Annotated in this window: 91 protein-coding genes (2 of these 91 cut by a window edge); 40 read left to right on the top strand and 51 right to left on the bottom strand. The window is 72.5% G+C overall.

All coding sequences use genetic code 11. From position 1 onward, the window contains the following. On the bottom strand, positions 1 to 1,876 hold the 5' portion of the coding sequence (locus tag ACOOHC_RS01980; RefSeq protein ID WP_420452339.1) for an efflux RND transporter permease subunit. Its footprint begins 860 nt before the window's first position; only the first 1,876 of its 2,736 coding nucleotides appear in the window; the start codon lies at positions 1,874 to 1,876; its stop codon lies off the left edge, out of view. Positions 1,877 to 2,414: 538 nt separating this feature from the next. Here ACOOHC_RS01980 and ACOOHC_RS01975 point away from each other — a divergent pair. The 3 genes from ACOOHC_RS01975 to ACOOHC_RS01965 all read left to right on the top strand — a co-directional run bounded on the left by ACOOHC_RS01975 (position 2,415) and on the right by ACOOHC_RS01965 (position 5,987). After that, positions 2,415 to 2,843 (top strand): VOC family protein, encoded by a 429-nt coding sequence (locus ACOOHC_RS01975; protein ID WP_420452338.1) that lies wholly within the window; start codon positions 2,415 to 2,417, stop codon positions 2,841 to 2,843. Positions 2,844 to 3,161: 318 nt separating this feature from the next. Next, positions 3,162 to 5,114: an acetyltransferase gene (locus tag ACOOHC_RS01970; protein ID WP_420452337.1), complete on the top strand. Its 1,953-nt coding sequence runs from the start codon at positions 3,162 to 3,164 to the stop codon at positions 5,112 to 5,114. Positions 5,115 to 5,210: 96 nt separating this feature from the next. Next, on the top strand, positions 5,211 to 5,987 hold the full coding sequence (locus ACOOHC_RS01965; protein WP_420452336.1) for a siderophore-interacting protein: 777 nt from the start codon (positions 5,211 to 5,213) through the stop codon (positions 5,985 to 5,987). Between the two features lie 18 nt (positions 5,988 to 6,005). Here the strand turns inward: ACOOHC_RS01965 and ACOOHC_RS01960 are convergent, their stop codons facing one another. After that, the gene (locus ACOOHC_RS01960; protein ID WP_420452335.1) at positions 6,006 to 6,758 is read right to left on the bottom strand and encodes an SDR family NAD(P)-dependent oxidoreductase; all 753 of its coding nucleotides are present in this window, start codon (positions 6,756 to 6,758) and stop codon (positions 6,006 to 6,008) included. A gap of 194 nt (positions 6,759 to 6,952) precedes the next feature. On the opposite strand from ACOOHC_RS01960, the gene ACOOHC_RS01955 reads away from it, so the two are divergent. Beyond that, positions 6,953 to 7,588: a hypothetical protein gene (locus ACOOHC_RS01955; protein ID WP_420452334.1), complete on the top strand. Its 636-nt coding sequence runs from the start codon at positions 6,953 to 6,955 to the stop codon at positions 7,586 to 7,588. 67 nt (positions 7,589 to 7,655) lie between these two features. Here the strand turns inward: ACOOHC_RS01955 and ACOOHC_RS01950 are convergent, their stop codons facing one another. Together ACOOHC_RS01950 and ACOOHC_RS01945 are read right to left on the bottom strand one after the other, a co-directional pair. Next, complete coding sequence (locus tag ACOOHC_RS01950; protein WP_420452333.1) at positions 7,656 to 10,799, bottom strand: S8 family peptidase; 3,144 nt, start codon at positions 10,797 to 10,799, stop codon at positions 7,656 to 7,658. Between the two features lie 166 nt (positions 10,800 to 10,965). Next, positions 10,966 to 12,087: a GDSL-type esterase/lipase family protein gene (locus ACOOHC_RS01945; RefSeq protein ID WP_420452332.1), complete on the bottom strand. Its 1,122-nt coding sequence runs from the start codon at positions 12,085 to 12,087 to the stop codon at positions 10,966 to 10,968. Positions 12,088 to 12,212: 125 nt separating this feature from the next. Between ACOOHC_RS01945 and ACOOHC_RS01940 the strand changes: the two genes are divergently transcribed. The 3 genes from ACOOHC_RS01940 (at position 12,213) to ACOOHC_RS01930 (ending at position 15,678) form a co-directional block, all read left to right on the top strand. Continuing rightward, a complete protein-coding gene (locus ACOOHC_RS01940; RefSeq protein WP_420452331.1) occupies positions 12,213 to 13,790 on the top strand; it encodes a fatty acyl-CoA synthetase in 1,578 nt (525 codons plus the stop codon). A 200-nt stretch (positions 13,791 to 13,990) separates the two neighbouring features. Further along, on the top strand, positions 13,991 to 14,872 hold the full coding sequence (locus ACOOHC_RS01935; RefSeq protein ID WP_420452330.1) for an LLM class F420-dependent oxidoreductase: 882 nt from the start codon (positions 13,991 to 13,993) through the stop codon (positions 14,870 to 14,872). A 59-nt stretch (positions 14,873 to 14,931) separates the two neighbouring features. After that, on the top strand, positions 14,932 to 15,678 hold the full coding sequence (locus ACOOHC_RS01930; protein WP_420452329.1) for an SDR family NAD(P)-dependent oxidoreductase: 747 nt from the start codon (positions 14,932 to 14,934) through the stop codon (positions 15,676 to 15,678). A 32-nt stretch (positions 15,679 to 15,710) separates the two neighbouring features. On the opposite strand, the gene ACOOHC_RS01925 is transcribed toward ACOOHC_RS01930, so the two are convergent. The 4 genes from ACOOHC_RS01925 to ACOOHC_RS01910 form a co-directional block, all read right to left on the bottom strand. Then, positions 15,711 to 16,172 carry an SRPBCC family protein gene (locus ACOOHC_RS01925; RefSeq protein ID WP_420452328.1) on the bottom strand — a complete coding sequence of 154 codons (462 nt, stop codon included), beginning with the start codon at positions 16,170 to 16,172 and terminating at the stop codon, positions 15,711 to 15,713. Further along, on the bottom strand, positions 16,169 to 16,903 hold the full coding sequence (locus ACOOHC_RS01920) for a DUF1990 family protein (protein WP_420452327.1): 735 nt from the start codon (positions 16,901 to 16,903) through the stop codon (positions 16,169 to 16,171). The genes ACOOHC_RS01925 and ACOOHC_RS01920 overlap by 4 nt, the downstream gene beginning before the upstream one ends. Beyond that, positions 16,900 to 17,415 carry a hypothetical protein gene (locus ACOOHC_RS01915; protein WP_420452326.1) on the bottom strand — a complete coding sequence of 172 codons (516 nt, stop codon included), beginning with the start codon at positions 17,413 to 17,415 and terminating at the stop codon, positions 16,900 to 16,902. Before ACOOHC_RS01915 ends, ACOOHC_RS01920 begins: the two co-directional genes overlap by 4 nt. 126 nt (positions 17,416 to 17,541) lie before the next feature. Continuing rightward, positions 17,542 to 18,690: a substrate-binding domain-containing protein gene (locus ACOOHC_RS01910; protein ID WP_420452325.1), complete on the bottom strand. Its 1,149-nt coding sequence runs from the start codon at positions 18,688 to 18,690 to the stop codon at positions 17,542 to 17,544. Positions 18,691 to 18,851: 161 nt separating this feature from the next. Between ACOOHC_RS01910 and ACOOHC_RS01905 the strand changes: the two genes are divergently transcribed. Further along, positions 18,852 to 19,712, top strand: coding sequence for an SDR family NAD(P)-dependent oxidoreductase (locus ACOOHC_RS01905; protein WP_420452324.1), 861 nt, complete (start codon positions 18,852 to 18,854; stop codon positions 19,710 to 19,712). A gap of 218 nt (positions 19,713 to 19,930) precedes the next feature. On the opposite strand, the gene sigJ is transcribed toward ACOOHC_RS01905, so the two are convergent. Together sigJ and ACOOHC_RS01895 are read right to left on the bottom strand one after the other, a co-directional pair. Beyond that, positions 19,931 to 20,836 (bottom strand): RNA polymerase sigma factor SigJ, encoded by a 906-nt coding sequence (sigJ, locus tag ACOOHC_RS01900; protein WP_420452323.1) that lies wholly within the window; start codon positions 20,834 to 20,836, stop codon positions 19,931 to 19,933. Further along, positions 20,833 to 22,236 carry an NAD(P)-binding protein gene (locus ACOOHC_RS01895; RefSeq protein ID WP_420452322.1) on the bottom strand — a complete coding sequence of 468 codons (1,404 nt, stop codon included), beginning with the start codon at positions 22,234 to 22,236 and terminating at the stop codon, positions 20,833 to 20,835. The genes sigJ and ACOOHC_RS01895 overlap by 4 nt, the downstream gene beginning before the upstream one ends. 115 nt (positions 22,237 to 22,351) lie before the next feature. On the opposite strand from ACOOHC_RS01895, the gene ACOOHC_RS01890 reads away from it, so the two are divergent. Continuing rightward, positions 22,352 to 23,092: an enoyl-CoA hydratase/isomerase family protein gene (locus ACOOHC_RS01890; RefSeq protein ID WP_420452321.1), complete on the top strand. Its 741-nt coding sequence runs from the start codon at positions 22,352 to 22,354 to the stop codon at positions 23,090 to 23,092. Positions 23,093 to 23,276: 184 nt separating this feature from the next. On the opposite strand, the gene ACOOHC_RS01885 is transcribed toward ACOOHC_RS01890, so the two are convergent. Next, a complete protein-coding gene (locus tag ACOOHC_RS01885) occupies positions 23,277 to 23,933 on the bottom strand; it encodes a hypothetical protein (RefSeq protein ID WP_420452320.1) in 657 nt (218 codons plus the stop codon). A 17-nt stretch (positions 23,934 to 23,950) separates the two neighbouring features. Beyond that, positions 23,951 to 24,784 carry an enoyl-CoA hydratase-related protein gene (locus ACOOHC_RS01880; protein WP_420452319.1) on the bottom strand — a complete coding sequence of 278 codons (834 nt, stop codon included), beginning with the start codon at positions 24,782 to 24,784 and terminating at the stop codon, positions 23,951 to 23,953. A gap of 261 nt (positions 24,785 to 25,045) precedes the next feature. Here ACOOHC_RS01880 and ACOOHC_RS01875 point away from each other — a divergent pair, with 261 nt between their 5' ends. Next, on the top strand, positions 25,046 to 25,531 hold the full coding sequence (locus tag ACOOHC_RS01875; RefSeq protein ID WP_420452318.1) for a GNAT family N-acetyltransferase: 486 nt from the start codon (positions 25,046 to 25,048) through the stop codon (positions 25,529 to 25,531). A 29-nt stretch (positions 25,532 to 25,560) separates the two neighbouring features. Here ACOOHC_RS01875 and ACOOHC_RS01870 read toward each other — a convergent pair whose 3' ends face one another. The 4 genes from ACOOHC_RS01870 to ACOOHC_RS01855 all read right to left on the bottom strand — a co-directional run bounded on the left by ACOOHC_RS01870 (position 25,561) and on the right by ACOOHC_RS01855 (position 31,264). Continuing rightward, entirely contained in the window at positions 25,561 to 26,676 is a 1,116-nt protein-coding gene (locus ACOOHC_RS01870; RefSeq protein ID WP_420452317.1) for a DUF7064 domain-containing protein, read from the bottom strand. Positions 26,677 to 26,721: 45 nt separating this feature from the next. Beyond that, on the bottom strand, positions 26,722 to 28,572 hold the full coding sequence (locus ACOOHC_RS01865; RefSeq protein ID WP_420453843.1) for an ABC transporter ATP-binding protein: 1,851 nt from the start codon (positions 28,570 to 28,572) through the stop codon (positions 26,722 to 26,724). A 383-nt stretch (positions 28,573 to 28,955) separates the two neighbouring features. Further along, complete coding sequence (locus tag ACOOHC_RS01860) at positions 28,956 to 30,692, bottom strand: ABC transporter ATP-binding protein (RefSeq protein WP_420452316.1); 1,737 nt, start codon at positions 30,690 to 30,692, stop codon at positions 28,956 to 28,958. Beyond that, complete coding sequence (locus ACOOHC_RS01855) at positions 30,689 to 31,264, bottom strand: TetR/AcrR family transcriptional regulator (RefSeq protein WP_420452315.1); 576 nt, start codon at positions 31,262 to 31,264, stop codon at positions 30,689 to 30,691. The genes ACOOHC_RS01860 and ACOOHC_RS01855 overlap by 4 nt, the downstream gene beginning before the upstream one ends. 192 nt (positions 31,265 to 31,456) lie before the next feature. Between ACOOHC_RS01855 and ACOOHC_RS01850 the strand changes: the two genes are divergently transcribed. Together ACOOHC_RS01850 and ACOOHC_RS01845 are read left to right on the top strand one after the other, a co-directional pair. Next, positions 31,457 to 32,272 carry a sulfurtransferase gene (locus tag ACOOHC_RS01850; RefSeq protein WP_420452314.1) on the top strand — a complete coding sequence of 272 codons (816 nt, stop codon included), beginning with the start codon at positions 31,457 to 31,459 and terminating at the stop codon, positions 32,270 to 32,272. Positions 32,273 to 32,405: 133 nt separating this feature from the next. Further along, positions 32,406 to 33,182, top strand: coding sequence for an SDR family NAD(P)-dependent oxidoreductase (locus ACOOHC_RS01845; protein WP_420452313.1), 777 nt, complete (start codon positions 32,406 to 32,408; stop codon positions 33,180 to 33,182). A gap of 57 nt (positions 33,183 to 33,239) precedes the next feature. Here the strand turns inward: ACOOHC_RS01845 and ACOOHC_RS01840 are convergent, their stop codons facing one another. The 5 genes from ACOOHC_RS01840 to ACOOHC_RS01820 all read right to left on the bottom strand — a co-directional run bounded on the left by ACOOHC_RS01840 (position 33,240) and on the right by ACOOHC_RS01820 (position 38,178). Next, entirely contained in the window at positions 33,240 to 33,794 is a 555-nt protein-coding gene (locus ACOOHC_RS01840) for a VOC family protein (protein ID WP_420452312.1), read from the bottom strand. Next, complete coding sequence (locus tag ACOOHC_RS01835; RefSeq protein ID WP_420452311.1) at positions 33,791 to 34,933, bottom strand: phosphotransferase; 1,143 nt, start codon at positions 34,931 to 34,933, stop codon at positions 33,791 to 33,793. Before ACOOHC_RS01835 ends, ACOOHC_RS01840 begins: the two co-directional genes overlap by 4 nt. 22 nt (positions 34,934 to 34,955) lie before the next feature. After that, entirely contained in the window at positions 34,956 to 35,789 is an 834-nt protein-coding gene (locus ACOOHC_RS01830) for an SDR family NAD(P)-dependent oxidoreductase (RefSeq protein WP_420452310.1), read from the bottom strand. Further along, complete coding sequence (locus ACOOHC_RS01825; RefSeq protein ID WP_420452309.1) at positions 35,786 to 37,075, bottom strand: cytochrome P450; 1,290 nt, start codon at positions 37,073 to 37,075, stop codon at positions 35,786 to 35,788. The genes ACOOHC_RS01830 and ACOOHC_RS01825 overlap by 4 nt, the downstream gene beginning before the upstream one ends. A gap of 119 nt (positions 37,076 to 37,194) precedes the next feature. Beyond that, positions 37,195 to 38,178, bottom strand: a complete 984-nt coding sequence (locus tag ACOOHC_RS01820; protein ID WP_420452308.1) for a TIGR03621 family F420-dependent LLM class oxidoreductase — start codon at positions 38,176 to 38,178, stop codon at positions 37,195 to 37,197. 227 nt (positions 38,179 to 38,405) lie between these two features. Here ACOOHC_RS01820 and ACOOHC_RS01815 point away from each other — a divergent pair, with 227 nt between their 5' ends. Genes ACOOHC_RS01815 through ACOOHC_RS01800 form a run of 4 tightly spaced genes read left to right on the top strand, consistent with a single transcriptional unit; the run spans position 38,406 to position 42,314 of the window. Then, complete coding sequence (locus ACOOHC_RS01815; protein WP_420452307.1) at positions 38,406 to 40,550, top strand: molybdopterin-containing oxidoreductase family protein; 2,145 nt, start codon at positions 38,406 to 38,408, stop codon at positions 40,548 to 40,550. Beyond that, positions 40,547 to 41,803 carry an aromatic ring-hydroxylating oxygenase subunit alpha gene (locus tag ACOOHC_RS01810; RefSeq protein WP_420452306.1) on the top strand — a complete coding sequence of 419 codons (1,257 nt, stop codon included), beginning with the start codon at positions 40,547 to 40,549 and terminating at the stop codon, positions 41,801 to 41,803. The genes ACOOHC_RS01815 and ACOOHC_RS01810 overlap by 4 nt, the downstream gene beginning before the upstream one ends. A 7-nt stretch (positions 41,804 to 41,810) precedes the next feature. Continuing rightward, the gene (locus tag ACOOHC_RS01805) at positions 41,811 to 41,996 is read left to right on the top strand and encodes a hypothetical protein (protein WP_420452305.1); all 186 of its coding nucleotides are present in this window, start codon (positions 41,811 to 41,813) and stop codon (positions 41,994 to 41,996) included. A gap of 36 nt (positions 41,997 to 42,032) precedes the next feature. Then, entirely contained in the window at positions 42,033 to 42,314 is a 282-nt protein-coding gene (locus ACOOHC_RS01800) for a carboxymuconolactone decarboxylase family protein (RefSeq protein ID WP_420452304.1), read from the top strand. 95 nt (positions 42,315 to 42,409) lie between these two features. Here the strand turns inward: ACOOHC_RS01800 and ACOOHC_RS01795 are convergent, their stop codons facing one another. From ACOOHC_RS01795 to ACOOHC_RS01745, 11 genes are all read right to left on the bottom strand, one after another. Then, positions 42,410 to 42,823, bottom strand: coding sequence for a putative quinol monooxygenase (locus ACOOHC_RS01795; RefSeq protein WP_420452303.1), 414 nt, complete (start codon positions 42,821 to 42,823; stop codon positions 42,410 to 42,412). 144 nt (positions 42,824 to 42,967) lie between these two features. Then, positions 42,968 to 43,267: a DUF1330 domain-containing protein gene (locus tag ACOOHC_RS01790; RefSeq protein ID WP_420452302.1), complete on the bottom strand. Its 300-nt coding sequence runs from the start codon at positions 43,265 to 43,267 to the stop codon at positions 42,968 to 42,970. Positions 43,268 to 43,371: 104 nt separating this feature from the next. Then, complete coding sequence (locus ACOOHC_RS01785; protein WP_420452301.1) at positions 43,372 to 44,238, bottom strand: SDR family oxidoreductase; 867 nt, start codon at positions 44,236 to 44,238, stop codon at positions 43,372 to 43,374. A gap of 8 nt (positions 44,239 to 44,246) precedes the next feature. Then, positions 44,247 to 46,262, bottom strand: a complete 2,016-nt coding sequence (locus tag ACOOHC_RS01780; protein WP_420452300.1) for an ABC transporter permease — start codon at positions 46,260 to 46,262, stop codon at positions 44,247 to 44,249. A gap of 18 nt (positions 46,263 to 46,280) precedes the next feature. Continuing rightward, positions 46,281 to 47,048, bottom strand: a complete 768-nt coding sequence (locus tag ACOOHC_RS01775) for an ABC transporter ATP-binding protein (protein ID WP_420452299.1) — start codon at positions 47,046 to 47,048, stop codon at positions 46,281 to 46,283. After that, entirely contained in the window at positions 47,045 to 47,899 is an 855-nt protein-coding gene (locus ACOOHC_RS01770; RefSeq protein ID WP_420452298.1) for an ABC transporter ATP-binding protein, read from the bottom strand. Before ACOOHC_RS01770 ends, ACOOHC_RS01775 begins: the two co-directional genes overlap by 4 nt. A 1-nt stretch (position 47,900) precedes the next feature. Then, complete coding sequence (locus ACOOHC_RS01765) at positions 47,901 to 50,456, bottom strand: ABC transporter permease (RefSeq protein ID WP_420452297.1); 2,556 nt, start codon at positions 50,454 to 50,456, stop codon at positions 47,901 to 47,903. Positions 50,457 to 50,532: 76 nt separating this feature from the next. After that, positions 50,533 to 52,017 (bottom strand): ABC transporter substrate-binding protein, encoded by a 1,485-nt coding sequence (locus ACOOHC_RS01760; protein WP_420452296.1) that lies wholly within the window; start codon positions 52,015 to 52,017, stop codon positions 50,533 to 50,535. 212 nt (positions 52,018 to 52,229) lie between these two features. Next, the gene (locus ACOOHC_RS01755) at positions 52,230 to 53,735 is read right to left on the bottom strand and encodes an ABC transporter substrate-binding protein (protein ID WP_420452295.1); all 1,506 of its coding nucleotides are present in this window, start codon (positions 53,733 to 53,735) and stop codon (positions 52,230 to 52,232) included. Positions 53,736 to 53,859: 124 nt separating this feature from the next. Further along, complete coding sequence (locus ACOOHC_RS01750) at positions 53,860 to 54,816, bottom strand: SDR family NAD(P)-dependent oxidoreductase (RefSeq protein ID WP_420452294.1); 957 nt, start codon at positions 54,814 to 54,816, stop codon at positions 53,860 to 53,862. 114 nt (positions 54,817 to 54,930) lie between these two features. Next, a complete protein-coding gene (locus tag ACOOHC_RS01745; RefSeq protein WP_420452293.1) occupies positions 54,931 to 55,965 on the bottom strand; it encodes a zinc-dependent alcohol dehydrogenase in 1,035 nt (344 codons plus the stop codon). Positions 55,966 to 56,111: 146 nt separating this feature from the next. On the opposite strand from ACOOHC_RS01745, the gene ACOOHC_RS01740 reads away from it, so the two are divergent. From ACOOHC_RS01740 to ACOOHC_RS01720, 5 genes are read left to right on the top strand one after another with little or no spacing between them, the layout of a single operon-like run. Further along, on the top strand, positions 56,112 to 56,459 hold the full coding sequence (locus tag ACOOHC_RS01740; protein ID WP_420452292.1) for a putative quinol monooxygenase: 348 nt from the start codon (positions 56,112 to 56,114) through the stop codon (positions 56,457 to 56,459). A gap of 14 nt (positions 56,460 to 56,473) precedes the next feature. Further along, positions 56,474 to 57,199 (top strand): HAD family hydrolase, encoded by a 726-nt coding sequence (locus ACOOHC_RS01735; RefSeq protein ID WP_420452291.1) that lies wholly within the window; start codon positions 56,474 to 56,476, stop codon positions 57,197 to 57,199. A 51-nt stretch (positions 57,200 to 57,250) separates the two neighbouring features. Continuing rightward, positions 57,251 to 58,684, top strand: a complete 1,434-nt coding sequence (locus ACOOHC_RS01730; protein WP_420452290.1) for an aromatic ring-hydroxylating oxygenase subunit alpha — start codon at positions 57,251 to 57,253, stop codon at positions 58,682 to 58,684. Next, the gene (locus ACOOHC_RS01725) at positions 58,681 to 58,923 is read left to right on the top strand and encodes a hypothetical protein (protein WP_420452289.1); all 243 of its coding nucleotides are present in this window, start codon (positions 58,681 to 58,683) and stop codon (positions 58,921 to 58,923) included. Before ACOOHC_RS01730 ends, ACOOHC_RS01725 begins: the two co-directional genes overlap by 4 nt. Before the next feature lie 5 nt (positions 58,924 to 58,928). Beyond that, the gene (locus ACOOHC_RS01720) at positions 58,929 to 59,783 is read left to right on the top strand and encodes an SDR family NAD(P)-dependent oxidoreductase (protein ID WP_420452288.1); all 855 of its coding nucleotides are present in this window, start codon (positions 58,929 to 58,931) and stop codon (positions 59,781 to 59,783) included. 46 nt (positions 59,784 to 59,829) lie between these two features. Here the strand turns inward: ACOOHC_RS01720 and ACOOHC_RS01715 are convergent, their stop codons facing one another. The 3 genes from ACOOHC_RS01715 to ACOOHC_RS01705 form a co-directional block, all read right to left on the bottom strand. Next, the gene (locus ACOOHC_RS01715) at positions 59,830 to 60,468 is read right to left on the bottom strand and encodes a nitroreductase family protein (RefSeq protein WP_420452287.1); all 639 of its coding nucleotides are present in this window, start codon (positions 60,466 to 60,468) and stop codon (positions 59,830 to 59,832) included. Beyond that, complete coding sequence (locus tag ACOOHC_RS01710; protein ID WP_420452286.1) at positions 60,465 to 61,013, bottom strand: pyridoxamine 5'-phosphate oxidase family protein; 549 nt, start codon at positions 61,011 to 61,013, stop codon at positions 60,465 to 60,467. Before ACOOHC_RS01710 ends, ACOOHC_RS01715 begins: the two co-directional genes overlap by 4 nt. 72 nt (positions 61,014 to 61,085) lie before the next feature. Beyond that, positions 61,086 to 62,378 (bottom strand): cytochrome P450, encoded by a 1,293-nt coding sequence (locus ACOOHC_RS01705; RefSeq protein WP_420452285.1) that lies wholly within the window; start codon positions 62,376 to 62,378, stop codon positions 61,086 to 61,088. A gap of 111 nt (positions 62,379 to 62,489) precedes the next feature. Here ACOOHC_RS01705 and ACOOHC_RS01700 point away from each other — a divergent pair, with 111 nt between their 5' ends. Continuing rightward, positions 62,490 to 63,275 (top strand): sugar phosphate isomerase/epimerase family protein, encoded by a 786-nt coding sequence (locus ACOOHC_RS01700; protein WP_420452284.1) that lies wholly within the window; start codon positions 62,490 to 62,492, stop codon positions 63,273 to 63,275. Here the strand turns inward: ACOOHC_RS01700 and ACOOHC_RS01695 are convergent. From ACOOHC_RS01695 to ACOOHC_RS01675, 5 genes are all read right to left on the bottom strand, one after another. After that, entirely contained in the window at positions 63,238 to 64,422 is a 1,185-nt protein-coding gene (locus ACOOHC_RS01695) for a cytochrome P450 (protein WP_420452283.1), read from the bottom strand. The two genes, ACOOHC_RS01700 and ACOOHC_RS01695, sit on opposite strands and share 38 nt — an antisense overlap. A gap of 42 nt (positions 64,423 to 64,464) precedes the next feature. Next, positions 64,465 to 65,247: an SDR family NAD(P)-dependent oxidoreductase gene (locus ACOOHC_RS01690; RefSeq protein WP_420452282.1), complete on the bottom strand. Its 783-nt coding sequence runs from the start codon at positions 65,245 to 65,247 to the stop codon at positions 64,465 to 64,467. A gap of 90 nt (positions 65,248 to 65,337) precedes the next feature. Continuing rightward, positions 65,338 to 66,117: an SDR family NAD(P)-dependent oxidoreductase gene (locus tag ACOOHC_RS01685; RefSeq protein ID WP_420452281.1), complete on the bottom strand. Its 780-nt coding sequence runs from the start codon at positions 66,115 to 66,117 to the stop codon at positions 65,338 to 65,340. 174 nt (positions 66,118 to 66,291) lie between these two features. After that, entirely contained in the window at positions 66,292 to 67,770 is a 1,479-nt protein-coding gene (locus ACOOHC_RS01680) for an SDR family oxidoreductase (protein WP_420452280.1), read from the bottom strand. Then, positions 67,767 to 68,108 (bottom strand): nuclear transport factor 2 family protein, encoded by a 342-nt coding sequence (locus tag ACOOHC_RS01675; RefSeq protein ID WP_420452279.1) that lies wholly within the window; start codon positions 68,106 to 68,108, stop codon positions 67,767 to 67,769. The genes ACOOHC_RS01680 and ACOOHC_RS01675 overlap by 4 nt, the downstream gene beginning before the upstream one ends. 193 nt (positions 68,109 to 68,301) lie before the next feature. Between ACOOHC_RS01675 and ACOOHC_RS01670 the strand changes: the two genes are divergently transcribed. From ACOOHC_RS01670 to ACOOHC_RS01620, 11 genes are all read left to right on the top strand, one after another. Further along, on the top strand, positions 68,302 to 69,057 hold the full coding sequence (locus ACOOHC_RS01670) for an SDR family NAD(P)-dependent oxidoreductase (RefSeq protein ID WP_420452278.1): 756 nt from the start codon (positions 68,302 to 68,304) through the stop codon (positions 69,055 to 69,057). Positions 69,058 to 69,115: 58 nt separating this feature from the next. Next, the gene (locus tag ACOOHC_RS01665; RefSeq protein WP_420452277.1) at positions 69,116 to 69,889 is read left to right on the top strand and encodes a ThuA domain-containing protein; all 774 of its coding nucleotides are present in this window, start codon (positions 69,116 to 69,118) and stop codon (positions 69,887 to 69,889) included. A gap of 75 nt (positions 69,890 to 69,964) precedes the next feature. After that, positions 69,965 to 70,567: a TetR/AcrR family transcriptional regulator gene (locus ACOOHC_RS01660; protein WP_420452276.1), complete on the top strand. Its 603-nt coding sequence runs from the start codon at positions 69,965 to 69,967 to the stop codon at positions 70,565 to 70,567. A 170-nt stretch (positions 70,568 to 70,737) separates the two neighbouring features. Continuing rightward, positions 70,738 to 71,214: a Zn-ribbon domain-containing OB-fold protein gene (locus ACOOHC_RS01655; protein WP_420452275.1), complete on the top strand. Its 477-nt coding sequence runs from the start codon at positions 70,738 to 70,740 to the stop codon at positions 71,212 to 71,214. Next, positions 71,211 to 72,350: a thiolase family protein gene (locus ACOOHC_RS01650; RefSeq protein WP_420452274.1), complete on the top strand. Its 1,140-nt coding sequence runs from the start codon at positions 71,211 to 71,213 to the stop codon at positions 72,348 to 72,350. Before ACOOHC_RS01655 ends, ACOOHC_RS01650 begins: the two co-directional genes overlap by 4 nt. A 98-nt stretch (positions 72,351 to 72,448) precedes the next feature. Further along, the gene (locus ACOOHC_RS01645) at positions 72,449 to 73,450 is read left to right on the top strand and encodes a thiamine pyrophosphate-dependent dehydrogenase E1 component subunit alpha (RefSeq protein ID WP_420452273.1); all 1,002 of its coding nucleotides are present in this window, start codon (positions 72,449 to 72,451) and stop codon (positions 73,448 to 73,450) included. Continuing rightward, the gene (locus ACOOHC_RS01640; RefSeq protein WP_420452272.1) at positions 73,447 to 74,436 is read left to right on the top strand and encodes an alpha-ketoacid dehydrogenase subunit beta; all 990 of its coding nucleotides are present in this window, start codon (positions 73,447 to 73,449) and stop codon (positions 74,434 to 74,436) included. Before ACOOHC_RS01645 ends, ACOOHC_RS01640 begins: the two co-directional genes overlap by 4 nt. Positions 74,437 to 74,521: 85 nt before the next feature. Next, on the top strand, positions 74,522 to 75,616 hold the full coding sequence (locus ACOOHC_RS01635) for an NAD(+)/NADH kinase (protein WP_420452271.1): 1,095 nt from the start codon (positions 74,522 to 74,524) through the stop codon (positions 75,614 to 75,616). Beyond that, the gene (locus ACOOHC_RS01630; protein ID WP_420452270.1) at positions 75,606 to 77,345 is read left to right on the top strand and encodes a dihydrolipoamide acetyltransferase family protein; all 1,740 of its coding nucleotides are present in this window, start codon (positions 75,606 to 75,608) and stop codon (positions 77,343 to 77,345) included. Before ACOOHC_RS01635 ends, ACOOHC_RS01630 begins: the two co-directional genes overlap by 11 nt. Next, entirely contained in the window at positions 77,342 to 77,818 is a 477-nt protein-coding gene (locus tag ACOOHC_RS01625) for a VOC family protein (RefSeq protein ID WP_420452269.1), read from the top strand. The genes ACOOHC_RS01630 and ACOOHC_RS01625 overlap by 4 nt, the downstream gene beginning before the upstream one ends. A 73-nt stretch (positions 77,819 to 77,891) precedes the next feature. Continuing rightward, positions 77,892 to 80,129, top strand: coding sequence for a putative bifunctional diguanylate cyclase/phosphodiesterase (locus ACOOHC_RS01620; RefSeq protein WP_420452268.1), 2,238 nt, complete (start codon positions 77,892 to 77,894; stop codon positions 80,127 to 80,129). Here the strand turns inward: ACOOHC_RS01620 and ACOOHC_RS01615 are convergent. The 4 genes from ACOOHC_RS01615 to ACOOHC_RS01600 form a co-directional block, all read right to left on the bottom strand. Beyond that, positions 80,126 to 87,964 carry a beta-ketoacyl synthase N-terminal-like domain-containing protein gene (locus ACOOHC_RS01615; protein WP_420452267.1) on the bottom strand — a complete coding sequence of 2,613 codons (7,839 nt, stop codon included), beginning with the start codon at positions 87,962 to 87,964 and terminating at the stop codon, positions 80,126 to 80,128. The two genes, ACOOHC_RS01620 and ACOOHC_RS01615, sit on opposite strands and share 4 nt — an antisense overlap. Positions 87,965 to 87,977: 13 nt before the next feature. Next, a complete protein-coding gene (locus ACOOHC_RS01610) occupies positions 87,978 to 93,779 on the bottom strand; it encodes an SDR family NAD(P)-dependent oxidoreductase (RefSeq protein WP_420452266.1) in 5,802 nt (1,933 codons plus the stop codon). 161 nt (positions 93,780 to 93,940) lie between these two features. Beyond that, positions 93,941 to 95,605 carry a PfaD family polyunsaturated fatty acid/polyketide biosynthesis protein gene (locus ACOOHC_RS01605; RefSeq protein WP_420452265.1) on the bottom strand — a complete coding sequence of 555 codons (1,665 nt, stop codon included), beginning with the start codon at positions 95,603 to 95,605 and terminating at the stop codon, positions 93,941 to 93,943. A gap of 134 nt (positions 95,606 to 95,739) precedes the next feature. Next, complete coding sequence (locus ACOOHC_RS01600; RefSeq protein WP_420452264.1) at positions 95,740 to 97,374, bottom strand: AMP-binding protein; 1,635 nt, start codon at positions 97,372 to 97,374, stop codon at positions 95,740 to 95,742. 167 nt (positions 97,375 to 97,541) lie between these two features. Between ACOOHC_RS01600 and ACOOHC_RS01595 the strand changes: the two genes are divergently transcribed. Then, positions 97,542 to 98,861 (top strand): cation:proton antiporter, encoded by a 1,320-nt coding sequence (locus tag ACOOHC_RS01595; RefSeq protein WP_420452263.1) that lies wholly within the window; start codon positions 97,542 to 97,544, stop codon positions 98,859 to 98,861. Between the two features lie 171 nt (positions 98,862 to 99,032). Here ACOOHC_RS01595 and ACOOHC_RS01590 read toward each other — a convergent pair whose 3' ends face one another. Continuing rightward, entirely contained in the window at positions 99,033 to 100,178 is a 1,146-nt protein-coding gene (locus tag ACOOHC_RS01590; protein ID WP_420452262.1) for a hypothetical protein, read from the bottom strand. 89 nt (positions 100,179 to 100,267) lie between these two features. On the opposite strand from ACOOHC_RS01590, the gene ACOOHC_RS01585 reads away from it, so the two are divergent. Beyond that, positions 100,268 to 102,400 (top strand): molybdopterin-containing oxidoreductase family protein, encoded by a 2,133-nt coding sequence (locus ACOOHC_RS01585; protein WP_420452261.1) that lies wholly within the window; start codon positions 100,268 to 100,270, stop codon positions 102,398 to 102,400. Between the two features lie 334 nt (positions 102,401 to 102,734). Here the strand turns inward: ACOOHC_RS01585 and ACOOHC_RS01580 are convergent, their stop codons facing one another. Both ACOOHC_RS01580 and ACOOHC_RS01575 read right to left on the bottom strand, forming a co-directional pair. Further along, entirely contained in the window at positions 102,735 to 103,163 is a 429-nt protein-coding gene (locus ACOOHC_RS01580) for a pyridoxamine 5'-phosphate oxidase family protein (protein WP_420452260.1), read from the bottom strand. 22 nt (positions 103,164 to 103,185) lie between these two features. Beyond that, positions 103,186 to 104,997 carry a PEP-utilizing enzyme gene (locus ACOOHC_RS01575; RefSeq protein ID WP_420452259.1) on the bottom strand — a complete coding sequence of 604 codons (1,812 nt, stop codon included), beginning with the start codon at positions 104,995 to 104,997 and terminating at the stop codon, positions 103,186 to 103,188. A gap of 143 nt (positions 104,998 to 105,140) precedes the next feature. Between ACOOHC_RS01575 and ACOOHC_RS01570 the strand changes: the two genes are divergently transcribed. Then, positions 105,141 to 105,668, top strand: a complete 528-nt coding sequence (locus ACOOHC_RS01570) for a pyridoxamine 5'-phosphate oxidase family protein (protein WP_420452258.1) — start codon at positions 105,141 to 105,143, stop codon at positions 105,666 to 105,668. Between the two features lie 8 nt (positions 105,669 to 105,676). After that, positions 105,677 to 106,942: an aromatic ring-hydroxylating oxygenase subunit alpha gene (locus tag ACOOHC_RS01565; protein ID WP_420452257.1), complete on the top strand. Its 1,266-nt coding sequence runs from the start codon at positions 105,677 to 105,679 to the stop codon at positions 106,940 to 106,942. A gap of 9 nt (positions 106,943 to 106,951) precedes the next feature. Here ACOOHC_RS01565 and ACOOHC_RS01560 read toward each other — a convergent pair whose 3' ends face one another. After that, positions 106,952 to 107,482: a hypothetical protein gene (locus tag ACOOHC_RS01560; RefSeq protein WP_420452256.1), complete on the bottom strand. Its 531-nt coding sequence runs from the start codon at positions 107,480 to 107,482 to the stop codon at positions 106,952 to 106,954. Positions 107,483 to 107,695: 213 nt separating this feature from the next. Here ACOOHC_RS01560 and ACOOHC_RS01555 point away from each other — a divergent pair, with 213 nt between their 5' ends. Next, positions 107,696 to 109,303 carry an aromatic ring-hydroxylating oxygenase subunit alpha gene (locus tag ACOOHC_RS01555; RefSeq protein ID WP_420452255.1) on the top strand — a complete coding sequence of 536 codons (1,608 nt, stop codon included), beginning with the start codon at positions 107,696 to 107,698 and terminating at the stop codon, positions 109,301 to 109,303. A gap of 232 nt (positions 109,304 to 109,535) precedes the next feature. Here ACOOHC_RS01555 and ACOOHC_RS01550 read toward each other — a convergent pair whose 3' ends face one another. The 3 genes from ACOOHC_RS01550 to ACOOHC_RS01540 are packed head-to-tail and all read right to left on the bottom strand — an operon-like array spanning position 109,536 to position 113,000. Further along, the gene (locus tag ACOOHC_RS01550; protein WP_420452254.1) at positions 109,536 to 110,852 is read right to left on the bottom strand and encodes an acyl-CoA dehydrogenase family protein; all 1,317 of its coding nucleotides are present in this window, start codon (positions 110,850 to 110,852) and stop codon (positions 109,536 to 109,538) included. Between the two features lie 49 nt (positions 110,853 to 110,901). Further along, entirely contained in the window at positions 110,902 to 112,464 is a 1,563-nt protein-coding gene (locus ACOOHC_RS01545) for an AMP-binding protein (protein ID WP_420452253.1), read from the bottom strand. Beyond that, the gene (locus ACOOHC_RS01540) at positions 112,464 to 113,000 is read right to left on the bottom strand and encodes a nuclear transport factor 2 family protein (protein ID WP_420452252.1); all 537 of its coding nucleotides are present in this window, start codon (positions 112,998 to 113,000) and stop codon (positions 112,464 to 112,466) included. The genes ACOOHC_RS01545 and ACOOHC_RS01540 overlap by 1 nt, the downstream gene beginning before the upstream one ends. Positions 113,001 to 113,119: 119 nt before the next feature. On the opposite strand from ACOOHC_RS01540, the gene ACOOHC_RS01535 reads away from it, so the two are divergent. Continuing rightward, complete coding sequence (locus tag ACOOHC_RS01535) at positions 113,120 to 113,782, top strand: nitroreductase family protein (RefSeq protein WP_420452251.1); 663 nt, start codon at positions 113,120 to 113,122, stop codon at positions 113,780 to 113,782. A 169-nt stretch (positions 113,783 to 113,951) separates the two neighbouring features. Then, positions 113,952 to 115,343, top strand: the 5' portion of a protein-coding gene (locus tag ACOOHC_RS01530; RefSeq protein WP_420452250.1) for an ABC transporter substrate-binding protein. 126 nt of this gene lie beyond the right edge of the window; 1,392 of the gene's 1,518 nt are visible here — the first part of the coding sequence; its start codon is at positions 113,952 to 113,954; its stop codon lies off the right edge, out of view.

Genomic DNA, 115,343 nt, shown 5'->3' with positions numbered 1-115,343 from the left:
GCGCCGCGAACGGGAAGTCGTCGACCGGCGGCCCGTTCTCGATCACCGCGACCGACAGGCGCGCTCCGTCGACGGCTGCGAGACGCTCCTCCAGGCGCTCGACGTAGGTGGGCGCGGTCGTGCCACGCTCATCGAAGGGCGTCAGATCGACGAGCGTGGACAGCCGTCGCTCGTCGCCGTCCACGTACTGGGACCGCACGAGGTCGTCGCCGAGCGTGTCGAGCACGATCGCGTCGATGTCGTCGGCGACCTCCTGGGCTCCGTCGATCGTCGTGCCCGGATCGAAGTCGGCGCTCAGCAGCAGCGAGTTCGCGTCGTCGGTCGGGGGGAAGATGTTGAACCCGACCGTCGACGCGACGCGGAACGAACCGAGCACGGTCCCGACGGCGACGGCGAACACGGCGACGCCCACCACGATCCCCTTGGGACCGTGGCTCGACGGGTACTCGGCGAGGCGACCGAGGCCGTGCGCGACGCTGCGCTCGGCGCGGATGATCGGGTTGTCCGGCGCCGACCCACGCAGCAGGAAGGGCGGGGCCACGGCGGAGATGAACACGATCGAGAAGACGAACGACAGCACCAGGGTGAGGATCACCGTGGCCGGGATCGCCCGGATGAACTCGCCGAGCACCCCCGACACGAACAGCATCGGCGCGAAGACGAGCAGTGTGGTGAGCGTCCCCGAAAGCGAGGCCGTGCCGACCCGGTCGATCGCTCGGCGGACGACGCCGACCGGTGTCGCCGCGCCGCCGCGGTTGGCGTCGATCGACTCCGAGATGACGATCGCGTCGTCGACCAGCAGACCGAGGGTGAGGATCAGCCCGAACAGGGTGATGGTGTTCAGCGAGTAGCCGAGGAACCACAGCCCCCCGAGCGCGGCCATCATCACGGTGGCCATGAACGCCCCGGTGACGACCGAGACGCGCCACCCGATCAGGGCGAGGCTGACGATCGCGACCGCCACCAGCCCCTGGAGCAGGTTGACCGTGAGCGAGCCGATCTGGGTGCGGATCTCGTCGGCGAAGTCGGCGGTGATCGCCGCCTCGTAGCCCTCTGCCAGGACGTCGGCGTCGTCGAGCAGAGCGCCGATCTCGTCGCTGAACCCGAGCACGTCGAGATCGGTGTCCGCCGAGCGCACCAGGCCGATCGCGATCGCCTCGTCGTACGCGCCGCTGCCGTCGAAGGCGACCCGGACGAACCGCGTCCGGCGCACCTCGCTCTCCCCCGTCTCGGGGTTCGCGCCCTCGGTCAGCAGCTCGCGCACGTCGGCTCGCTCGACGCCGTCGCCCTCCTCGAGGCGCTCCTCCAGCAGGCGAGCCTGGGCCTGGAGATCCTCGGCCGACGCACCGTCGGGTCCGCTGACCGCCACGAGGAGGTCGTACACCTCGAGGAACTTGGTCGCCTCGACCGGCCGGACGGTCAGCGTCGACTCGTCCGGGAGGTCGATCGCGACCGAGTCGAGGAGCTCGGCCCCCTGCGGTGAGGTGAACCCGTCGTCGAACTCGGTGACGACGGTGAACCCGTTGGCCCGCGCGAAGGTCTGGACCTCGACGACGCCGTCGACCGCGGCGTAGGCCTCCTGGAGGGGCACGGCGATGTCGGCGTCGACCACCTCGGGGTCGTCGACGAAGTACGAGCCGTCGGCCACCACGATCGGGAGGTCCACGGGCGGGAAGCCCTCACGGGCGAGCCCCCCGGCGTAGGCGACGACCCCGACGGCCAGGACCGCGATCCAGACCGCGAGGGTCGCCTTCCACCGCGACGCCGCGGCCGTGGCGAGCGAGGTGATCACCGACCGTCGCGACGACCCCTCTCCCTCCGTCGGTCCCCGGGTGGGGTCGTCGGCGGTCTCGTCGGGTGCGGCGCCGTCCGACATGGGCGCGACGGTAACGGCGAACGGCGGCCGTCGCCCGCGACGGGTCGATCGTCACCGGCGCCGACCCTCGACGGCTGCGTCGGCCGACGGGCGCGCCGACCGGGGATCTGCGGCATCCGAGCGCACCTGGCCTGCGGGTCGCCCGGTGGATCGTCAGGTGTAGATGCCGGGCGGCGGGTCCCACCCGGTGAGGACGTGGCGTCCGATCTCCTCGTGCTTCCGATCGATCGGGTCGTGGAGCGACAGGGTGCGGGCGTCGCGCCCTCGTTCTGAAGGTGTGCGGTGCCGATCGGATCAGCGAGGACCACGTACTCGCTGGCTGGCCCGTGGCCGGCACGACGGTCGGTCTCATCGCCTGCGCGGCATCCGGCGGGGCGACGACCGGTCTGGGGTGCCGGTCCGAGCGCCGAGAGGCCGATCACGAGCGGCGCGGCGCTCGCGTGATCGGTGTCGTCGCGAGCGCCGAGATCGTCGTGCGTCCACGTCGAGTGCACCGAGTCCGACGTCTCGTCATCGTCGCGTGCGCGAGGATCCGCTGATGCAGGGATTGGCGCAAGTGAACCTGATCGTCACCGACCTCGGGCGAGCGAAGGAGTTCTGGGATGTCCTCGGCTTCGCGTGGACTCCGAGAGGGCATCCCGAGGCTGCAGTCATCGAGTTCGCGAGCGGGATGAGACTCGTCGTGCACGAACCCGGCTTCGCCCGACTCTGGGACCCGGCGTACGCCGGTCCCGCGGCAGGCTCGACCGTCATCGATGTCAACGTGGTGAGCCGAGCCGAAGTCGACGATCTCCACGATCGAGTCGTCGCCGCGGGATTCAGGAGCAGCGTCGAGCCGTGGGACACGTTCTTCGGTGCGCGCTACGCCATCGTCTGCGACGCCGACGGACACCGGATCGGCGTGAAGAGTCCACAAGACCCGTCTCGCTCGTACCCGCTCGACGAGGAGTCGACGCGACGCTCGTGAGCACGGCCGGGGTGCGGCGACCTCGCGTGCGCTCCGGCATCAGGATCGCCGCCGTCGGTCGACCTCGTCGTTCTCGAACTGGTCGCGGTGCCGTCGAGTGCGACACGCCCGTTCGCGCTGGAAGCGAGTCGTCGCGACGGGGTCGATGGCGAGCCGTGCGATCTCGCCGAGACAGGGCTCCGGTGGGGCGGGGACGGCGCTCGCGAGATCGTGGTTCCGGATGACTCCCGAGACCGTCTGCTCGTCGACGATCGCACCGACGAGCCCCGAGCGGCGCTCGGGACGACTGCGACGCACCCCCATGGGCACACTCCTGCGATGACGCCCGACGAGGAGCTGGCAGCGGCGGGTGCCGCACCGACCCGAGACCAGGCGGCCGTGGCGATGCCGGCGGGGGGTCGCTACCGGGGTGCCGGCGACGAGATCGCGCTCGACCTGCGCGTGGACGCCGAGCTGAACATCGTCAGCGGCGATCTGTACGCGATCACCAGCCGACCGGGCTCCGACGAGCCGCTGGTCGGCTACGCGGCCTCGTTCCGCACCTCGCCCCCTCTCGACGCGTCGCTGCCGTCGGCGATCCTCGCCGAGGACGATCTCGGCGGGCGGACGACGGGCTCGATGCTCCTCGACGGTCCCGCTCCCGGTCGGGGCGGGGGCGGCGCCGTGACCGTGACGGTCGTCCTCGACGGCGGCCTGAACGGCATCGGGAGCCGGCGACCGATGACGGTCGTCGCCGAACGGGTCGGCGACCTGCTCCGGCCGATCGTGCTCGAGATCGACCGCGAGCGCGACGTGGCGGAGATCGCGCCCGTCGTCGACGACGGCGGGGTCGTGCGCACCCTCCCCGGGGTGCTCGCCGGGGCCGGCCTCGACCCCGTCGTCGACGACCGCGACGACCCGATCCCGGTGAAGGACGCCGGCTGGGACACCGCCGAGCTGCACGCCCTGATGGTCGACGTCGCCGACCGCCCGGTCGATCGCCCCGCGTGGGGCCTGGGGCTCCTCGTGCTGGGCTCGGCCGACGAACGACAGCGCGGGCTGCTGGGGGTGATGTTCGACACGACGCCTCAGCTCCCCCGCCAGGCGGCCGCCGTCTTCGCGACGGCCGTGCGCGAGCTGCGCCCCGACGACGCCGACCGCAAGCTGATGCAGACCACGGTCCACGAGATCGGGCACGCGCTGAACCTCGCCCATCGCTTCGAGCGCGAGGTCGGACGGGCCGATTCGTTCTCGCACATGGCATACGACTGGCGCCACGTCGGCGGTCCCGAGGTGTTCTGGGAGGGGTACGACTACCGGTTCGACCCCGACGAGCTCGCCTTCCTCCGCCACGGGCGACGCCGCGACGTCATCCCCGGCGGGGCGCCGTTCCACTCGGTCCGCTACTGGGCCGACGGCGGCGGCGGTTCGAGCCCCTACGTCCCCGAGGCGCCGCTCGCTGGCGTCTCGCTGCTCCTCGACCCGCCCCCCGCGTCACTCACCACCGCCGGCCCGCTGTTCGGGTTCGGTCAACCCGTCTACCTGCAGGTCCGCTTCCGCAACGACCTCGACGTCTCCATCGAGGTGCCCCATCAGCTCCTCGACCACAAGGTCGGTCTGCTCGAGGTGCTCATCCGCCGCCAGCGCCCCGGCGATCCCAGCGGGATCGTCGACGCCGACGCCTTCCGACCCGTCGCCCAGCGCTGCGTCGACGTCGACCCCGGCGTCGCCCGGACCCTCGACCCGGGCGACGAGATGACCGACAACCTGAACCTCACGTTCGGGGCGAGCGGCTTCGGGTTCGCGGAGCCGGGGCGCTACGAGGTGACGGCGCTGCTCGTCGTGCCCGAGATCCGCGACGGCCAGGTTGTGCGCGAGTACGTGGCCGCCTCGGCACCGCTGCCGGTGACGATCGCTCATCCCGTGTCCGCGCTCGACGAGATCAGCGCCGTCGAGCTGCTCGATCCCGAGGTCGGCACCTGGTTCGCGCTCGGCGGCGCCCCGGCGCTCCGACGCGCCGGCGATCGCCTCGACGCGCTGGCGGAGCGTCGTGGCGGCGACCCGAACCGTGATCCGGTGGTCGCGGCGATCGTGCGGGCGCAGGCGTTCGAGGCGCTGCGCTCCCCGATCCGCTACGAGCGCTCGACCGACACCTTCCGCAGCGAGCCGAGTCGACCCGAGCTCGCCGTCGAGCGACTCCGACGCCTCGACGCCGGCGCTCTCGCCTCGTTCGACCCGTCCACCGCGGCCGGCACCCGTCGACTCGCCCGCGACCTCGAGCAGCGGATGTGATCGCGGCGATCCCGCCCCGTCCGGGTCCGGCCACTCGACGAGCGCGTAGCCTCGGTGCCGTGATCCTCGGCGCCACGACCTCGACGGGCCGCTGACGTGGCCTCCGCGGCGGATCTCGCGAAGCTCCGGACGCCACCCCCCGACTTCGGCCGCGTGACGGTGAGGTCGATCGATGCGCTGACCCCGCACCTGCGTCGGGTCGTGCTCGGCGGCGACGCTCTCGACGGCTTCGAGATCGAGTCACCGGCGGCGAGCGTGCGGATCCTGGTGCCCGAGCCCGGCGCCGACGAGCTCGTGCTCCCCGAGTGGCAGGGCAACGAGTTCCGCTACGCCGACGGGGAGCGCCCGAGCATCCGGACCTTCACCCCGCGCTCGTTCGACCCCGAGGGGCTCGAGCTCACGATCGACGTCGTCGAGCACTCCGGCGGCGTGGTGTCGAGCTGGGCCCGCGCCGCCTCGCCGGGCGACCAGGCGGCGTTCTCGGGTCCGGGTCGCGGGTTCGCGCTCGACCCCGAGACCTCCGGCTACCTCCTCGCCGGCGACGAGACCGCTCTCCCCGCGATCGCCCAGCTCGTCGAGTGGATCCCCGACGACGTGCCGATCCGGGCGATCGTCGAGGTGCGCGACGGCGACGCCCGCCTCCTCGGGCTCGACGACGCCCCCCACGTGGAGGTCGACTGGGTGCTCACCGGTGACGAGCGCGGGAGCGAGGTGCTCGACCGGCTCGGCGCCGCGGAGATCGACGGCGGCACCGCCGTGTGGGTGGCCGGTGAGGCGGCGGTGATGCACGCCGTGCGCTCGCTGCTGCGCGACGAGCGCGGCATCGAGCGGGCCCGGATGACGGTCCGTGGGTACTGGAAGGACCGCCGGTGACGCGGCCGGGTGCCGCCGTCAGATGTTGGTCATCCCGCCGTCGACGCGGATCGTCTGCCCGGTGACGTAGCTCGCGTCGCGGGACGCGAGGAAGCAGGCGACGGCCGCGATCTCCTCGGCCTGCCCCCACCGCCCCATCGGCACCCGCTTCGCGAACCCCTCGCGCACCGACTCCTCGCCGAGCCGCTCGAAGGTCGGCTCCCACATCTCGGTGTCGACGAGACCGGGCGCGACCCCGTTCACCCGGACCCCCTTCGACGCCCACTCGTTCGCGAGGTTCTTCGTCAGCGTGTCGAGACCGCCCTTCGAGGCGGCGTAGGCGCCCTGGGTCCCACCGGCCCCGGTCGCCGCGGTCGAGGAGATGTTCACGATGCTGCCCCGCGCGGCGAACAGCGGCTTGGCGAACGCCGACGACAGCACCAGCACCTGGCGCAGGTTGACGAACAGGGTCTCGTCGATCGCCCGGCCGGTGACCTTCGACGCGGGCTCGTTGCGCTCGACCGCCGCGTTGTTCACCAGCACGTCGAGCCCGCCGAACTCGGCGAGCACGGTGGAGGAGATGATCTCGACCGATTCCTCGCTCGACAGGTCCGCCGCGACGACGAGCGGGCGGTTCGCGAGCTCCGCGGCGATCGCCCCGAGGCGGTCCGCCGACCGCGCGACCAGCGCCACCCGGGCACCGCCGGCGTCGAGGCGACGCACGATCGCCTCCCCGATGCCGCGGCTCGCGCCGGTGACGAGGGCGTGGACGCCGGTGAAGTCGTGGGCCATCCGCCGCACGGTAGGAGACCGATCGCGCCGAGGTCCGGTCGGGACCTCCCCGCTCGGTGCACGTCGGCCCGGTGCTCGTCACCGGCGGTAACGTGGAACCGCGGGCCGGACAGGAGCGTCAGAGCACCATGTCCCCCCGTACCCGACCACGACCCACCTCGGCGGCACGCGCCGCTCGAGCTGCGACCGCCGCCGTGTCGTTCGCGGCTCTCGCCGCATCGGCGTGCGGCTCGTCCGACGACGGGCGCGCCGCCCCGGTCAGCGCGTCGTCCATCTCGGCCGCGGCGCCCGATGCGACCGCGCACACCGCGAGCGGCACCGCCGCGCCCCCACGAGCACCGACGACGGAGACCGATGTGACGCACAGCGAACCGACCACCCCCCCGCCCACCGACACCGATCCCCGGCAGTCGGTGCCGTCGAGCCCCGAGGAGACGGTGCCGTCGAGCGCTCCCGCGACCCCGACCACCACCTCGATCACGACGCCCGCGACGTCACCGCAGACCTCTCCCGCAGGCGGTTCGTCTCCGGGGTCGGCGACCGGTCAGGCGTGGCCGACCGGATCCGAGGCGCTGGGTCGGGCGGCGGTCGACGACACGGTCGAGCGCCTCGGCGTCGACCCCGACGCCGTCGAGGTCGTGGTGGTCGAGGAGGTCACCTGGCGTGACTCCTCCCTCGGATGCCCGCGCAAGGGGATGCAGTACCTGCAGGTGCTGACCCCCGGGGTCCGCGTCGTGGTCGAGGTCGACGGTCGACGCCGGTCGTACCACGGCACCTCCGAGCGCGACCTCTCCTACTGCGCCGTCCCCCAGGACCCGCTCGGATCCTGATCGAACCCCCGGGGAACCCGGATCGGGCCGACGCGGGTCTCCCCGCACCGGCCCGATCGAGCGCTCGTCAGCTCCCCGACGAGCCGTCGTCGAACACGTCGGTCCGGGCGTCGACCTTCACGTCGAAGCCCCCGTCGCTCTTCGCCCGCTCGGGGTCGACGACAGCGGCGTCACCGGTCTCGATGTCGACCAGCGTGAGCCCGAGCAGCTCGGCGCCCCGTGAGTGCGACACCGCACCCAGGTGGTCGACGCCCGCTTCGAGCCCCTCCCACGAGGCGACGATCGTGGCCGTCGCTCCGAGCTCGGCGGAGGCCGGCGCGGAGGTGATCTCCATCGGCCCGGTCCCGGCCTCGAGCGGCACGGACCAGGTCCGCACGCCGAAGCCGACCTCGGTCCCCACCGTCTGCCACCCGTGGACGTAGAGCGTCCAGGTGTCGTCGGGCGGGAGCGGGACGTCGATCAGCTCGTTCGTCCCCGGTGAGGTCGACGTGGCGACGATCGTCCCCGTCGAGTCGGCGAGGTAGAGGTCGAGGTCCGCACCGGGCGTCGGCGGCGACAGGTCGCCGTCGTCGAGCGCGATCCGCAGGTGAGCGACCCCGTCGGTGCGGATCTCCAGCGCCGTCGTGCCCTCCGGATCGGCGGGGTCGAACTCCTGATCGGAGTCCTGCTCCACCGTGCCCGACCGCACGACGGGTGCGACCGGACCGTGCGCAGCGGCCGCGTACTCGCCGGTGTACCCGAACTCGACCGGGATCTCGACCGACCCGGAGGTCCCCTCACCGCTCACCTGCTCGGGCGCCGAGAAGAGCAGCGCGCGGACCGCGATCGGGCTGCGGACCTCGTAGGACCCGCTCTTCCAGGTGAGCGAACCGAACGCCCAGGTGTCGACCGGGGCGCTCACGTTGGTGAAGGTCACCTCGAACGTCGCCGACTCCCCGGGCTCCAGGCGGAGGCGGGACGGAGACACCGAGACGTCGAACCCGGCGGGTGCCTCGACGACGGCGTGGAACACGCGTCGCCGATCGGCGACCGACGTCACCGTGCGCTCGACGGTGATCGAACCCGGGATCGCTCCCGCGCCGATCGACGCGAGGTTGAGGTTCGCGGCGTCGGTCGGCACGCCGGCGGCCTCGAACTGCCCGCAGGTCGAGGCCGGGTCGATGAACACCGAGTCATCCGCCCCGCACAGGAACGCGAAGTAGTCGAAGACGTCGGCGTCGTACACCAGTCCCGGCTCGAACACCGAGCCGGCCTTCGACGCCCTACCGGACGGGTCGATGTGGCCCGCGCCCATGTCGAAGGGGTCGGCGGGGGTCACCCCGTCCTCCTTGAACACGTCCTGACGGGCGGTGGTCATCACCGCGGACTTGGCCATCGCGGCAGTCCACTCGGGGTGCGCCTGTCGCAGCAGCGCGAACAGACCCGCCACGTGCGGGCTCGACATCGACGTCCCGGAGATGGACTGGAACAGCTGCCCGGGCGCCCCGCTGGTCGGGACGGGGGTGTGCCCGGCGAGGATGTTGACCCCCGGTGCGGTGACGTCGGGCTTGATGACGTCCTGCGCGACGACGTTGTCGCCGCGTGAGGAGAAGTCGGCCATCACCGACCCCTGCGTCGGTCGGGCGGTCCCGGCCGACAGCGAGGCCGTCGCTGCGGCCCCGGCGGCGTCGATGTAGGCCTTGACGGCCGACCCGGTCGTGAAGTTCACGTGCGTCGACGGGACGAAGTGGAGGTCGGTCACGAGCGCCTGCGCGTCGTTCGGGTTGTACAAGATCATCCCGGCCCCGCCCGCTTCGGCCACGGCCCGGCTCTTGTCCACCCGGGCGATCACCCCACGCAGGCAGAGCACGACCGCTCCGGTGACGTCGCCGGTGAAGCCCACATCGGGTTCGCAGAGCTCGTTGCCGAGGTCCTCCGCGTCGACGAGCGGCGCGACGCCGTCGGTCCCGGCGGTGATGCTGACGCCGGTGGCGATCTGGCCACCACCGAGTCGCACGACGTTCTGGAAGGTGCGGTCGTGGGTGCTGGCACCCACCGAGGTGATCCACGGGACGCTGGCCGGTCCACCGACCGTCTGCGGCCCCGGTCCGCTGTTGCCGGCGGAGGTCGCGACCCACACGTTCGCGTCGGCGGCGAACAGGAACGCGAGGTCGGTCGGATCGGTGAGGGTCGGGCCCCCGCCGATCGAGTAGTTGATCACGTCGACCCCGTCGGCCACGGCGGTGTCGATCGCCCCGACGAGGTCGGCCGTGAAGCACCCGAGATCACCGCACACCGAGTACGCGATGACGCGGGCGCGCGGTGCGACCCCGCTCACCTCGCCACGGTCGATCCCGAAGATGCTGGCATCGACGCCGCGGTTGCCGACGGCGGTGGCCGCGGTGTGGGTGCCGTGGCCGTCGTAGTCGCGCGCCGAGTCGAACGTCTCGGGCCCGACGAAGCGGCGGTACGAGTTGCGCGCGTCGCGCGCTCCGAGCAGTTTGTCGTTGCACTCGAAGGGAGCGTCGTCGGGGTTGTACTCGGTCTCGCCGAACTCGCAGGGGACGTCGTCGAAGCCGTCGAGGGTGGGGTAGGAACCGTCGTCCGCGAACGAGGGGTGCTCGGGCCAGATGCCGGAGTCGATGACGCCGACCACGACGTCCTCACCGACGTAGCCGGACTCCCACGCTCCCCTGCGGTCGGTCAGACCGAGGAACTCGGGCGACACGTCGGTGTGCAGTTGGCGCAGCTCGTTCGGGACCACCTTGGCGACGTCGGCCGAGCGCTGGAGGTCGACGACCTCGGCCGTGGTCAGCTCGGCCTCGAAGCCGTTGAGCACGTAGGTGTAGCTCTCGCCGATGTCGGCGGAGTCGATCGCCGCCTCGGCGGCGACCTCGGCCTGCTCCTCCTCGAGGTGCTCGACGTACTGCTCGACGTCGGGGTCATCGGTGTCGAGCTTCTCGCCGTCCGAGACGGCCGTCGCAGCGAGGCCCGGCTCGCCTCCTGCGTACGCCACCACCGGATCGTCGGCGAGGAGGACGACGTAGGACTCCTGCGTCGCATCGGGCTGAGCTTCGGCGATCCCGTCGCCGATCGCTCCGAGCCCGACCAGGCCCGGGATCGTCGCGAGGAGGACGCCGGCGCGACCGCGCCGCGTCGAGAGCGTCGCTCGCCCGGGGGGGCGAGCACCGGGAGAACCGGGATCGTGTGCTGGGTCGAACCGTCGTGTCACCGTTGCCTCCGAGTCTGCGCTGCCCGCCGCTTCCTGGATGGCGACGCAAGCTACCTCTGCGCGCGGGGATGTGACCACGCTGTGCGTCCAACTTCTGGTCCGACTCCACAGATTGCAGTCGTGGTGTCACGAGCTGCGCTGGGGCGCACCCCGTGCCCGCACCGCGTCACCCCCTGGCGAACGGTCGCCGTGCGAAGCGATCGGCGATCCGGAGGTACCCGGCGGGTGTCGGGTGGAGCCCGTCGACGAGGTCGTCGGCGTCATCGGGGCCGAACAGCTCCAACCCGTCGAGGTAGGAGATGCGGCCGTCACCCGCCGCCGCCCGGGCCTGCACCGCTGAGCGCAGCGCAGCACGGATCGCGGTCAGCGTCGGTCGTCCGAACAGGGCGCCGGCGGGCGTCCCCTTCGCCTCGATGCGACCCGAGTCGGTGAGGACCGTCGGGCCCGGCACGTCCTCGACGGCCGGGCAGTGGATCGGCGACACCACGAGCACGGGGGTCCGCGGGTGGCCGTCGCGGACGGTGTCGATGAAGCCGTGGACGGCCGAGGTGAACGTCCGCAGCGTCATGGAGTCCGCGTTGACGACGTTGATCCCGAGCTCGAGGCTGATCCGATCGGCGGGGAGGTCACGGATCGTGCGCGCGCTGAACTGATCGAGGTGGCACTGCCCCGCGAGGCCCAGGTCGACGAGGTGGAGACCGGCCGCCGACGCCACGGTCGCCGGCCACGTCTCGGTGGGGCGCTCCGACTCGAGGCAGTGCGAGATGGAGCTCCCGTGGTGGACCCACCGTGGCCGTTCATCGGCTGGCGCCGCCGCCACCGTCGATCCGTCGGGCACCCGGATCGAGTGGATCTCGACGCCGGCGGCGTGGGGCAGCCAGATCTCGACGACCGACATCTCGCCCGGGAGCCCGCCCAGCACGACCTCGCCCGGCCCGCCCGCGATCAGCTCGGCCCCGCCGTCCAGGTCGACCGCGACGACGTGGCCGTGATCGGCCCGCACCGAGTCGACGCGACGATCATCGACGACGAGATCGAACGTCGCGGGGAGCGGATCGGCGCCGCCGAGCGCGAGCCGAGTCGGGGTGCAGCCCAGCGTGAGCTCGGGCGCGTCGGTCGCCACCACCAGGCGGACGCCCGACGACATCGCCTGCACGAACGCGACCTCCACCGGGTGCTGGTGGGCGAGCGCGGGGTCGAGGCGCTGCGGCGAGATGCCCGATCCGGTGTCGCCGGTGTCGAACGCGCCATCGACGCGCACCCGGCCATCGGGGAGATCGATCCTCACACGCCGAACGTAGCGACCACGCGGCTGCGGTCCCACCGACCGCGGGCCCCCGACCTAGCCTCGTCCCCGGAGCGCCCTCCGTCGACGGTCGCCCCCAGGACCCACCCCGAGGAGGATCGACGTCCATGGACCACGATCTCGTCACCGCAGCGCGCAGCCAGCACATCGCCGACCTGCTGCGCCGGTCGGCCCACCGACGTCCGGGCCACCGCGCCCTGGTGCACGACGGCGGGGTGGACACCTTCGCCGAGCTCGACGCCACGGTCACCCGCGTGGCGGGCGCGATGCGCGCCCGGGGCGTGGGCCGGGGTGACCGGATCGTGATGTTCGCCCACAACTCGCGCGACTTCGTCGTCCACTACTTCGCCCTCGCGCGCCTCGGGGCGATCTCGGTCCCCGCCAACTTCATGCTCAACTCCGACGAGCTGGCCTACATCGTCGGCCACGCCGAACCGGTCGGCTACGTCGTCGAGGACGTGCTCGCGGAGACGATGCGCGCCGCGTGGTCCTCGGCGATGGGCGACGCGACGCCCCGGCTGGCGGCGTGGATCGCGACCCCCGACGGTCCGGGCGCCCCCGACGGGCACCTCGACGCTGCCGCGCTCGCCGCCGACGGGGACGACGACCCGATCGAGGTCGCGATCGGCGACGACGACGTGATCCAGATCATGTACACCAGCGGGACCGAGTCCCGTCCGAAGGGCGTGGCCCTCACCAGCCGGATGCTTATCGCGCAGTACGTGAGCTGCATCGTCGACGGGGGCATGAGCGCGGACGACGTCGAGATCCACTCCCTGCCCTTCTACCACTGCGCCCAGCTCCACTGCTTCTTGACCCCCGACGTGTACCTGGGGGCGACGAGCGTGATCCTCCCCGGGCCGGACCCCGAGCTGATCTGCGCGGCGGTCGAGCGCGAACGGGCGACGAAGCTGTTCTGCCCGCCCACGGTGTGGATCTCCCTGCTGCGCTCGGAGGCGTTCGAGCGCCACGACCTGTCGTCGTTGCGCAAGGGCTACTACGGGGCGTCGATCATGCCGCTCGAGGTGCTGCGCGAGATCGGCGAGCGGCTCCCCGACGTCGACCTGTGGAACTTCTACGGCCAGACCGAGATGTCGCCGTTGGCGACGATCCTGCGGCCCCACGAGCAGGTGTCGAAGGCCGGCTCCGCCGGCGTCGCCGCGCTGAACGTCGAGACGCGGGTGGTCGACGACGACGACGAACCGGTCGGGGTCGGCGAGATCGGCGAGATCGTCCACCGCAGCCCCCAGGCGACGACCGGGTACTGGAACGACGAGGCGAAGACCGCCGAGACCTACCGCGGCGGCTGGTTCCACTCCGGCGACCTCGGGGTGCTCGACGACGACGGCTACCTGACGATCGTCGACCGGAAGAAGGACATGATCAAGACCGGAGGCGAGAACGTCGCGAGCAAGGAGGTCGAGGACTGCCTCTTCGAGCACCCCGCGGTCGCCGAGGTCGCCGTGTTCGGGACCCCCGACCCGCACTGGATCGAAGCGGTCACGGCCTGCGTCGTGCTGCGCGCCGGCGCGACGGTCGACGACGGCGAGCTGATCGGGTTCGCCCGCCAGCGCCTGGCGGGCTACAAGACGCCGAAGCACCTCCACGTGGTCGACGAGCTCCCGAAGAACCCGAGCGGCAAGATCCTCAAGCGCGACCTCCGCACCCGCTTCGCCGACACCTGAGCGGACCAGCGTCGCACCACGGACCACCGTCGCACCACGGGTCGCCGTCGCGCTACGGGTCAGACCCGTAGCGCGACGCGACGGCATCGCAGCCGGGGTCGGGCCCGTGGTGAAGGGCGGCGAGGTCCGGTGGCGGGGGCAGCGGGGGCGGTCGCTACGGTGACCCGCACGGTGCCGGGGGCGCCGGGGTCGGGGGGTCCATGAGGTTCGGACTGGCGTTCGCCAGCAGCATCGGCATCGAGCAGGAGCAGGCGCTCGCCGTCTGCCGCACCGCGGAGGAGGCGGGGTTCGAGTCGCTGTGGGGCGGGGAGCACGTGGTGCTGCCCTCGACGATCGACTCGCCGTACCCCTACAGCGCCGACGGGAAGATCCCCGCCGAACCCGACACCCCGATCCCCGACCCGCTGATCTGGCTCGCCTTCGCGGCGGCGGCCGCGCCGACGATGCGCCTCGGCACGTGCATCCTGATCGTCCCGCAGCGCAACCCGCTCGTGCTCGCGAAGGAGCTCGCGACCCTCGACCGCATCTCGGGTGGCCGCGTGGAGCTCGGCCTCGGCGTCGGGTGGCTGCGCGAGGAGTTCGACGCCCTCGGGGTGCCGTGGGAGCGGCGCGGAGCCCGCAACGACGAGTACGTCGAGGCGATGCGGGCCCTGTGGGCCGGGCCGCACGCCGAGTTCCACGGCGACTTCGTCGACTTCGACCCGGTCACGTGCAGCCCGAGACCGGTCCAGGACACGATCCCGATCCTCGTCGGTGGCGACACCGACGCCGCGATCTCGCGCGCCGTGCGGATCGCGGACGGCTACTTCCCCGGCGAGGGCGACCTCGAGCGCCTCGAGGGCCTGGTGGCGAAGGTGCGGCGAGCCTGCGAGGACGCCGATCGCGACCCCGACGCGATCGAGATCAACGCGATGTTCGGGGCGCACCTCGCGAGCCCGGCCGAGGGGGTCGAGGCGATGGAGAGCATCGGTGTGAACCGGGCGATGGTGCCGGCGTTCGCGTTCGCCGGCGACGGCGGCACGGACCGCCTGGCCGAGTTCGGCGAGACCATCGCGAGCGCCTCCACGACCCGCGCCCGGTGACCGCCGGCGCGCCGGCGCTCGGCGGAGCGAACCGACCGACCACGAGCACAGGAGACGAGATGGAAGCGTTCGATCTGACGGGACGGGTCGCCGTCGTGACCGGCGGCGGCCAGGGCATCGGCGAGGGGATCGCGACCAGCCTCGCGACAGCCGGTGCGAAGGTCGTGGTCGCGGCTCGCTCGCGCGACCGCATCGAGCGGGTCGCCTCCGACATCGAGCAGGCGGGATCGTCGGCGATCGCGGTGCCCACCGACGTCACCGACCGCAGCGCGCTCGTCGCGCTCGCGGACGCGGCCGTCTCGGAGTACGGCCGACTCGACGTGTGGGTGAACAACGCCGGCGGGTCGCCGGTGCGCTCACCGCTCGGCGAGCTGAGCGACGACGACTGGGACGCGTGCCTCGCGTTGAACCTCACCGCCGTCTGGCGTGCATCGGTCGTCGCCGCCGAGCGGATGGCCGAGGGCGGCAGCATCAACATCTCGTCCCCCGCCGGCGATCGCGGGGTCCCTGGCAGCGGCCACTACGCCGCCGCCAAGGCGGGGGTGAACTCGCTGACCAGGACGCTGTCGCTGGAGCTCGCGCCGTCGGTCCGGGTCAACGGGATCTCGCCGGGCTACGTGCCGACCCAGGTGATGATGACCGCCCTCGACACCGACGAGGACGCGCTCGAGGCGATGGCCGAGAAGCGCATCCCGCTCGCGCGCCTCGGGACCCCGGTGGACATGGGGTCCACCGCCGTCTACCTCGCGAGCGCCGCGGGGAGCTGGGTCACCGGCCAGACGATCATCGTCGCCGGCGGGCTCTGAGCCGGCGAGCCCCGTCGGCTCCGACCAGCGCGTCAGCCCCGCCGGCCGACCTCCTCGACCAGGGCCGCGTTGCGCACGTCGATCAGCTTCGGCAGGTACCACCCCAGCACGAGCTTCTCCGCGATCCACCCGGCCGGGCCGTACGGCGCGACGAAGCTCACGTGGTCCCACATCTCGGTGGACGACTCCCCCAGGGCGCGGAACGTGTGCTCGTGGCGGAACGAGCGGAACGGTCCGTCGATCTGCTCGTCGACGAAGCGGTGCGGCGGGTCCACCTCGCTGATGACCGTCGACATCGTCCAGGTCCGCCCGAAGTGCCGAGCCGACCAGGTGACGGTGTCGTCGAGGGACATCTCGCCGTGCTGCACCCCGCCGACGGCGCGCTCGTCGGACTCCTCGAAGGAGTGCTGGTGGAAGTCGACGTCGAGGGACGTCGCGTAGCAGACGTCCGGGCGAGCCGGCAGGATCGTGCACCGACGGAAGACGACCGTCACCGGTCGCCTCCGCCGGTGTCGGAACCGGCCAACGTCTCGGTGCTGGCCCGGATCGGCCCGACCCGGCGTCCCCCGGAGATCCGCACCGCCCGCTCGCACATCGCGCACCACATCGCGGTCTGCAGCTCCTTGCCGATCGGGACGACGAGGTGGAGCGAGGCGAAGCCGGCGTCGCCCGCGCGCGCCCACGAGCGCACGCGGAACGTGTAGGTGCCGACCTCGTCGGCGTCGGTCACCTCGAAGGCGATGTGGCCGGCCTCCATGTGCCCGGCGAGGGTCGACATCAGCACGCGGGTGTCCTCGACGACCTCCACCGTGCAGGGTCCGTTCCAGGGTCCCGGCAGCTCGACGACGACCTCGTCGCCGGCGCGCATGTTTCGCACCGGCCGGTCGTCGCGGACGAACGCCGCGGCCAGGTTCGACACGAAGTGGTTGGGATCGATGCGGAACTCGTGCATCAGTCGATCCGGCTCGACGACGGGATCGGCGATCTCGACCGAGTACGTCCGCATGACGATCGGACCGACGCCCCGCGAGCGCGGCTGCAGGCGTTCGTGGTGCTGGTGCTCGGGCGGGTCGACGCTCAACGCGGCGGTCTCGGTCTCGTCGCGCTCGACGTCGCGGGTTCGCCACGCGTGGCGGGCGATGAACACCGGAAGGGTCCACGCCGCGCGCACCCCGTTGCGCGCCGCCGAGTAGATCCCGGCGCCGTCGTTCGACCGCCCGCTCACCCCACGCCTCGCAGACCGTCGAACGCGGCCGACACGGCCTCCTGGAGGTGAGCGCGGAGCACGTCGAGCTGGGCGCCCACGGCGACGCCGCGCTCCACGATCCGGTCGTGGAGGTCACCCCCGACGACGCCCGAGACGCCGAGCGAGCTCCACAGCGTCGAGCGGGCGTGGCACCCGGCGACGAGACCCTCGAGTTCGACGACGGGGCTCAGCGGCGACGACCCGGTGAGCTGTCCGTTGGTCTTGAGCCGACCGAACTTCTCGGCGAGGCGGGCGCCGGCCGACTTGAGCGGGTCGATGCGCCCCCCGACCGCGTCGAGCAGCTCGTCGATCAGGTCGCGGTCGGTCGAGAGCTCGCCGACGTGGACGGTGAGGTCGTGGCCGAGCTCGGTGCCGAGGTTCGACGAGCGCGACCGCATCGCCAGCGCGAGCTCGCCGTCGACGAGGGCGCGGTGGTCGTTGAGGTGGATCGCGAACCGCGCGGCCGGGGTGGAACTGCTCAGGGATGTCACGGGGCTCCTGCGATGGACGGGGGTCGCCACGGCGGTGGCGCGGCTCCGACGCTAGATGGCATCCGTCGAGCGCGCGCACGTCAGACCGGAGCGTCGCGCCCGCCACGAGCGGGCGGCGCCGCGCCGTCACCCCCAGCAGATCTCCCGGCCCTCCGCCACAGAGATGCTGTCCACCCCGTCGACGGGCGAGTCGGTCACGAGGGAGACCCCGGTGTCGAAGAAGTCGAGGCCGGGGGTGACCTCGGGGGCGTCGCCACCGGCGGCCAACTCGGCGATGGCCTCCATCCCGAGCGTCGCCATCCGGCCCGGGTACTGCTGCGACGTGGCCCCGATGACGCCCTCCGACACGAGTCGCAGACCCGGGTCGCAGCCGCCGTCGACGGACACGATGATCACGTCCTGGGCCGACCCCGCCGCCGTCAGCGCATCGAACGCCCCCTGGGCGGCGGGCTCGTTGATCGTGTAGACGACGTCGACGTCGGGGTCCTGCGCGAGGCACGCCTCCATGGCCGAGCGGCCGCCGTCGACCGCTCCCTGGGTGGCTTCGTGGCAGACGATCTCGTACTCCCCGCCGCGGTACTCACCCGTCGGTGACTCCTCGCCGTTGCCGGAGGTGTCGACCTCGTCGATGATCCCCATGCCGAGGAGGAAGCCCTGATCGCGCTGCACGTCGACGGAGATCACCTGGTCGTCGAACAGGTCGAGCATCGCGATGGTGGCGGGCGCGCCCTCCAGCGTCGCCGCCGTCCACTCGCCGATGAGCACCCCGGCGGCGCGGTTGTCGGTGGCGAAGGTGATGTCGACGGCGTCGGCGGGGTTCGGCGGGGTGTCGAGGGCGATCGTGTAGAGCCCGGCCTCGCGCGCTGCCTCGAGGGCGGGGACCACGGCGTCGCCGTTCGGGGTGATCAGGATCCCCGCGTCGCCGCGGTCGACGGCGTCCTCGATGGCGGCGATCTGGGTGTCGGTGTCACCGTCCTCGGTCCCGGCGGCCACGGTCAGCTCGACTCCGAGCGCCTCGGCCTCGGCTCGGGCCGAGTCGGACATCGAGACGAAGAAGGGGTTGCTCGTGTTCTTCAGGATCAACGCCACGCCGACGCCGTCGGACGACGACGGCACCTCGCTCGACGCCGTGACGACGCCACCTGCGGTGTCGAGGGACCCTGCGGTGGTCGGGTCGGCCCCGGTGGGTTCGTCGCCGCCGCCGCACGCCGCGACCGCCACGACGACGGCGGCCGCGACGGCCGTCCTCGACGATCGCAACGAAGTCCTGCTCATGTGGTCCCCCTGGGTGGTTCGACGCACGGCGCGGTGCGCGCCGTCGTCGGACGACGACCGTACCGATGTCGGCGATGCCGTGCGTGCGACCCCGCCCGGGACGGGTCCCGCCTCGTGCGTCCGGGACGAGGCCGACGCGCGCGATCCGCGACACTGCGGAGATGACCGAGCGCATGGGACTGCTGAGCGGCAAGACGGCGATCGTGACAGGCGGGGCGAGCGGCCTCGGCGAGGCGACGTGCCGGCTGATGGTCGCCGAGGGCGCACGGGTGATCGTCGCGGACATCCAGGACGACAAGGGGGTCGCGGTCGCCGACGACCTCGGCGACGCCGCGACCTACCGCCACGTCGACGTCACCTCGGAGGACGAGATCCGCGCCGTCGTCGACGAGGCCGTGGACCGGTGGGACCGCCTCGACTGCATGTACAACAACGCCGGCATCGTCGGCGCGGTCGGTCCGATCGACGAGATGCCGCTCGACGACTGGCAGTTCTCGATCGACGTGCTGCTGCGGTCGGTGTTCCTCGGATCGAAGCACGCGGCCCGGGTGATGAAGGCGCAGCGCTTCGGGGTGATCCTCGCGACCAGCTCGGTCGCCGGCCTGCAGGGAGGTCTCGGTCCGCACGCCTACACGATGGCGAAGACCGCGGTCGTCGGCTTCACCCGCAACCTCGCCGCCGAGCTCGGCCCGTACTCCGTGCGGGCGAACGCGATCGCGCCGGGCAAGATCAACACCCCGATGAACGCGGACGTCCTCTTCGGTGATCCCGAGGCCCTCGACCGCTCGCTCGAGTACTTCAAGACGCAGGGCACCCCGCTCGCGGGCAAGCCGGGGCTGCCGGCCGACATCGCCGACACCGCGGTGTGGTTGATGTCGGACCGGTCGGCGTTCGTCACGGGCCAGACCATCGTCGTCGACGGCGGGCTGACGACCGGCTCGATCGAGGGGGCCGAGGCCGGGCAGGGTCGCTTCGCGAACCACGAGCCGCTGCTGCGCGAGGGCGGCCGACGGGGCCGTTGAGGTCGCCGCCCCGTCGACGTCAGGCCACCGGTTCACGCTGACGGTGACGGTGGCGCGAGGGCGGGTGGGCTCGACGCGGCGGGTGCTCGCCCCGTCCGAGCGATGGACGCAGCGCCGGTGCCGAGCGCGGCACGGCCACGGCGCGGCACCCGGGTCGAGCCGGACCGTGCGAGCCGGGGTGGACGTTCCGCTGCCGGCCGGTCCGACGGTCTCACCCCTCAGCGTCGACCCGCGTGGAGCGCACGGAGCTTGGCCGGGTCGACGATCGCGAGGACCTCGGCGACGCGCCCCCGTCTCCACCCGAGCACGACCAGCAGGAGCGGACGGTCGTCGCGCACGACGTACACGCCGTGCTGACCGTTCACGTCGATCCTCTCGACCCGGTCCGTCGATCGCAGGTTCCGCCTCGCGAGGTTGACGAGCAGGCGGGACACCTTGTCGACACCGACCACCGGTCGGCGAGCGGCGTGGTGGTCGGCGCCGCCGTCGGACACGTGGACCACGTCGTGGGTCAGCAACCGGGTCAGGCGGTCGAGATCCCCCTCCGCCACCGCGGCGGTGAAGGCGGCGGTCAGCTCCTCGACGTCGTCCGGCCGCGGGTCGAGCCGCGGCCGCCCGTCGCGCACCCGGGCGCGGGCTCGCGACGCGATCTGACGGGTCGCGGCCGGCGAGCGCTCGACGGTGGCGGCGATGTCGACGAACGGGAAGCCGAACACGTCGTGGAGCAGGAACACCGCCCGCTCGACCGGCGCCAGCGTCTCCAGCACCCGCAGGAACCCGATCGAGAGCGACTCGCTCGACGCCACCTCGAGCGCGGGGTCGCCCGACGGGTCCTCGACGCCGCCGAGCGGCTCGGGGAGCCACGGTCCGACGTAGCTCTCCCGCCGAGCACGGGCCGAGGTGAGGCGGTCGATCGCGATCCTCGTGGTGACCGTCGTCAGCCAACCGGCCGGGTTCTCGATCGTCGAGCGATCGGTCCCCTGCCAGCGCAGCCACGCGTCCTGGACGACGTCGTCGGCGTCGTCGGGGGTGGCGGTCATCCGGTAGGCGAGCGCCGTCAGGCGCCGCCGGTGCTCGTCGAAGACGGCCTGCGCGGCGGGGTCGATCGCCGGGGTGCCGCTCACCGCAGCACCGGCCGATCCCGCAGGTGGGCGACGACCGCCTCGGCGGCGGACTCGGCGCTCGCGAGCACGGCATCGGCGAGGTGGCCGGACGGCCCCACCCAGTCGCCGACGACGTGCACCCCGCACAGCCCGGGGACGGCGGTCCCGACCCGGCCGGGCATCCCGCCCGTCGACGCCCTCGCGATCGAGGTGACCACGCTCATCCGGTGAAGGTACCGGCGCTCGACGATCTGGTCGTCCGTGATCCCGGCGTGGCGGGCGAACGCCAGGAGCCGGGCACGCCCCTCGCGCACGGCCGCCGGTCCGCTCCGGTCGTCGTGCGCGCTCCGGTCGTCGTCACCGTCCTCGACGCCGTCCGATCCGTCGCACCCGTCGACGGGCACGTAGCCGACGAGGCTCACGCTCGAGCGTCCCGGGGGCACCATCGCAGCCGGGCCGCCGTGATCGGAGAGGTACGCGGGCTCGTCCACCCCGATCACGAAGCGGTGCCGCGGCGGGCTCGCCAGGCCCAGGTCGAGCGTGGCGGCGTCGGCGCCGAGCCCGGCCTCGAAGGCGTTCCCGGTGACCTGCGACGCGGCAGCCGGGCCGCCGACCGCGACGACCACCGGCGTGCCCGTCCTGCCACCGATCCCGCCCACGACGCGCGCGTCGAGGTCGTCGAGGCGGTCGATGGCGACACCGGCCTCGAGCCGCACCCCGGGGGTCGCGGCCAAGCGGTCGATCAGGCTGCCCCACCCGCGGTCGAGGTACGCGACGCCGGGACCGAAGCCGAGCTGCACCTGGCTCAGCGCGACGTCCGCGCTCAGCTCACCCGGTCCGTCGACGTAGCTGGTCAGCCGCACGATCGCTTCGATCACCTGGCGCACCGACGGCCGATCGGTGAGCCCGTCGATCCAGCGCTGCGTGGTCGTCGCGCTCAGGGCGTGCGGGTCCGCCCGGTCGAGGCGGGCGAGGACGCGTGCGAGATCCGCCTTGTCGCGCGGCCCGAGCAGGCCGGTGCGCACCAGCGACCCGGGGCCGCCGGGAGCGAGGTGGACGATACCGCCGCGGACCATGCGCCCGCCACGCGCCGGCGGTGCGACACCGGTGGGCGCGATGCCGAGGAGGCCGAGCACCCGCTCGGCCTCGCCCCCGTGGTACAGCGCGTGCGGGCCGCGGTTGAAGCGGAACCCGCGCCGCTCGTCGGTCGCCGCCCGCCCTCCCGGTCGACGCCGACGCTCGATCACCTGGACGCGGTACCCGGCGCGCGCGATCAGGGCGGCGGCGGCGAGACCGCCGAGGCCCGCGCCGACCACCCACGCGTCGGATCGACGATGGTCGCGGCGATCGGCCCGGTGCGGGCCGGGGGGCGGGTCCTCGACGGGTCGCTCGGCGGTGGGCGGGAGGGGTTCGGTGCTCATGGACGGGTGACGACGCAGCCTCCCGAGATGTGACGGGACGGTGGGGACGGTCGTGGTCCGTGGCGCGCGAGCGGACGACTCGTGGAGCGCGACGTCCGGGTGGGACGATCGATCGATGGACGACGGACCCCTGGTGCTGCGCGATGACGACGACGGGCTCACGACGCTGACGCTGAACCGGCCGGACAAGCTGAACGCGCTGTCGCCGGCGGTGTTCGTCGAGCTGCGCGCCCACCTCGACGCGATCGCCTCCGACGACTCGATCGGCTGCGTGGTGCTCGCGGGCGCGGGGCGCGCGTTCTGCGCCGGCCATGACCTCGGCTCGATCGCCAGCGCCGAGAAGGCGCCGTCGAAGCACTTCGAACCCGAGACCGTCGACGCTCTCGAGTCGCTCCCGCAGCCGACGATCGCACGCATCCAGGGCCACTGCTACACCGGCGGGCTCGAGCTCGCGCTCGGGTGCGACCTGCTCGTCGCCGCCGAGTCGGCCGAGCTGGGCGACACCCACGGCCAGTGGGGGCTCGTGCCGGTGTGGGGGATGTCGGTGCGACTCCCCGAACGGGTCGGTCGCTCGACGGCCAAGGAGATGATGTACACCAGCCGTCGCATCGACGGGCGCGAGGCGCAGCGGATCGGCCTCGTCGACCGCTGCGTCGCCGACGCCGAGCTCGACGCGACGGTCGCCCAGCTCACCTCCGAGGTCCTCGCGAACTCCCGTGGCACGAACCGCATCGTCAAGCGGCTCCTCGACGACGGGGCCCAGCGGGCGCGCCACGACGCCCTCGTGCACGAGCGCCACATGCCCCACGGCGTCCCCGACGACATGCAGGAGCGCATGCGCGCTGGGGGCCGCTGAGCGGACCGGCCCCGTCCCGGCAGGGGTCGTGGCCGCCGCTCAGGCCTCGCGGCCCAGCTGCTCGCGCCCCGGCTGCTCGCGTGCCTCGTCCGCGACCACGGTCTCGATCTCGGACGGGTCGACCAGGTGGGCTCGTGGGAGCGGTTCGGGTGGCGTCGCGCGCAGCGCGACCCCCCACGTTCGGTCACCCCTCGGCGGCAGCCGACGCGATCTCGTCGTGCGCTCCGTCGAGCCCGCAGCGCACGAGCGCCGCGACGAGGCGGGCGAACCCGGCGCCGTCGTCGACCAGGTCGCGCAACCCGACGGCGGTGGCCGGCAGCGACAGGGCGCCGGCCTGGTCGAGGGCGCGCTCGTCGACGAACGGCTGGAACTCGTCCCACGCCACCTGCACCTCGCGCAGGAAGATCGACGCGCCGAGGCGGCCGATCCCGGTGAACTCCCGCAGCAGCCGGGACGCGACCTCGACGTCGCCGTCCGCCCGCTCCCGCACGCGGCGCAGGTCACCGGAGTACCGGTCCACGAGGAGTCGCGTCGTGTCCTCGAGGTACCTCGAGGTCGACTCGTCGTAGCGGCCGTACCCGGCGTCGTTCAGGACCCTCGTCCGGTCCTCCCACGTCGAGTCGAGCATCGCGTCCGGGGTCGTCCAACCGGCGTCGGCGAGCGCCCGCGTCGCGGCGAGCGCGAGGTCGCTCGAGATCCGGGCGCTGGTCAGCAACGACATGCACAGCAGCCGGAACAGCGGCGACGGCGTGTCGTCGACGACCCGGATCCCGGCCTCGGCCGCGAACGTCCGCCCGTAACGGTCGAGGAGGACGTCGACCACGACGCTGTCCGACGCCATCGCCGTCGCGACCCGGGTCAGTCCCGGCCGATGCGCGCGAAGTCCGGGTCGCGCTTGTCCATGAACGACCGCACCCCCTCGCGGAAGTCGGGACGGCCGAAGCTCTCCTGCATCAGCTCCCCCGCGCGCCGCTCGGCGTCGCCGAGACCCACGTGCAGCTCGCTGTACACCTGCCGCTTCATCACGGCGATCGACGCCGGCGAGCACCGCTGCGCGAGCGTGGTGATGTAGTCGCCGCACCAGGCGAGGAGCTCGTCGGGCTCGACGAGCTCGTTGAGCAGCCCGAGCGAGCGGGCCTCCTCGCCCTCCACGCGCCGGGACGACATCAGCAGGTCGAGCGCCACGGCCGGGCCGACGAGGCGCGGGAGGAGGAAGCTGAGACCCCACTCGGCGATCAGCCCGCGCTGCGCGAACGCCGTGAGGAACACCGACCTCGGCGTCCCGACGCGCAGGTCGCAGCACAGCGAGAACGGGTACGCCATGCCCGCCACCGCACCGTTCACCGCCGCGATGATCGGCTTGTCGATCGTCATCAGGTACGGGAACCGCCCCGTGAACTCGCCCTCGACGGCGTCGTCGCTCCCGTCGGCCCCGCTCCCGTCGGCGGCGATCGAGGCGTCGGATCCTCCGGCCGAGAGGTCGTCGAGCGCGTTCATGTCCGCCCCGGCGCAGAACGCCCGACCGGCTCCGGTGACGACGATCCCGACGACGCGGCGGTCGGCCTCGGCACGCCCGAGCGCGTCGTCGACCTCCCGTCCCATCTTCGGGGTCCACGCGTTGAGCGCGTCGGGACGGTTCAGGGTGATGGTCGCGACCGGATCGGTGACGTCGTACTCGATGTGCTCGTACACGATCCGACTCTGCCACATGCTTCGTCGCGCATCGATCACCGGACCCGGGCGGCGTCGTCCCCGCGCCGGTCCCGCACGCGGTCGTGCGCGGGTCGCGATCGGACGCATCACGGCGACCACGGACCCGGACAACCTGGCGTCGATGCGCGTCCTCGAGCGCACCGGGTTCCGCCACGAGGGCACGATGCGCGCGGCGGCCGCCGTCCGTGGCGAGTGGCTCGACGACGAGGTGTACGCGCTGCTCGGCGACGACCGGGCGCGGTGGCTCGCCCGTCCGTCCGGAGCGCCCGAGCGCTGGAGCTGGCGGAGATCACCCCCGAGACGTGGCCGGCCGTCGGCGGCGTCTCCGTCGGCTGGTCGCAGCGGCGACTGGTCGCGCCGGTGCACGACTCCCTCCTCGCAGCCCTCTCCGCCGGCCGGGGCCCCGCCCGGGGTGCCGCGCTCGCGTGGTTCCGGGCGATCGTCGCCGACGGCCGGGTGGTCGGGTTCGTGGCGGCCTCCTCGCCGTGCGCCGACGCCGACCCGGTCCTGACCAGCATCCTGGTCGAAGTGAGCCGGCAGGGCCGTGGCATCGGGCGGCGGGCCCTCGAGCTGCTCGTCGACCACGAGCGCTCCCTCGGCCACCGACGGTTGCTGACCGTGCACCACGTCGGCCCCGGCTCGTCCGGTGCGTTCTTCACGTCGCTCGGGTTCGCGCCGATCGGTCAGGTGCACGACGCCACGGTGACCGCGGTCCTCGACCTCTGAGCGCGCGCCCGGCGCGCGGGCGAGACCGGTCAGGGGCGCGGGACCCCGATCGGCCAGCCGTCGACCACCTGGTCGAGGAACTCGCTCATCCCGATGCCGACGCGGCCGTCGCACTCGTAGCGGGTCATCGCCTCGGTGATGCGCGTCGTCAGCTCCTCGCCGTCGGGGGTCGTGCGCCGGTTGCGCAACGGGATCATCGACAGCACCTCGCCGGTCACCTCGTACTCGCGATCGTCCTCGGTGCGCGCCCAGGCGCGCATCGTGGTCTGCTCTCCGCGCTCGTCGTAGTCCGCCTCGACCCGGCAGTCGACGACCTTCACGTACTCGTCGCCGACCAGGACCATCCCGCTCGTCGCCGGCGAGCGGTCGCCGCCGCGGTCGACGACGGAGAGCATCATCGCGAAGTCGTCGCCGAACATCATCGGCAGCCAGCGGTACCAGGTGACGGCCTGCCAGTACCGGGGGCCCCACGACTTGTCGCGCAGCCCGAGGCCGTCGATCTCCATCACCGTGCCGGTGCCTCCGTCGGGATCGTCGACGGTGATCGTGCCGGTCACCGCGCAGTGCTGCTCGTAGTGCGCCTTCGCGAACCCGTTCACGGACTCGACCTCTCGCCCGTCGGCGTGCTGCGGCTTGCCGCCGTACATCGGCGACACGCCGCGGTGGTCGAGCTCGACGGTGCACCCGACCATCGGGTTGCTGCGGAACGCGGAACGGGGGTCGGCCATCTCGCTCGGGTCGTCGAGCAGGCAGACCTTCCCGGAGTAGCGCACCGTGAGGTGCTCGAACGGCTCGACGACGGTGATCGTCAGACCGCCCGCGTCCATCGCGTCGTTGGTGGTGATCTTCGGCCGGTCGTACATGAACGCGACCCGGCCGCCCGGGAGGTAGATGCACACCGTCATCTCGGCGTGGCCCTCGTTGACCCGGTTGCCGAGCCGGAACCAGGCACCCGTCTGCGACCCGAGGTCGAACGCGTTGAGGTACATCGACTCGTTGTAGTTCTCGGCGGCGTCGGGGGTGTGGGTGTACTCGTCGGCGGGCTCGAGGACGGTGACGATGCGATCGGGGTCCTCCGCTCCCCCGTCGGCGACCGTCGCGGAGGTGGTCGATGGGTCGGACGGGCCGGGATCGGGGGTGCTCATCGGACCATCTTCGCTCCGGACGGCTCGTCGGCCGCGACCGGAGCGTCAGGTCGTCTGACCGGCGAACTGCGCTCCGTGGAGGCGGGCGTACGCGCCCTCGCGCGCCATCAGCTCGTCGTGGTCGCCCTGCTCCACGATGCGGCCCTCCTCCATCACCAGGATCACGTCGGCGCCGCGGATCGTCGAGAGCCGATGCGCGATGACGAAGCTGGTGCGCTGGGCGCGCAGCGCGCTCATCGCCTCCTGGATCAGCACCTCGGTGCGCGTGTCGACCGAGCTCGTCGCCTCGTCGAGGATGAGGATCGACGGATCCGCGAGGAACGCCCGGGCGATCGTGATGAGCTGCTTCTCCCCGGCGCTCACGTTGTCGGCCTCCACGTCGATCACGGTGTCGTAGCCGTCGGGCAGCGAGTGGACGAACCGGTCGACGTAGGCGAGCTCGGCGGCGGCGTGGATCTCCTCCTCGGTCGCGTCCGGGCGCCCGTAGGCGATGTTGTCGCGTATCGTCCCGCCGAACAGCCAGGTGTCCTGGAGCACCATCCCGACCTTCGAGCGCAGCTCCGCTCGCGGGAACGACGCGATGTCACGACCGTCGAGGCGGATCGCCCCGGCGTCGAGGTCGTAGAAGCGCATGATCAGGTTGACCAGCGTCGTCTTGCCCGCCCCGGTCGGACCGACGATCGCGACGGTCTCCCCCGGCTCGGCGACCAGGTCCAGCCCCGTGATCAGCTCGGTGTCGGGCGAGTACGAGAAGCGCACGTCGTCGAACTCGATGCGACCGCGGTGCGGGGGCGGATCGACGGTCGCGGCCTGCTCCGGCGACTGCTCCTCGGCGTCGAGCAGCTCGAGGACGCGCTCGAGCGAGGCGATCCCCGACTGGAACGTGGTCGCCATCGTCGCGATCCGTGACAGCGGCTCGGCGAACTGCCGGGAGTACTGGATCATCGCCTGCATGTCGCCGATGCTGATCGCACCGCTCGCGATGCGCAGCCCACCCACCACGGCGATCAGCACGTACTGGACGTTGCCCATGAACATCGTCGCCGGCTGGATCAGGCTGGAGGTGAACTGGGCGGAGAAGCTCGCCTCGTAGAGCGCGTCGTTGTCCTCTCCGAAGCACTCCTCGACCTCCCGGTGGCGGCCGAAGCTCTTGACGATCGCGTGCCCCGAGAAGGCCTCCTCGGCCTGGGAGTTCACCGACCCGGTGTGCTTCCACTGCTCGAGGAAGCGGGGTCGCGCCCGCCCGCCGATGAGTCGGATGAGCAGGATCGACATCGGGACGGTGATCATCGCGACGAGCGCGAGCACCGGGGAGATGACGAACATCATCACGGACACGCCGAGCAGGGTGAGCAGCGAGGTGAGGATCGAGCTGACCGTCTGCTGGAGGCTCTGCGCGAGGTTGTCGATGTCGTTGGTGACCCGGCTCAGCAGGTCGCCGCGCGACTGCCGGTCGACGTGCGCGAGGGGGAGCCGGTGCAGCTTGGTCTCGACCGACTCGCGCAGCCCCGACATCGACCGCTGCACGACGCCGGCGAGGAGGTACGCCTGGCCGTAGCCGAACACCCACGAGAGCGCGTAGAGCCCGGCGATCACCCCCAGCAGCCGGTGCAGCTCACCGAAGTCGATCCCGGCACCTCCGTCGGCCCGACGCAGCACCCCCTCGACGATGACGTCGGTCGCGTTGCCGAGCAGCAGCGGCCCGGCGACGATGAGCGCCACGCTGCCGATCGTCAGCAGGAGCACCTGCACGAGCCGCAGCCGCTCGGTCCCCAGGATCTCGCCGAGGCGGCGAACGGTCTCGCCGAAGCGCTCGCTGCGCTCGGCGGGCATCCCGGCCGAACCGCCCGGGCCGAAGCTCGACCGCCGCGCCTCGGCGCCGGTGGTCGCGAGCACCTCGCGCTCGTCGTCGCCCCCGTCCCCGTCCCCGGCCCCGTCCCCGGCCCCGTCCCCGGCCCCGTCCACGGCGTCGACCGTCGAGCCGGTCGCGCCGAGGCGCGCTGCGACGACGGCCGCCGTGCCGGCGGGAGCCGCGCCGTCGGCCGCCGTGCCGTCGAGCGCCGCGCCGACGGCACGTGCGCCGTCGGGAGTCGCACCGTCCCGAGTCGCACCGTCGGGAGTCGCGCGGTCGGGAGTCGCACCGTTCGGAGTCGCGCCGTCGGGAGTCGCGCCGTCGGGAGTCGCGCGGTCGGGAGTCGTGCCTCGGTGCACCGCGCCCCGGCGCGTCCCGTCGTGGCCGGGCGCACCCGCGCCGTCGCCGCCCTCGGCGTCGCGCCCGCTCACGCGACCGTCTCCGCGCCGAGCTGGGAGTCGACGATCTCGGCGTAGGTGGGGCACGTGTCGATCAGATCGTCGTGGCGACCGCGCCCGACGACGCGACCGTTCTCGAGCACGAGGATCTGATCGGCGTCGACGATCGACGAGACCCGCTGCGCGACGATCAGCACCGCGGCGTCGCGCGTCCGCGGGCGCAGCTGGAGGCGGAGCCGAGCGTCGGTGGCCAGATCCAGCGCGGAGAACGAGTCGTCGAACACGTAGACGTCGGGGCGCACGACGAGGGCTCGAGCGATCGACAGCCGCTGGCGCTGGCCCCCCGACACGTTCGTGCCGCCCTGGGTGATCGGGCTGTCGAGCCCCTTCGGCATCGACTGCACGAACCCCGCCGCCTGCGCGACCTCGAGCGCGTCCCACAGCTCGGCGTCGGTCGCGTCGGGTCGCCCGAAGCGCAGGTTGGACGCGACCGTCCCCGAGAACAGGTACGGCTTCTGGGGCACGTACCCGATCGACCCCCACAGCAGGTCGGGGTCGAGCTCGCGCACGTCGACCCCGTTGACGAGGACGGTCCCCACCGTGGCGTCGAACAGGCGGGGGACGAGGTCGACGAGCGTCGACTTGCCCGAGCCCGTGCTCCCGATGATCGCTGTGGTGCGGCCGGCGACGCGGCGGAACGACACGTCGCTGAGCACCGGCGTCCGGGCCCCGGGGTACGTGAACGAGACGTCGCGGAACTCGACGCTGCCCCGCTCGCGGACCTCGGTCACCCCCGCGCTCGGCGGCACGACCGACGTCTCGGTCTCGAGCACCTCGACGATGCGCTCGGCGGCCACCGAGGCGCGCGGGATCATCGACACCAGGAAGGTCAGCATCACGACCGCCACCAGGATCTGGACGAGGTAGCTGAGGTAGGCGACCAGGGATCCGAGCTCCATCTCGCCGGCGCCGATGCGGTCGGCCCCGATCCACAGCACGGCGACGTTGGAGATGCTGATCACCAGGGTGATGGACGGGAAGATCAACGACTGGGTGCGCCCGGCTCGCAGCGCCGTCTCGGTGAGGTCGGCGTTGGCGACCGCGAAGCGTGCCGTCTCCTCGGGCTCGCGGGTGAACGCCCGCACCACCCGCATCCCGGTGATCTGCTCGCGCAGCACGGCGTTGACAGCGTCGACTCGCTCCTGCATCCGGGCGAAGGCGGGGAGCAGCCGAACGATCACGGCGCCCATCACGACCACCGAGGCGGGCATCGCGATGAGCAGGATCCGCGAGAGCCCGATGTCCTCGCGGACCGCGAACACGATGCCGAACACCATCGTCATCGGCGCGGCGACCATCATCGTGCACGCGAGCACGACGAGCACCTGCACCTGCTGGACGTCGTTGGTGATGCGCGTGATCAACGACGGCGCGCCGAAGCGGCCGACCTCGCGCGCCGAGTAGCTGTTGACCTGGTGGAACAGGTCACGCCGGACGTCGCGCCCGAACCCCATCGCCGCGCGGGCGCCGACGCGCACGGCCGCCACGGAGAACACGATCTGGATCAGGCTGAAGCCGAGCATGATCGCACCGAGCCGCAGCACGTGCCCGTCGTCGCCGGCGAGGACCCCCTCGTCGATGATGTCCGCGTTGAGCGTCGGCAGGGTGAGCGCCGCCGCGGTCTGCACCGCCTGGAGGACGACGACGACGGCCAGCAGCCGGCCGTAGGGGCCCAGGTGGGTGCGCAGCAGGGTCCGCAGGCTCACGACCGATCGCCTCCGGTGATGCCGTGCAGCACGAGGTCGGCGATCTCGGCGGGGTCGGTGGGCTCCCCGGCGAGCATCGGGTGGGTCAGCGAGAGGGTGAGCGCACGCACGAGGCGGGCGGCGACGGCGGGGTCGACGCGCAGGCGGCCGGGGGCGGCCTCGAAGATCGCGATCAGGCCGGGGCTGTCGGCGGGAGGGCGAGCCGATCGGCGCTGCCGGCTCGGGTCGAGCGCCGACACCACCGACCAGACGTCGACGACGCGCCGCTGCACGATCGAGATCGCGGACACCAGCGCGCTCTCCAGGCCGGCGCCGGGATCGATCCCGGCGAGCTCGGCCTCGAACGAGGTGGTGTCGAGCGCGGAGTCGAGCGCGGCGTCGAGCAACTCGTCCTTGTCCGCGAAGACGCGGAACAGGGTGCCCTCGGCGACCCCGGCCGCCTCGGCGAGCTCCTTGGTGGTGACGTGGGCCCCACGTTCGACCAGGACCGGGATCGCGGCGGCGACGATCGCCGCCCGGCGCGCCTCCGCCGGCATCGCCGACGCCCGCTCCCTGCGCACCACCGCTCCCATCCGCCTCGACGCTACCCTTCTGAGTGAGCGCTCACTCACCCCAGCCGAGGTCCGACCCCGATGGTGGAGCGGCCCCGTCGCGTCGCGTTACGGGTCTGACCCGTAACGCGATTGGATGGTGGTGCGACCCCGTCGCGTCGCGTTACGGGTCTGACCCGTAACGCGATGCGAGCGCGGGGGCAGACTGGGGGGATGGGGCCGATCGTGACGCCGGAGGAGCTCGTCGAGCGGCTCGATGAGGTGGTCGTGTGCCACGTCGGGACGACGATGGGGGGCGTGGACCCGATCGGGCCGTACGTCGAGCGACACGTCGCCGGGGCTCGGTTCGCATCGCTCGAGGACGACCTCGCCGCCCCCGCCGCGCCGATCCTCGGGCGCCACCCGCTGCCGTCGCCGGAGAGCTTCGCCACCACCCTCGGACGGCTCGGGATCGCCCCCGTCGACCCCGTCGTGGCCTACGACGACCGGGGCGGGGCGGTCGCGGCGCGCCTGGTCTGGATGCTGCGGATCATCGGACAGGACGCGTCCCTCCTCGACGGCGGCCTCGACGGCTGGGACGGCCCGACGGGATCGGGACGGGGCGCACCCCGCGTGCCCCGCCGCGTCGAGCGCGAGCCGGTCCCCTGGCCGTCCGCAGCGATCGCGGACGCCGACGCCGTCGCCGACCACCTCGACGGCGGGGGCGTCGTCATCGACAGCCGCGACCCCGCTCGCTACCGCGGCGAGGTCGAGCCGCTCGACGCGGTCGCCGGCCACGTGCCCGGAGCGATCAACGTCGCGTTCGCCGGCAACCTCGTCGACGGGCGCTTCCGACCCGCCGCGGATTTGGCCGCCCGGTTCGCTCCCGTCGCCGACGATCCCCGTGCCATCGTCTCGTGCGGCTCCGGCGTCAGCGCGTGCCACAACGCTCTCGCGATGGAGGCCGCCGGCCTTCGGCGGCCGCGCGTCTACGTCGGGTCGTGGTCGGGGTGGTCGAGCGACCCGGCCCGCCCGGTCGCGACCTCCTGAGCGCCACCCGCCGTCACCGTCGCACCCGGGACCGTCGCACCCGGGACGCTGCATCGCGCCGGCGCTGCGTCGACTCCGGCGCTGCGTCGACTCCGGCAGCGGCACCAGGACGTCGCTCTGGGAATGTGGGTGGATGAGCGATCGCGCCGCACCGGAGTTGTTCGACATGACCGGTCAGGTCGCCGTGGTGACCGGGGCCGGACGAGGGATCGGGGCGGGCATCGCACGTTGCTTCGCCGAGGCCGGCGCCGCCGTGGTCGTCGCGGCGCGCCGCACCGAGGAGATCGAGTCGGTCGCCGCCGAGGTGCGCGACGCCGGCGGGCGCGCCCTCGCGGTCACGACCGATGTCACCGACGACGACGCCCTCGAGGCGCTAGCACGCGCGGCGCACGACGAGTTCGACGCGCTCACGTGCTGGGTCAACAACGCCGGCGGGTCCCCGCAGCGGATGCCGCTCGCCGACCTGCCCCGGGAGGAGTGGGACCGCACGATCGCGCTCAACCTGACCGCCGTCTACGTCGCCTCGATCACCGCGGCGCGCCACATGGAGACCGGTTCGATCATCAACATCAGCTCCGGCGCCGGGACCGGGCCCGTCCCCGGCAGCGCCCACTACGGCGCGGCCAAGGCCGGGGTCAACTCGCTCACCTGGACCCTGTCCGCCGAGCTCGCACCCGACATCCGGGTGAACGCCATCGCGCCCGGCGCGATCCCGACCGAGGTGATGCTGACCGCGATCGGGCGCGACGAGTCCGAGCTCGACGAGATCCTCGACGAGTGGAACATCCCGCTCGGTCGCCTCGGCACGCCGCAGGACATCGGCGCGGCGTGCATCTACCTCGCGTCGGATGCGGCGAGCTGGGTCAGCGGCGAGATCCTGAGGGTCGGCGGCGGGGCGAAGCCCCGCTGAGCTCCGGCCACGCCGACAGCCCGTGCCCGTGAGCTCGCAGCGGCCGGTCCCCCGGCGTCAACCCGGCGGCGTCGGCTCGGGTCGGTCGCGGAGCGGCTCGCTGTGGCCGTCCCAGTCGCGGTGCGCCGCCCTCCACGTCTCGAACGTCGACAGGATCTGCTCCGGCGTGTCGTGGATCTCGGTGAAGCAGCCGATCGCCCGCCGGGTGTCGAAGTACGAGGCACGGGCTCCGTTCGCGCGCAGCTCGCACGCCGGCATGTACCCCTCGTCGACCAACCGGTCGCGCTCGTCGTCGAAGTCGTCGACGAGCAACCCCACGTGGTGGAACCCCCCGACGCCCGGCTCGAACATGTCGAGGTAGATCGACGGGGTCGAGTCGTGCTGCTCGATGAGCTGGATCTGCATGTCGCCCGCGTAGCCGAACGCGTACGACACGTCGGCCTCGATCGGCCGCCCGCGGTACACGAACCAGTCGCAGCGGTGGTGCGGCGCCAGGAAGAACGGCCCGGCCCCGACGGCGCGCACCCAGCGCTCGACGCCCTCGGCGATGTCGGGGACGAAGTGCGCCTGCTGGAAGAACGTTCGGCGCTCGGAGTGCGGGGCGCCGGTCACCGCGACCCCCCGCGAGCCACCAACTCGTCCACGGCCTCCGCCGAGGCGAAGTCGTCGATGCTCTCGGCGCCGCGTCGCAGCAGCTTGCGGGTCATCGCCTTGCCGCGCTCGTCGAGCAGGTCGTACTGCGCGTACGACGAGAACCCGTACATCAGGCACAACCCGATCGCCACCCGGGTGTCGAACAGGACGCGCTCCGCGTCGAGGTCGTGGCCCCGGCGACCCATCTCGTCGACGTAGTGGCCGATCAGCTCCGGTCCGCGGCCCGCCCGCTCGCTGCGCTCCATCGACTGGCTGATGAAGTAGCCGATGTCGTAGGCGCCGTTGGCCACACCGACGATCTGGGGGTCGATCACCACGACCTCGTCGTCGGAGGTGATGAACATGTTGTCCGATCGCCAGTCCTGGTGGCACAGGGTCGGGTTCGCGCACATCAGGTCGAGCATCGCGTCGAGGCGCTCGACCCACCGGTCGCCGAACGCGACGACCGAGTCGGACATCACGTCGGACGCGTGCAGCTTCGCTGGTTCCCACCCCACCTCGGAGATCCCCGGGAGCGCGCTGCGCTGGAAGTCGGACCCGATCGACACGAACGGGTCCGTCAGCGACTCCAGCTCGGGCGAGAGGTGCCAGTCGGAGTGGTACGCGGCCAGCGCTCGGATGCAGAGCACGGCGTCGTCCCACGCGATGCCGGCCTCCGGATCGGGCTGCCGGAGGTGGCCGAGATCCTCCATCACCAGGCAGTAGTCGACGCCGTCGTCGTCGATGATGGCGGCGTGGACGACCGGCACGTGGATCGTCGAGCGCGGAGCGATGTCGCGGTAGAAGGTGACCTCGCGCCGGTAGATGCCGAACGCGTCGGCGAGCGCCCGTTGCGCCGGGACGTCCATCGGGAACTTCGCGATCACCGTCTCGGGGCACCGCGCATCCGTCGAGCGGAGGCGGCAGCGGTACAGCAGACCCAGCAGGCCTCCGGCGAGGAACGGGTCCGTCGCGACCTCCGCGACCGTCGAGGTCGGATCGATCGCACCGCTCGCGCGCAGCACCTGCGTCATCCACTCGGCGTCGACGTCGTCGACCGTGCGCGGCAGGCCGACCTCCAGTCCGGCGATCGGGTTCGTCGTCCCCCTGGTGGACATCGTCAGGTCACCACTCCCCTCGTCACCCGCGCTCGCGCTGCGCGTACTTCGGCGGTCGCCGGCCGTACTCGTCGCGCAGGTCGAACTCCTCGCCGATGTCCTCGACCCACTGGATCGACCCCGACCTCTCCATCAGGTCGGAGGCCCCCGCGAGGGCGGCGATCGACCGGCCGACGACGAGCGGCGTCTGGGAGTCCATCTCGGCGGGATCGGTGTCGCGCGTCTCGACGATGAACTCGGTCGACACGCTGCCGGGATACAGCGACACGCACGCGACGCCCTTCGGCTCGAGCTCGACGGCCATGTCGGCGCTGAGCCGGTCGAGGCCCGCCTTGCCCGCCCCGTACGACGACGAGAAGTGGTAGCTCTGCCCCCCGGGCGAGGACACGTTGCAGACGAACGACCCGGGAGCCGCGGCGAAGAGCAGGGGTGCGGCGTGCCACGACGCGACGTAGTGGGCGCGCAGCCCGATGCCGACCTGGTCGTCCCAGATCGAGACCGGGTGGTCCCAGAACCCGCCACCCCACGCCGGGGGGTCGGGGATCTTGTAGACGTTGTTCACGAGCACGTCGATGCGGCCCTCGTCGTCGGCCACGCGGGCGAACAGCGCCTCGATCTGGGCGTCGTCGCCGTGATCGGTCCGCACCGCGATGCCCCGACCGCCGGCCTCGTCGACCGCGGCGGCCGCCGTGTCGATCGTCAGACCGTCGTCGCCGGTCGTGCGACCCGTGACGTACACCGTCGCGCCCTGCTCGCCGAGGGCGATCGCGGTTCCCCGGCCGATCCCGCGGCTCGACCCGGTGACGACGGCGACCTTGCCGGCGAGCGACCCCGTCGCGGACTCCTGCGACGTCATCGGTCCGCCGCCGTGATGTCGACGTCGAGGCGGGTGAGCCCGCGCAGCAGGAAGCTCGGGAAGTAGCGGAACTCGTTGGACTCCGTCAGCTCGATCGTGTCGAGGCGCCGGGACAGCTCCTCGAGCGCCACGCGCCCCTCGAGGCGCGACAGCGCGGCGCCGAGGCAGAAGTGGATCCCCTTGCCGAACGCGAGGTGGTCGCGCAGGTGGTCACGGTCGGGATCGAACGCGTCGGGGTCGGCGAAGAGCTCCTCGTCGCGGTTGGCCGAGGCGAACACGACGACGAGTCGCGCCCCCTTCGGGATGGCCACCCCGTCCAGCTCGTGGTCCTTCGTCGCGATCCGGAACATCCCCTGCGTCGGTGTGGACAGGCGCAACCCCTCCTCGACGATGAGCGAGGCGCGCGACGGATCGCTGCGCAGCTCGCGCCACTGCTCGGGGTTCTCGGCGAGCAGACGGACCATCTCGGTCAGCAGCTTCGTGGTCGTCTCGTTGCCGGCGACGAGGAGCTGCTGCACCATGCTCAGCATCTCGGCCATGTCGAGCGGGCGGTCGTCGTCGATGTCGGGATCGTCGTGGTCGACGCGTGCGTTGAGCAGGTTGGTCAGCAGGTCGTCCTGCGGCTCGGTCCGGCGCAGCTCGAGCTGCTCGGCGAAGTAGTGCTGGAACTCGTTGACCCCGCGCTCGGCCTCGAGGCGCTCCTCGAGGCCGATGTTGGTGCCGATCCCGGCGATCGAGTCGTCCGACCACCGCTTGAAGTCGGCGAGGCGCGAGTCGGGGACGTTCAGCGCGTGGGCGATCACCTCGACGGGCAGCGGGACGCCGAACTGCTCGACGAACTCGATCGAGTCGTCGTCGATGAACGCGTCGATCAGGCGGGTCGTGATCGAGCGGATCACCGGCTCGAGCTCCTCGATCACCTTCGGGGTGAACGCCTTCGAGATCAGCCGCCGGTACCGGGTGTGGCCGGGGCGGTCCGCGGTGAGCATCGTCGGGACCCGTGGCCAGCCCTCGGCCTGGACCTCCTCCATGCGCGCCCGGTTCTCGGCCGGGATCGGCATGCTCGCCCCGCCGAACTCCGAGGAGTACGTCTCGATGTCGCGCACCACCTCCAGGACGAGGTCGTAGCGGGTCACCAGGTACATGTCGAGGGCCTCGATGTGCACCACCGGGGCCTGCTCGCGCATCGTCTCGTAGTGCGGGAACGGGCACTGGAGGGTGTCGCCGTCGAACGGGTTGAACGCGGCGGGGTCGATCTCGCTCCCGACGTTCTCGGTGGTCGTCATGTCGTGGTCCTCGTCGTCGGTGTCGTCGTGGTGTCGATGTCGTGGTGTCGATGTCGTGGTGGTCGTCGGTGTCGCGTCGTGGTCGTGGGGTCGGGCAGTCGTGGGTGCCCGGTCGTGGCTCAGGTGCCCGACAGGCGCTCGACGATCGGACCGACGGCGTCGACGACCGAGGCGCCGAAGGTGACGTAGGAGATCCCGTAGGTCTCCCGACGCTCGGCGAGCTGGTCGCAGATCGCGTCGACCGAGCCGATCAGCGCGTGGGGGTGCTCGGCGAGCTGGTCGGGCTCGAGCGAGAACATCGGGGCCATCTGGCCGAGGGTCCCCGTACGGTCGTCGGTGACGACGGTGAAGTACGCGCCGATCTCGATTTCGAGGTGGTCGAAGCCCCGACCGTCGGAGCGCTCGGCGGCGCCGTCGCGGACGTAGCCGATCTTGGCCTCGGTGAGCTCCGCGGTGCTGCTGCCGACCCCGTCGGGCCCGATCTTGCCGGAGCTGTTGTCGAAGTTGAGGCTGACGATGTCGGCCTCGCGCCCGGCGATGCCGAGGATCCGCTTCGCCCCGCCGCCGATCATGATCGGGGGGACCCCGTCGGCGGGCTTGGGCACGCCCTCGAAGCCCGTCGCCTCGACGTGCTCGCCCGAGATGTCGACCTCGCCGGCGCCGAAGTGCTGGCGCAGCAGGTCGATCGTCTCCTCGAAGCGGTCGATGCGGACCCCGGCGCGATCCCACCGGACCCCCATGGCCTCGTACTCGCCCTGCAACCACCCGCACCCGAGCCCGAGCTCGAGGCGACCGTCGGCGAAGAAGTCGAGCGTCGCCAGCTCCTTGGCGAACATCACCGGCTGTCGGTAGTCGGTGCAGAAGACGCGCGAACCGATGTTGATCGTGTCGGTCGCCTCGATCGCGACCGCCATGGCGGGGACCGCCGCGACGTTCTGGACGGGGTGGTTGGTGGCGGCGAGGGCCGGACCGGGGCCGATCACGTGGTCGGCGACGCTGAACGTCGAGAACCCCATCGACTCCGCTCGCCGCGCCTGCTGGCGCCAGTCCTCCGCGGTGTCGGCGGCGTAGCTCTGGAGCCCGAACCGGAACGGCCGGCTCACGGCGCGACCCCGCCGGCGCCGTGCGCCTCCGGTCTCCGTCGCTGAGTGCCTCGATGCATCAGGTCCCCCGATCGTGCCGTCCGACTGATTCACGCGGACGGTACCCGATCGCCCGGCGCTGGTACGTGGCGGAGTCCGGCGGCCCCCACGCGGACCGCCCCCGCTGCGTCACGGAACCGGTCGAGGAGTTAGTTTACGAACGTACGGAAAGAATCGGAGAACCGGAGATGCCGAGCCCCACGCGAACCCAGCACACGTTCTGCCGCGTGTGCCACGCCAGCTGCCCGATGGAGGTCGACGTCACCGACGGCCGCGTGACCGCGGTGCGCGGCGTCACCGACGACCCGCTGTTCGAGGGCTACACCTGCATCAAGGGTCGCCAGCTCCCCGACCAGATGGCCGACCCCGGTCGCCTGCGCGCCCCGCTGCGGCGCCGGGCCGACGGCACCTTCGAGCAGATCGCGAGCGGCGACGCGCTCGACGAGATCGCCGAGCGCCTGCGCTCGATCATCGACGCCCACGGCCCGCGCGCCGTCGCTTCGTACACCGGCACCGGCGGGTACCAGAACTCGGTCGCGGTCCCCGCGGCGCGCGCGTTCCACCAGGGCCTCGGCTCGGTGTCGTTCTACACCTCGGTGACCATCGACCAGCCCGCCAAGGGCCTCGCCCCGCTCCGCCTCGGCGGCTGGGAGGGCGGCTACCACAACTTCACCGACTCCGACGTCCACATGGCGATCGGGTACAACCCGATGGTCTCGTCGTACGGCCCGCTCGGCGGCCTCCAGGGGACGAACCCGTTCGTCGTCATGCGCCGCCGCAGGGCGGAGGGGATGAAGCTGATCGTCGTCGACCCGCGACGGACCGAGTTCGCCTCCTTCGCGGACGTCCACCTCCAGGTGCGCCCCGGCCAGGACCCGGCGCTGATGGCCGGGATGATCCGCCTCGTCCTCGACGAGGGCCTCCAGGACCACGAGTTCTGCGAGCGCTGGGTCAGCCAGCTCGACGAGCTCGCCGCCGCGGTCGATCCGTTCACGGTGGACCACGTCGCCGAGCGCTGCGAGATCGACCGGGAGGATCTCGTCGCCGCCACCCGCCTCTTCGCCGCCGGTCCACGCGGCACCGCGGGGACGGGGACCGGCCCGAACATGGCCCCCCACTCGAGCCTGACCGAGCACCTCGTCGTCACCCTGAACACGATCCTCGGGCGCGTCAACCGCGAGGGAGACCTGATCGAGAACGGGATGCTGCTCTACCCCGAGACGCCGCACCGCGCCCAGGTGGTGCCGCCTCGCTCGCCCGCCAACGGGCCGCCCTCGCGCATCCGCGACCTGCGCGGGTACCGCGGCGAGATGCCGACGGCCGCGCTCGCCGAGGAGATCCTGACCCCGGGCGAGGGCCGCGTCCGCGCGCTGATCGTGAGCGGCGGCAACCCGGTCGTCGCGTTCCCCGACCAGGAGCTGACGATGCGCGCGCTCGAGGACCTCGAGCTGCTCGTCGTGGTCGACCACCGGATGACGCCGACCGCGCGGTTCGCCGACTACGTCGTCGCACCGACGCTCTCGCTCGAGCGCGCCGACGTCCCCCACCTGATGGACCGCTGGTTCCGCGCGCCGTACACCAACTACACCGAACCGGTCGTCGAGCGCGACGGCGACGTGCTCAACGAGTGGGAGGTGTTCTGGGAGCTGGCGTCGCGTCTCGGCACCGATCTCCCGCTCCCCGGCGGGTCGCCCGACATGACCGAGCGGCCCGGCACCGACGAGATCATCGACCGCGCCTACCACGGGTCGCGGATGCCCCTCGCCGAGGTGCGCGCGAACCCGCGCACCGTGCACCCCGACGCCAAGATGCGCGTCACCGCCCCCGAGGACGCAGCGACCGCTCGCTTCACCCTCGCCCCCGACGACCTGATGGCCGAGCTCGCCGAGGTGACCGCCGAGACCACGACGAGCTTCGACGGCGTCGACGTGTCGGGGTTCCCGTTCCGCCTGGTGAGCCGCCGCCTCAAGCACGTGCTCAACTCGACCGGCACCGAGCTGCCCGGCCTCGCCCGCAAGGGCACCACCAACCCCGCCTACATGAACCCCGGCGACGTCGTCGAGCTCGGCCTCGTCGACGGCGACGTCATCGAGGTCTCGTCACCTCGCGCGACCCTGCGCGGCGTCGTCGAGGCGGCGCCCGACGTCAAGCAGGGCGTGATCTCGATGGCCCACTCGTGGGGCGGCACCTCGCTCACCGACGAGGAGGTGCGCGAGATCGGCGCGCCCACCAGTCGACTGGTCTCGACCGACGCCGGGTACGACCCCGTGACCGGCATGGTCGTCTCCAGTGCCATCCCCGTCTCCATCCAGAAAGCCGAGGTCGACGCATGAGCATCGACGAAGCCACCCCGCAGTCCAGCGACGCACCCGCCTACGGCCGGTTCCCCCAGCCCGACGAGCCCGACCACCGCGGCCGGGACTGGAGCCCCGACTGGCACGAGGTCGCCGGCCGACTGCTCACCCACCTCGACGAGGACACCACGGACTCGCTCCCGTCGACCCTGACGGTCCCGGTCGACGACTACCTCGACCCGCTCCGCTGGGAGCGCGAGGTGGAGTCGCTGTTCCGGCGCGGCCCGGTCGTGACCGCGCTCAGCGGCCACCTCCCCGAGACCGGTTCCTACCGCGCCGTGGAGATCGCCGGCGTGCCGGTCCTCACCGTCCGCCAGGACGACGGCGGGGTCAAGGCGTTCGTCAACTCGTGCCGGCACCGCGGGGCGCTGCTCGCCGAGGAGGGCTGCGGACAGACCCGCCGCTTCACCTGCCCGTACCACGCCTGGTCGTACGACATCGAAGGCGGCCTGCGCGGCATCTCCGGGAGGGCGAAGTTCGGCGACGTCGACACCGACACCCACGGCCTGACCGAGCTCGCCTGCGCCGAACGCAGCGGGATGGTGTTCACGGTGCTCACCCCCGGCGCCGAACTCGACGTCGACGACTGGCTCGGCGGCTACGACACCGCCCTCGACATGCTCGGCCTCGCCGGCATGGAGCTGCTCGACGAGCGCCACCTGATCGGCCCGAACTGGAAGGTCGCCTACGACGGGTACCTCGACGGCTACCACCTCGACATCCTCCACAAGGACACCCTCGGCGTCGACACGATGGGCAACGTCATGACGTGGGACGCCTGGGGCCCGCACCAGCGCGTCGCCTTCGCCCGGCGCGTCACCCCGGAGCTGCGTGACATCCCGAGCGACGAGTGGCAGCCCGCCAAGCACGTCGGCTTCGTGCACACCGTGTTCCCCCACGTGTCGGTCGCGGGCAACGGCGGGCGCGGGGCGATGGTCAGCCAGCTCCTCCCCGGCCCCACCCCCGATCGGTCGCGCACGATCCAGACCCACCTCATCGCGGCCGACGCCGACGACGAGGAGCGCGCCGCCACCCTCAAGCGTGCCGACTTCCTCGAGTGGGTCGTCAACGAGGAGGACTACCGCACCGGGCTCGGCATCCAGTCGGCGCTCGGATCGGGAGCGAACACCGAGTTCACGTTCGGCCGCAACGAGCCGGGCAACCAGACCTTCCATCGCAGCGTCGACGAGTTCCTCGACTCGACGCCGGTGGAACGACCGTTCAGGAAGTAGGAACCCCATGGCACGCATCGACATCCCCGAGGGCGAGGGCCGCGAGGCGTCGCGCATCTGGCAGCTCGCACCCCACATGGGAACGGGTCTGCACGCGATGAGCGAGGCGGTGTACGAGCGATCGAGCCTGCCCGTGCGCGAGCGCGAGGTCGCGCGGATGCGCATCGCCCAGCTCAACGAGTGCCACGTTTGACTGAACACTCGGGCTGCATCGGCGATGCAGCAGGGCATGACCGAAGAGCTCTACGAGCACGTCAACCAGTACCACGACCACCCCGACTTCACCCCACGCGAACGGCTCGCGGCGCGCTTCGCCGAGCAGTTCGCCCTCGATCACACCGGGATCGACGACGAGCTGTGGGAGCGGATGCGCGCTGAGTTCAGCGACGTCGAGCTCCTCGAGCTGACGATCACGTGCGGGTTCTGCGTCGGGATCGGGCGAGCGTTCCAGGTGCTCGACATCGCACGGGACTTCGACGTCCTGTGGAGCCGCGAACCGCCCGAGAGCTGAGGGCTCCGGCCGTCGTCGGCTCGGAGCGGGGATCGGACCGCTGCGCACGGCGACAGCGCGGCGACCTCGCTCCCGCGAGGATCAGGTCGCGAGTATCAGGTCGACGAGCGTGCGTCGACCCACCACGGCGCGATGTCGGCCGCGTAGCGGTACGAGTACTCGGCGACCAGTCCCGTCGCCCCGGGCGGGGCGTCCTGCTCCTCGGTGGGCGGCAGCGGGCTCGCACCGCCGACCGGGTCCAGCCACTCGAGGCGGAGCGAGTCGATCGAGCGGTGCAGCTCGGGCACCGCGGACTCGTGGTGGTCGCTCGTCTGGTGCTCGATGAACGCGCGGTGGTCGTCGAAGGAGAGCAGGCAGTAGTACAGCGAGGGATCCGAGCTGCGCCAGTACTCGTAGCGGAGCACGCCGGTCTCCTCGGTGTGGGTCCGGTCGTAGAGGGAGCGCGCGATCCGCTCGAACTCGGCCTCGTGTCCGGGTGTGACCCTGATGTGCGCGAGCAGCGTCGCCATGCGGGTGAGCGTAGGTGGTCGCGACCGATCGGGCAGCAGTGGCCGCATGATGCTCCCCGGCGGTCCAGGGCTCGGCGAGCGGTCGCGCCGATGCGCCACGCGACCCCGCACCGGTGCGGTGACGACCGGCGGGGCCCGGCCGCCTCAGCTCGACGGCATCTCGAAGCCGTCGACGATGACCGCGCGCCCGTTGGCCGTCGCCCCGTGGCGGATGCCGACGACCGACTGGTACTCCTCCGAGCCGTACGCCGCCTCGGCCGCCTCGCGCGTGGGGTACTCGATGACCACGGTCTGGGCGCCCGGCTCGCCCTCCTTGGCCTCCGAACGATCGTCGAGGACCAGGATCTTCGCACCGCCGGCCATCAACGGCGAGGCCTGCTGCTGGTAGGAGCGGTAGGCGTCGAGATCGACGACGTCGTAGTTGGCGACGAGGTACGCGGTCATGGTGTCTCCTGAGCAATGTCGGTGGTGCGGATCGTGTCGATGACCGCGGGTGGTGCGGTCGTGCGGTGGTTCGGGTGGAGCGGACCGGGTCGGCCGCCGCCACGTCAGGCGCCGGCGCGCCCGGCGTCGGGCGCGTCGGCTCCGGCGTGGATCGGGGGCCGGGAGCGCTCGGGGTAGGAGTCGGCGGGGAGGGCGCTGATCGGGCCGTGCAGCACGTGGCCGCCGTCGACGTTCAGGCACTCCCCGGTGACGTAGGCGGCCGCGGGCGAGGCGAGGAACACCACGGCGTTGGCGATGTCGGCCGGCCGACCGGGATACGGGAGCGGGACGCCGGACATGTCCTGGCCGACCTCGTCGTCGTAGGTCGACTCCCACCCCTCCGTGCGGAACGCCCCGGGTGCGACGCAGTTGACCCGCACGCTCGGCCCCCACTCGTACGCGAGGGTCCGCGTCAGCTCGACCACCCCCGCCCGGGCGGCGGCGCTGTGCGCGATCCCGGGCAACCCGCGACCGACGATCGCGACGATCTGCACGATCGAGCCCCCACCGCCGTCGAGCATCCGCCGCCCGAACTCCTGGGTCATCGCCCAGGTCCCGTTCAGGTCGAGGTCGATCACGCTCTTCCACCCGTTCTCGCTGAAGTCGCGCGCCTTCTGCGGGAACTGGCCGCCGGCGTTGTTCACCAGCACGTCGACGCGGTGGCGGTCCGCGAGCGCCTCGACCGTCGAGCGGTCGCGGATGTCGACCAGGTCGACGTCGACCGGGTTGCTGGTGACCGAGGTGATCTCGGCGGCGGCGGCGCGCAGCGGCTCCTCTCGGCGCGCTGCGATCACCACGCGCGCTCCGACCTGCGACAGGCCCTCGGCGATCGCCCGGCCGAGCCCCGTGCCCCCGCCCGTGACCAGCGCGGTGCGCCCGGCGAGGAGGTCGACGGCGAAGGGCCGCTCGGGGGGAGTCGTCGCGTCGCCCATCGGTGCCATCATCGCCGATCCGCCTCGACCGGGACGAAGACGAGCTCCGGTGCGTCGGCATCGACGGGCTCGTCGTCGGACACGCCGGCGTGCGGGTTCCGACGGCGCGACGCTCGCAGGGCCTCGGCGGCGCCGACGAGCCCGTAGGGGTACCTGACGGCGACGACCACCAACGCCGATCCGGTCAGCAGGTACTGCTCGATGGTGGACCCCCCGCCCAGCAGGACCACGATCAGCACCCCCGAGGGCGCCAGCAGGCCGCCGATCACCGCCCCGGCCGTCGACCCGATGCCGCCGAGGTAGGCGAGAGCCAGCAGCGCCAAGCCCTCCTGCGCGCCGAGCCCGGCGCCGGTGAACGTCGTCGACCGGTAGGCGAACACGACCCCCGCCGTCCCCGCCACGGCCGACGCGATCGCGGCGCCGACGATCTTCGTGCGCACGACGTCGATCCCGCCCGCCGCGGCGGCCCCCTCGTTCGATCGGACCGCGCGGAAGCGCCGGCCGAGGGAGCCCCGTCGGACGGCCTCGAGCGCGAGGGCGCACACGACCGTCACGGCGAGCACGGCGAACCCGAAGCGACGCTGCGGGAACTGCCCGCCACCCGCGATGCCGAGGTCGACGCCGAACAGCACGGGAGACGTCACCCGGGCGATCCCGTCGCCACCGACGAAGGTCGGGCTCCGGAACAGCAGGTCGTCGAACACGACCGCGACGGCGAGGGTGACGATCGCGAACTGCACCCCGCGGACGCGCAGGCCCGGGACGCTGACCAGGGTCCCGATCACGGTGGTGACCGCGATCGCGGTCAGCGGAGCCACCGGGAAGACGAGCGCGGTGTCGACGCGCGACAGCGTGAACGCGGCGAGCCCGGCGAACGACGGCTGCGCGAGCGACACCTGCCCGACGAACCCCGTGAGCACCACGATCGACAGCAGCAGGGTGGTGACGAACAGGGTCTGGGTCGTCGCGAACCGCACGCGGGAGTCGTCCGACGCGAGCGCGACCGCTGCGACCCCGATCGCCCCCACCCACCACCACCACGCGCCGGATCGCCCGGCCGGCGGCAGCGGCGCGGCGATCGCCGAGGCACCTCGGGTGGGCAACGTCGATCCGAACGCGAACAGCATCACCACGATCACCAGGAACGGGACGAGCGAGCTGATCCCGCCGAGGAGAAAGGTCGGCACCTGGCGGCGTGCGACGAGGTGCACCGCGATCGCCTCGAACCCGCCGATCGCGAGGGCGGCCCCGACGCTGATCGGGATCGAGCGGAGCCGACCGGCGAGAGCGGCGGCGAGGGCGGGGACGACGAACAGGGCGAACGTGAACGGGCCCACGCCGCCGAGCGACGACGCAAGGACGCCGACGACCGCCGAGATCGCCGCCGCCACCATCCAGTTGCGGAACCCCAGACGAGCCGGCTCGAGGCCGAGGAGGATCGCGCCCTTCTCGTTGAGGAACGCGGCGCGCGTCGCGAGGCCGAACCGGGTGACGCGGTACACGACGACCGCCGCCGAGGCGATCACGATCACGGTGGCCGCCATCCACAGCCGGTCGACCGGGAACGGCCGATCGAGCAGCGACACGACCCCGTCGGGCAGGACCCGGGGGGTGCGCACCGTCACGTTGCCGAAGTTCCGTGCGGCGAGTCCCTGCAGGACGAGGGTCAGCCCGATGGTCGCGACGATCGCGGAGACCGGAGGCGCGGCGCGCAGCCGACGGATCACCAGGGGGTGGACGACCGCGGCGACGGCGAGCCCGACGGCCACGCCGATCCCGGCGGCGGGGAGGAAGTCGAGCGGATCACCGAGCGGGTGTCGGTGGGGGACGACGACGACCGGGAGGACGAGGTCGCCCGAGGTGCGCAGCTCGGCGTAGGTGAGCGCCGGGATCATCGCCAGCGCGCCGACGGCGAGGTTGACCACCCCGCTGCCGCGGTAGGTGATCACGATGCTCGTGGCGAACGCCGCGTACAGCGCTCCGGTCCCGACGCCCAGCAGGAGGAAGAAGGCCCAGGTCGTCACGACCCCGGGTCCGCCCGGTCACTCCAGGGCGGATTCACCGAGGTAGCTCGCCTCGAGCACGCTCCGGTTGGCCGACAGCTCGGCCGCGCTCCCGGCGAGCTGCACCTGCCCGTGGTTCAGCACGTACCCCCGGTCGGCGACCTCGAGCGCCATGTGCACGTGCTGCTCCACCACGAGGACACCGCACCCGGTCTCGTTCGCGATGTCGCGCACGATCGGGAGCAGCCGCTCGACGATGATCGGGGCGAGCCCGAGGCTCATCTCGTCGACGAGCAGGCACTTCGGCTCGGACACGAGCGCACGCGCCATCGCGAGCATCTGCTGCTCACCACCGGACAGCAGCCCCGCCATGCGTCCGCCGAGGGGACGCAACGCCGGGAGCAGATCCATCGCCCGCTCGTAGGCCTCGGTGCGCGACCCGCGGTCGCCGGTGAGGCCGAGCCGGATGTTCTCGTCCACGGTGAGGTCGAAGAACAGCGAACGGTCCTCGGCCACGTGGGCGAGACCGCGACGTGGGATCAGGTGCGGCCGGTTGCCGTCGACGGGTTCGCCGAGGACCTCGACCGTCCCCTTGATCGGGGTCAGCAGACCGGAGAGGGTGAGCAGGGTGGTCGTCTTGCCGGCACCGTTCGGTCCGAGCAGCGCGACCACCTCCCCCGGTCCGACCGTCAGGTCGAGGTCGCGCACGACGGCGATCCCGCCGTACCCGGCGTGGAGTCCGCGCACGTCGATCAGCAGACCGTCGCCGGTGTCGGTCGTCGTGGTGGTCGTCGTCGTGTCGGTCATGTCGCCTCCGCAGCGTCGTCGGTCGCTTCCGGGATCGTGTCGGGGTCGACGGTGCGTGCGCCGCCGCCGAACGACGCGCCGTCCTTCGCCTGGGCCTCGCCGGCGGACTCGCCCAGGTAGGCGGCGATGACCGCGGGGTCGGCGCGCACCTCGGCGGGGGTGCCGTGGGCGATGATCCGGCCGAAGTCGAGCACGTAGATGTAGTCGCAGACGTTCAGCACCAACCCCATGTCGTGGTCGATGAGGAACAGGCTCATGTCGTGGGAGAGGAACTCGCGCAGGTGGTTGCCGAGGAGCTGGCTCTCGGCGGTGTCGAGCCCGGCCGCCGGCTCGTCGAGGAGGACGAGCTTGGGGCGGGCGGCGAGCGCTCGTGCGACGCCGATCAGCTTGCGCTGGCCGTGGCTGAGGTCGCTCGGCAGGCGGTCGGCGAGGTGACCGAGTCGCATCTTCGACATCGCCCAGTCGACCTGTTCCTCGTAGGGCTTCTGGAACCGGCCGGGGACGATGACGTCGGTGACGACGGAGTGCCAGCGCGCCGGTTGGGCGACCGCCATCAGGTTGTCGCGCACCGACAGGTCCTCGAACAGCTCGAGCGACTGGAAGGTGCGGGTCAACCCGAGGCGGGCGCGGGCGTGGGGCTGCATCCCGGCGAGGTCCTTGCCGTCGAAGGTGACCGAGCCGGCGCTCACGTGGGTGAACCCGGTGATCGCGTCGATGAACGTCGTCTTGCCGGCTCCGTTCGGCCCGATCAGTCCGACGAGCTTGCCGGTCTCGCAGTCGAGGTCGACGAGCTCGTTCGCGTGCAGGCCGCCGTAGCTGACGGTCAGGCCACGTGCTTCGAGGAGGGCCATGTCAGATCATCTCCGGTGCGAGGTTGGCGTCGTGGGCGTCCGTGGTCGGCGGGAGCTCCTTGGTCTCCGCCTCGGGGTGGCCGTAGCGGATCTGGCGGTAGATGGACCGGGCGAACAGCGCCAACCCCGCCCCGAGGAGGGGCATCCAGAAGTTCTCGTAGCTCTCGACGCGCAGCGGCCACACGATCCAGCCGAGCACGTACCCGACGAGAGCGGTCGGCCCGAATCGCTTCGCCCAGTCGACCCACCGCGCACCCGCCTGGGCGGGTGTCGGCGACAGCGATCCGAGCGAGCGGGCCAGCACGACCAGCGCGACGAGGACGACCGCCACCCACACGAGGATCTGGACCTCGAACAGCTCCGAGACCCGGATGTTGTAGACGGCGAGGGCGAACCCGATGACCAGCCCGGCGAGCGCGACCTTCACGGCGACCCCGCGCGGGCCGCGGTAGGCGGAGCGCACGGTCTCGGCGCCGGGGAACGCGCTCACGAGCCAATTGCCGGCGTGTCTCATCCCCTCCCCGAAGAAGGGCGCGACGCCCTCCGGGTGGATGATCGCGGTGACGATGATGCCGAGCCCGGTCAACGGCGCGATGTAGTTGTCGATGTTCGTCCCGGCGAAGAAGTAGTTGGAGAACGTCGGTGCCAGGGCGCCGGCGCTGATGATCATCCCGGCCACGATCGCGCCGTTGATCGAGGTGATCCCGGCGAGGTAGGCGGTGGCGAGCACCGACAGGCTGAAGCCGTAGATGAAGTTGGCCGACGACACCTCGACCTGACGGAAGCCGAGCATCACCCCGCCGATGCCGGCGATGCCCGAGCTCAGCGCGAAGGCGAGGAGCTTGGTGCGGGTGACGTTGATCCCGGCCGCGGCCGCGGCGCGCTCGTTGTCGCGCACCGCGAGGAACCGGCGTCCGACCCCGGTTCGTCGCAGGTTCGCGATCGCGATCGCGAGCAGCGCGAGCACCACGCCGCCGAAGATGGCGAACGCCGGACGCTCGTTCTGCGCCCGCTCGCTGCGCGCTCCGATGTCGAGGCCGAAGAAGGTCGGCTCCTTCACGTAGGCCGGGACACCGGCTCGGAGCTGCGTGACGATGTCGTTCTCGAGGTACAGCGCCTGCACGGCGACCGCCGCGGCGATGGTGACGACCGCGAGCTGGACACCGCGGATGCGCACCGCCGGGAGGCCGACGATCACCCCGATCAGCACCCCGACCGCGATCCCGACCACCGCCGCGATCGGCCACGGGAGGCCGGGTCCCTCGACGGGCACGAGGTTCGATCCCCGACCGATGCCGTCGGCCATCATCCGCGCGGTGAAGAACGCGGCGATCCCGGCGAACGACATCTGCGCGAGCGAGATCTGCCCGGTGTAGCCGGTGAGCACGACGAGCGACAGGCTGATGATCGCGAACACCAGCCCCTGCTGGAGCGCCCCGGCGAAGCGCGTGCGCGAGCCGGCGTTCTCGAAGACGAAGGCGAGCAGGGTGAGCACGGTGAGCCAGACGAGGGCGTGCTCGAACATGCGTTGCGGCCGAGGTGCGATCGGCAGGCGTCGCTCCTTCACCGTCCCGCGGATGGGCAGCGACTGGCCCTTGAGGAACAGCACGACCACGATCACGACGAGCGGGATCGCCTCGCTGACGCCGTTCTGCAGCCAGGTGAGACCCGAGACGTCGAACCACTCGGCCTTGTTCAGCTCGAGCAGGTTGCGCACCGCGCCGAGCGCGAGGCCGCCGGCGATCGCCAGCGGGATCGAGCGGAGGCTCCCGATCAGCGCCGCCGCCAGTGCGGGGACGATCAGGGCGGAGAGGCCGATCGGGGTGATCGTGCCCTGGATCGGCCCGACGATGATCACCGCGAGGGTGGCCGTCACCGACGCGATCACCCAGTTGAACGCGGCCAGCGTCTGGGGGGAGTACCCCAGCAGGACCGCGCCCTTCTCGTTGCCGGCCGCGGCCCGCGTCGCGAGGCCGAAGCGGGTGTAGCGGTACCCCGCCCACAGCACCACGCCGAACAGCAGCGAGAAGCCGATGACGTAGAGCGAGTTGCGGGGGAACGGCTTGCCGAAGCCGAGGAAGTTGTTGATGACCTCCGACGGCACGACGCTGCGCGGCTGCGGGAACGAGGTGCCGAAGTTCAGCAGCGCCACCCCCTGCAGGTAGAGCAGCAGCCCGACCGACGCGACGACCTTGCCCAGGGGGGCGGCGTTGCGCAACGGGCGGAACACGAGGAAGTGCGCCGCCAGTCCGAGCAAGGCCGCCATCGCGAGGGCGAGGATCAGCGACGGCACGAACGGCCACGAACCGCTGTCGGAGAGCGTGATCCGGACGGGGAGGTTGAGCTCGTGCGTCGGCAGGATGTCGACCCACGGGAGGAAGAACTCCCCCTGGTTCCACGCCCGGTCGAAGGTGAACATGCCGTACATCGCGAGCGCGCCGTGGGCGAAGTTGATCACCCCGGACCCCTTGTACGACACGACGAGGCCGGCGCCCAGCATGGCGAACAGCGCGCCGAGCCCCAGCCCGCTGATCAGGTCGAAGATGATGTCGTTCACGTCGTCTCCCTCGGTGCGCGTCGTCGGCTGTCGGTCACGACCGAACCGGCACGGAGCCGGAGGTCGTCGTGGCGGGTCATCCGCCCGGTCGCAGCTCGGTGCCCGCGACCAGATCCAGGCCGGTGAACTCGTCGATCACGAGCTCGAGCTCCTCGCCGTTCCACACGTTGGCGCCGACGGAGGAGTTGCAGACCGCCACGTACGGCTCCGGAGCTCCCGAGCAGTCCAGGGGGGTGCTGCCGAACACGTCCTGGGAGCCGTCCGTCGCGGCGAGCACCTCCTCGATCGCCTCGGGGGTGACCTCTCCGTCGACGCGGTTGGCCATGTTCCAGATGTTCATCATCGCGGCGAAGCCGGCGCTGGCGAAGGTCTTGAACACGTCCGCCTCGGACATGCCGTACTCCATCGCCTTCTCCTGGTACACGGTGGCGTCCTCGAGGCGGTCGCCCTCCAGGCTGCCGAGCGGCGAGAGCAGCCCGCTGGAGCTGCCCACGACGTAGATGCCCTCCGAGAGGTCGCCGGCGGCGCGCATCGCCTCGAGGTCGGTGCACGAGCTCGACAGCACGAGCGGGATGTCATCGGTGGTCCACCCGAGGCGTCCCAGCGCATCGACGAAGTTCCAGCAGTCGGCGCCCTGAGCCGAGAAGATGATCACGTCGGGGTCGAACTCGAGGACCTCGGTGGCCTGGGGCGTCACGTCCGGTGCGGCCGGCGTGATCGGGACGCCCACGTAGGTCAGGTCCGGCTTCTCACCGGCGCGCTCGGCGTCGCCCGGCTCCTCGCCGGCGATCACGTCGAGCGGCTTCGCCTCGAGGTCGTTGTAGCAGACGACGCCGGGAGGGGTGTCCGCCCACGGGACCGACACGCGCTGCACGTCGATCCCCTCGAGCTCCTCGATCTGGTTGGTCGCGAACTCGACCAGGCCGGTGTGGACGCCGAGGCAGCCACCCCCGGCGCCGATGGAGTAGACGCCCTCGGAGGTGAAGTCGGCGATCGTCAACGGGGTGCCGACGATCACGGGGATGTCGGAGCCCTGGTAGATGGAGTAGTGGTTGCCGAAGAAGTTGACCGTCGACAGGATCAGCTCCGCGCCCGACGCCGAGAGCTCGTTGGCGCAGCGCTGGGAGTCGTCGGGCGCGACCGCCGACTTGCACAGCTCGATCTCGATCGGGCGACCGCCCAGGCCGCCGAGCTCGGCGTTGATGTAGTCGGCCGCGGCCTGGACGGCCAGCGAGTACTCGGGGAACGACCCGTTGGGGTCGCCCTCGTGGTTCTGCACCCCGATCTCGATCGGCTCACCGGTCGCTTCGCCGGACGGCTGCTCGCCGCCACCGTCGGACCCGGCGCCGGCGCCCGCCTGCGTGCCGTCGGGCGCGGTGTCGTCCCCGGCGGTCGAGTCGGATCCCGTCTCGTCGGCGGCCGACGTCGCTGCGGTCGCGTCGGCGCCCTCCGCGCTCGTGTCGTCGTCGCTCGACGTCGCGTCGCTGCCGCACGCGGCTGCGGTGAGGCCGAGGCAGAGCGCTGCGCCCAGCAGTCGGCGGTGATCGGGTCGGGTCGCCATCGGGCTTCCTCCTGAGGTGTGTCGAGACTGAGGTGTGTCGGGAGCGCTTCCGTCGGAGGCGCCGGGTGTGTCGATGAGTGGTGGGTGGTGGGTCGTCAGGTCGTGTTCGATCGGTCGTCGAGCGGTCGGGCCGCCCGGGTGTCGTGGGCGGGCACGACGCCTGCCCACGACACCCCGCCGCGGCCGATGACGACCGCGACGGGAAGGACGGATCAGCCCCCGGGTCGGAGCTCGGTCCCGGCCACCAGGTCGAGGCCAGACAGCTCCTCGATGACGACCTCGAACTGCTCGCCGGTCCAGCGATTGACGCTCACCGACGAGCTGCAGACGGCCACGTAGGGCTCCGGTGCTCCGGCGCAGTCCAAGGCCAGCCCGCCGAACGTGTCCTGCGTCCCGTCGGTCGCTGCGAAGGCGTCGTACACGGCGTCGCCCGTCAGCTCACCCTCGACCTGGTTCGCGAGCTCCCAGATGTTCATGATGGCCGAGAAGCCCTGCGTAGCGAATCCCTTGAAGATGTCGGCCTCGCCGACGCCGTACTCGGCGCTCTTCTCCTGGTACACGGTGGCGTCATCGAGGTTCTTTCCCGGCTCCTGGGTCTCCAGCGGTGACAGCAGGGTGTTGCCGGTCCCGATGAAGTAGACGCCTTCGGCGAGCGGGCCGGCGGCGCGCTGCGCCTCGAAGTCCGTGCACGAACCCGACAGGACGAGCGGGATGTCATCGGGCGTCCAGCCGAGGCGGCCCATCGCGTCGACGAGGTTCCAGCAGTCTGCCCCCTGGCCGGAGAAGATGATCGCGTCGGGACCGAAGTCGAGGACCTCGGTCGCCTGCGGGGTGACGTCCGGGGAGGCGGGTGCGACCGGCACGCCGATGTAGGACAGGTCGGGCTCGGAGCCCGCGCGCTCGGCGTCACCCGGCTCGGAGCCGTTGAGCACGTCCAGCGGCTTCGATTCGAGGTCGTTGTAGCAGACGACCCCGGGTGGGGTGTCGGCCCACGGGACGCCCACCTTCTGCACCTCGATGTCCTCCTCGCCCTCGATGTCGTCGGTGACGAACTGGACCAGGCCGGTGTGGGCACCGAGGCAGCCACCTCCCGCCCCGATCGAGAAGACGCCCTCGGAGGTGAAGTCCGCGATCGTGATCGGGGTGACCACGAGGACCGGGATGTCGGATCCCTGGTAGATCGAGAAGTGGTTGCCGAAGAAGTTGATCGTCGAGATCGCGAGGTCCACACCGGCCGCCGACAGCTCGTTGGCGCAGCGCTGGGAGTCGTCGGGTGCGACGACGGACTGGCAGACCTCGAGCTCGATCGGGCGCCCCTGGAGACCGCCCAGCTCGGTGTTCACGTACTCGGCGGCGGCCTCGATCGCGAGCGTGTACTCGGGGAACGAGCCGTTCGGATCGCCCTCGAGGTTCTGCACCCCGATGACGAACGGCTCCCCGGTCGCCTCCCCGGACGGCGCCTCGCCGGCGGTGCCTGCGGGGGCTGCGGTCCCGTCCGATGAGTCGGTGGTGTCGGCCGGGCCCTCGGCCGTCTCGGCGGTCGTGTCGGCCGACTCGGCGGTCGTGTCGACGGAGCCCGCATCGGACTCGACGGTGACCTCGGAGGACGCATCGCCCTCGTCGGCGTCGCCGTCGCTGCCGCACGCCGAGGCGACGAGCGCGAAGCCGGTCGCGGCGGCGAGGAGTCGACGCGACGACCTCTGTGATCGTGGTGTCATCGGAAAGGATCCCCCTTGAATCGTGTGGTCCGCCCTCGTTCCCCGAACGGTGCGGGTCGACCCGTCGGAACGGCTCGACGTGGTGGAAAGTAACCAGGTGGTTGGTTCGACGACGAGTCGGAGGTCACAGCTCGTGATCGGGCCCCGTGGTCGTCGCATCCGGCTCGACCGCCTCGGGGTCGTAGTGCAGGCCGGGGATCCCGGCGGCCATCGCGGCGTACCAGTCGGGTCGGGGCTGCACGCCCTCGTAGCCGGCGCCGACGCGCGGCGCCGTCTCGGCGTTCCACTCGTGGTGGATCGGGGGGATCTGGAAGTAGCCGTTGGCCGCGTTCGTCCCGCCGTCGACGTTGAGGTCGTGGCCGGTGATGTAGCTCGCCGAGTCGGACGCGAGGAACAGCACCGGGTCGACGATCTCGGGCAGCTCGCCGATCCGGCGCATCGGCGTGCGCGACGAGATCCAGCGGTCCATCCCCATCCCCTCGATCGCCGGGCGGACCATCTCGGTCACGATGAACCCCGGTGACACCGAGTTGACCCGCACCCCGCGGTCGGCCCACTCGCAGCCGAGCTGGAGGGTGATGTTGCGCAGCGCGCCCTTCGCCGCGGTGTAGGCGATGATGTTCAGCTCGTTCGCGCCGTGGCCCATGATCGAGCAGATGTTGACGATCGATCCCCCGCCCTGCTCGAGCATGTGGCGACCGACGTCGCGCAGGTACATGAACGCCCCACTCAGGTCGACCGAGAGGATCCTGTTCCACGTCTCCATGTCGAACGACTCCGGCGCGACCCCGCGCATGTCGCTGACCCCGGCGTTGTTGATCAGGCAGTCGATCCGGCCGTGCGCCTCGGTCGCCGCGGCCACGACGCGGGCGACGTCGTCCTCCACCGAGACGTCGCCGGGGACGACCGTCACGGTCGAACCCGACCCACGGCAGACGTCCGCGACCCCGTCCAGCAGCTCCTCCGAGCGGGCGGTCAGCACGAGGTCGGCGCCGGCGTGCGCGAAGGCGTGCGCGAACCCCTCCCCCAGCCCCATCGATGCTCCCGTGATCAACACGGTCTTGCCGGCGAAATCGAACATGTGCAACCCCCGTCTGCGTCGTGATCCGTCCCGGGTGGGTCTAGCGCGCACGGCTCCGGCGCCTGCGATCGGCGCGCCCGGCGGCGCGGGCGCGACCGCATCGGACCACGGCGGTCAGCGACGGGGATCGACGAGCACCTTCGTCTCGACGCTCGTGCCGCTCGCGAGGTCGGCGAGGGCGTCGGCGAGCCCGTCGAGGCCGACCGTCGAGGAGTGCAGCGGCTCGACGCGCACCCGACCGTCGGCGATCATCCCCATCGACATCTCGAACTCCTCGTGCAGGTACGCGAGCGACGACGTCACCGAGATCTCCTTCACCAGCCACGTCCCCGGCGAGATGGCGGCGTCACCCTCGGCCAGTCCGATCAGGCACATCGACCCGCCACGTCGGGCGAGGTCGACGGCCGACTGGATCGCGAAGGGACGGCCGACGCACTCGTAGACGATGTCGGCGCCGAGGCCGCGCGTCGCGTCGCGGATCGCCGCCTCGGCCGCCGCGCCCGGCTCGACGACCACGTGGGCGCCGAGCTCGGCCGCCAGGCGCCGACGCCCGTCGCTCGGCTCGATCACGATCACCACGCCCGCGCCGGCGGCGCGCACCCACTGCATCGTGGCGAGCCCGATCGGGCCACCTCCCTGGACGACCGCGACGTCGCCGAGTCGCAGCGCGCTGGTCCGCACCGCGTGGAACGCGACCGTGGCCGGCTCGACCTGGGCGGCCTGGGCGTCGTCGAGGGCCGGGTCGGTCAGCACGACGCGATCGCGCGCGACGGCGAGTCGAGGAGCGAACCCGCCGTGGGGTGGGGCCATCGCGTCGCGCCCGACGGCGGAGGCGAAGGCGACCTCGCAGCGCGCCGGCAGGCCACGCCGGCAGGCGACGCACCCGCCGCAGGCCGGAGCCGCCGCCACGACGACGCGATCGCCCTCGGACAGCGACGACACCTCGGCGCCCGTCGCGGAGATGGTCCCCGACCACTCGTGGCCGCAGATCGCGGGGTTGTACGGTCGCCCCGACTGGTAGGCGTGGACGTCGGTCCCGCAGATCCCGCAGAACGCGATGTCGACGACCACCCCGGTCGGCGCCGGCGTGGGCTCGTCGAACTCGACCAGCTCGACCGTCTCGGTCCCCGTGATCAGCGCTGCGTGCATCTCGCCCCCGTCGTGTCGCGGCCGCGGTCGGGTGCGACTCGTCGCCCGGCGGACCGCGCGCCCTACCTTGTGCCTCACTGTGCCCCGCGCCACGGGGCCACGACGAAGCCGACGCCCCCGGCCGCCGGCCGGACAGGAGACCCACCGTGAGCCTCATCGCCGTCGAAGCAGCGATCACCGTCACCGACCCATCGCAGCGCGCCGCGATCCTCGAGCGGTCCGCCCCGATCCAGAAGGCGACCCGCGACGACGAGCCGGGTTGCATCGTCTACTGCTTCGCGGCCGACCCGTGCCAGGACGACCTCATCCAGGTGTACGAGCTGTGGGAGTCGGAGGAGGCCCTCGCGGCCCACTTCGACCACCCCAACTACCACGACATGCGCACCATGCTCGGTGCCGGTGGGCTCGCGAGCGCCGTCAGCCGCAAGCACCGCATCGACGCCTCCGCCCCCGTCTACGGCTCCGACGGCACCGCGACCGCCGGCTTCGGCTGAGGCGGCACCCGACGGTGTCACGTCCGGGCGCGGTCGTCTTCGACTTCGGCGGGGTGCTGATCACCACGATCGCGAACCAGATCGGCGCCGTCGCGGCGTCGCACGACATCGACCGCGCCGTCATGCACGAGATCCTCCTCGGCCCGCGCGAGAGCGGGGCGCGGCACCCGTGGCACCGCGCCGAGCGCGGGGAGATCGCGCTCGTCGAGATCCAGGGCCTGCTCGACCCGTGGGCGCGTGCGCACGACGTCGAGCTCCACGGTGACGAGATGGACCGGCTGCTCTCCCCCGGCGGCTACGACGTCGTCGACGTGATGCTCGAGCGCGTCGGCGCGCTGCGGACCGAGGGGCTGCTCACCGGTCTGCTCACCAACACCTTCGCCGAGTTCCGCCCGACCATGCAGCGCGACGTCGACTTCGATCTGTTCGACGTCGTCGTCGAGTCGTTCGCCGTGGGCGCGCGCAAGCCCGAGCCCGCGATCTACGCGATCACCGCCGAGCGCCTCGGCGTCGACCACGGCGCGATCGCGTACCTCGACGACTTCGAGCACAACCTCACCCCGGCCCGCGACCTCGGCTGGGCGACGGTGCTCGTCGACGATCCGCTCGACGCGCTGGCCGAGCTCGACGCGATCCTCCACCGCTCCACCGACGCCGCACCCGACACGTCCACGGGCGGCGGTCGGGATGCGCGGTCGAGCTCCCCGGACGCCGGTGACGGGACCCGTCCGCGCCCCTGACGGGACTCCTCCGGTGTCGCCGGAACTCACCGCGTGGTCAATACTGGGGACATGACCGCGACGGAAGACACCAGCGCCGCACCGGACGCGCGCTCACCCGGCCTCACCTACCAGGACCTGCTCGACGCCGACACCCACCCGGTTCCCGACGTCCTGCGGCTCGAGTCGCCGCGCTACCTCGGCAGCGACGACATCCCACGTGAGCGGTACACCTCGCGTGAGTGGCACCGGCGAGAGGTCGACCGGATGTGGTCGCGGACGTGGCAGTTCGCGTGCCGCGAGGAGCACATCCCCGAACCCGGTGACTACATCGTCTACGACATCGCCGAGCTGTCGTTCCTCGTCGTGCGCCAGGACGACGGCTCGATCAAGTCGTACCCCAACGCCTGCCTGCACCGCGGCCGCCAGCTCAAGGAGTACGACGGCCACTGCTCCGAGCTCCGCTGCCCGTTCCACGGGTTCGCGTGGAAGCTCGACGGGCAGCTGCAGGACGTCCCCGCGGCGTGGGACTTCCCCCACGTCGACCAACGCCCCGACGACTTCACTCTCCCCGAGTGCAGCGTGGGCACGTGGGCCGGGTTCGTGTTCATCAACCCCGACCCCGACGCCGGTCCGCTGAGCGAGCACCTGGGCGAGATCGTCGAGCAGTTCGAGGTGTGGGACCTCGAGGACCGCTACGTCGAGGCCCACGTCTCGCGGATCATCGAGGCCAACTGGAAGATCGCCCAGGAGGCGTTCTGCGAGGCGTACCACGTCAACGCGACGCACCCCCAGATCCTGTCCTACCTCGGCGACGTCAACAGCCAGGTCGACGTGTGGGACCGCTGCTCCAGGGTCATCACCCCCGGCGGGACGCCGAGCCCGCTGATCGGCGGCGCCGACAGCGACGTCACCGAGCAGGACATGGTCCGCGGGATGCTCGACGTGCGCGTCGACCAGGAGGCGCCGATCACGATCGAGGAGGGCCAGACCGCCCGGGCCGTGCTCTCCGAGATGGCGCGCGAGCGGTGGCGCCCGATGGTCGGCGACCAGGTCGACCAGATGAGCGACTCCGAGATGATGGACTCCCTCGACTACACGGTGTTCCCCAACTTCCACCCGTGGGGCGCGTTCAACCGCATCGTCTACCGGTTCCGGCCCAACGGCGACGACCACCGGTCCTCGATCATGGAGGTCTTCTTCCTGACGCCGTTCGAGGGCGAGCGGCCACCCCCTGCCGAGGAGCAGCGTCTCGGCGTCGACGACCCGTGGACCGATGCCCCCGAGCTGGGGATGCTGTCCAAGGTCTTCCAGCAGGACGTGTTCAACATGGCCAAGGTGCAGAAGGGCCTCGAGACGACCCGCAAGGCCGGTGCCACCTTCTCCAACTACCAGGAGTCCAAGATCCGCTGGCTGCACGACCTGCTCACCGAGTGCGTCGGCGACGAGCCGCTGTCGGAGACCCCGGTGAGCCTCGGCACGGGCGCCAAGGCGAGGACGTCGTGAACGGCATCGTCCACCCCTTCACCGGCGCGCTGCACGAGCAGGACGGCGACGGCAACATCCGCGTCAGCCTCGACGGCAGGGAGGGCATCTTCGGCACCGACGGGCACTGGATCTCCGGCGAGCTGCGCGAGTGCGACCCCCAGCTCTGCGGGTGGGTCGGCGGTCCCGTCATCGCCAACCACCGCGTCGGCGACACCTCCGCGATCGGGCACAAGCCCGAAGCGGTGGCCGAGAGCTGACGGGCGTGGCCGACCCCGGCGTGCCGCCGGCGGGCGAACCCACGACGCGCCTCGACGGTCGCACCGCCGTCGTCGTCGGCGGCCACAGCGGGTTCGGGCTGGCGATCAGCCGGACCTTCGCCGCCCGGGGCGCCACGGTGGTCGTCGCCGCTCGCCGAGCCGAGCTCGTCGACCGGGTCGCCACCGAGATCGGCGGGATCGGCGCGACCTGCGACATCACCGATGACGACGCCGTCGCCGCCCTCGTCTCGCGCGTCGTCGACGAGACCGGGCGCCTCGACGCGTTCGTCAACTGCGCCGGCTTCCAGCGCTCCACCCCGATCGCCGACCTCACCGGCGACCTGCTCGACGAGATGCACGCCGTGCAGCTGGGCGGCGCGATGTCGTGCATCCGCCACGCCGCCAACGCGATGCGCGAGCTCGGCCACGGCGGCTCGTTCGTCTCGATCAGCTCGCTCACCGCGCACAACCCGGCGCGCGGGCTCGCCGCCTACGCGAGCGCGAAGGCCGGCCTCGAGTACGCCACGAAGATCGCGGCGGTCGAGTACGGCGACGCCGGCATCCGGTTCAACGCGATCTCCGCATCGCTCATCGAGACGCCGATGACGGCGGGCCACTTCGAGAACCCGACCGCGATCGCCGCGCTGCGCGAGATGACCCCTCTCGGGCGGATGGGCTCACCGCAGGACATCGCGAACGCCGCGCTGTTCCTGTGCTGCGAGCTCGGTGACTACGTCACCGGCCAGACGCTGTGCGTCGACGGAGGCGCGTCGCTGCTCGCGCTGCCCACACCGCAGATGTACGCCGACGTCGCCCGTCGCCGCCAGGAGGCCGCCGGCGACGACGGCTCGGGCGCCTGAGCGGCACCGCCGCTCCTCGGTCGCGGCGGTCGGCTCCGACCGCTCGCTACGACCACTCGTTCCAGCGGATGAACTCCTCCGCCGGCGGGCGCTTCGCCAACTTGAAGTCGGTGCCGACCGTGTGCGCGACGGGGAACAACCCGGCCTGGGTGTAGTCGTCGAACGGGATGCCGAGGATGTCGGCCACGGCGCGCTCGTCGCGCAGGTGCAGGGTGGTCCAGGCCGAGCCGATCCCTCGCTCGCGCAGGGCGAGCATGAAGCTCCACACCGCCGGGAGGATCCCGCCCCACCGTGAGGCCTGGCGGAACGACGGGGTGCCCTCGTCCATCCGGTCCGCGAGCAGCGGGATCACGTGGACGGGGACCTCGTGGAGGTGGTCGGACAGGTGCTGCGCCGACTCACGGATCCGATCGGCCTGCGAACCCGGCTCGGGGTCGGGGGCGTCCGCGTAGGCGGCCTCGAAGTGGGTCCGGTAGATCTCGGCGATCGCTCGGCGCCGGTCGGCGTCGTCGACGATCATCCACCGCCACCGCTGCGAGTTCGACCCGGTCGGCGACTGGTGCGCGATGTCGATGCACTCGACGAGGACGCCACGGTCGACGGGCCGGGAGAGGTCGAGGCGCTTGCGGACGCTGCGCGTGGTGGTCAGCACCTCGTCCGCGCTCAGCCCGAGGTGCTCGCTCACGAGGCGCTCACGTCCGAGTCGTCGCCGACCGGGTCGCGGTTGGCCTCCATCCACTCCGAGGTCGCCTTGCCCATCTTCGCGCCGTCGTAGCCGATGCGCTGGGTGGGCTCGACCTCGAGCACGACGCGACGGGGCGAGTCGAGGAACCTCTCGAACACCGCCCGCCGCTCGGGATCCTCCTGCAGCGCGGCGGCCAGCTCGGGGTAGAACCAGTCCTTCACCGACCGGTCATCGTGGACCGTGCAGGTCCCCTTGTAGGTGACGGTCTTGTTGCGCACCATCTTCGACCCCGTGGAGGTGACGACGATGCAGACCCGTGGGTCGCGGCGCACGGCGCTGATCCGTGCCCGCTGGCTCGTGGCGGTGAGCCAGAACCGGCCCTTGCGGTGGACGTAGGACATGATCACCCCGACGGGCCAGCCCTCCGTGTTCGACCAGATGAAGGTGCACTCGTTCTGCGCCTGCAGCATCTCGGCCTCGACGTCGTCGTCGAGGCCGTAGACGGTGACGTCCTCGTAGTCGTCCACCAGATCGTTCTCGCTCATGAGCCGACGTTACGACGCACCCCTCCCCCGCCACGACGCGGGGGTCCGTCGGACGCCGGACGTCGGTGGTCGTCAGGCGGGGGTGAAGCGGAGGGGGAGCTCCTTCATCGGGAACAGGATGAAGGAGGGTTCGTGGACCGGCCCGTCGAAGGGCCGGGCGAGCTCGATGCCGGAGGTCCGGGCCAGCCACTGGGTGAACGCGCTGCGCAGCTCCTGGCGTGCCAGCGCGGCGCCGACGCAGAAGTGGGGGCCGACCCCGAACGCGAGGTGCTGGGCGTCGCGCGACCGGTCGAGGTCGAACTCGTCCGCGTGGTCGAACACCTGGGCGTCGCGGTTCGCCGCCTGGTACCGGACCATCACCATCGTCCCCTCGGGGACCTCGACCCCGCCGATCTCGACGTCGCGGGTCGCCCGGCGCGTGAGGCCGGCGACGGGGCTCTCGTAGCGCAGCACCTCCTCGACGAACGCTCCGACGAGCGAGAGGTCCGCGCGCACCCGCTCCTGGACGTCGGGGCGCCGGGCGAGCAGCCACATCCCGTGGTCCAACGCGCTCGTCGTCGTCTCGAAGCCGCCGGTGACCAGCTGGTGCATCAGGTTCTGCAGCTCTGCCACGGTCAGGGGCTCGACACCCTCCTCGTCGGCGTGGGCGTGGACGAGGGTCGAGATGAGGTCGCTCGTCGGCTCGGCGCGCCGCGCCGCGAACACCTCGGCGAGGTGGTGCTGCGCCTCGAGCTCCACCTCGGCCGCCTCGATCGTCTCGGCCTCGGTCAGCGGACGCATCGCCAGCGCGAGCATCGCGTGGGCCCACCGGTCGAAGCGGTGGATCTCGGATGCGTCCAACCCCAGCTCCTCCGCGATCACGATGCCGGGGAGCGGCATCGCGAAGTCGAGGTGGAACTCGCACTCACCGTCGTCGAGGAGCCCGTCGATCAGACCGCGCGCGACGTCGTCGATGCGCTGGGCCATCTCGGCGATCCGGCGCGGCAGGAACGCCTTCGCGACCAGGCGGCGGTAGCGGGTGTGGACGGGCGGGTCGGTCCGCTGCAGCGTCTCGACGTGCCCCCAGCCGCGCGCACGCAGGATCTCCTGGTGGCGGCGGGCGTTGTCCACCTGCAGCCCGCTCTTGGTCCCGCCGCCGCGACCGCCGCTGGAGAACAGCTCCGGGTTCGTCAGCACGTGGCGGACGTCGTCGTAGCGCGTCACCATCACCGCGCCGATCTCCGGCATCGGGAAGACCGGGCACGACTCGTGCAGCTCGGAGTAGAAGTCCCACGGATCGTCCTGCACGATCGGGTCGAGCATCGTTCGCTCGACCGGGCACGAGATGCGTGCGAGCCGTCGCTCGAGTGTCGTGTCGGTGACCACGTGCCCAGTCTTCCAGCCGCGTCCTCCCGCTCACGGACCGCGGCGCCGGTGCCCGCGGCGGACTCGGGGCCGGCGTCGACGCGACCCTACGTTGGGCCGATAACCGATCGGTTGCTCTCGCTCGCCGCCGGCGTCTGCCCCGAGACCGGGCCCGCCGACTTCGTCGCCGCGTGCGCCGAGGCGGGCTGGCCGGGGTGCGGCATCTGGTTCGACGCCGACACCTGGGACGACGGGGTCGCCCGTGAGGTGCGTCGCCGACTCGACGACACGGGGACGGTCGCGCTCGATGTCGAACCCGTCTTCGTCACCCCCGACGGAGACCACGGCGAGCGCGTCGTCGAGGCGGCCGCCGCCGTCGGCGCGAGCGACGTGCTGGTGGTCTCGCGCGGCGTCGACGACGACCGCTTCGCCGAGCGCTTCGGCGAGCTGTGCGACCTGGCCGCCTCCCACGGGGTGGGCTGCAGCCTCGAGTTCATGGCGTTCATGTCGGTGCGCGACCTCCCCCAGGCGCTGGCGATCCTCGATCGCGTCGATCGACCCAACGCCGGTGTGCTCGTCGATGCGCTGCACCTCGACCGCACCGGCGGCGGCCCCGCGGATGTCGCCGCGATCGATCCGGCGCGGCTGCCCTACGCCCAGCTCTGCGACGCGCCGGCCTCGGCGTCGGGCGACCTCGTCGCCGAGGCGCTCGACGGCCGGGGCGTCCTCGGCTCCGGCGGGCTCGACGTCGCCGGGCTGGTCGAGGCGCTGCCCGGGCGCACCGCGCTGTCGCTCGAGGTCCGCTCGGCCGACCTGCGCACCCGCTTCGCCGATCCGACCGACCGGGCGCGCCACGTGCTCGAGACCACCCGGGCGGCGCTCAGCGACGGACGGTCCAGCGGATCGGGAGCGTGGTGAGACCGCGGAGGATGAACGGTTCGTTGACCACGACGTCACCGACGAGCTCGACGGTCTCGAAGCGGTCGATCATCCACCCCAGCGCCAGGTGACCCTCCCGACGGGCGAGCGGGGCCCCGATGCAGTGGTGGACACCCCACCCGAACGCGAGGTGCGAGCGCGTCCCCGGGCCGAAGCGGTCGAGCACGATCTCGTCGGGGTCGTCGAAGACCGCCGGGTCGCGGTTGGCGGAGGCGAACAGCGCCTGCACCCGTGAGCCGGCCGGCAGCACGGAGCCGGCCACCTCGCTCGGCTCCGGGTTGGTCCGGAACAGACCCTGCACCGGGGAGTCGAAGCGGAGGAACTCCTCGACGGCCGGTGCGATCAGCGATCGGTCCCGCCGGAGTCTCTCGACCAGCTCGGGCCGCTCGATCAACCGGTGGAGCATCAGCGAGATCAGGCTCGCGGTGGTCTCGTGACCGGCGACGAGGAGCTGCTGGCTCAGCCGGCGCACCTCCTGGCGCGCCAGGGTGCCGTCGATCTCGGCGAGGGTGAGCACGGTGAGGACGTCGTCGGGGAGCGCGTCGCCGCGATCGTGGAGGGCGCGACGCTCGTCGACGAGGGCGTCGACGAGGGCGAAGATCTGCCGGTTCGCCGACTCGGCGCGCTCCTCGTCCGCACCCGCGAGGGTGGCCACGATGTCGTCGGACCAGCGACCGAAGTCGTCGCGCCGCTCGGGTGGCACGCCGAGCAGGATCGCGATCGCCACGGCCGGGAACGGGAAGGCGAACGACCGGACGAAGTCCCCTTCGCCGTCCTCGCCGAACGCCGTCGTCCACAGGCGCTCGCCGACGGCGACGACCTCGTCGTCGAGCGCGGCGATCGCGGCCGGCCGGAACGAGTCCTGCAGGACGCGCCGCTGACGCCGGTGGTCGGGGTCGTCGGCGGTTCCGAGGACGCCGCCGCGCTGCTCGTGGACGCCGACCCCGCCGCCGTTGCGCCACTCGTCGGGACGCATCACCACCTCGAGCACGTCCGCGTGGCGAGCGACGACGTGGAACGGGGGCTCGTGGGACTCCTCCACGTGGAGCGGCGACGCGTCGCGCAGCCGTGCGTGGCCGACCGAGGGCTCGAGGTCGTTCGCGTGGTCGAGGTGGGAGTGGGTCATCGTCGGTCGAGCGGTGGGTCGAGCGGTCGGTCGAGCGGTCGGTCAGTAGGGCATGGTGCCGCCGTCGACCGGGAACATGCACCCGGTCAGGTTGCGCGCGGCGTCGGAGGCCAGCAGCACGGCGACGGCGGCCACCTCCGCGACGGTGTTGGGGCGCTTGATCGCCGCTTCGGCGGTGAAGGCGTCGATCAGGTTGTCGTAGGTCCCGAGCCCCATCGCCTTGGCCGACTCCGGGCCGGTCGCGCGCACGATGTCGGTCTCGATCAGCCCGGGCAGCACCGCGTTGACGGTGATCCCGAGCGTGCCGACCTCGTGCGCGGCCGCCTTGACCAGGCCGTTGACGGCGTGCTTCGTCGCGGCGTAGCCGGGGATGCCGGGCTTGCCCATCTTGCCCTCGACGGAGGAGGTGACGATGACCCGGCCCGACTCGCGCGGCACCATGTGCTGGAGGGCGCGGCGCATCCCCCAGAACACGTGGTTCAGGTTCCAGTCGACCTCGAGCTCCCACTCCTCGTCGCTCATCTGGAACACGGGGGCGGTGTTGAGCACCCCGCCGGAGTTGAGGCAGCAGATGTCGAGCTGGCCGTACCGCTCGATCGTGAAGTCGACGAGGCCCTCGACCGCCTCCTGCTTCGACGCGTCGCCGCCGAAGAACGCAGCGTCGTCGCCGGCACCCATCTCGTCGAGGCACTCCTGCCCCTTCGCCTCGTCGCGCCCGTTGACCACGACCTTCGCGCCCTCGGCGAGGAACGCGTCGGCCATCCCCCGTCCGATGCTGCGCGTCCCGCCCGTGATGCAGGCCACCTTGCCGTCGAGCTTGCCCATCGATCTCGTCTCCTTCGTCGTTCGGTCTTCGTCGTCGTCGCGCGTGCGTTCTCTCCGTCGCGGTCCGCGCGCCACGGACCGGCGTTCGGCTCAGTAGGGGGCGGTCCCGCCGTCGATCGAGATCAGCGAGCCGGTGATCCCCGCTCCGGCGTCGGACGCGAGCAGGGTCGCCACGACGGCGACGTCCTCGACCTCGTTGAGCCGCTTGATCGCGGACTCGGAGGCGAACATCGCGAGCAGCCCCTCGTAGTCGGTGCCCATCGACTCGGCGGCGGCGGGGCCCTCGGCCCGCATGATGTCGGTCTCGATCGCGCCGGGGCACAGCGCGTTGACGGTGATCCCGAGGGTCCCGACCTCGTGGGCGGCGGACTTCACCAACCCGTTGATCGCGTGCTTCGCCGCGACGTAGATCGAGATGCCGGGCTTGCCGACCTTGCCCTCCACCGAGCTGACCGCCATCACCCGACCCGACTGCTGCGGGATCATGTGCTGGAAGGCCCGGCGCATCGTCCAGAAGGTGTGCCAGAAGTTCCACACCAGGGCGTCCTGCATCGCCTCGTCGGTCAGCTCGGCGATCGGGGCGTGGCCCGACCCCCCGCCCGCGTTGGCGACGAGGATGTCGATCCGTCCGAAGCGGTCGACGGTCTCGTCGACGAGGTCCTCGCAGACCTGGCGCTGCTTGACGTCGCCGGCGACGAAGTGCGCCCGGTCGCCGGCGTCGAGCTCGTCGAGGGTCCGGCTCGCCTTGGCCTCGTCACGGCCGTTGACGACGACCTGCGCGCCCTCGTCGAGGAACCCGCGCGCGATCCCGAGCCCGATGCCGCGCGTCCCGCCCGTGATGCACGCGACGCGCCCGTCCAGTACCCCCATGAGAACCCCTCCGCTCGATGTCCGTCGTCGACGCCCCTCGTCGATGCGACCGACGCGGACGGTACCGCTCGCTGCGCCCGGGCCCCGAGTCGGAGCCGGCGCGCGACGGGCGACCGGCTCGTCACGACCCGGGCGGCACGAGCCGCCCGTCGCCGCGGCCCGGCGGGATGGTCGTCAGCCTGCCGGACCGGTGAGGAAGTCGCCGCGCACGAGGAGCTTGACCGCCTGGATGGCCGACCGGTGCTGATCGGAGTCGTCGGACACCGCGTCGACGAGACCCGTGAGGATCGTGTTCAGCAGGTGCAGCGTCATCTCACGGCGGTCGGAGGCGATCTCGCCGGTCGCGACCCCGACGTCGACGAGGTGGTCGAAGAACTGGTCGCGGCGCACCGACTGCGAGTCGACCGCCGCCGCGATCTCGGGGTGCCGGCGGACGTCGACGCGCTTCGACGAGATGAACGCCGCGATCGTCGGGTCCTCCTGATTGAGGTCGTGGGCGGCGTCGAGGACCGCCTCGAGCTTGCCGACGAACCCGTCGGCCTCGGCGACCGCGTCGTCGAAGCGGCGGTACACGTCGTCGCGCGACTCGTCGTCGACCGCGAGGTACAGGTCGAGCTTGGAGCCGAAGTAGTGGTAGAGCGCTCCGGCGGTGATCCCCGCGTCCGCGGCGAGCTGGCGGTTGGTGGTCGCGCCGTAGCCGACGCTCGCGAACGAGGCCCGGGCGATGTCGAGGATCCGCCGGCGCGTCGCACCCGAGTCGCTCGACGGGGGCCGACCGAGGCGGCGCGACGTCGCGCCCGGGCGTCCCTCGGAGGTCGAGGGGATCCCGGGCCCACCGCCCGGCCGGGCCTTCAGCGCCCCCGTCACGCCGCGCTCACCGGGGGTGAACTGGCCGGTGCTCGCGGTGACACCGCCGTCGACGGGCACGATCGCGCCGTTGACGAAGGACGCCGCGGGCGAGGCGAGGAACGCGATCACCGCGGCGACCTCCTCGGGGCGTGCCCAGCGCTGGAGCGGGATCGCCCGGCGCAGCGACTCGTGCACCTCGGGCAGCTCGCCGAGCCGTGCGGTCATCGCGGTCTCGGTGGGGCCGGGGCACACGGCGTTGACCGTCACGCCCGACGGCCCGAGGTCGACCGCGGCGGCGCGCACCAGGTTGATCACCGCCCCCTTGGAGGCGTTGTACGCCCACATCGACGGGTCGCCGCCGATCCCCGAGGTCGACGCGGTGACGACGATGCGTCCCCCGCCGTCGACGCGATCGGCCGAGGTGCGCAGCTCGGGCACGCAGGCTCGGATCCCGAGCGCGACGGCGCGCACGTTGACCTCCATGGCGCGGTCGAAGTCCTCCATCGCCAGCCCGAGCAGGTCGCCGCCCATCGACACCCCGGCGTTGAGCACGAGCGCGTCGAGGCGACCGAAGCGCTCGACGGCGACGGTGGCGGCCTCGTGGTTGGTGGACTCCGCGGTCACGTCGCCGACGACCGCCGCCGCACGTCCCGAGCCCGGCCCGGCGCCGTCGAGCCACCCCTCGAGCCAGGTCACGTCGCCGAGGTCGACCGCGACGACGTCGGTCCCCGCGGCGAGGAGGGTCTCGACCGTGGCCCTCCCGATCCCCGACGCGGCCCCGGTGACGATCGCAGCGCGGCTCACCGGTCGATGTGATCCCGGTAGTAGGTGATGCGCCCGTCGCGGGCGCGGTAGAGCCCGGCTCCGGTCAGGTCGCCGCGGTCGGTGGTGGCCTCCCACTCGGCCCACGCGACCTCGCCGTCCGCGGCGAGGTCGACCAGGCGGAACGTCGCCCCGATCTCGGCCATCTCGGCGGAGACCCTGGAGAAGAACCCGTCGATCGCGTCGCGCCCCTCGAAGGTGCCGTACAACGGATCGACGACCACGGCGTCGTCCGCGAAGAGCGCCGCCACCGCGTCCCAGTCACCCCGGTCCTGCGTCTCCCAGAACGTCGTCATCGTCTCCAGCGCGTCTGCGGCCATGCCGCACCGTAGGGAACGGCGATGCCGCGGTGCGATGCGAGCGCGCCGAACGCGGCCCACCGTGCGCCGCGTCGTCGGCGCGGTGGGGTCGAGCGCTCCGCTGTCGATCGTCGAGCCGCTGCCGGGTAGGTTCGGCGCCGTCCAACCGCACCACGGTCGTCCACGACGATCGGCCCGATCGACAGGAGACAACATGGATCTCGGACTCACCGGCAAGAAGGCCATCGTCACCGGAGCCACGAAGGGCATCGGACGAGCCGTCGCCGAGACCCTGCTCGCCGAGGGCGCGTCGGTCGCGATCTGCGCGCGCACCCAGGACGACGTCGACGCCGCGGTCGAGGAGATGTCGTCGGCCGGCACCGTGACCGGTGCGGTGGTCGATGCGGCCGACGGGGACGCGCTCACGGCGTGGGTCGGTTCGGTCGCGGACGAGCTCGGCGGGCTCGACGTCTACGTGCACAACACCTCGGGCAAGCCGGCCAAGTCGATCGAGGGGTGGAAGGACAACTTCGACATCGACCTGATGGCGATGGTGCTCGGCGTCCAGGCGGCGACCGACGCCCTCGCCGACGGCGGCGGGTCGGTCATCAGCATCGGGACCACGGCGACGATGGAGCACTTCGCATCCGGCGCGAACAGCTACTCGGCGTTCAAGTCGGCGGTCACCAACTGGACGCTCGGCCAGGCCCAGACGCTCGGCGCGAAGGGCATCCGCTGCAACGTCGTGTCGCCCGGGCCGATCTTCATCGAGGGCGGCGACTGGAACAAGATCAAGGACAACATGGGCGACTTCTACGCGGCGACGCAGAAGAACCACCCCCAGGGCGAGCTCGGCTCCGCCCAGGACGTCGCGAACGTCGTCGCCTTCCTCGTGAGCGACGCCGCCGGCCACGTCAACGGCGTCAACGTGACGGTCGACGGCGGCTTCCTCAAGCGCGTCGACTTCTGAGCGGCGTGGGCATCCCGGGACGACCGCACCATGACCACCGCACCGTGACGAGCGCACGATGAGCTCGCAGGACGCGACCGGTCGACGCATCGACGTGACGCTGGTGACGGGGGGGATGTACCACGACATCGACTTCGCGCGACGCCAGCTGCTCGACCTGCTCGCCGAGCACGAGGAGTTCCGGGTCCGGGTCCAGCCCGACTACGAGGACGCCGAGGCGATCGCGGCGGGTTCGATCCTGGTCAGCTACACCTGCAACGTCCGCCCCTCCCCCGAGGCGCAGGAGTCCGTGCGTGCGTGGGTCGAGGGCGGGGGGCGCTGGGTGGCGCTGCACGGGACCAACGCCGCGCTCGACGTCGGGACCCCCGACGGGGTCGACTCGCCGCGGGTGTTCCCCCTGTGGGCCGACACGCTCGGGTCGCAGTTCGTCGCCCACCCGCCGATCGAGCCGTACGCGGTCGAGGTGAGCGACCCCGACCACTGGCTGGTGGCGGGGATCGACGGGTTCGAGACCGACGACGAGCTCTACCTCAGCGAGCACGCCGATCGCGACGCTCTCGTCCCGCTCCTGCACACGACGTGGACCGGGGACGCACGCGGGTTCGTGGAGCACGACTGGACGCAGGGTCCCGACCGGCACCTCGTGATGTACGTTCGTCCGCTCGGGGAGGGTGCGGTGCTCTACAACACCCTCGGCCACTGCCGCGGCCACTACGACATGGTCCCGGTGGTGGACTGGTACCCCACCGTCGAGCGGGGATCGTGGGAGCAGCCCGCCTACCACGAGCTGCTGCGCCGCTCGTTGCGCTGGGCGCGCGGCGCGTCCGCGTGAGGGCGGGGCGACGAGGCGACGTGGTCGCCCGTCGTGGCTCCCCGCCCGACGCCCACGGCTAGCGTCGGGCGGGACATGGACGACCGCGACGTGCCTCGGGAGAACGACGCCCCCGCGTCGCGGATCGGACGACCCCCGAAGCTCGACGAGCACGGCACCCCCACCCGCGAGCGGCTGCTGAGCGCGGCGGTCGACGCGTGCGTGGAGTTCGGCTACGAGGGCGCCACGTTGTCGGACATCGCACGCCGCGCCGGGGTGTCGACCCCGGCGGTGTACAGCCACTTCGGAGGCAAGGCCGAGCTGCTCGTCGAGGCGAGCAAGCACGAGCTGCACAGCGTCGACGCGCGCGCCCGCGGCGGCGTCGGAGGCGTGCGCGCCGTCGTGCGGCACTGGATGCGCCCCGAGTTCGAGCGCACGCGCAACCTCATCGGGGAGATGAACCGCGCCGCGCTGCGCCAGCCGGAGGTGGCCGAGCTGCTCGGCACCCGGCAGAGCCGCAACGCACGGGTGCTGATGGACGACGTCGGGCTCACCGCGAGCCAGGTCCGCGTGTTCTACATCCTCCTGCTCGGTCTGTCGCACATGGACGAGCTGGTGTGGCCCGACGTCGGCGTCGACGAGATCGAGCGCGAGCTCGACGAGCTGGTCGTCGGGTGGTTCGCGGCCGACGCGGACTGACCCCCCGGGCGCGGGTCTCCGCTGGGGCCGGCGGAGCGGGTCGCTGCTAACGTTCGTTCCCGAACGTCCATTCAGTAAGTGCGTCGACCGGCGGCCCGCTGCCGGACAGGAGCACCCCCGCACCACCCACCTCTGCGCGACCGCTCCCGGCCGTGCACCCAAGGAGCCAGATGACCACCACCGTCGCCGTCGCGGACGGCATCTTCACGATCCACGACGATCGTCCCGTCCTGCTCGGGAGTCGGTGCGTCAACTGCGGGAACCACATGTTCCCCCGCCAGTCCGGGTGCCCGAAGTGCATGCACGACGACCAGGAGGACGTCGAGCTGGCGACGCGCGGGACGTTGTGGACGTGGACGGTGCAGGCCTTCCCGCCCAAGGCTCCCCCCTACCTCGGACCGGTCGGCGACGACTTCGAGCCCTACGGCGTGGGCTACGTCGAGCTCGACGGCCAGCTGCGCGTCGAGAGCCGCCTCACCGTGTCCGACCCCGACCGGCTCGACATCGGGATGGAGATGGAGCTGGTGCTGGTGCCGCTGACCACCGACGAGGACGGCAACCAGGTCGTCACCTACGGCTTCGCCCCGATCGGGGACGGCGCCTCCACCGGCGGGGACACCGCCACCACGAACGGAGCAGGATCATGAGCGACGTCGCGATCGTCGGCATCGGGATGCACGAGTTCGGCCGCAACGAGGGCGTGTCGGGCATGGATCAGGGGGTCGTGGCCGTGCGCCGGGCGCTCGCCGACTGCGGGACGGACTGGTCGAAGATGCAGTTCGCCGTCGGCGGATCGATGGACGGCGGGGCCGCCGACACGATGGTCAGCCGGATCGGGCTGACCGGGCTCCCGTTCACCAACGTCGTCAACGGCTGCGCCACCGGCGGGACCGCCCTCGCGCAGGCCGTCAACACGATCGACTCCGGCGCCGCCGACGTCGGCATGGCGCTCGGCTTCGACAAGCACGAGCGGGGCGCGTTCCGGATCAAGGGCCCGCGCGGCAAGGACTGGTACGGCGGGTCCGGCCTGGCGCTCACGACGCAGTTCTTCGGGATGAAGATCACCCGCTACATGCACGAGCACGGCATCACCCAGCGCAGCCTCGCGAAGGTGTCGGCCAAGGCGTTCCGCAACGGCTCCCTGAACCCGATGGCGTGGCGACGCAAGCCGCTGAGCGAGGACGAGGTGCTCGAGTCGCTGATGCTCTCGTACCCGCTCACCCAGTACATGTTCTGCTCGCCCGCCGAGGGCGGGGTCGCGATGGTGCTGTGCCGAGCCGACAAAGCCAAGGAGTACACCGACCGCCCGATCTACCTGAAGGCGGTCGCCACGCGCACCCGTCGGTTCGGATCGTTCGAGGTCCTCGCCCCGTCGATCTCGATCGAGAAGGACCCCGGCCCGACGTCGGCCGCCTCGAGGGCGGCGTTCGAGATGGCCGGGATCGGGCCCGACGAGGTCGACGTCGCCCAGCTGCAGGACACCGAAGCGGGCGCCGAGATCATGCACATGGCCGAGAACGGCTTCTGCGAGCACGGCGAGCAGGAGCAGATGCTCGCCGACGGCGAGACCGAGATCGGCGGCCGCCTCCCGGTGAACACCGACGGCGGCTGCCTGGCGAACGGAGAGCCGATCGGCGCCTCCGGTCTGCGCCAGGTCTACGAGAACGTGCTCCAGCTCCGAGGCGATGCCGGGGAGCGGCAGGTGCCGAACGATCCGAAGGTCGCCTACACCCACGTCTACGGTGCCCCCGGCATCAGCGGCGTGACCATCCTCAGCCGCTGACCACCCCGCCCGCCCGTGCACCGACCGGTGCGCCATCCGATGTCCGGCACCCGGCGGGTGCTGCGACGTCGGACGGGCCCCACACAGACAGGACGAACATGGAACTCTCCACCGACGTGCTGATGGACATGCATCGCCGCATGGTCCGGATCCGACTCTTCGAGGAGGCGGCGGGTCGACTCGCCGAGGGCTCGAAGCTGCCCGGCTTCCTCCACCTCTACGTCGGCCAGGAGGCCGTCGCCGCCGGGGTGTGCGCGACGCTCAGCGACGACGACCAGATCACCTCGACCCACCGCGGGCACGGCCACCTCGTCGCCAAGGGCGGCGAGTTCGACCCGATGATGGCCGAGCTGATGGGCAAGTCGACCGGCTACTGCAAGGGCAAGGGCGGCTCGATGCACATCTCGAACCTCGACGTCGGGATGCTCGGCGCGAACGGGATCGTCGGCGCCGGCGCGCCGATCGCGGTCGGGGCCGGGTTCGCCAACCAGTACAAGGGGAACGGCAACGTGGCGGCCGCCTTCTTCGGTGACGGCTCGACGAACATCGGGGCGTTCCACGAGGCGGCGAACATGGCCGCGGCGCTGAAGCTGCCGGTGCTGTTCATCTGCGAGAACAACGAGTACGGGGAGTTCACCGCCCGTGACCAGACGATGGCGATCACCGACATCGTCGACCGTGCCGCCGGCTACGGGATGCCGGGGGTGATCGTCGACGGGATGGACGTCGTCGCCGTCCACGAGGCCGCCGTCGAGGCCGCCGACCGGGCACGGCGCGGCGACGGGCCGTCGCTGATCGAGGCGAAGACCTACCGCTTCTACAACCACCACGGGGTGCAGAACCTCGGGCTGAAGTACCGCACCGACGACGAGGTCGCCGTGTGGAAGGAGCGCGATCCGATCTTCACCTTCGAGGACCGCCTCGTCGAGGCGGACACCGCGACGCGCGACGAGTTCGAGGCGGTGTGGGACGAGCTGCGCGCCGACATCGAGTCCGCGATCCAGTTCGCCGAGGACAGCCCGCTGCCCGATCCCGACCAGGTCCTGGTCGACGTGTACACCTCGATGCCCGAGCGCGAGACGGCGGGGGCGTCGTCGTGACCCGCAAGCTCGGCTACGTCCAGGCGTTCAACGAGGCCGTGCGCCAGGAGATGGAGGCGAACGACGACGTCTTCTGCGCCGGCGAGGACATCGGCGGCTTCGGCGGCGTGTTCCAGACCTACGCCGGCCTGCAGAAGGAGTTCGGCGACCGTCGGGTGGTCGACACCCCGATCAGCGAGCAGGCGATCATCGGCCTCGGGGTCGGTGCGGCGGTCACCGGGCTGCGCCCGATCGTCGACATCATGTTCATGGACTTCATCTGCGTGGCGTTCGACCAGATCGTGAACCAGGCGGCCAAGCTCAAGTACATGTTCGGCGGCGCCGCCACCATCCCGCTGACGATCACCACCGGCGGCGGCGGCGGGCTGTCCGCCGCGGCGCAGCACAGCCAGTCGCTCGAGGCGCTGATCTGCCACATCCCCGGCCTGAAGGTGGTGCACCCCTCGAACCCGTACGACATGAAGGGGTTGATGACGTCGTGCATCCGGGAGGACAACCCGACGATCATGATCAAGCACAAGCGCCTGCTCGGGATGCAGGGCGAGGTGCCCGAGGAGCCGTACGCGATCCCGCTCGGCGAGGCGAAGATCGCGCGCGAGGGGTCCGACGTGACGGTGGTCGCCTGGGGTCGGATGGTCAACGAAGCCCTCGACGTCGCCGAGCAGCTCGCCGGTGACGGCATCGACGTCGAGGTGATCGACCCGCGCACCCTGCAACCCCTCGACACCGCCACGATCATCGAGTCGGTGCGCAAGACGAACCGGGTGCTGGTCGTGCACGAAGCCGTCCGCTTCGGCGGCCTCGGCGCCGAGGTCGCGGCCCAGATCCAGGAGGAGGCGTTCGACCACCTCGACGCCCCGGTCGGGCGGCTGGCCGCCCCGTTCTCCCCGGTGCCGTTCAGCCCGGCTCTCGAGCAGCACTACCTGCCCTCGGCCGACCGCATCGCCGACGGCATCCGCGACGCCCTCGCCCGACCCGGCGCCTGACCCGGCCGTGGCGCAGCGACCGGACCCCGGCGACCGGGCGGACGCGGGCGGCGCGCCCGCGACCGCACCGGCGACGGTCGGGATCGTGGTCAACCCCCACGCCGGCAAGGACATCCGCCGCCTGGTCTCCGCAGCCGGCTCGACGTCGGACGCGGTGAAGATCGGGATCGTGCGCCGCGCGGCGATCGGGGCCCTCGAGCAGGGAGCGGAGCGGGTGCTGCTCAGCTCCGACACCCACCACCTCGCCGAGCGCGCCGTGGACGGGATCGACGGGCGGGTCGAGCTCCTCGACAGCCCGCTGTCGGGGTCGCACCACGACACGATCGCGGCGGCGCGCGAGCTGTTCAAGCGCGAGGCGGGCGCGGTCATCGTGCTCGGCGGCGACGGGACCTGCCGCGACATGGCCACCGGTTGGCCCGACGTCCCGTTGATCCCGATCTCCACGGGGACGAACAACGTCTTCCCCACCGACGTCGACGGCACGTCGGCCGGGGTCGCCGCCGCCCTGGTCGCCACCGGGGCCGTCCCGTTGGCCGACGTCGGCGCCCCGGCGAACCGGATCACGATCGACATCGACGACCCACGGCGCGACCGCGCCGTGAGCGAGATCGCGCTCGTCGAGGCGGCGTTGATCGACGCCGCCTTCGTGGGCGCCCGGGCGGTCTCGGATCCGTCCAGCGTCCGGTGGGTGGTGGCGTGCATCGCCGATCCCTCCGCCACCGGGCTGTCGAGCATCGCCGGGCGGGTGCACCCGGTCGCGCGCGACCGCCCGGGCGCGGTGCTGATCCACCTCGGGCCGGGCGGGCGCTCCGTGCGGGTGCCGTTGGCCCCCGGATCGTTCTCCACCCTCGACGTCGCCTCGGTCGAGGCGCTCGAGCCGGCCCGCTCCGTCGAGCTCCCCGGAGGCGGGGTGCTCGCGTACGACGGCGAGCGCACCACCCCCGTCTCCGCCGAGGCGACGGTGACGGTGCGCGTCGAGCCCGGCGGGCCCCGCGTCATCGACGTTGCGGCGGCCCTCGAGCGCGCCGCCGGCGAGCGCCGCTTCGACCTCCGAAGCAGCGACACGGCGTCGCACGGCAGCACCGACACCACCACCGACCGCACGACCGATGCGGCGAACCGCACCACGACGCACAGCGCGGCGAGCCGCGACGAACGAGAGGACCCCGATGGCCACTGAGTTCATCATGCCCAAGCTCGGACTCACGATGGAGCAGGGCACCATCGCCGAGTGGCTCGTCGAGGACGGCGCCGAGGTCTCCCAGGGAGCGCCGGTCCTGCGGATCGAGACGGACAAGACCGAGACCGACGTCGAGGCGGCGGCCAGCGGCCGGCTGCGCGTCGACGCCCAGGTCGGTGAGACGTACGCGTGCGGCGAGCGGATCGGCTGGTTCCTCAGCGGTGACGAGACCGGACCCGGTGCCGCCGACCCGGGCGCCGCCGACGAGGGCGACGGCAGCGCGTCGGCGTCGGCGTCCGGCGAGCCGGTCGGCGGGGAGGCCGAGCCGGAGATGCGGCCGGGTGCCGCATCGGTCGACGCCCCGGGAGCGGGGACCGGCGCCGCACCCGCCGGCGCATCCCCTGGCTCGAGCGCGACCGGCGAGGGATCGAGCGGTGCGGCCACGGGCGGAGCCGAGCACGTCGCGACGACGGACGACTCGGGACGGGTGATCGCGTCGCCGATGGCCCGCCGGCTCGCCCGCGAGCGCGACGTCGACCTGCGCACCGTCAGCGGCACCGGGCCCGGTGGGAGGATCGTCTCCGAGGACCTCGAGGGAGCGGCGGCGAGGACGCCGACGGGTCCCGCTCCGTCGGGTTCGCCCGACGCGCCCGCCGCATCCGCCGCGCGCACCCCCGCCGCCCGGGCCGACGGGGAGGCGGCCTCGATCGACCGCAGCGGTCTCACCCCCCCGACCACGATCGCCGCTCGCAACCTCGCCGACCTGCTCGGCGTCGACCTGCGTCGGATCGAGGTCGACCCCGTCGACGGGCGCATCACCCGCGACCTCGTGGCGCGCCACGTGCGCGAGCTCATCTCCGAGGTCGTGCACCGGCACGCGGACGACGACGGCCCGGCCGGCGACGCCACGTCGAGCGGATCGGCGTCCGACGGATCGACCTCGGACGCGTCGGCGTCGCGAGCTCCGGCCCCGGCCACGTCGACGGGGGACGCGGCGACGTCGCTGCCACCGGCCACCCAGGAACCGACGTCGACCATCCCGCTGACCGCGATGCGTGGCACGATCGCCCGCCGGATGCACCAGTCGCTGTCCGAGATGGCCCAGCTCAGCCTGTTCATGGACGCCGACGTCGACGCCGTGGTCGAGGACCGCTCCAAGCGGATCGCCCACGGGCGCGCCCCGAGCTACACCGACTACGTGATCGCCGCGGTCGCCCGCGCTCTGCGACGACACCCGCTGGTCAACTCCCAGATCACCGACGACGGCGTGGCGCTGCTCCCCGACGTCCACGTGGGGATGGCGGTGGCGCTCGACGGCGGTCTCGTCGTCCCGGTCGTGACCGACACCGCCGACCGCGACCTCGAAACTCTCGGAGCCGAGACGTCGCGCCTGGCGGCGGCGGCGCGCGACGGGGCGCTGAAGCTGCCCGAGCTCGAGGGCGGCACCTTCTCGGTGAGCACCCTGGGCATGCACGGCGTCGACGGGTTCACCCCGGTGATCAACCCGCCGAACACCGCGATCCTGGGGGTGGGTCGACTGCGCGACGACGTCGTGCTCGCCGACGACGGCACCGTCGGCACGGTGACCCGCCTCACCCTCAGCCTGACCTGGGACCACCGAGCGTTCGACGGCGTCCCCGCCGCGGCGTTCTGCCGCACGATCGTCGAGCTGCTCGCCGACCCCGACGCGCTCGACGCGACCGGTGACGACGTGAGGGGGGTCGGGTGATCGACGACCAGGCGATGTTCCACGTCGGGGTGCGGGTCCCCGACCTGGCGGCCGCGATGGACGAGCTCGGCGCCACCCTCGGGTTGATCTGGGCCGAACCCCGGGAGAACCCTGCCCAGACGCTGTGGACACCCGACGGGGGCACCGCGGATATCCACCTGCGCTACACCTACTCGGCGCGCGGCCCCCAGCACGTCGAGCTGCTCGAGGGTCCGCCGGGGACGTTCTGGGACGGTCGTGACGTCCCGGGCGCCCACCACGTCGGGATGTGGGTGGACGACGTCGACGGCGAGACGGCGCGCCTGGTCGCCGACGGGTGGGCGCTCGTCGGCGCTCAGCAGGACCCCGACGCAGAGGGCGGCCACGGGGTGTTCACCTACCTGCGACCGCCGAGCGGGCTGATCGTGGAGCTCGTCGATCGGGCCGTCGAGCCGCACTTCGAGACGTGGTGGTCGGCGGCGCTCGCCGACTGAGGAGGCGCCGCACGCTCCGTCGACGTCGCCGACCGGCCCTCAAGGCTCGGCGACGACGCGCCGATGGACACGGGTGACGAACCTCCGGCGACGCAGCGCTCGATGGGCGCTCGTCGCTCTGTCGGCGGCGGCGCTCGTCCTGTACTTCGTGCTCGACGGGATGGCCGCCGAGGTGGTGTGGAACGCCGCCGTGCTCGCTCAGTTGGGGGTGGCGGGCGCGTGCGTCGCGACGTTCGACCGTCATCGGCTGGCGTGGACGTCGATCATCGCCGGTCAGGTGTGCTTCCTGGCCGGCGACATCGGGTTCACCGTGCTCGAGTTCGGTCTGGAGCGGGAGCTGTTCCCGAGCTTCGCCGACTTCTTCTACCTCGCCGGCTACCCGCTGGTGGTCTTCGGTCTGCTCCCCATCGCACGGACGCACCGCACCCGGCGCGACGTCGGCGCCGTGATCGACGCCGGGATCGTCACCCTCGCGTCGACGGCGCTGCTGTGGGTCTTCGTGATGGACCCCACCGTGAGCGACTCGGAGACCAGCTCGCTCGCCCGCGGCGTCGCGGTCGCCTACACCGGCGGTGACGTCGCGGCGCTGGCCGTGCTCGCCCTGCTGCTCACCCGCCGCCGGGGCGATCGGGGGCCGCTCGTGCTCACCGCGGCGTCGGTCGGCTCGCTGCTCGTCGCCGACACGGTGTTCGCGCTGCTGGAGCTGCGAGCGGACGGCTACTCGCTCGGAGCACCCGTCGACGCGCTCTGGTGGGCCAGCTACACCCTCGTCGCGCTCGCCGCGATGCACCCGGGGTGCGAGCACCTCGGCGACTCGGTCACGGACGGACCGCCGCGCCTGACGCGCCGACGACTCGGCGCGCTCGCCGTCGCCGCGTCCGCGGCACCGGTGGTCGTGGTCCTCGGCATCGGTCGACTCGCGCCCTCCCAGGTGGTCGTCCTGCTGACGGGGACCGTGGTCCTGTTCGTCCTCGTCATCGTCCGCCTGCAGCTGATCGCGGGCGACCTCGAGGACAGTCGCTCCCAGCTCTCGCACGAGGCGACCCACGACTCGCTGACCGGCCTCGCGAACCGGGCGCTGTTCGGCCGCGAGCTGGCCGACGCGATCGGGGCCGCCGGCGGTCGGGTGGCCGTGCTGTGCCTGGACCTCGACGACTTCAAGCCGGTGAACGACCAGCTCGGCCACCCGAGCGGTGATCGCCTGCTCCAGGTCGTCGCACGACGACTCGCCGCGACCGTGCGCGGCGACGACCTCGTCGCACGCCTCGGAGGCGACGAGTTCGCGATCCTGCTCCGCACGGCCGATGCGATGGGTGCGGCCTCGACGGCCGAGCGCCTGATCGAGGCGGTGCGCCAGCCGGCCGACGTCGGGGCCGCGAAGCAGGTGTTCCCCAGCGTGTCGGTCGGCGTCGCGCTCGGTGGCGAGGGGGCGACCGCCGACGACCTGCTCCGCCACGCCGACAACGCCCTGTACCGGTCGAAGCGGTCCGGCAAGGGCCGGTGGTCGCTCCACGACGGCGAGATCGGCGAGCAGCTCGGGGACTGGCTCGGACTCCACTCCGACCTCCACGGCGCGCTCGACGCCGACCAGCTCGTCATCGAGTACCAGCCCGTGGTCCGGTTGCCCGACCGCGCGGTCGTGGGCGCCGAGGCGCTCGTGCGCTGGCGGCACCCCGAGCGGGGACTGATCGGACCCGACGAGTTCATCCCCGTCGCCGAGGACAGCGGGTTGATCGTCCCGATCGGCGCCTGGGTCCTCGAGCACGCTTGCCGAGCGGCGCAGCGCTGGGATCCGCGCCCCGACGGGGTCCACGTGTCGGTGAACGTCAGCCCCGTGCAGGTCACCGATCCGGGCCTGGTCGGCCACGTCCGCCGAGCGCTCGAAGCCAGCGGCCTGGAGGGCTCGCGCCTCGTGCTGGAGATCACCGAGACATCGGATCTCTCCGACGAGCGGCTCGCCTGCGAGGTGCTCGCGGCGGTGCGTGACCTCGGCGCCCGCATCGCGATCGACGACCTCGGGGCGGGCTACGCGTCGCTGCGCTACCTGCGGGCGCTGTCGATCGACGTGGTCAAGCTCGACCGCTCGTTCCTGGGGCGGGTCCGGAACGACCGGGGGCTGCTGCGCGGGCTGATCGGCCTCGCGACGTCGATGGACCTGACGACGGTCGTCGAGGGAGTCGAGACCGACGAGCACGAGCGGATCGCGATCGACTGCGGCGCCACGTGCGCGCAGGGGTTCTTGTACGCACGACCGATGTCGGCACGGAGCCTCGCCGCCGTGGTCGCCCGACCCGCGCTGCAGGACCGCTAGCTCGAGCGGAACGGGCGAGCCCGGTCCGGGGGAGCGCTCGGATCCACGGGCGTCGTGCCTCGGCGCTGCGACCCGCCGGAGCGCACGTGGGTCTCCACTCGCTCGAGCACCGCGACGACCTCGCCCTCCGCGCTGCGCACGACCACGTCGCACACCGCGCGATGCGTCGACTCCTCGACACCGGTCACCGCCACGGTGTGCCGTCCCCGCCGCGGCGGCGAGGAGAGGCGGGCCACGCCGATCGAGGTGGGCAGGGCCGCGGCGCCGAGGCGTCGTCGCGCCCACAGCACCGCGAGCTGGAGCGCCCCGTCGACCAGCGCGGGGTCCGTGAGGCGGTCGCGGTCGGGCCAGGCGACCGACGTCACCCCCCAGCAGGTCGCCTCGAGCCCGTCGGCGCGGACCGCGGTGATCTCCTCGATCACCCGGAACGCCGGGCCGTGGAACAGGACGTCGCCGTCGTAGATCACGCCGACCCGCTCCTGCGTCGGACCCGTCGGTCCGACGACCCCGGCGGTGCGATCGAGGAGTGGTGCGGGATCGGGGGTCATCCGAGCACGGCACCGGTAGTGGGCGCGACCGCTGCTCGGGTCGACGAGCACGAGCTCGAGCTCGCACCCCCCGGCCCCACCGTCGGACACGTCGTCTCGGGCATCGGGGCTCCGCTCGCCGACCACCCGCGCCACGAGCTCACGCCGGCGTCCGGAGGAGAACCCGTCGAGCACCACACCGGCGAGCACGCGCAACTCGACGAGCGCGTCGAGGTGCAGGTCGCGCCGCCGCCGCGTCGCGAGGCTCGTGAACCACTCGAGCACGAGGGCCACGGGCACGACCGGCACCCCGTCGACGGCGTGGTCGATCAGCTCCGGGTGGAGATCGAGGTCGACCGCGATCGGGAGCTCGGCGAGGCCGGCGGGCGTGTCCGCCTCGGTGGGCGCGACCAGACGTGATCCGAGATCGGACACCTCGTAGATCCGCACGTCGTCGCACCACAGCGACCCCGTGCCGACGGCCCACGGGCCGCGCTCGTCGACGCCGGAGGCCGTGATCTCGATCGTGGTGGTGATCACCCCGGCCATCGGTGTGACCTGACCGCGGTACGTCCACGTCGTCGGCGTCGCCGGCAGGATCGGCTCGAAGACGGCACCGGCGAGGTCGTCGGCCGCGACGGAGTCGAGCTGGTGGCACCGCAGGAGCTGGAGCAGGGCCTCCATGCCGAGCGAGCCGGGCTGCACCGGGTCCTGGAAGAAGTGGGCCGCGAAGGACCAGTCGGACCCATCGACGTCGCGCTCGCCGACGACGACGCCCAGCCCGGCCTCGCCGGCGCCGCGGCGGTGCCCGATCCGATCGAGCATCAGCAGCGGACCCGACGTGAGCCGAGCGGACCCGGCGAAGTAGCGCGCGGGGCGATCGGCGAGGTCGATCACCTCGTCGCAGGCGTCCAGACGGCGCGCCGCCCGGTCGGCGTCGCCGACCGCGAGCCCGGCCTGGTCCACGAACGCGGACGTCGGGAAGAACCCGAACACGGTTCCGGTCGTGAAGACGACACGATCGCCGACCGAGCACTCGACGTCGAAGCCCTCCACGATCATCCCGCCGGCGCGCGAGGAACGGGTCAGGGTGACCGTCGTGGCGATCCGCCCGGCGGTCGGGGTCACGGTGCCGTGCACGGTGGCCGTCCCGTCGAGGTTGCGGAACAGCAGATCACCCTCGACGCCGACGATCGAACCGACGAGGGAGGCGAGCCATCCGCACGGTTGCAGCGCGACCTCGAGCAGGACCGCGAACGGCATCGTCGCCTCGCCGCCGTCCGAGGGGTCGTCGAAGTACCACGCGTCCGTGGGCACGTCGTACTCGCACACCGCCCGGGTCCCGATCCGAGGCTCCCCGGTCTCGCCGTCGAGCTCCACCGCGCGGCTGACGAAGTGGTACGGCGGACCCGGCAACCGCGGGATCCGCCGGGCCTCGTCGACGTCGGCGTAGAGACCCCCGAACGCATCCGTCGGACGACCCCACGCGCACGCGAGCATCGCCCGCTCGTCGAACGCGAACCCGTCCGCGTCGCGCAGCGACGGCCGGGCGGTCACGGGCGCGCTCGCCGAGGCGACGGGCACGGTCTCGAGCGGCCACCCGGGGACGAGCTCGATGCCGAGTCGGTGCGCGTGGAACGACGGCGATCCGTCGACGAAGCCGAGCACGTCGCAGACCACCCGCGGGTGCGGGCCGTCGTGCACCTCCTCCACGTGCAGCTCGTACGCGACGCGCTCGGTGCGCGGGTTGATCTCGCCACGGCACTTCAGCTCGAACGGCTGCTCGGGCAGGGGTCGGAACCGCCACCCGTCGCGCCCGAGGGTGTGGCCGAGCGCGGCGAGGTAGAACGACATCGCCTGGACGCAGGACTCGACCATGAAGTTGCCGGGCATGCACGGGTCGTCCTTGAAGTGGCCCTCGAAGTACCAGGCGTCCGCGGCGATCGCGGACTCGCAGCGCATGAACCCGCGTCCCCACGGCCCGCCCGTCGGGTCGAGGTCGGTGACCTCGTCGACGAAGAGGAGCGCACCGGACTGGATGCCGGGGGTGCGGGTGTGGGTGGCGGCGGCCTCGAAACCGGGCCCGAAGCAGTCGACGACGCGACCCTCGCTGAACGCACGCACCTCGCGGGCGTCGAAGCGGGTCTTCGCGCACCGCACCGCCGGCGGATCGACCCGAGCGTCGTCACGCAGCGCGGCACGACCGGCCTCGGGGGTCCACACCGTCCCGAGGGCGTCCTCGAGCTCGGCACGGGTGAAGAACCCTGCCTGCCCGTCGCGCACGGTCAGGCGACGCACACCCGCGACGGTGCAGTCGTACTCGAAGAAGAACAGCCGGACCTCCCCGTGGCGAGCGTGGCCGGTGATGCGGATCTCGTACTCCAGGGTCTCGCCCGGCCGGGGGAGGTCGCCGTGGTACGTGAGGGTGCACCCCAGCAGGCGGTACGCGCGACGGCCACGGTTCAGCAGGTCGATCCCCATCCAGCTGATCAGCATCAGGTCGGCCTGGCCGGCCTCGATCGTGAACCCGGTCGGCATCCGCCCGGCGTGGAGGTACCACGCGTCCGCCGGCACGTCGGTCTCGGTCCAGATGGTGCCGGTGCCGAGCACCCCCGGCTCGGCGTCGATCCCGGTCACCCGGTCGGCCAGCAGCAGCGGCGGTCGGGGCATGCGGCACTGCACGACGTGCTCGTCCTGGGGCTCGAACATCGGTCCGAACAGCTCCGAGATGCGCCCGGACGAGTGGATCTCGAGCTGCGCGTGGTCCCACGGCGGTCGGAACGGGCGTTGCCCGGCGGCGCTCGCGCCCCCCGTCGGGGGACCCGGGTCGGGCGTCCCCGCCGCGGCGGCCGTCGTCGGGGTCCGTCCGGGGAGCGGTCCCGGCGGGACCCCGGTCGAGGTCACGGCCGGCGCCTGCACGGCGCCCGGCGTCGCCGTCGCGACCGCCGGATCCGCGGCCGGTGCGACGGTCGCGCGAGCGGGGGCGGTGGTGGCGGTGGTGGTGGGAGCGGCGGCGGGAAGGTGCGTCGGAGCGCTCGACCCCTCGATCGTGGCGAGGGAGGCGGCTCTGGTCGCGAGGAAGCGCTCGTGCAGCTCGCTCTGCTGGGCGAGGTACCCCCGGTGCAGGCGGTCGAGCGCGTCCAGCTGAGCGCCGACGAGGTCCGCGACCGTCCGGCCGGTCGGGGGTCCGTCCGTCGGCCCCGCGACCGCCGCGGCGCTCCCACCCGCGTTCGCCCCCACGTCGGGCCGCTCGCCGTGGACCGACGGCGTGGCGAGCGGCGTCGCCACCCTCGGCGGGGCGGGCGATGCCGCCGGCGGCGCGGTCGCCTCGAGGGTGGCGTCGACCAGGTGATCCTCCAGCGGAGCGAGGACCGACGGCAACCTCGGCGCGGGAGGCATCGTGGGGCCGGGCGCACGGGAGCCGACGTCGACCGTCGCGGGACCGGGTGCGGCGGGGACCACCACCGGGCGCGGGTGCGCCGGGATGCGCAGCACCGGACCGTCGGGATCGACCGAGCTCGGCTCGCGGCGCCCGATCCGATCGACCAGCGCCCTGTGGTCGACCTCGACGCCGGCGGCGGCGAGGGCGGCGCAGGTGTCGAGGAGGTGCTCGAGCCCGGCGCCGCGCCGGTCGAGCGAGACGGCGAGCACCTCTCCGGCGGCGACCTCGTCGGCGAGGACCTCACGCACGTGGTGGGTGCACGCCCCGCCGGGACCGTGCTCGACGAACACCCGCACCCCGTCGTCGTACGCCGCCCGGATCGTGGCCGGGAGGTCGACGGTCGTCTCGGCCTGACGGGTGATCGCGTCGGCGCACGCCTCGCTCGACACGTCGTACGCCCCGCCGACGCCGTTCGAGTAGAACCGGACGCCGTCGACCGGGGTCACGGGTCGATCGTGCACCCGGCGCCACTCGTCGTGGAAGGCAGCGGCGACCTCGGGGACGTGGCAGGCGAGCTCGTAGCCGACGCGGCGGCAGCGGTGACGACCGACGTCGTCGACGACGTGCGCGCACCCCGCGGCGTCGCCACCGATCACCACCTCGCGCTCGGTGTCGATGATCATCAGGTGGACGCGCTCGTGCCCGTCGACCAGGGCGCGCACCTCGTCGACGGGCGCGGCGACGCTCCAGACCTGCCAATCGACGTCCTCCACTCCCCACGCTCGCGCCACGGCACGGAAGTCGCCGGCGATCTCGTGGGTCAGCATCCCTCCGCGCTCGATCTCGTCGATCATCGCGTCGAGGTCGCTCCACACCCCCATCGCGTAGAGCGAGTTGCTCTCCCCCGACGACGAGCCGAGCACCGCGTCGGGTCGCAGGCCGAGCAGGTCGATGCTGAGCCGGGCGTGGGCCTGGCTGAGCAGCGCCGTCCCCCACAGGTACTCCGAGGCGGTCGGCTGGTGGTCCGCGCCGGCTCCGACGAACCAGCCGCCGTGGGCTCCGATCGTGGACTCCGCCGTGATCGGGGTGACGAGCTCGGGGATCGCGCGCAGCAGGTCGACGCCCATCGATCCGACGGCCGCCCCCGCCGCCGTGAACACGAACCCCAGCTCGCCCTCGATCGGGGTGCGCGCCCAGTGCACCCCGATCCCCGCGGGCGCGCCGTCTCGCACGTGCGACTCGGCGCGCCGGGCGCGCTCGGCGAGCTCGTCCGAGTCCGACGCGACGATCACCAGGCGGGCGGGGCCGCCGTCGGACTCGCGCCCGTCGGCGAGCGCCCCGAGGACCTCGTCGACGTCGCTGCCGGAGAACACGTGCAGCCCCGCCGTCGGCGCCCGGCCCGGCGCCGGGTGCCGCGCCGCCTCGGCCAGCACCACCGTGCGGGCGACGCCGCCCTCCATCGCGGTCGTGGTGATCGACGCGGTGCGCGGACCGGCCTCGTCGTCGAGGCCCCGCGCGGCGCGAGGGCGCCGCGCGATCAGCGCGACGTCGCCCCGCCCGACGCGGTGGCGCAGCATGGTGGCCGCCGCGGCGACGTGGAGCAGGCCCGCCGCGGCGTGGGCGTGCCCGAACAGGTGGCCGAGGGAGGAGTCGGGGTCGCAGGGGTCGAGGTGGACGTCCTCGCCCGGTTCGCGCCCGGTGCCGTCCGGGGTCCCGCACGTCGCGGAGGTCACGACCGCGTGGACGACGTCGCCGTCGCGCTCGGCATCCGCCAGCCGCTTGAGGACGACCACGACCGCCGCGTCCCCCGGCGGGGAGGCGGAGCCCCGATCGCCGAGCACGTCGCGCGCCGCGTCGAGGTGGACCTCGTCGCACGAGAGGTCGACCGCGCCCACGAGGGCGGCATCGAGGTCGCCGCGCCGCAGCGCGGACACGGCGATCCGCAGCGCGTCGAGGCCGCTGTGCTCCTCCGAGCTGACGGTGAAGCTGCGGCCACCGAGGTCGTACTGGCTGTCGAGGCGGTTGGCGACGAGGTTCGGCATCGCTCCGAGCACCCCGGGCGCCGTCAGCGCCGGAGCCACCGCGTCGCGCTCCTCGGCGGTCGGCGACCGGCCGTCGACCTCGGTCGGGAGCCGCCAGCGGGTGCCGAAGCGGGTGGCGACCGGATCGGTGCCGATGCCGACGACCACGCCGGTCGTCGCGGCGGGCAGCTCGACGCCCTCGACGGCCTCGTCGGCCGCCTGGAGCACGGCGAGGTGCTGGCCGAGCGCGGCCCGCAGGTCGTTCGGCGGCGACCTCTGCGCCGCGAGCCGCAGCTCGAGCTCGGCGATCCGCCCGGTGCCGTCCGCGTCGAGCCGAGGTGCGTCGGCGAGCAGGGCGTCGCGGAGCGCGTCGAGGCCGACCGCGCCGGCGGCGACCACGCCGATGCCGACGATCGCGATCGGTCCGGCTCCACGCCCCGCCCCCGCCTCGACCTCGTGGCCGTCGTCGTCGGGAGACCCCACGACGCCCGGTGACGCGGCCGCGACGTCGGTCGGGTCGGGCGACGGGGCGCCTCGACCCTGCCGCCGCGGGCGACGAGCCGGCGTCGGCGGCTCCTCGAGCAGGAGGTGGGCGTTGTTGCCGCCGAAGCCGAACGCGGAGATCCCGGCGCGCAGCACCCCGTCGGGCGACTCGGTCCGGGGCCAGGCCTCGGCGGCCGCGAGCACCCGGAACGGCGAGCCGTCGAGCGTCGACGGGCGGGCCCCCACGTGCAGGCTCGGCGGCCGGACCTCGTGGCGCATCGCTTCGATCACCTTGATCACCGCGGCGACCCCGGCGACGGTGATCAGGTGCCCGGTGTTCGACTTGAGCGATCCGATCGGGAGATCGGCGACGTCGCCGTAGGCGCGGGCGCTCGAGGCGACCTCGGTGGCATCGCCGACCGTGGTCCCCGTCGCGTGGCACTCGAGCAGGGAGACGTCGTGCGGGTCGAGGCCGGACACCTCGAGGGCGGAGCGGATCGCGCGGACCTGGCCGTCGCTCGACGGGGCGAGCATCCCCCGCCCGCGACCGTCGTTCGACAACCCGACGCCGCGCACGACCCCGTGGATCTCGTCGCCGTCGCGCACGGCGTCGTCGAGTCGGCGCAGCGCGACGAACCCGCACCCCTCGGCGGGGACGAGACCGTCGGCGTCGGGGTGGAACGGCCGGGAGCGCCCGGTGGGGCTGAGCGCCCGCAGCGCCGTGAAGCCGACGTGGAGGAAGAGGTCGTCGGCGGCGTTGACGGCCCCGGCGAGCATCAGGTCGGCCTCGCCGGAGCGCAACCGCTCGCACGCCGCCTCGATCGCGTACAGGCTGCTGGCGCAGGCGGCGTCGAGTGCGGTGGCCCCGACCCCGAGCCCGAGCGCCCGCTCGAGCAGCAGCGCCGGGAGCCCCGACATGAACCGGTTGCGCGGGTCGACGCGGACCCCGGTCGCGCCGTCGACGTCCGGCGGCGTGGCGCCCGATCTCGCGAGGTGGACGGCGCTCGCGTGGGCGGCCATCCCGAGGGTCGGGTACGACAGGTTCCCGAAGACGGCTCCCGTGCGCCGCGCGTCCGCCTCGCCGTACCCGGCGTCGCGCAGCGCCGCGCGAGCGGTGTGCAGCGTCCAGCGGAACACGGGGTCGAGCCCGTCGATCTCCGCGGGGTCGAGCCCGAACCCGGTGGGGTCGAACACCTCGTCGAACCCGGTGACGTAGCCGCCGCGATCGGACCACGTTCCGTCGGTCGCGTCCTGCCCGGGCGACCGCAGCACGCTGTCCACGTCGACGCCCCAGCGCGCCTCGGGGACCCGGCTGGTCAGGTCGACGCCACCGACGACGCCCTCCCACAGCTCCTCCGGGCTCAGCGCCCCGGGCAGCACGCACCCACGGCCGACGATCGCGATCGGCGCGAGCGCGCTCACCGCACGGCTCGGGTCACGCGCCGACCCGCGCACCCATCTCGTCGGGTGCCGGATCCCCGTCGCCCCCTCGGGCGCCACGCCCCGCTCCCTCGTCGCCGAGCCCGCCGTCGCCCGCCAGCACCCCGCCCCCGAGACCGACCACGACCTCGTCGAGCTGCGGGCTCGCCAGCTCGTCGACGAACATCCGCGCCCCGGTCGGCAGGTCGATCAGCTCGACGCCCATCGCGGCGAAGTGGTCCTCGAGCGCCGGCGAGACCATCCCCCCGGCCCACGGCCCCCAGCCGAGCGACTTCACGACGCAGGCGTCGCCGCGCCGGTCGCGCTCGCGCACCGCGACTTCGTCGAGCACGGCGTTCGCCATCGCGTAGTCGGCCTGGCCGACGTTGCCGGTGCGCGCCGCGACCGACGAGAACAGGCACAGGACGCGCAGCTCGTCGTCGGCGGTCGCGTCGAGGAGGTTCATCAGCCCGACGACCTTCGTGTCGAACACGGCGTCGAACTGCTCCACGGTCTTGTTGGCGATGAGCTTGTCGGCGAGGACCCCGGCGCCGTGGACGAGCCCGGTGACGCGACCGACGTCGCGGCGCACCTCGGCCAGCGCGTCGGCGACGGCATCGGAGTCGGTGATGTCGACCCGCCGGTACTCGGCCCGACCGCCCGCGAGCTCGATCGCGGCGAGGGTCGCGCGGATCTCGCGGTTGGCGAGCACCCCTCTCACCGTCGCCTGGAGCTCGGTCGGCGTCGGCCCCCGACCGGAGCCGTTCGCGTGGTCGAGCTCGGCTCGCTTGAGCGCCGCGTCGTCGCGGGCGTCGGCGAGGTGGTTCGGCTCGTCGACCAGCTCGGTGCGACCGAGGAGGACGAAGGTGCATCGAGCGAGGTGCGCGAGCTCCACGACCGTGGCCGCGGTGACGCCGCGAGCGCCGCCGGAGACGACCACGACGTCGTCGGCGTCGAGCGGGAGCGACCCCGGCCGGACCTCGACGTGGTCGTGGACCCGCTCGGACCGGACACCGTCGGCGCCGAGCGAGACGTCGCGGTCGTCGCTTCCCCCGAACAGCTCGTCGGCCACCGCCCGCGCCACCTGGTCGGCGTCGCGGCCGTCGCGCTCGACGTCGATCGTCTTCGTCACCACGCTCGGCCACTCCAACCCGGCGGTCCGCACGAGGGCGGGGAGTCCGCTGGTCCAGACCGCGTGACCGCCCGCCCGCCGAGCCGAGGTGCGGTCGTGGATCGCGACGAACGCCCCTCCGGCACCCGCGCGCGCGGCGTAGGCACGCACGGCGGCGAACGAGTCGCGGTTGCGTGCGAGCGCCTCGACGGCGTCGGCGACGGGACGCAACCCTCCGAGGTGGATCACGATCGAGGCCACGGTGTCCTCGACCGAGGGGGATCGGATCGCCTCGACACCGCGCCGGACCAGGGTCGACACGAGGGCGTCCGCCACCTCGGCGTCACCGCCGACGACGGCCACCTCGCGGTCGAGCAGGCCGGGCAGCTCGGTCCCCGGCTCCGCGAGCGGCCGGGACCGCCGCACCGTGCGACCGAACGTCGACCTCGATGCGGGCGGGGCGCGCAGCGCACCGTCGTCTCCGTCCACCGCGATCGTCGGGGACGGCGCACCACCGAGCAGCTCGGACAGGTAGTCGACGATCTGCCCCAACGTCGCCAACGCCGCCATCGTCGACAGATCCACCTCCGGCAGGTCCGGGACGCGATCCTGCACCGCCGACAAGATCTCCACCCGCTTGATCGAATCGATCCCCAGATCCGACTCCAGCTCCATCTCCACCGACAGCATCTCCGCCGGGTACCCCGTCCGCTCCGCCACCACCTCCAACAGCAACGGCATCATCTCCGACGCACCCGGCACCACCGCAGCACCGCCACCCGCCGACTCACCCGACATCCGCGAGGTCCCCTCCTCGGCCGACGACGGCGCGGTCGTCGGTCCACCGAGCAGCTCGGACAGGTAGTCGACGATCTGCCCCAACGTCGCCAACGCCGCCATCGTCGACAGATCCACCTCCGGCAGGTCCGGGACGCGATCCTGCACCGCCGACAAGATCTCCACCCGCTTGATCGAATCGATCCCCAGATCCGACTCCAGCTCCATCTCCACCGACAGCATCTCCGCCGGGTACCCCGTCCGCTCCGCCACCACCTCCAACAGCAACGGCATCATCTCCGACGCACCCGTCACCACCGCAGCACCGCCACCCGCCGACTCACCCGACATCCGCGGGATGCCTCCCTCGGCCGACGACGGCGCGGTCGTCCGGGACGGCGTCGCCTTGGGGGGCGGCGCATCGTGGCCGGGAGCGGGCGTCGAGGGTGCGGCGGGCGCGCTCGCCACCGGCGCCGGGGCGGGGCCGGGAGCCGCCGGGACCGCGGGGGGGACGGGAGTCGGCGGCGCGACGGCCGCAGGGGTGACCGCAGCCGGCGCCGAGACCGCAGCCGGCGCGGCGGCCGCAGCCGGCGGGGCGGCCGCAGCCGGCGGGGCGACCGCAGCCGGCGGCGTCGCCGAGGGGACGGTCGCGCCGGTCAGGTTCCCGAGGACCGCGAGGCCCTGCCGGGCGGCGTCGAGGTAGGCCGTGTGGGCGCGAGCGATCGAGTCGAGGTACGCGCTGTGCGCGGCGGCGGTCTGCTCCTGCGCCGACTGGAACGCCGCGAGCACGGACGGGTCGGTGCTCGGCGCCGGGGAGGGCGGCCACGCGGGGGCGACGCCGGGCGCGTGCGCGACGTCAGACGGCCCGGCGACCGGCGGCGGCTCCACGACGGGAGACGCCGACGGGGACGGGGCGGAGGGCGATGACGTCGGCGGCGTCGTGGACGAGACCGGCGGGGCGGCCGCGCTCCCGTTCGTGTTCGGGGTGTCGGCCGGGGTGGGGGTCGGGGCCGACGGGGCCGGGTTGGGGGTCGGGTTCACGGTGTTGGCCTCGGCGAGCTCGCTCAGGTCGGGGGGCGGGTAGGGGGTGGCGTTGGTCCCCGAGATGGGGATCGCCAGCTTCGGCGGCACCGCCTGGAGCGGGTCGGGGAGCTCCGCGTGATCCGCCCACAGCGCGTCGAGGTCCATCTCGACCCCGGCGGCGACGAGTTGAGCGAGACCGGTCGTCAGCGCGCCGATCCCCGTCGCCCCCGACCGGTCGAGGGCGATCGCGCGGTGGTCACGCCCGTCGAGCACGTCGCCGATCAGGGAGGTCAGGACCGACGACGGACCGACCTCGACGAAGGTGCGCGCCCCCGCGTCGTGCATCGCCTCGATCGTCTCGACGAAGCGGACCGGCGAGGTGAGCTGGCGAGCGAGCTGGGCGCGGATCTCGTCGGCGTCGTCGGGGTAGGGGCTCGCGGTCTCGTTGGCGGTCACGTCGAGCCGCGGCGGCCGCACGTCGACCCCGGCGAGGAACTCCCCGAAGGCGTCGGCGGCGCCCGCCACCACCGAGGAGTGGAACGCGGTCGCCACCGGGAGCCGCGAGGTGGCGAGACCGGCGTCGCGCAGCTCGTCCTCGACCCGGTCGATCTCGCCGGTCGGCCCCGACAGGACCACCTGGCGCGGGCTGTTGTGGTTGGCGACGACGACGTCGAGGTCGGCGCGCTCGAGCACGGCGCGGACCTCGTCGATCGCGCCGCGCACGGCGGTCATCGAGCCGGGGGTGTCGGCGGCCGCGGCCATCAGCTCCCCGCGTCGCCGCGCGACCCGCACGAGGTCGTCCTCGTCGATCACCCCGGCGGCGTGGAGCGCGGTGACCTCGCCGAAGCTGTGCCCGGCGACGTGGCGCGCCTCGACGCCGACCGTGCGCAGGAGCCGCAGCAGGGCCAGGCTGGCGGTGCCGATCGCGGGTTGGGCGCGCTGGGTCGCCATCAGCCGCTCGCGATCGGTCGCCGCCTCGTCCCGTGCGAAGGTGGTGATCGGGAACACGACGTCGGCGAGGCGCTCCTCGCCGTCGTGGGCGGCGGCGAGGTCCCACGCCCCCCTGGCCGCGGCGAAGGCGATCGCCGGGCCGGCTCCCATCCCCGGGTACTGGCTGCCCTGACCGGGGAAGACGAAGGCGACGTCGCCGGTGCGGGCGCCGAGGCCGTAGTGGATCCCGCCCGGTCCGGAGAACTCCTCGTCGGGGGCGCTCGAGATGCGCTCGACGGCCTGCTCGAGCACCCGGCGCATCCCGGCCGCGTCGTCGGCGACGACCGCGAGGCGGGCGGGGGACGCGGCGTCGTGGGCGCGCTGGGTGGTGCGGGCGAGGAAGGCGAGGCGGTGGTCGCGGTCGGCGAGGCCGGAGTCGACGTCGGGCGACGACAGGTACCGCTCGACCAGGTCACGGGCCCGGGTGGCGACGTCGGCGCCGTCGGCACCGTCGACGACGACCATCTCGGCGTCGCGCGACCGCAGGCGAGGAGCGCGCGCCCCGTCGCCGGTGTACTCGCCGAGCGCGACGTGGAAGTTCGATCCGCCGAACCCGAACGAGCTGACCGAACCGCGACGCTCGTGCGACGGGCCGCGCACCCACGGCCGCGACCTCGTGCCCAGGTGGAACGGCGACGCCGCGAGATCGAGGCGCGGGTTGGGGCGCTCGACCTTGGCCGTCTGGGGCAGGACCCCGTGGTGCAGCGCCATGACGACCTTCATCAGCCCGGCCGCGCCGGCGGCCGCCTTGGTGTGGCCGATCTGGCTCTTCACCGAGCCGAGCGCGCACCACTGGCGGTCGTCGCGACCCGAGGCGTCGAAGGCGAGCTCGAGGCCGGCGAACTCGGCGGCGTCACCGGCGACGGTCCCGGTGCCGTGGGCCTCGACGAGCTCGACGGTGCCGGGTCCGTAGCCCGCCTTGTCGTAGGCGGCGGTGATCGCGCGCGCCTGGCCGGACGACACCGGCGCGTACACGCTCTTCGACCGGCCGTCGGAGCTCGACCCGACGCCGTTCACCACGCAGTAGATCTCGTTGCCGTCGCGCTCGGCGTCGTCGAGGCGCTTGAGCGCGACCATCCCGAGGCCCTCGCCGAGCATCGTCCCGTCGGCGGCGTCGGAGAACGGGCGGATGTCCTCGGTCGCCGACAGCGCCGGGGTCTGCGAGAAGCACATGAACATGAAGACGTCGTTCATCGTGTCGACGCCCCCGGCGATCACCAGGTCGCTGTCGCCGAGGTAGAGCTCGTTGACCCCCATCGACAGCGCCGAGAACGACGAGGCGCACGCGGCGTCGGTGACGCAGTTCGTCCCGCCGAGGTCGAGGCGGTTCGCGATCCGCCCGGCCACGACGTTGCCGAGCAGACCGGGGAACGTCGCCTCGGTCCACTCCGGGTGGAGGGCGGCGATCCGGTCGCACGCCTCCTGGGCGACGTCCTCGGCGATGCCGGCGCGACGCATCCCCTGGAGCCACATCGGCCGGTTCATCCGGCTCGACATCGCTCCGAACAGCTCCTGGCCGGAGGTGACCCCGAGGATCACCGACGCCCGGCTGCGGTCGAGCTCGTGGAACTGCCCGCGCACGGCGTCGTCGAGCACCCGCTGCGCGACGATCAGCGCGAGGAGCTGCGCTGTGTCGGTCGAGGCGATCGCGCTCGGCGGGACGCCGAACCCGAGCGCGTCGAAGTCGATCGGGTCGAGGAAGCCGCCCCGGCGACCGTAGGTCGTGTCGGGGACGCTCGGATCGGGGTCGTAGTGGTCGTCGACGAGCCAGTGCGTCGGGGGGACGTCGGTCATCCGGTCGGTCCCGGCGAGGACGTCGCTCCAGAACCCGGTGACGTCGACGGAGCCGGGGAACAGCGCCGACACCCCGACCACGGCGATCGGCGGCCGGGGAGCGGTGCGGGTGTCGTTCGTCATCGGGTCCTGCCTGGCGCGGTGTGCCGGCGCCATCGGAACGGGATCCGCCGACGCCGGTGCTGCTCGGCGACGACGTGGGGTCGGCGCCGATCGCCTCACCGAACGTAGCGGCACGCGCTCCGATCCGAACCGACGCAGCTGCCGGATCGGCCGGACCCGCCTTAGCGGTCGATCGCCGTGTCGAGCGGCCGGGGCCGGTGCTCGAACGCCGCGGGTGGGACGGGGACGCCGAACGTGCGCAGCTGGTGGGCGCGGGTGAGCGCGGCCGCCCCCTCGAGCAGGTTGCGCGCCACCTGCGCGACGCGGCGGTTCTCGGGGTCGGCGAGGAACGACCCGGCCGTCCACGCGTTGAACGCTCCCATCGCCGGGCCGCACCAGATCTGGTAGTCGAGTGGCCGATCGGTGCCCTCGATCGCCCACCGGCTCGACAACCCGAGGTAGCTGCGGAACACGAGCGCCATCAGGTGGCGGGGGTCGCGCTCGGCGAGCTCGACCTGATCGGGCCCGCGCTCGAGCCAGAACTCCCGGGTCGCCGCCCAGCTGTCCTCCACGGTGGTCCCCAGGATCGCCTCGACCTCCGCACGCTCGGTCGCGTCGAGGGCGTCGAGGTCGCGCCGGCGCACGTAGAGGGCGCGCAGCTTGCGCGCCCGGGCGCCGAACATCGTCCCCCGCTGCAGGACCTGGAGGTCGACGCCCATCTCGAACATGTCGGCCGCGGGCGCCATCGTCACGTCGGCGAGGTCGGCCTGCGCCAGCATCCGCCTCCCCGCGTCGGACAGACCGGATTCGACGCACGCCTGGTTCACCGTGCCGGTGAGCACGTACGCCGCACCGAGCGCGTAGGCGGCGGCCAGCGCGGCGGGCGTCCCCATCCCCCCGGCGGCGCCGAGCCGGATCGGTCGGGTGTAGCCGTGCTCGGCGACCGCGTCGTCACGCACCCGTGCGATCGAGGCGAACAGGGGGGCGAGGGGGCGGTTGTCCGTGTGCCCGCCGCTGTCGCTCTCCACGGTGACGTCCTCCGCGACGGGAAGGGTGCGGGCGAGCGCGGCCTCGTCCGCGGTGAGTCGCCCGTCGCGGACCAGCGCGTCGAGCATCGCGCCCGGGGCGGGGTGCAGGAACCGGCGCGCCACCTCGGGCCGCGAGAGCTTGGCGAACACCGCGTTCGGTCGGCGCACCGACCCGTCGGCGTCGCGCCGGACCCCGGTGTACGCGTACCGGACGATCGCCGGCGTGAGCGACATGAACGCGGCGGCCGACACCCGGCGCACCCCGCGCTCGAGGTACAGCTCGGCGACGGCGTGCTCGAGCTGCGGCTCCTGGGGGGAGTGGATCAGGTTGCAGCCCCACGCCGGCCCGTCCGTGCCCAGCTCGGCGATCAGCTCGTCGACCGCGGCGGCCACCCGGGAGAGCTCGAGCCCGGCTGCACCGAAGAAGCCCAGGCACCCGGTGCGCGCCATCTCGATCACCAGCCGCGTCGTGGCGATCCCGTTCGCCATCGCTCCGCTGACGTAGGCGAACCGCGTCCCGTGCGCTTCGTTGAAGCTGCGGTCGCCGAGCCACTCGGGGTAGGTCGGGGGGAGCACGGCGAGCACCGGCCACGTGCCCGTGGAACCCGGGACGGGATCGGGCGGGTCACCGACGAGCTGCCCGCCGGTCGCCACCCCGTAGCGCCCCGACGTCGGATCGACCACGACGTGGGCCCGCTCACGGATCCGTCGCGCCGCGCCGACCAGCTCGTCCTCGCCGAACGCCGGCGCAACGGGGCCGGACCACGCTCCGAGCACCGCCCCACCGGGCAGCGAGGCGGAGGGGGTCGCCACGGCCATGCCGCCGACGGTAGCCGACCACGTCGCCGCCGTGACCCGGTTCGAGGCGATCGCACGCCCGGAGTCCGAGGTCGTCCACGAACCCTGTCGATCGCGGCGCCACGACGTCGGGGAGCCGACCGATGTCGTGGTCGTCAGCCGACCTCGGCGACGGCGAGCTCCCTCGCCCAGCGGTAGTCGGCCTTGCCGTTGGGTGCCCGGTAGACCTCGTCGACGAAGACGACCTCGCGCGGCGCCTTGTAGTCGGCGACGGTCTCCTTCACCGTGGCGACGATGTCGTCGGCGTCGGTGGGCTCGGACACCGAGCACACGAGCACGACCGTCTCGCCGAACCGCTCGTGCGGCACGCCGACCGCGTTGCAGTCGACCACGCTCGGATGGCGGCGCGCCGCCACCTCCACCTCCTCGGGGTAGACCTTCTCCCCACCCGAGTTGATGCACACCGATCCGCGGCCCAGCAGCGTGACCGTGCCGTCCTGCGCGATCGTCGCGAAGTCCCCCGGGACGGTGTAGCGCACACCGTCGACCGTGCGGAACGTGTCCGCGGTCTTGGCCTCGTCGTTCCAGTAGCCGCGCGGCATCGGCCCCGACGCGCCGAGCATCCCGGGCGTGGCGCTCCCCCGCGGCAGCACCTCGCCCGACACCGGGTCGATCGTGACGACGTTCGGCGGGGCGGTGAAGATCGCCGTCTCCGCCGGCTCGTCGCCCGGCATCGTCATCGCGATGGCGAACGGCCCTCCCTCGGACGCGCCGATCATGTCGAAGACGACCGCGCCGGGCGCGTGTCGCTGGAGGACGCGCTTCTGATCGGCCGACAGGGTCGCGCCGGTCGACACGATGCGGGCCAGCGTCGACAGGTCGCGACCGGATCGGGCCTCCAGCGAGGAGTTGATCGGGCGGGCGAACGCGTCGCCGACCAGCGAGAGCTGGGTGACGCCGTGGCGCTCCACCAGGTCGAGCAGCTCGTCGGCGTCGAAGGAGCGACCGCCGAGCAGGACGACGGTGCCCCCCATGACGAACGCGCCGATCGCGAGGAACAGCGCGGTGCCGTGCATCAGCGGCGGGGCGCACAGCATCACCGGGCTCCTCCCGGCAGCGCTCAGCTCGGCGGCGATGCGCCCGACGTCGTCGACGGTCGACGGGACCTCGACGCCGGCCGACTGGTAGGCGGTGAACGCCAGCGCCCCGAACAGGTCGGCGTGCCGCCACACGACCCCCTTCGGGTCGCCCGTCGTCCCCCCGGTGTAGAGCATCAGGGTGTCCTCGCCCGAGCGCTCGATGCGCTCAGCCGGCTCGGACGCGGCGACCACCTCGTGGTACCACTCGGCACCGTCCGCCAGCGGCTCGCCGTCGTCGACCTGCAGCAGGGTGGTCACGGTCGGCATCGCGGCGCGAGCCTCGGTGACCCGGTCGCCGAGCGAGCCGTGGAACACGAGCACCTCGGCGCCGGCGTCGTCGCAGATGTACGCGATCTCGGGAGCCTTGTAGCGGTAGTTCACGTTGACCGGCGTCGCCCGCAGCTTGAACGCGGCGTACGACGACTCGAGGTACTCGGGGCAGTTGAACATCAGCTGCGCGACGCGGGTCCCCGCCGTGGCACCCCGCTCGGAGAGCGCCGTCGCGAGCCGAGCGGCCTGCTCGTCGAGCTCGCGCCACCGAAGGGCCCGTTCACCGACCACCACGGCCGTCTGGTCGGGTTGCGCGTCGGCGAACGCCTCCCACAGGGTCGCCCAGTTCTCGCTCACACCCGTCGCGTCGTCGTCAGCCATGCTCCCCCGATGCCGTCCCGTCGAAGCGATCGACCGTACCGGTCACCTCGGCGGGGTGACGAAGCCGAAGCGACTCGGCGACGGGTCGCGCGTGTCGCGCGCCACGCGACGAACCTCGTCGCTCCGGTCGCGCGAACGTCGTCCCAGCGACCACACTGCGGACCACGATGCTGAGCGTGGTGAGCTGGGACCTGCACATCGGGTGGCTCACCCTCGGCGGCGTCGCCCTCATCGCGCTGGCGACCCTCCCTCGTCTCGTCCACGACCGGCCGCTCTCGGTCCCGATCCTGTACGTCGCCGCCGGCTACCTCGTGTTCCGGTTCGGCCCCGGTCTCAGCGGGCCCAAGCCGCTGGGCGTGGGGTTCGACGCCGACGTCGTCGAGTACGTCACCGAGCTCGTCGTCATCATCTCCCTCGTCGGGGCGGGTCTGCGCATCGAGCGTCGAGCGGGGCTGACGAGCTGGAGCAGCGTCTGGCGCCTGCTCGCGATCACCATGGTGATCTCGGTGCTCGCGGTCACGGCGCTCGGCGTCTGGTTCGTCGGCCTCGGCCTGGGCGCCGCGGTCCTCCTCGCCGGGGTGCTCGCCCCCACCGACCCCGTCCTGGCCGACGACGTGCAGGTCGATCGTCCCGGAGAGGACGTCGAGGTCGATCGCCCGGGTGAGCGGCACCCGCACGACGAGATCCGCTTCACGCTCACCGCCGAAGCGGGGCTGAATGACGGCCTCGCGTTCCCCGTGATCTTCCTGGCGATCGGCATCGTCGCCGTCGGGTTCGAGGCCACCCTCGTCGAGTGGCTGTGGCGCGACGTCGTCGTGGCCATCGGGATCGGCACCCTCGCCGGGTGGCTGCTCGGCACCCTCCTGGTCCGGCTGGGGCACGGGATCGGATCCCTGTTCCGCCACGAGACCACGGAGGGGATCGCCGCGCTGGGCGCGACCGTGCTCGTCTACGGGATCACCGAGGCCGTCGGCGGCTACGGGTTCCTCGCCGTGTTCGTGGCGGCGCTCGTGCGCGGCGAGGACGACGAGGGGTACCGGCGCGACGCGGTCGAGTTCGTCGAGCAGTTCGAGGCGGCTCTCGTGGGTCTCGTGCTCATCGGCTTCGGCGCCGTGCTCAGCGAGGGCATCCTGGACGCGCTGACGTGGCAGGGCGCCGTGGTGGGCGCGTCCTTCGTGCTCGTCGTGCGCCCGGTGCTCGGCAGGCTCGCGCTCGTGCGCAGCAGCGCGCCGAAGGGTGAGCGGATGGCGATCGCGTTCTTCGGCATCCGGGGCATCGGCAGCTTGTACTACCTGTCGTACGGCACGACCCACGGCGAGTTCGAGCCCGGCGCGCTCGCCTCGGTGTGGGCCACGGCCTCGTTCACGATCCTCGTGTCGATCGTCGTCCACGGCGTCAGCGCGTCGCCGCTCATGGCACGTCTGGACCAGCGTCGCGACGAGGGCGGTAACATCCACACCACCGTGATCGAGGAGGTCGAGACATGACGGACATGAGCGGCGGAGGATCGCCCCCACCCGAATCCGGCCGCAGCGCCTGGCACTACATCGGACTGCTGGTCATCGTCGCGATCATCGGCGCGCTGATCCTCGCCGCCCTCTGATCGCGCACGGCGTCGTCCGCGCACCTCGCCACCGCGCTCGTGCGCACATCGCGCGTCAGGTGCGCGCCCAGAGGTACTCGCCGGGGACGGTCTCGGTGCCCACGGTCAGCGTCCCGGCGTCGTCCACGCGCAGCGACGGGCCCTCGGGCACGATCCACGCCGACCGGCTCGGGCCCTCGAGCTGGTACTCGCCCAGATCGGTGCCGTCGAGCCGGAACGCCGTGGCGGCACCCTCACCGTCGACGTGGACGAGGACCTCGTCGGGCGAGCGCGAGCCCGCGAAGCCGTGGACCTCCTCGAGCGCGCCGTCGAAGGGGGCCACCGCGAACGCGGGTCGCAGCGTCACCCCGTCACCCGGGGTGACCGTCCCGGGCACGACCACCCACTCCCGCTCCGCGATCCCGAGCACGGCGAACCTCTCCGGCGACACCCACATGACGTCGTACGGCGAGAACGCGCCGACCACGTCGGGTGCGAGCCCGCTCCCGTCGTCGACCGCGAGCAGCTCGCCCGTCTCCCGCTCGGTGATCCCGACCACGCCGCTGATCGAACCGACCGCGAGCAACGACCCGTCCGGGCTGACCGTGGGGACGTACCCCTGGTTCGGGGTCCCCTCGAAGGTCGCCGCCTCCGGGGGCTCGGCGGTCACCCACACCCCCGAGACCGGTTCGCAGCACGTCCCGACGTAGGCGATCGCACCGTCGGGGGTGGCCGACACGTGGTCGACCGAGTTCGGTCCGGGGCCCTCGGTCACCGCTGCGAGCTCCTCGGGGCTCGGACCGTCGTACAGCAGCACCGGATCGGCCGACGGGTCCGCCAGGAGCACCGCGTCCCCCTCGGCGTCGATCGCGACGATCGGACCGGACGGCGAGGGCGCCGCGGGTCCGGTCGCCGCCGTCGTCGTGGTGCCCGGGACATCGGTCGAGGTGGTCGAGGCCGGATCGGTCGGCTCCGGGGCCGCGCTCGCCACCGGCTCGCTCGACGCCGCCGCGGTCGGCTCCGGCGCCGTCGTCGGGTCCGGGGCGGTCGTCGGCTCGACGGTCGCCGGGATCGTGGGCGCGGCCGGGGCGGCCGTCGCCGGGCCGTCGTCGACCGCTGCGGGCTCGTCGCTCCCGCACGATGCGAGCGCGACCGCAGCGGCGGCGACGGCGCCGAGCGTGACCCGTCCGAGCGTGATCCGACCGAGCGAACGACGATCCATGTCGCCGAGTCTGCCCGGCCGCCGGAGCCGTGTCGAGGCGGCCACGCCCGGCAGCGAGCCGGGAACGGCGGCCGGGTACGTTCGCGGTCATGAGCGCTGACGCCGAGGTTCGCACCTTCTGCCGGATCTGCGAGCCGTCGTGCGGCCTCGTGGCCCACGTCGACGACGGGAGGTTGGTGAAGCTGACCCCCGACCGCGAGCACCCCGTCACCGAGGGCTTCGCGTGCCACAAGGGCCTGGCCATGGTCGATCTCCACCACGACCCCGACCGCCTCGACCACCCGGCGGTGCGCGCCGCCGACGGCACGTGGAGCGACGTGTCGTGGGACGCGGCGATGACCGAGATCGGCACCCGCCTCGCGGCGATCCGCGAGCGCCACGGCGACTCGAGCGTCGCGGCCTACGTCGGCAACCCGACCGCCTTCAACGCCCTCGGCCAGGAGCACGTCGGCCGTTTCCTGCGTGCGGCGGGGATCCGACGCACCTTCAGCTCGGGGACGCAGGACTGCGCGAACAAGTTCGTCGCGAGCGAGGCCGTGTTCGGCACCAGCCTGGTGCACCCGATCCCCGATCTCGACCGCACCGACCTGTGCCTCGTGATCGGCGAGAACCCCCGGGCGTCGCAGGCCTCGTTCTACTCGGTGCCGAACGTGCTGGGGAAGATGCGGCGGGCCGCGGCGCGCGGCGCCCGCTTCGTGTTCGTCAACCCGCGCCGGGTCGAGACGCCCGAGGGCGGCATCGGCGACACCCTCCAGCTGCGACCCGACACCGACGTCTGGTTCCTCGCCTCGCTGCTGCACGCGATCGACGAGCGCGACGGGTTCGACTCCTCGGTGATCGAGCGCCACGGCGCCCACGTCGACGAGCTGCGCTCCTTCGTCGCCGGCTACCCCGCCGAGCGGACCGCGGCGGTCACCGGCGTCGACGCGGCCGTCGTGCACGAGCTCGCCGACGCCTGGGTGGCGACCCCGAGGGCGTCGGTGCACGCCTCGACCGGGCTGAACATGGGCCGCCAGGGGACGTTGGCCTACTGGCTCGTCCACGCGCTCGCGTTCGTCACCGGTCGCCTCGACGTCGAGGGCGGCAACCTTAAGAGCGACGGTTTCTTCCCCAACGCGGTCTCCGGGCGCGGGGTGACCGAGCAGCGCTACGTCGACACCGAGTTCGGCCGGCTGCGCGCCGGGAACCTGCCGGGAACGCTGATGGCCGACGCGATCCTCGACGCCGACGAGCCCGTCCGCGCGATGTTCGTGTGGGCCGGCAACCCGCTGCTGTCGATCGCCGGCGAGGACCGCCTGGCGAAGGCGTTCGAGCAGCTCGAGCTGCTGGTGACGGTCGACATCTACCCGAGCGCCACGGCCGAGCACGCGCACGTCGTCCTGCCGGCGACCGACATGTACGAGCGCGAGGACCTCAACATCGTCAACATCGGCACGAGCCACCAGCCCTACGCCCAGTTCACCCCCGCCGTCGTCGAACCGCGGGCCGAGCGCCGGCCCGAGTGGTGGATCGCGCAGCGGATGATCTCCGAGCTGGGCGGTGAGTCGCTCCTCGACGACGACGATCCCGACCCGTGGGGCAAGTGGGCCCACCTGCTGCGGCGCGGCAGCGGGATCGAGCTCGACCAGCTGCGCGAGTCCGGCGAGGTCGTGGTGCTCGACCCTCCGGCACCCGGGAGCTTCTACGACGACCAGGTGCAGACCCCGGACGGCCGGGTCGACTGCTACCCGTCGGCGTTCGCCGATGCGATCGAGCGCTGCGCGACCATGTTCGACGACGCCGAGCGCGCCGCCGGCGACGGCACGCTGCGACTGATCCACAAGCGAGACGGCTGGATGCACAACACGTGGATGTCGAACCTGGAGCGCATGCACCGGCGTGGTCGCACGACCAACCCGCTCGGCATGGACCCCGCCGACGCCGAGCGCCTCGGCCTGTCCGACGGCGACGAGATCGTCGTCACCAGCGCGCACGGCGAGGTGGGCGCGACCGTCGAGGTCGACGACACCCTGATGCCCGGCGTCGTGTCGATGGTGCACGGCTGGGGCCACGACGCGAGCCCGAAGATGCGCGTCGCGAGCGCCCACCCCGGCACCAACCCCAACGCGCTCCTCCCGTCCGGGCCCGGCTCGTTCGAGCCGCTGTCCAGCCAAGCCCACATGACCGGCATCGCCGTCACCGTCTCCGCGCGCGACCACGCGGTCGCGCCGTCGCCGGGCTGACCCGTCGAGCTCCGAGCGCCCCGCTCGCGGCGGACGGATCACACCCCGCACACCGCAGCTGCGCCCCGGGACGGCGTCGCGTCCCACGGATCCGGTACAGGTGTCGTCGGCGTCAGACGGATTCGGTACGTGCGCGGGTGTCGTCGGCGTCGGTGTCGTTCGGGTGTCGTCGGCGTCTGACGGATTCGGTACTCGAATTCGAGACGTGCGCACGTGTCGTCGGCGTCTGACGGATTCGGTACTCGGATACGAGACGTGCGGGTCCGCAGGTGTCGTTCGCGTCTGACGGATTCGATACGTGCGTTGGCGACCGATCTTCGTCGAGGGGAGGTCGTCAGAGCATCGAGCGGGAGGTGGAGGAGATCGTGGTGGGTTCGAGCTCGAAGCTCGCCCAGCGGCGACCGGCGTCCAGCGCTGCGTCGATCGTCTCCATGAACGCTGCCCCGTCGTCGCCCAGGTAGTGACGTGCGGCGTCCGCGATGTGGTCGCGCTCGAAGTCGACCTCGACGACGGGACCCTCGAGGGTCACGTAGCGGACACGGGGCAACGCCTGCTCGTGGACGCACAGGCTCGCCCGGCCGGTGGCGCGCAGCGAGGCGGTCTTGGCCGACGTGGTCGGGCTCTGGAACAGCGCACGCCCCTCGGCCCACCGGAACCAGATCGGCGTCCCCATCGCCCGCCCCGACGCCAGGCGCACCGACAGCACCCCGTCGCGCGGCGACGACAGGAACTCGTCGATCTCGTCGTCGGGCATCGTGCTCATCGCGACGCCCCTGGATCGACGCTCACGGCAGCGACACGATGCGCACGGTGCCGGTCGATCCGTCGATCTCGATCGTGGCGCCGTCGGGGATGCGGTCGGTCGCGTCGTGCACCGACACGGCGCACGGCAGCCCGAGCTCGCGACACACGATCGCCGCGTGGCTCGCCACCGCCCCGACGTTGACCACGACGCCCTCGGCGGCGAGGAACAGCGGCACCCACGACGGGTCGGTCGTCGGCGCCACCATGATGTCGCCGGGACCGAAGTCGCCGGGATCGGAGGGGTCGAGGACCACGCGCGCCACGCCGGTCGCGGTGCCGGGGGCGCCCATCGCTCCCTGCAGCACGTCGCCGGCAGACGCCGACTCGGCCTTCCTGCCGCCCCGTGGCCCCCACGACGAGATCGGCGGGACGCCTCCCTCGCGATGGCCGACGATGTAGGGCGGTTCGACGGTGTGCAGGTGCGCGAACGCCGCATCGCGCTCGCGCACCGTGCCCATCATCGATGCCGGGTCCTCGAGGAACGCGTCGAGCTCGTCGTCGGTCACCATGAACACCTGCTGGGCGTCGTCGAGGTGGCCCTCGTCCACCAGGCGGCGCCCGACCTCCATCAGCGCGAGCTTGGCCTCGTGGATCAGGCGGATGCACGCGTTCTTCCCCTTCTCGCGCGCCGAGTAGAAGACGCCCGCGGAGCGGATGCCGGCCTGCAGACCACCGTGGGCCTCGTCGTCTCCCTCGACCATCGCCAGCAGCTCGGCGGTCAGCGACTCGCGCTCGGCGACGGCGCGCTCGTGGGCCTCGGTCGGTGACTTGTCGTCGGACTGGTGGCGCATCCGCTCGAGCATCCCCAGCGGCATCGACGGCTGGGTCGTCCACGAGTGGGGTCGCAGGTCCCACTCGTTGGGGCCGCGGTGCCCGTGAGTCGCGATCAGCTCGTCCCACGCCTCGAGGAACGACCGCGCGCCGGCGTCGTCGGAGCCGCGCAGCCGATCGAGGAGCCCGTCCACGCCGGCGTCGAACTCACCGCTGAGGTGCTCGGACTCGCGCACGGTCCGCGACATCGCCCACATCGCGCGCGGCGCGTCCGCGGACTCGATGTCGCCCACCGCCGCCATCACCTTGACCGCGTCGGGGCCGCGCCCGATCGCCGCCGAGATCGCCTGCACCGCACCCGGTCCGAGGGACGATCCCAGCGCCGACTGGCAGTACACGGTCCACGCGTCCTCGAGCAGCGCACCGGCGACGTGGCGAGCCCGGTCGACCAGCGCGGTGTTCGACATCGCCGACAGGTCGGGACGATCGCGCACGACCTGGATCGAGGTGCGCGACGAGTCGTCCTGGGCGGGGAACGACTCGGTGCTCATCGCCCACCCCATCGTCTCGGCGAGCTTCGCGCTCTGCGCCTCGTCCTCGTCGTCGGGGTGCGCCTGGTACGGCGGCACCCCCGGGTGGTCACCGAAGTAGGCGTCGTCGATCGCCTCCGGGCTCGCCCCGGGCATCCGCGCCCCCATCGTGCGCGGCAGCGAGAGCTGGTTGTAGAAGTAGCCGCCCCAGTTGCCGAACACCTCGGGAGGGTCGACCGCGAACTCCTCGGGCTCGAGCACCCCGAACGCGACGAACCCGTTCGCGACACCCGGGATGCACCCGGTCATCCACGCCAGGCTCCACCCGAGGGGGCTGAACGGCTCCGGACCGACCTCGTCGGCGTTGGCGCGCGTGTAGTACGGGAAGCGGGTGCTGAGCTCGGTGTCGGTAATCCACCGGTCCATCGGATCCGTCGGCCCGGCGCTCTCGGTCTCGGCGCCGTCGTGGGCCGTCGTGGTGGTGTCGTCCATCCTGCTCCCCCTGGTCCGTCGGCTCCCCTTCGTCGTCGGGGAGGTCCAGCGGCGAAGCTGGATCGGCGATGATTCTCGCCCCCGCCACGGCCCGCCGACGAGGTGGAGACCGGCCGGCGCCGGGCGCACCACGAGAGGACGACATGACCGCCGCAACCGATCCCGACTACGTGGACAGCTACGAGGACGTCTCGATGTTCACGCTCTCCGACGAGCGCGAGCGCGAGCTGCTCGATCGGCAGACCGAGTGCACCTTCATGTGGACGACCTCGACCGGCGACCCCGTCGGGGTGATCATGAACTACGTGTTCCACGACGACGTGTTCTGGCTGACGTGCACCCGCCGCCGCAAGCGCGTCCCGGCGATCGAGGCTCGACCGCGCGCGGCGGTGGCGATCTCCAGCCGCGGCACCGACATCGGCACGAGCCAGTCGGTGACGTACAAGGGCGACACCGAGGTGCTGGACGACGACGAGACGACCGGGTGGTTCTACCCGGCCCTCGCCGCCCGCGTCCGCCCCGGCGACGAGGCCGCCCAGGCCGCGTTCGTCGACCACCTCGACAGCCCCGGGCGCGTCGTGATCCGCCTCTCCCCCGACGCGCGGATCGGGTTCGACTCCGAGCGGATGTTCGCCGGCTCCCCCGCCGGCGGGACGAAGACGAAGGTCTGAGGACGCTCGTGGACGACGCACTCGTCGAACGGATCCGCTCGGACATGGAGTACGAGTTCGCTCGGACGGCACCGCCCGAGGGCTTCCCCGCGTTCCACGACATCCCCACGGCGCGCCACACCACCGAGGAGTTCCACCGCATCGAGGCCGAGCACCTCTGGCCGCGCACCTGGGTCATCGCAGGCCGGGCCGAGCAGATCCCCGACCCGGGGGACTTCTTCACCTTCGACGACCTCGGCGTCCCGCTGCTCGTGGTGCGCGGGACCGACGGCGAGGTGAACTGCTTCTACAACACCTGCCAGCACCGAGGCGCCCCCGTGGTGCGCGGGACGACCGGGTCGTCGCGCCGGCTGCGGTGCCAGTACCACTCGTGGACCTACGAGATCGACGGCGGCACCCTCGTGTCCGTCCCCGACGAGCGCGACTTCGTCGGCCTCGACCTCACCGAGCGGTGCCTCCCGCGAGCGCGCTGCGACACCTACGCCGGCTTCGTGTTCGTCAACCGCGACCTCGACGCGCCGGATCTGTCGGATTGGATCGGCCCGGCCCGCGAGATGCTCGACCCGTTCGACGGCGGAGCGCTGCGCGAGGTGTACCGCGAGTCGCGGGTCATCCCGTGCAACTGGAAGGTCACCGCGGAGGCGTTCCTCGAGGTGTACCACTTCCGCCACATCCACTCCCACGACGGGGTGAGCGTGCTCGACAACCGCGGAGCGGCGATGGGCCTCTACCCGAACGGGCACAGCCGGATGATCACCCCCTACTCGAAGCAGAACGTGGACCGGTCGGGGATGGGTTCGTGGGACGACTGGGAGCACCTCGACACCGCGCCGATGCCCGCGATCGGCGGCGTGCCGGCGATGGTCGACTGCACCAGCACCGCGGTGAGCCTGTTCCCGAACGTCATCATCCCGCTCGGGCGGATCGGGTTCCCGATCAACGTGTTTTGGCCGATCGACGCCGGCACGACGCGCCTCGACTGGATCTACTACGCGCCCCCGCCGGACGGCGCCGACCGGTTCGATCCCGACGACCTCCCCGACCACTGGCGGACGCGCCGCGCGGCCTACGACCAGATCATGGCCGAGGACGAGATGAACATGGGCCCGATGCAGTCGTCGATGGAGTCGCCGGCGCTGACCGGGATGCCGATCAACTACCAGGAGCGGCGGATCTGGCACCTGCACGAGCAGATCGACCGCATCATCGGCGTGGAGAACATCCCCGCCGAGATGCGCGTCGAGCAGCTCCTCGAGCCGTACGTCGAGCGTTGAGCGGTCGGCTCAGGCCTCCGCGGCCTGAGCTGCGATCGCCTCGTCGGTGAACTCGCGGAACTTCGCGGTGTCGAACGCGACGACGAGCCGCGCGTCGGTCTCGACGATCACCCGGTGCGGCGAGTCGAGGAACTCCGCGAAGTTCTGGCGGTACACGTCGTCGGGCTCCCGATCGAGCCGCGACAAGGTCCGGTAGAACCACCCCTTGAGCTCGTCGAAGCCGTCGTCGCCGGGAGCGTGGACGACCGAGTCCCCCTTGAACGTCGCCGTCCTGCCGCCGCTGTTGATCACGATCGCCGACTGGGGGCGCGCCCGCAGCGCCGGGACGCGCTTGCGGCGCTCGGCGCAGGTGGTGAAGAACCTCCCGTCACGGTGCACGAACGCGACGACGACCCCCACGGGGTACCCCTCGCGGGTCGTCCAGTTGAAGACGCACTCGCCTCCGGCGTCGAGCAGCTCGGCGAGCGCGTCGTCGTCGAGGCGCATCGTGGTCAGGTCCTCGTAGTCGACCTGCCGTTCGACGTGCTGGTCGTCGCTCATGATCTCTCCTCGTCTCGGTCGGTCGGCGGTGCCACCGCCCGGGTCGCGATCGCCGGCGTGGCCCGCGCAGCCATCTTGGCGAGCGGCGGGCGGGGCCGTCGCAGCGGAGCGGACCCGCGGTGACCGCGCCGGGGGGTGGCGACGCCGTCGCGGCGTCGTGCGATGGCCCACCGGGGTCGCCACGGACCCCGTCGGAGCGCGATCATGGGCCCCATGACCGAAACGATCACCGGGACCGATCGATCGGCGGGCATCAGCTACGCCGAGCTGCTCGCCGAGGACTCCCACCCCGTCTCCGACATCCTGCGCTGCGAGTCGCGCATCGGCGTGCCCGAGGGCAACACCCGCATCCCGGCCTGGTACTACACCTCCCCGGAGTTCCACGCGCTCGAGGTCGAGAAGCTGTGGAGCCGGGTGTGGCAGCTCGCCTGCCTCGAGGACGAGATCCGCGAGGTCGGTGACTACCACGTCTACGAGGTCGCCGACATGTCGTTCCTGATCGTGCGCACCGAGGACGGGATCAAGGCGTACCGCAACGCCTGCCTGCACCGTGGTCGCCTGCTGCGCGACACCGACGGCAAGGGGGCGCGCAACATCCGCTGCGCCTTCCACGGGTGGGCGTGGAACCTGGATGGTTCGATGAAGGAGATCCCCTGCGAATGGGACTTCCCGAGCGTGCGCAAGGAGGACCACGCGCTCCCCGAGGCGCTCGTGGGCACGTGGCAGGGGTTCGTGTTCCTCAACCCCGATCGCGACGCCGGGCCGCTGGCCGACTTCCTCGGCGACCTCGGTGCCCACTTCGAGCGGTGCTCGTTCGACAAGCGCTACAAGGCCGCCCACGTCTCGAAGATCATGCGGGTGAACTGGAAGGCGTGCCAGGAGGCGTTCATGGAGAGCTACCACGTGGTCGCGACCCATCCGACGCTGATGGAGGACCTCGGCGACGCGAACACCCGCTACGACACCTGGGAGACGCACTCGCGGGCGATCTCGCCCCACGCCGTGGAGAGCCCCCACCTCGAGGGGATGACCCACTACGAGCGCCTCGCGGACGGCAAGCAGTTCGCGCGCTACCGGCACCCGATGAACGGCCACGTCTACGAGCGCGTCGAGCAGGGCCGGGTGAGGGTGATCGACCTCGACGGCCACGAGAGCCACTTCGACGAGCACGCCACCTGGATCGACGGCCCGGTGCGCCAGGCGGATCCGCACCTGTGCACGTGGATCGGCGGGCCGACCCCCGAGGAGGTGCTCGACGCGCCGCTGATGGTCCCGGTCCCGCCCGAGGGCGTCGACACCGTGCCCGCCGTTCGTGCGTGGATCGCCGACCAGCGCCGCGACGCCGCACGGGCGTCGGTGGGTGGCGTGGTCGACCCCGAGGAGTTCAGCGACGCCGAGATGATCGACGCGATGTTCTACTCGGTGTTCCCCAACTGGTCGCCGTGGGGGGTCTTCAACCAGCTCTTCTACCGGTGGCGCCCGCACGGGAACGACCCCGACGAGTGCGTGTTCGAGGTGATGATGTTCCCGATCGCGCCCGATCCCGACAACAAGCCGGAGCCGGCGTCGGTGACCCACCTCGGGCCCGACGACGACTGGACGATGGCCCCCGAGCTGGGCGCGGTGGCGAAGATCTTCCAGCAGGACTCGATCAACCTCCCGCACGTGCAGCGCGGCCTCAAGGCCCAGGAGCGCCAGGAGGTGGTGTTCGCCAACTACAACGAGACGAAGATCCGCCACTTCTGGGAGTTGATGCACCGCTGGCTCGAGATCGGCGAGACGAACGTGTCGCTCACCCCCCGCCCCTCCCCGGGCGACTGACCCGCGCCCGGACGCGACTCGCCCCGCTCCCGGTCGCGGAGCGGTGCGGCAACCCCACGAGATCGCGACCAGCCCGGGGCGCGAACGGACCGGGTGCGGCGCGACCGACCTCTGGTCGCGCATCCGTGCGGGATGCGCACCCGCTCGCGACCAGACCGGGCCACGAACGGATCGGGTGCGGGACGGCTCGGCCGGACGGCCCGGGCGCGGGCAGCGCGGCGAGGCGGGCGGGTCAGCGGGGGACGGTGGACCAGGGGCCGGAGTCGGCGCGTGGCTCCCGCGGGAGGCCGAGGACGCGCTCGCCGACGATGTTGCGCTGGATCTCGTCGGAACCGCCGGCGATGCGGTACCCCGGAGCGCCGAGCAGGTGGTCGTTCCACTCGTAGGTGCCCCACTCGCCGGTGTCGGCCGCGAGGCGCGGGCCGAGGATCTCGGCGAGCAGGTCGCTGATCTCGTTCATCCCCTCGGTCCACAGCAGCTTGCCGAGCGATCCCTCGGGGCCCGGCGTCCCCGAGCGAGCGAGGTCGGCGGCGCGGCGGTTGGTGTACGACTCGACGCGACCGTGGATGTACACCTGCGCGAGCTTGTCGCGCATCACCGGGTCGTCGGCGACCCCCATCTCGCGCGCCGTGGCGAGGAGCTGCTTCCACGAGCCGCCCGACGCGCTGCCCTCGGCACCCGACTCGGAGTGGTCGCGCTCGAAGCTGAGGGTGGTGGTCGCGACCTTCCACCCGTCACCGACCTCGCCGATCCGCAGGTCGTCCGACACCCGGACGTCGTTGAAGAACACCTCGCAGAACGACGTTCCGCCGCTCATCTGCTGGATCGGGCGCACCTCGACCCCCTCGGCGTCGAGGGGCAGCATGAACGCGGTCATCCCCTCGTGCTTGACCACCTCGGGATCGGTGCGCGCGATCAGCTCGCCGTACTGGCTGAACTGCGCCCCCGAGCTCCACACCTTCTGCCCGTTGACGACCCACTCGTCGCCGTCGCGGACCGCCCGGCAGCTCAACCCGGCGAGATCGGATCCCGACCCCGGCTCGCTGAACAGCTGGCAGCACAGGATCTCGGCCGCCCGGAGCGGAGCGACGAAGCGCTCCTTGAGCGAGTCGCTCCCGAGCAGGCGGATGGTCGACGCGACGAGGTTGGTCGTCACCCCGAGCAGCTCGTGGCGGCCGGGTGAGCGGTACTGGCGCTCGACGCGGCCGAGGGCGCGGGCGTGCTTGCGGCTCAGCCCGAGGCCGCCGTACTCGACGGGCCAGTCGACGGCGTGGTAGCCCCGGGTCGCCTTGAGCTGGATCCACTCCGCGATCCGCCCGATGTGATCGCGCTCGTCCTCGAAGCTCATGTCGCTGAACACGGACACGTCGAAGTCGCCCTCGCCCCAGACGAGCTCGGACCCCTGCGGCGGGCGTGGCTCCGCGTTCTCGTCGAACCAGCGACGGACCTGCTCGGTGAACTCCTCGACGCCGATGTCGGGGTCGACGGTCGGCGCGGCGGCACCGCTCGTCGAGCCGGTGTCGGTCGGGCGCTCTCGGGTGTCGGTCATCGGATCTACCTCGTCGAGTTCGGGGGTCGGTGGTTCGTCGGTCGGCCGGTCAGGTCGTCGCGAGCTCGTCGAGCTCGCCGGCCAGCCACGCGTCGCGCAGGCGACGCTTGTTGATCTTGCCCATGGTGTTGCGCTGGAGGTCGGTCACCACGTGGTACCCGCGCGGGCACTTGTAGTGCGACAGCCGTTCGCGCAGCCACGCGGACAGCTCGTCGGGATCCGGGGGGTCGGTGGGATCCTCGGCGAGCACCAGCGCGATCAGCGTCTCGCCCATGTCGGGGTGCGGGACGCCGATGCACGCGACGTCGGCGACGCCGCGGTGGTCGATCAGCGTCTGCTCGGCCTCGGCCGGGTAGATGTTGACGCCGCCGGAGACGACCATGTCGCTGGAGCGGTCGGTGATGTAGACGAAGTCGTCGTCGTCCATGTACCCGACCTCGCCGAGGGTGAACAGGCCCGGCTCGGGGTTGGAGGCGGCGGTCTTCTCGGCGTCGTTCGGGTAGACGATCCCGCGGCCGGTCGCGTCGCGGAAGTAGAGCTGGCCCTCGGTGCGGCGCGGGACCTCGACGAGGTCGTCGTCGAGCACGACCGCCGTGAACGGCTCGATGCTGCGACCGACCGAGCCGGGGTGCTCGAGCCACTCCTCGCTCGTGATCGAGCAGACCGTGCCGACCTCGCTCGCCCCGTACGCGTCGCGGAACACCGGCCCGAACCAGTCGATCATCGCGGCCTTCACCTCCACCGGGCACTTCGCCCCGGTGTGCGCGACGAGTCGCATCGAGCTGACGTCGTAGCGCTCCCTGACCTCGCCGGGGAGCGCGAGCATGCGCACGAAGTGGGTCGGCACCATCACCGTGGACTCGGTCCGGTACCGCTCGATCGCGGCGAGCGTCGCCTCGGCGTCGAACTTCGACAGGATCACCGACGGGACGCCGGCGCACAGCAGTCGCATGCCCGACAGCGGGCCGGTGTGGTACATCGGCCCGACCACCAGGTGGGTCCCGAAGCCGGAGAACCCGCCCTGGGCCAGGCGCTCGAGGTGCTCGGTCATGTCGACCCCGCCGGCGAACATCGTGGGGGGCAGCTCGGTCCCCTTCGGACGGCCCGTCGTTCCCGAGGTGTACAGCAGGTTCGGTCGCGGAACGATCGTCTCGGGCGGGTCGGTGGTCGCCCCGCCCTCGAGCCACTCGGCCCAGTCGGTCACCCCGTCGACCTCCGCGCAGCGCCACCCGATCACCGTGCCCACGCCCGCCTCACGGGCCGCGGCGACCCCGCGCTCGGCGGTGTCGGGGCCGACGAAGACGATCCCGCTCTCCGAGTCCTCGAGGATGTACGCCGCCTCCGGCGCGGTGAGGTGGAAGTTCACCGGCACCGACGACGCTCCGGCGAGGAGGCCGCCGAGGTGGGCGAGCGCCGTCTCGGCGGCGTTCTCGGCGTAGACGGCGATCCGGTGGCGATCGCCGAGCGAACCCGCCTCGATCTCGTCGATCAGCAGGTTCGCGCAGCGGTTCAGCGCGTCGCCGACCTCGGCCCAGGTCATCTCGCGCCCGTCGTCGACGAGGGCGAACCCGGTCGGGTCCTCGGCGGCGCGCTCGGTGGCGAAGCGGGGCATCAGGGCCCGATCCGCCGCTGGTTCGCGGGGCGGTCGAAGGAGCCCGGGCGGAACCTCGAGGCGTCGAGCCCCATCGAGTCGGGGACGTGCTCGCTGGTGTCGCCGTGGTGGACGCACACCCGGTGCGAGATCCGCCACTCGCCGTCGCGGCACTCGTAGGTGTCGAGGTAGCGACCGTAGAAGGTGTCGAGGCGCCGCTCGTCGGCCACGAACAGGCGGGCGATCGCGTGCATCTCGCCACGGGCACGCACGCCGTCGTCGTCGATCTCGACCCGGTGGTTCTCGGTCCCGTGCATCGTCCAGCTCCAGCGGTCGTGGGACCCCACGACCCGCTCGCAGAACTCCCACGCGTTCCCGACGAACACCCCGTGGTCGTCGGTGGCGTCGGGCCAGTACGCCGAGCGCATCACCTCGACGTCGAGTCGGTCGACGCCGTAGGAGTAGCGACGGGCGGCCTCGCGGCACGCCTCGATCGCGAGCAGGCTCTCGATGGTCGGGGTCCGGTTCGCCAGGGCGTCGCTCGTCGTTCGCTCCACGGTGCGCGACGTTACCGAACGACCTTTCGGTTTCTCCCACCGTCCCCGGCGGAACCGGGCGGTCGCCGATCGCCCGCTCCGCCCCGGCCGCTCGGGGCCCGGTCGGACAGACTCCTCCCGTGGACTTCGACCTCTCCCAGACCGACCACCTGCTCACCACCACCCGTGCGGTGCGCAAGCGGCTCGACCTCGCCCGCCCCGTGCCGCGGGAGCTGATCCTCGACTGCGTCCGGATCTCCACCCAGGCGCCGGCGGGCGGGAACCACCAGCGCTGGCGGTGGCTGATCGTCGACGACCCCGAGCTCAAGGGGGTCGTGGCGGATGCCTACCGCCGCTCGTACGCGCCCTACATCGAGGCGCAGCGCGCCGCGGTCGCCGAGGCGGGGAACTCGGCCGAGTCGAACCCGATCATCGATTCGAGCACCCACCTCGCGGAGGTGCTCCACGACGTCCCGGTGCTGGCCATCCCGTGCGCGCTCGGCGCGCCACCGCCGGTCGCGAGCGACGGCGCGAGCGAGGGGTGGTGGGGGTCGCTGCTCCCGGCCGTGTGGAGCTACTGCCTCGCCGCCCGCTCGCGCGGGCTGGGAACCGCGTGGACCACCCTCCACCTCCCCTTCGCCGACGAGGTCGCCGGTGCGCTCGGCATCCCCGACACCGTCACCCAGCTGGCGTGCATCCCCACGGCGTTCCACACGGGCGACGACTTCCGCCCGGCCCGGCGACGGGCCGCCGAGGAGGTCACGTACTGGAACGCGTGGAAGGCGACCGACGCGGGGTCGTGACCCGGTCGCCGGCCACGTCGGCCGGCACCCACCGGCTCAGCCGAGACCGTCCGCGTCGACGATTCACGATCGCACGTGCCAGGATCTCCCCGTTCATCTCGGTCGGGGGACCGGGGCGGAACCGTGGCCTCCGATCCCGGCGGCTCGGCGATGGGAGATGGGGGACACCATGACCGTTCGACGATCGAGGAGGCCGCTCGGCCGGTTCGTGGGCACGTGCGTCGTCGCCGCGACGCTCGCCGCCGCGTGCGGGAGCGACGGAGACGCCGCCGACGGCGACGATCCCGCGGATCCGCCGACCACGTCCGAGGCGAGCACGACGGGGTCGTCCGAGACCGGCTCGGCGCCGGGGTCGAGCGCCGACGCGGGTGGCGCGCCGCCGCCCGGCTCCGGCTCGACCGCCGCCGACGAACCCACCGGCACGGCCGCCGGATCCGGGTCCGGAGCGCCGGTGGAGGAGCCGACCGGCGAGCCGCTGCGGATCGGTGTGCAGAACCCGGAGGGCGATCCCAACGGCTCGTTCCCCGAGGCATCGCTCGCGATCCAGGCGGCGGCCGACTACATCAACGCCGAGCTCGGCGGCGTCGGGGGCCGACCGGTCGAGATCGAGCTGTGCAAGACCGTCATCAGCCCGGACGACTCGCAGCGGTGCGCGAACGAGCTCTCCGCGTCGGGCGTCGACCTGGTCATCTCGACGATCAACTTCTTCGGCAACCACTTCTCGATCTACCAGGGCTCGGAGATCCCGGTCATCGTCGGCACGCCGGTGACGATCGCGGACTTCACGTCCGAGGGCGTGTACTCGATCGGCGCCGGTGGCGGCTGCCTCGGCTTCCACACCGGGTTGGTGCAGGTCGCGACCGACGAGATCGAGGAGCTCGAGGGGATCACGGTCGACCGGGTCGGCGTTCCGTGGGCCGACACCCCGCCCGGTGTGGTCTGCTACAACGACCTCGAGGCCAAGCCGCTCGACGTCATCGCCGGCAACGAGCCGGGTGACTCCGAGCGGGCCGGCGAGAAGCCCGAGCTGAGCTACGTCGGCGTGCCCGTCGCGCCGGCGGCGCCCGACGTGTCGCCCCAGGTCACCGAGGTGCTCGACTTCGACCCCGATGTGATCATCTTCTCCGCCCAGGCCGCCGACTGCTGGAACCTCGTCGACGGGCTCGGACGCCTCGGCTGGACGCCGGACGCGACCCCGCTGATCCTCGCTCCGTCGTGCCTGGACTTCTCCGCGCTGCGCGCCGCCGGCGACCTGGCGAACGGCATCTACATCCTGGGGACCCGCAACGGCCTGCTCGCCTCGCTCGACGGGCTGGAGGGCCAGCACCTCGACGACGCGTCGACCTACCAGACGAAGGCGCCCGAGTACGGGGTCCCCGACGACCTGGTGTTCACCGGCTTCGCGTCCGCCGGCTTCGCCGCCATGATGAACATCTGGGACCAGGCGTCCACGATCGAGGGCGAGGTGACGGGTCGGGCGATCGCCGACGCCCTCGCCGCCTCGGACGGTTCCCGGCCGTCGTTCGGCAGCTCGCCGCTCGACTGCGCCGGCGCTCCCGAG

This window comes from Ilumatobacter sp. (genome assembly GCF_965215205.1).
GTDB lineage: Bacteria > Actinomycetota > Acidimicrobiia > Acidimicrobiales > Ilumatobacteraceae > Ilumatobacter_A.
This window is presented reverse-complemented; position numbering and strand designations above follow the sequence as displayed.

Bases quoted from the DNA above. Each gene is read 5' to 3' on its own strand.
- ACOOHC_RS01975 (WP_420452338.1), top strand. From the start codon at position 2,415: ATGCAGGGATTGGCGCAAGTGAACCTGATCGTCACCGACCTCGGGCGA.
- ACOOHC_RS01970 (WP_420452337.1), top strand. From the start codon at position 3,162: ATGACGCCCGACGAGGAGCTGGCAGCGGCGGGTGCCGCACCGACCCGA.
- ACOOHC_RS01960 (WP_420452335.1), bottom strand. From the start codon at position 6,758: ATGGCCCACGACTTCACCGGCGTCCACGCCCTCGTCACCGGCGCGAGC.
- ACOOHC_RS01940 (WP_420452331.1), top strand. From the start codon at position 12,213: ATGGACCACGATCTCGTCACCGCAGCGCGCAGCCAGCACATCGCCGAC.
- ACOOHC_RS01935 (WP_420452330.1), top strand. From the start codon at position 13,991: ATGAGGTTCGGACTGGCGTTCGCCAGCAGCATCGGCATCGAGCAGGAG.
- ACOOHC_RS01930 (WP_420452329.1), top strand. From the start codon at position 14,932: ATGGAAGCGTTCGATCTGACGGGACGGGTCGCCGTCGTGACCGGCGGC.
- ACOOHC_RS01910 (WP_420452325.1), bottom strand. From the start codon at position 18,690: ATGAGCAGGACTTCGTTGCGATCGTCGAGGACGGCCGTCGCGGCCGCC.
- ACOOHC_RS01905 (WP_420452324.1), top strand. From the start codon at position 18,852: ATGACCGAGCGCATGGGACTGCTGAGCGGCAAGACGGCGATCGTGACA.
- ACOOHC_RS01895 (WP_420452322.1), bottom strand. From the start codon at position 22,236: ATGAGCACCGAACCCCTCCCGCCCACCGCCGAGCGACCCGTCGAGGAC.
- ACOOHC_RS01890 (WP_420452321.1), top strand. From the start codon at position 22,352: ATGGACGACGGACCCCTGGTGCTGCGCGATGACGACGACGGGCTCACG.
- ACOOHC_RS01885 (WP_420452320.1), bottom strand. From the start codon at position 23,933: ATGGCGTCGGACAGCGTCGTGGTCGACGTCCTCCTCGACCGTTACGGG.
- ACOOHC_RS01870 (WP_420452317.1), bottom strand. From the start codon at position 26,676: ATGAGCACCCCCGATCCCGGCCCGTCCGACCCATCGACCACCTCCGCG.
- ACOOHC_RS01855 (WP_420452315.1), bottom strand. From the start codon at position 31,264: ATGGGAGCGGTGGTGCGCAGGGAGCGGGCGTCGGCGATGCCGGCGGAG.
- ACOOHC_RS01850 (WP_420452314.1), top strand. From the start codon at position 31,457: ATGGGGCCGATCGTGACGCCGGAGGAGCTCGTCGAGCGGCTCGATGAG.
- ACOOHC_RS01845 (WP_420452313.1), top strand. From the start codon at position 32,406: ATGAGCGATCGCGCCGCACCGGAGTTGTTCGACATGACCGGTCAGGTC.
- ACOOHC_RS01835 (WP_420452311.1), bottom strand. From the start codon at position 34,933: ATGTCCACCAGGGGGACGACGAACCCGATCGCCGGACTGGAGGTCGGC.
- ACOOHC_RS01830 (WP_420452310.1), bottom strand. From the start codon at position 35,789: ATGACGTCGCAGGAGTCCGCGACGGGGTCGCTCGCCGGCAAGGTCGCC.
- ACOOHC_RS01825 (WP_420452309.1), bottom strand. From the start codon at position 37,075: ATGACGACCACCGAGAACGTCGGGAGCGAGATCGACCCCGCCGCGTTC.
- ACOOHC_RS01815 (WP_420452307.1), top strand. From the start codon at position 38,406: ATGCCGAGCCCCACGCGAACCCAGCACACGTTCTGCCGCGTGTGCCAC.
- ACOOHC_RS01810 (WP_420452306.1), top strand. From the start codon at position 40,547: ATGAGCATCGACGAAGCCACCCCGCAGTCCAGCGACGCACCCGCCTAC.
- ACOOHC_RS01805 (WP_420452305.1), top strand. From the start codon at position 41,811: ATGGCACGCATCGACATCCCCGAGGGCGAGGGCCGCGAGGCGTCGCGC.
- ACOOHC_RS01800 (WP_420452304.1), top strand. From the start codon at position 42,033: ATGACCGAAGAGCTCTACGAGCACGTCAACCAGTACCACGACCACCCC.
- ACOOHC_RS01795 (WP_420452303.1), bottom strand. From the start codon at position 42,823: ATGGCGACGCTGCTCGCGCACATCAGGGTCACACCCGGACACGAGGCC.
- ACOOHC_RS01790 (WP_420452302.1), bottom strand. From the start codon at position 43,267: ATGACCGCGTACCTCGTCGCCAACTACGACGTCGTCGATCTCGACGCC.
- ACOOHC_RS01785 (WP_420452301.1), bottom strand. From the start codon at position 44,238: ATGGGCGACGCGACGACTCCCCCCGAGCGGCCCTTCGCCGTCGACCTC.
- ACOOHC_RS01775 (WP_420452299.1), bottom strand. From the start codon at position 47,048: ATGACCGACACGACGACGACCACCACGACGACCGACACCGGCGACGGT.
- ACOOHC_RS01770 (WP_420452298.1), bottom strand. From the start codon at position 47,899: ATGGCCCTCCTCGAAGCACGTGGCCTGACCGTCAGCTACGGCGGCCTG.
- ACOOHC_RS01760 (WP_420452296.1), bottom strand. From the start codon at position 52,017: ATGGCGACCCGACCCGATCACCGCCGACTGCTGGGCGCAGCGCTCTGC.
- ACOOHC_RS01755 (WP_420452295.1), bottom strand. From the start codon at position 53,735: ATGACACCACGATCACAGAGGTCGTCGCGTCGACTCCTCGCCGCCGCG.
- ACOOHC_RS01750 (WP_420452294.1), bottom strand. From the start codon at position 54,816: ATGTTCGATTTCGCCGGCAAGACCGTGTTGATCACGGGAGCATCGATG.
- ACOOHC_RS01745 (WP_420452293.1), bottom strand. From the start codon at position 55,965: ATGCACGCAGCGCTGATCACGGGGACCGAGACGGTCGAGCTGGTCGAG.
- ACOOHC_RS01730 (WP_420452290.1), top strand. From the start codon at position 57,251: ATGACCGCGACGGAAGACACCAGCGCCGCACCGGACGCGCGCTCACCC.
- ACOOHC_RS01710 (WP_420452286.1), bottom strand. From the start codon at position 61,013: ATGAGCGAGAACGATCTGGTGGACGACTACGAGGACGTCACCGTCTAC.
- ACOOHC_RS01695 (WP_420452283.1), bottom strand. From the start codon at position 64,422: ATGACCCACTCCCACCTCGACCACGCGAACGACCTCGAGCCCTCGGTC.
- ACOOHC_RS01690 (WP_420452282.1), bottom strand. From the start codon at position 65,247: ATGGGCAAGCTCGACGGCAAGGTGGCCTGCATCACGGGCGGGACGCGC.
- ACOOHC_RS01685 (WP_420452281.1), bottom strand. From the start codon at position 66,117: ATGGGGGTACTGGACGGGCGCGTCGCGTGCATCACGGGCGGGACGCGC.
- ACOOHC_RS01675 (WP_420452279.1), bottom strand. From the start codon at position 68,108: ATGGCCGCAGACGCGCTGGAGACGATGACGACGTTCTGGGAGACGCAG.
- ACOOHC_RS01670 (WP_420452278.1), top strand. From the start codon at position 68,302: ATGGATCTCGGACTCACCGGCAAGAAGGCCATCGTCACCGGAGCCACG.
- ACOOHC_RS01665 (WP_420452277.1), top strand. From the start codon at position 69,116: ATGAGCTCGCAGGACGCGACCGGTCGACGCATCGACGTGACGCTGGTG.
- ACOOHC_RS01660 (WP_420452276.1), top strand. From the start codon at position 69,965: ATGGACGACCGCGACGTGCCTCGGGAGAACGACGCCCCCGCGTCGCGG.
- ACOOHC_RS01655 (WP_420452275.1), top strand. From the start codon at position 70,738: ATGACCACCACCGTCGCCGTCGCGGACGGCATCTTCACGATCCACGAC.
- ACOOHC_RS01650 (WP_420452274.1), top strand. From the start codon at position 71,211: ATGAGCGACGTCGCGATCGTCGGCATCGGGATGCACGAGTTCGGCCGC.
- ACOOHC_RS01645 (WP_420452273.1), top strand. From the start codon at position 72,449: ATGGAACTCTCCACCGACGTGCTGATGGACATGCATCGCCGCATGGTC.
- ACOOHC_RS01630 (WP_420452270.1), top strand. From the start codon at position 75,606: ATGGCCACTGAGTTCATCATGCCCAAGCTCGGACTCACGATGGAGCAG.
- ACOOHC_RS01610 (WP_420452266.1), bottom strand. From the start codon at position 93,779: ATGACGAACGACACCCGCACCGCTCCCCGGCCGCCGATCGCCGTGGTC.
- ACOOHC_RS01605 (WP_420452265.1), bottom strand. From the start codon at position 95,605: ATGGCCGTGGCGACCCCCTCCGCCTCGCTGCCCGGTGGGGCGGTGCTC.
- ACOOHC_RS01600 (WP_420452264.1), bottom strand. From the start codon at position 97,374: ATGGCTGACGACGACGCGACGGGTGTGAGCGAGAACTGGGCGACCCTG.
- ACOOHC_RS01595 (WP_420452263.1), top strand. From the start codon at position 97,542: ATGCTGAGCGTGGTGAGCTGGGACCTGCACATCGGGTGGCTCACCCTC.
- ACOOHC_RS01590 (WP_420452262.1), bottom strand. From the start codon at position 100,178: ATGGATCGTCGTTCGCTCGGTCGGATCACGCTCGGACGGGTCACGCTC.
- ACOOHC_RS01585 (WP_420452261.1), top strand. From the start codon at position 100,268: ATGAGCGCTGACGCCGAGGTTCGCACCTTCTGCCGGATCTGCGAGCCG.
- ACOOHC_RS01580 (WP_420452260.1), bottom strand. From the start codon at position 103,163: ATGAGCACGATGCCCGACGACGAGATCGACGAGTTCCTGTCGTCGCCG.
- ACOOHC_RS01575 (WP_420452259.1), bottom strand. From the start codon at position 104,997: ATGGACGACACCACCACGACGGCCCACGACGGCGCCGAGACCGAGAGC.
- ACOOHC_RS01570 (WP_420452258.1), top strand. From the start codon at position 105,141: ATGACCGCCGCAACCGATCCCGACTACGTGGACAGCTACGAGGACGTC.
- ACOOHC_RS01560 (WP_420452256.1), bottom strand. From the start codon at position 107,482: ATGAGCGACGACCAGCACGTCGAACGGCAGGTCGACTACGAGGACCTG.
- ACOOHC_RS01555 (WP_420452255.1), top strand. From the start codon at position 107,696: ATGACCGAAACGATCACCGGGACCGATCGATCGGCGGGCATCAGCTAC.
- ACOOHC_RS01550 (WP_420452254.1), bottom strand. From the start codon at position 110,852: ATGACCGACACCCGAGAGCGCCCGACCGACACCGGCTCGACGAGCGGT.
- ACOOHC_RS01545 (WP_420452253.1), bottom strand. From the start codon at position 112,464: ATGCCCCGCTTCGCCACCGAGCGCGCCGCCGAGGACCCGACCGGGTTC.